Here is a 115,343-nt window from a genome sequence, read left to right as displayed (position 1 = left end):
CCGCGGGCACTCGGGAATGGGGACGGCGATGCCCGGTGTTGCCGGTTGAAACGAACACTTTTCCTAGGAGCGCCATGTCCGAGTCCGCGAGCACCGCTGCCAAGACCCCCGTCGACTTCTGGTTCGACCCGCTGTGCCCCTGGGCGTGGATGACCTCGCGGTGGGTCCTGGAGGTGGAGAAGGTCCGGAACATCGAGGTGCGCTGGCACATCATGAGCCTGGCGGTGCTCAACGAGCCGAAGCTCGACGAGCTGCCCGAGCAGTACCGCGAGCTCCTTGAGACCAAGGCCTGGCAGCCGATCCGGGTGGTCACCGCGGCCTGGCAGAAGCACGGCTCCGACGTCCTCGGCCCGCTGTACACCGCACTCGGCACCCGTATCCACAACGAGGGCCAGGGCCCGACGCGCGAGGCCGTCGAGGGCGCCCTGGCGGACGTCGGCCTGCCCGCCGACCTGATCGAGTACTTCGACCAGAAGGACTTCGAGTTCGACGCCGAGCTGCGCGCCTCCCACAAGGAGGGCATCGACAAGGTCGGTCAGGACGTCGGCACCCCGGTCATCGCCGTGCCCGGCGCGGACGGCGAGCAGATCGCCTTCTTCGGACCGGTCGTCACCCCCGCCCCCAAGGGCGAGGAGGCGGCCCGCCTGTGGGACGGCACGATCGCCGTCGCCTCGGTCCCCGGCTTCTACGAGATCAAGCGCACCCGCACCAAGGGCCCGGACTTCAGCAACCTGTAGGCCCCGGGCGCGGCTGCCGGCCGGCGGGGCGTGCTCAGAAGCCCTCCGGCAGGTAGCCGCCGACCTGCCAGTTCGTCTTCTTCTGGACGCGGCGGCAGCTGTCGTTGCGGCACCGGTGGAAGGCTTTCGGGACGAACCGCTCGCCGTCCAGCGCCGCGAGCAGCACCAGCCCGGCGGCCGGTACCTCGGCGCCTTTCAGGTCGGTGAAGTTCTGCAGACCGTCATGACAGGTCGGGCTGGGACACCGCACGTACGCCATGAGCGCCTCCCGGGGCGACGAAGGCGGCGGCAGCCGGCCGCCGTGCGGCGAGCGTAGGGCCCCGGGGGCCGCCGGGGGAGCCCCGGAACCGGTCCCGCCACCCCCGCGAACCACCCGGAACCGGTCCCGCCGCCACCGCGTGGCGTCAGCGCCGCACCCGTTCCCGAGCCTCGCCGAGCCTCTCCAGGTACCGCTCGTACGCCTTCGTGTAGTACGCGGCCCGGTCCGGGTCGGGTTCCACCCCCGAGGTCGGCTCCGTCCACACCCCCGCGTCCAGCCCCACCCCGTACCGCTCCGCCGCCGCCAACACCGCGCCCCGCGCGCCCACTTCACCCTCCATGACCCTCAGCGGCCGCCCCAGCACATCCGCGAGCAGCCGCATCCAGGCGGGACTCCGCGTCCCACCCCCGCACACCGCCAGCGACCCCGTCAGACCCGCCGCCGCCAGGCAGTGCCGGGCCGCGAAGCCGATGCCCTCGCAGGTCGCCCGCACCAGGTCGCCCTTGGTCGACTCCAGGGAGACGCCGGTGAGTTCGGCCCGCAGACGCGGTTCGACGAAGGGTGCGCGTTCGCCGGAGGGCGCGAAGTACGGCAGCACACGCACGCCGTTCGCGCCGGGCGAGGTGTCGGCCAGCAGCGCGTCGACGTCTTCGTGGTGCACGCCGGTCGTCGACAGCACCCAGTCCAGGGCCGCCGTGCCGACCATCGCCGGCATCGCGCGCAGCCAGTGCCCGGGCCGGTCGGTGGAGATGTACAGGCCGGCCGGCTCGCCGCTCAGGTCGAGGTCGGTGGTGGCGACGAGGCTCGCGAGGCAGGTGCCGACGATCAGCAGCCCGTCGCCCGGGACCGTCACGCCGGCCCCGAGCGCACAGGCCGGCAGGTCGTACGGCCCGTTCGCCAGCCGCGTCCCGGCCGGCAGCCCCTCGCCGCGCGCCTCGGCGGTGGCGATCGGATCACCGACGGGCGCGAGCAGCCCGCGCCGGTGGGTGAGACCGAGCAGCTCGACGACCCGGTTGTCGTAAGTCCTCGTCCGCGGGTCCAGGAACGGCATCGACGCGTCCGACACGTCCGTCGTCACGGGCGCGCCGGTCAGCCGCCGGAAAACCATGTCCTTGCAGTACAGGGCGGTGGTAGCGGCATCCAGGGCCTTCGGCTCGTAACGGTCGAACCAGGCCAGCAACGGCCCCGGACACCCCGGGAACATGGCGCTCCCGGTCCGCCGGAACACGGTCTCGAAGGTCCCGTCGGCCAGCCACTGATCGAGCAGCTCGTGCGCCCGCCCGTCCATCCAGGAGGCGGCGGCCCGCACCCCCCGCCCCTCCTTGTCGACGAGCCAGACCCCGTCCCCCTGCCCGGTGAGCCCGGCCAGCTCGACGGGTTCGCCCACCCGGGAGGTGAGCGCGCCGAGCACCCCGACGACGGCCGAGTACACCTCCTCCATGTCCTGCTCGACGACACCGCCGTGCAGGGCCAGCCCGACCGGCCGCGCCTCTACGGCCAGTTCACGCCCGCTGCCGTCGAACGCGGCGGCCTTCACCATGGACGTGCCCACATCGATACCGACGTACATCTCGCCTCCAGGCTCAGGTCAGACAGGGGGTCATCACCACACGGTCGGCCAGTTCGAACAGCCGCGAACCCTCCGGCACCGGCTCCCGCTCGTACGTGTCCAGCGCCGCCCCCGACAACCGCCCGCTCTCCAGCGCGTCGCACAGCGCGTCCTCGTCCAGCAGCGGCCCCCGCGCCGCGTTCACCACCACCGCCCCCTCCGGCAGCAGCGCCAGCTCCCGCGTCTCAGGCGTGAGACGAGCGTGCAAGGTGATCACCCTGGAACGCCGCAGAAGCTCGTCGAGCGAGGAGACCCGCAACCCTTGGATCTCCCCTCGCACATAGGGGTCGTAGACCATCACCTGCGCACCGAAAGCGCACAGCGCCCGAGCCACCCGACTACCCACCGCGCCGTAGCCGACGAGCCCGACCGGCAGATCCTCCAGCTCCAGACCGCTCTGCTCATACGTGTAGTAGGTCGCCCCCTGCCAACTCCGTTGCCCGGCAAGGAGGTCGTGGGCCTGCGGGATGCGTCGCAGCGCGGCGAGCAGCAGCCCCACGGTGAACTCGGCGGTGGCGGCGGCGTTCCGGCCGGACGCGTAACAGACCCGCACGTCGTTGACCTTCGCCGCGTCCAGATTGACGTTGACCGGCCCCCCACGGCAGACGACGACCAGGCGCAGAGCAGGGGAGGACTCCATGACACGCTCGGTCACCGAGGCCATCTGGGTGATCAGGACCTCCCGGTCGTCGGCGAGGGCCTGGATCACCGCCTCCTCCGTGCCGCCGGCCTCGTCGACCTCGGCCACCGGCCCGAAGGGTTCCAGGGGCCACCCCAGGGTCAACTCCCGTACCAGGAAGGCCCGTCCGGACCGCTCCCGCGGCCAGATCGCGGAGATGGTCTCGGAGATCATCCTGGGCCGCACGAAATGGTCGCCGGCCGCCACGATCCGCAGAATCTCGTTCATCGCGGGGAGTCTCCCGTCTCCTACGGCTCGTTCGCCCCGGTCGCGCAGATCCGGTGGTCGACCTTGTGCTCGTCCAGGTCCCGCAGGGCCTCCGCCGACGCCCCGTCGTCGACGAGGAGCAGGTCGAAGCGGGAGAGCGGGGCGACCCGGTGCAGGGCGGTCCGGGCGAGCTTGGTGTGGTCGACCAGCAGGACGTTGCGGGCGGCCGCGTCGAGCATCGCCCGCTTCACCGACACGATGTGCTGCTCCTGGTGGTAGGCGTAGCCCCCGTGCACGGCCGACGTGGACGCGAAGCAGACATCGACCCGCAGGGACTGGATCGCCTCCACGCAGGACACGCCCAGAAAGGACGAGTGCAGGGGGTCGTAGTCCCCGCCCAGGGCCATCAGATGGATGCCCCGCTGGTCGGCGAGGAGGTTGATGGCCTCAAGGAAGTTGGTGACCACCGTCAGCGGGGTTGTCCCACCCAGCCGCAGCAGCCGTGCCATCTCCAGCGTGGAGGTCGAGTCGTCCAGCATGACCGCCATGCCGGGCTCGATCAGCTTCAGCGCCTCCAAGGCCACGGCGGCCTTCTCGGCCCGCATGGTCTTCAGCCGGTACTGGACGTTCGACTCGAAGACCCCCGACGGCTGCGCGGTCACGCCGCCCCTGAACTTCCGTACGATCCCCTGCCGTTCGAGCTCGTCTAGATCCCGGTGGATGGTCATCAGGCTCACGCCGAACCGCTCGGCGAGCTCGGCCGCGGTCGCCGAACCGTCGGCCAGGACCTGCTCGGCCATGGCGGCCCGACGGGCCGCGGGCCCCTGCTGCTGCGCGCCACTACCGCTGCTGTTGCCACTCATCTCGCCAACCGAGGGTGTAACGGTGGAAGTTGCGCGTCAATCCCTCGCACAGGCGAAAACCGCGGGTCAATATCAATGGAGCCTGAGAAGTTCTCGGAATCGGCCGATGCCCGGAGGTACGGATGCTGGAGGAGCGGGAGGCGTGGCTGGGGATCGACCTGGGCACCCAGAGCGTCCGAGCACTGCTGGTCACGGCCGACGGAACGGTCCTGGGCCGAGGCTCCGCCCCCCTCACCGGCCGCCGGGACGGCGAACGGCACGAACAGGACCCGGAGGACTGGTGGGCGGGGGTGTGCACGGCTTCCCGCCAGGCACTGCGGAACATCCGTGCCGTACGGATCGGCGGCCTGGCAGTATGCGGAACCTCCGGAACGGTCCTGCTCACGGACCCGGCCGGCCACCCTCTCACCCCCGCGCTCATGTACGACGACGGACGCGCGTCCGAGGAGGGGGCGCAGGCCCGCGGAGTGGGCCTGCGGGTGCAGGACACCTGGGCGCTGCCGAAGGCGATGTGGTTGCTGGAAGACCACCGAGAAGCGCCCCCCACCCCCCGCGCACACCACCCCCACCTGCACCTGGTCCGCCCCTCCCCCTTCCGCCTCGCCCACCAGCCCGACGTGATCGTCACCCACCTCACCGGCGAACCCCCACCCACCGACTCCAGCCACGCCCTCAAGACCGGCTACGACCTGGAGCACGAAGCCTGGCCGTACCCCCGACTCGCCGAACTCGACCTCCCCGACGGCCTGTTGCCGGACGTCGTACGCCCCGGCACCCGCCTGGGCGAGGTCTGCGCGCAAGCAGCCGAGGCCACCGGCATCCCCCTCGCCACCCCCGTCATCGCCGGCATGACCGACGGCTGCGCGGCCCAGATCGCCTCGGCCGCCCTGCGCCCCGGCTCCTGGAACTCCGTACTCGGCACCACCCTCGTCCTCAAGGGCGCCGCCACCACCCCCGTCCAAGACCCCACCGGGGTGGTCTACAACCACCGCGCACCGGACGGGAGTTGGCTACCCGGCGGAGCGTCCGACGTGGGCGCGGGCGTACTGACCGCGACCTTCCCAACCGCCGCCCCCACCGTCATGGACAGGAGAGCAGCGTCCTACGAGCCGTCCGGCGCGGTGGCGTACCCCCTCACCTCACCCGGCGAGCGCTTCCCCTTCCGCGCACCGACCGCCACCGCCCTCCTCCTCGGCGAGCCCAAGAACGACGCCGACCTGTGGGCCGCCCTCCTCCAGGGCGTGGCCTTCACCGAACGCCTCTGCCTGGACTACCTGCACCACCTGGGCGCCCCCCTGCACGGCCCCCTCACCTTCACCGGCGGCGCCGCCCAAAGCCCGTACTGGAACCAACTCCGCACCGACATCCTGGCCCGCCCGGCCCGCGTACCGGCACAGACCGACCCCGCCCTGGGCATGGCGGCGCTCGCCGCCCACGGCACAGGCGCCGGCCCCCTCACCGAGGTGGCCGAACGCATGGTCCGTATCCACACGGTCCTGGAACCCCACCCCACCCGCACGGCCCGGTTCGCCGAGCCATACGCCCGCCTGATCGACGAACTAACCACCCGCGGCTGGCTACCGCCCCCCGTGGCGGCCCACGCACACGCCCGCCTGACCCAGGACACGACGGAGTCGTGAACGCACACCCCAGCCAGGACGGCGAGCCGGCCGCCCACGCACGGCAGCGGGTCGGACCACCCCCACGCACCCGCAGCCGCGAACGGGGCCGCCCCACGCACCCGCAGCCGCTCTCGCACCGGAGCGGGTCGGGCCGTCCCACGCACCCGCAGCCGCGAGCGCACGGGAGCAGGTCGGGCCGTCCCACGCACCCGCAGCCGCGAACGCACGGGAGCGGGTCGGGGCGGTACGGCGCAACCCGCCGCTTACGTGGCTAATTGGGCTCGTTCCCCTCCCGACCCACAGCAGTACCGTCGGCGGCGGGTTCGCCGTACCGCCCCGACCCCGACCCACCCACGGACGGACCGCGTCATGAGCAGCACCACCCTCATCCTCGCCCGCCACGGCCAAACCGTCTGGCACGCCGAGAACCGCTACGCCGGAGTCAGCGACATCCCCCTGACCGACACCGGCAGAGCCCAGGCCGAGGCCCTGGCCCGCTGGGCCACCGCCCACCCGGTCGACGCGATCTGGACCTCCCCCGTCTCCCGCGCGATCGTCACGGCCGAGCCCGCCTGCCACGCTCTCACCCTCACCCCCCACCGCGAACCCGACCTGCGCGAATGCGACTTCGGCGCCGCAGAGGGCCGTACCCTCACCGAATTCGCCGCCGAGAACCCCCAAGCCGCACGCGCCTTCCGCGAGGACCCCGTGGCCAACCCCTTCCCCAACGCCGAGGACCCGAAGACGGCAGCCACCCGAGGTGCCACCGCCCTGCACCGCATCGCCACCACCCACCCCGGCGCCCGCATCCTGGTCGTCGCCCACAACACCCTGCTCCGCCTGGCCCTGTGCCACCTCCTGGGCATCCCGCTCGCCGACTACCGCCGCGTCTTCCCCCGACTCCAGAACGCAGCGATCACCGAACTCCGCATGCAGGACAGGTCAGTTGGGCTGATCTCACTGAACGTGCCGTGCGAGCCGGACGAGGCGTAGGAGGATGACCGTATGACGGACATCGACACCTCCGTGCCCCACTCGGCCCGCATCTGGAACTACTGGCTGGGCGGCAAGGACAACTACCCCGTGGACGAGGCGGCCGGCGACGCCTACACCGCGGTGTTCCCCGGCATCGTCACCATCGCCCGCAGCAGCCGCGCCTTCCTCGGCCGCAGCATCCGGTACCTGGTGGAGGAGGCGGGCGTACGCCAGTTCCTGGACGTCGGCACCGGCCTGCCCACCGTCGACAACACCCACGAGGTCGCCCAGCGCAGCGCCCCCGAGGCGAGGATCGTCTACGTCGACAACGACCCCCTGGTCCTGGCCCACGCCCGCGCCCTGCTCACGTCGACGCCGGAGGGCGTGACGGCGTACGAGGATCTCAACCTGAACGACCCGGACGCCATCCTGGAGGCGGCCGGGAAGACCCTCGACCTCACCCGGCCCACGGCGCTGATCCTCAGCGGCATCCTCGGCCACGTGCCGGACTACCACGAGGCCCGCGCCCTGGTCCGCAGCCTCCTCGCGGGCCTGCCGTCCGGCAGCTACCTCTCCGTCAACGACGGCTCCCGCGGCACGGACCAGGCCTACGAACAGGCCCAGGACGCCTACAACGAGACCGGCGCGGTCCCGTACTTCCTCCGCCCGGTGGACCAGATCACCGCGTACTTCGACGGCCTGGACCTGGTGGCCCCCGGCATCGTCTCGGTCCCCCTCTGGCACCCGGCCCCCGGCGCGGACACGACCCCGATCGGCCAGCACGGCGGGTTGGCACGCAAGCCGTAGAAGCAGGCACCGGAAAGCCCCCGGGAGTCACGTCCTCCCGGGGGCTTCCGTCATTCCGCCTGCCCGGCGAAGGTTGAGAAGACGATCACGAGGCAGGACGCTCAAGGTTGTTCCCACTGCTCACGAGGCCGGCAGAAGCACATCCCCCCGGGACTTCGCGGCAGCGTAACGCCGGGCCACGTCCTGCCAGTCGACGACCTGCCACATGGCCTCGATGAAGTCGACCTTCTGGTTCCGGTACTGCAGATAGAAGGCGTGCTCCCAGGCATCGAACACGAGAATCGGTGTGGCCCCCTGCCCGACGTTCCCCTGATGGTCGTAAACCTGCTCGACGACCAGCCGCCCACTCAGCGGCTCGTAGGCGAGTACGCCCCACCCCGACCCCTGAGTGGTGGCGGCAGCCTTCGACAACTGTGCCTTGAACCCACCGAACGACCCGAAGGACTCGGCGACGGCGTCCGCCAACTCGCCCACCCCGTCGGCCTCCAGCGGCTCCCCGCCCCCGTCCCCGCTCATGTTCCGCCAGTAGATGCTGTGCAGGATGTGCCCGGACAGATGAAAGGCCAGGCTCTTCTCCAGCCCGTTGACGGCCCCCCAGCTCTCCTTGTCCCGCGCCTCCGCCAGCTGCTCCAGCGTGTCGTTGGCGCCCTTCACATAGGCCGCGTGGTGCTTGTCGTGGTGCAGCTCGATGATCTCGGGGCTGATCACGGGGGCGAGCGCGGCGTAGTCGTAGGGCAGGTCAGGAAGCGTGTAGACGGGCATGACGGGTTCCCTCCGAACCTTTATTGCAAGTAATTCGCAACAACAAGCTAGCAGCAAAAAGCCCCCGTGTGGATCACACGGGGGCAGATCGCGGTGGGACGGGGACCGACTACGCGGCCACGCTCGTGTAATGCGAGGCGTCGCCCTCGATCGAGTAGCTCTCCTTGCCTTCGATGCCGACCGGGATGTCGCCGGCGATGGTCACCCGGTGCAGACGGCGCGGCCGGCTGTCGTAGTTGTCGACGGCGTAGTGCTGGGTGATGCGGTTGTCGAAGAGGACGAGCTGGTTCTCCGACCAGCGGTGGCGCAGGATGTTCTCCGGCCGGGTGACGTACGCCTGGAGCAGGTCGAGGATCCTGCGGGACTCGCCCGGCGACAGACCGACGATCCGCTGCGCGAACCCGCCGATGAACAGCCCGCGTTCACCGGTCAGCGGGTGGACGCGGACCACCGGGTGGACCGTGCGGTACTTGATGGACGTGAACTGGGCCCGCTGGGCGGCCTGTTCCTCGTCGACCTCCTCGTCCGGTACGGCGTAGTCGTAGTCGTTGGTGTGCTCCGCCCACAGCGTGTCCGCCAAGTGGCGCAGAGGTTCCGGCAGTTGACGGTAGGCGGCGGCCGAGCTGGCGATCAGGGTCTCGCCGCCGTACGGCGGGACGGTGATGCTGCGCAGGGTGCTGGCCTGCGGCGGGTTGAGGACGAACGTGACGTCGGTGTGCCAGTGGTTGGCGGCCCGGCCGCGCCCGCTGTCGACGGGCAGGACGTTCGGGACGCCGTCGACGGACGAGACGGTCGGGTGGGCGGTGGTGATGTCACCGAAGTGGCGGACGAAGGCCTGCTGGGACTCGTCGTCGAGGTGGACGTCGTCGAAGACGAGGGCCTTGTGGACGTTGAGCGCCTCGCGGATCTCCTGGGCCGTCTCCGCACCGAGCGGCTCGGAGATGTCGACGCCGGAGACACGGGCGCCGATGTGGGCGGTGACCTTCTGGATTCCGATGCCGGACATGAGCGGGTCCTTTCAGACGAGCGCGGGCTGGGTGATGGACTGGGTGAGGTACTGATTGGCGGGCCGCGGAAGCCCGTATCGCTCCCGCAGGGTCTGCCGGGGTCCGTACTCCGTACGAAGCAGCCCCCGCCGCCGCAGAATCGGAACGACCTGCTCGACGAAGGTCTCCAGGCCGGACGGGAGCACCGCCGGCATGATGTTGAAGCCGTCGGCCGCGCCGCCCGTGAACCAGGTCTCGATCGCGTCGGCGACCTGCCCGGGCGTACCGGCGAAGGTGAGATGACCGCGCCCGCCGCCGAGCCGCCCGATCAGCCGGCGGACGGTGAGGCGCTCCCGCCGGGCCAGCTCGACGATCAGCGTGTACCGGCTCCTGGCCCCTTCGACGGCACTTTCGGGCGGCAGGTCGGAGGGCAGCTCGGCATCCAAATCAAGCGTCCCGAGCGGCAGTTGCAGCAGCCGTTCCAGATTGGCCACCCCGTGCCGGTGCACGATGTGGTCCTCCAGCAGCTGCTCCTGCGCCCGCGCCTCGGCCTCGGTCGACCCGATGACCGGCACGATCCCGGGCAGCACCTTGATGTGTTCGGGATCCCGACCGGCCTGCCGCGTACGGGACTTGAGGTCGGCGTAGAAGGCCTGTGCGTCGGCGAGGGTCTGCTGGGCGGTGAAGACGGCCTCCGCGTACCGGGCCGCGAACGCCTTGCCGTCCTCGCTCGACCCCGCCTGCACGAGCAGCGGGTAACCCTGCGGCGAGCGGGGCACGTTGAGGGCGCCCTCGACACTGAAGTACGTCCCCTTGTGCCGGGGCGGGTGGATCCGGGTGTCGTCGCCCCAGACGCCGGTCTCCTTGTCGCCGAGGATCGCGTCGTCCTCCCAGCTGTCCCACAGCTTGAGTGCGACGTCGAGGAACTCGCCGGCCCGGGCGTACCGTTCGGCGTGCGCGGGCTCGGCGTCGAGGCCGAAGTTCCGGGCGGCCTCCGCCCCGGCCGTGGTGACGATGTTCCACCCCGCCCGGCCGCCGCTGATGATGTCGAGGGAGGCGAACTTGCGGGCCAGGTTGTAGGGGGAGTTGTAGGAGGTCGACGCGGTCGCGATCAGACCGATGTGCTCGGTCGCGGTCGCCAACGCCGTGAGCAGCGTGAGCGGTTCGAGCGCACCGGCGGGCCGCTGCGCGACACTGCCCCACAGCTGCGGACCGTCGGCGAGGAAGAGCGAGTCGAAGGTGCCGCGCTCGGCGATCCGGGCGAGCTTCACATAGTGCCCGAGCTCGACATGGGCGTAGGGGTCGCTCTCGGGAAGCCGCCAGGAGGCTTCGTGATGACCGGTGTTCATGAGGAAGGCGTTGAGGTGCAGCCGGCGGGTCATGCGTGGTCCTCCGTGACTCCGAGGGCGGTCAGTAGCCGCTCTCGGTATTCGCTCAGCAAGGGGTCCCGGTACGAACGCGGGTGCGGTCGGTCTATGGCCAGGTCGAGTCCGATACGCCCGTTCTCCAGGACGAGCACCCGATCCGCCAGCACGATCGCCTCGTCCACGTCGTGCGTGACCAGCAGCACCGACGGCCGATGCGCCTTCCACAACTCCCGCAGCAGCGCATGCATCCTGATCCGGGTCAGTGCGTCCAGCGCACCGAACGGCTCGTCGGCAAGCAGGAGTTCCGGTTCCCGGACCAGCGACCGCGCGAGAGCGGCACGCTGGGCCTCGCCGCCGGAGAGCTCGTTGGGCCAGGCCCGTTCGCGCCCTTTCAGCCCGACCTCGGCGAGAGCCGCGCGCCCCTTCTCCTCGCCCTCCGTCCCCAGCAGTACGTTGTCCAGCACCCGTCGCCAGGGCAGCAGCCGCGAGTCCTGGAAGACCACGGACACCCGCTCCGGGGCCGCCAACCGACCGCCTCCGGCGACGTTGTGATCCAGCCCGGCGACGGCCCGCAGCAGCGTGCTCTTGCCGGACCCGCTGTGCCCGAGGAGCGCCACGAACTGCCCGGCGGGAATGTCGAGGTCGATGCCGTCGAGGACCGTACGACCCTCGAACGACCGTGTGAGCCCACGGAGTTGGACGGCCGGCCGGGTCAGTTGCTCAGTGTGCGGCGCCATGACAGCACCCTCCGTTCAATGAGACGGACCGCGCTGTCGGAGACCAGACCGAAGACCCCGTAGACCAGCAGGCCGACGAGGATCACGTCGGACTGGCCGTAGTTCTGGGCCTGGAACATCATGTAGCCGAGTCCGCTGGTGGCGTTGATCTGCTCCAGGACCACCAGGCCGAGCCAGGAGCCGGTCACCCCGAGCCGGAGTCCCACGAAGAATCCGGGCAGGGCGCCCGGGACGACGATCTGCCGGATGAACTGGAGCCTCGACAGGCCCTGCACCTCGGCCAGTTCGACGAAACGGCTGTCGATGCCGGACAGCGCGGCATGTGTGTTCAGGTAGATCGGGACGTAGACGACGATCGCGATGATGGCGATCTTGAAGGCCTCGCCGATGCCCAGCCAGAGGATGAACAGCGGGATCAGACCGAGGGTCGGGATCGCCCGGTTGAGGTTCACCGTCCCGTCGATCAGCGCCTCGCCGACCCGGCTGAGCCCGGCCGCCAGCGCGAGGGCGACGCCCGCGACGAGGCCGATCGCGAAGCCGTACCCGGCGCGCTCCAGCGAGGTCAGGATGTCGGTGCGCAGGGTCCCGGCGGTCCACAGGTGACCGGCGGTCCGCAGTACCGTCCAGGGCGCCGGGATCGCGCCGGGGTCGAGCCGTCCGGCGGCGGAGGCGGCCGCCCACAGGCCCAGGAAGAGGGCGGGCCCGACGAGCCGTGCGGCGGGCAGGCGTCTGCCGGGGGAGAGGCTCCGGCGCCGTCGTCGTACCCGATGGCTCTCCTCCGCGGCCGTCACCGGCGCGACAGCGGTCGTCGTGGTCATGGCGGTCACCTCCGGTACTCCGCCGGTACGGCCTTGGCGGCGATGGCCTCGAAGCGATGGTCGAAGAGCGAGGAGACGTCGAACTTCTTCACGAAGCCGCCCTCCGCGAGCAGATCGGCGGTCTCCTGCTCCCACTTGATCGCTTCGTCCCAACTGGGCGGGAACAGCGGCTTGTTGGCGAGCTCGGTGATGCTCTGGGCCTGTGCGAGGGTGAGGTTCTGCGTCTTGACGTAGAACTCCTCGTTCCAGATGTCGGGGTTCTCGTACGCCCAGACCTGGCCCTTGGCCCAGAACGGGATGTAGGCGGCGACCGCGGCGGCCTTCGCGGAGTCGTTGAGCACCGAGGCCGGCGCCCAGAGGAGGTTGAGGAGGTCGACGACGTCGGTGGTGATGGTGTGGGCGCCCTTGGACCCGTACTGCTGCAGATAGGCGGGCACCTGGGTGTTGGCGAGCGGTGCGATGTCGACCTGCCCGGACTGCAGGGCGGTCAGGAACTGGTTGCTGGTCAGCGGGACGAGCTCGACGTCGTCGTACTTGAGGCCCGCCTTCTTCAACGCCCGCAGAAGTACGACCCCTTGGGCCTGGCCCTGGGAAAAGGCGAGCTTCTTTCCCTTGAAGTCGGCGACCGAGCCGATGTCGCTGCCGGGCTTGGTGGCGAAGAGGTAGTTGGGCTTTCGGGTGATGTTGATCGCGACGATCTTCGCGTCGAATCCCTGGTAGTGCGCCTGGATCGGCGGAATACCGGCGTTGTTCCCGATGTCCAGGGACTTGGCGCGGAACGCGTTGATGACATCCGGTCCGGCGCCGATGTTGAGCCAGCTCGACACCTTGAACGGCAGGTCGCCCAACTTGGCCAGCTTGAACTGGAGTTGCTGGGTATTCAGATACGAGGCGATTTTCAGACTCGTGACCTTGTTGTCGGCGGCCGCGCTGCTGCCCGCGCAGCCGCTGAGCCCGGCGACACCGGCGGCGGCGCCCAGGACCGAGGAGAGGAACAGCCGCCGGTCGATACCGGACGTGCGGGAAAACGGCATGGGAGGACTCCCTGAATAAGCGCATGAGGAATTACCGAGAAGGAATTTCATGCGGAAGAAATGAGCGCGTCACGCGGGGCAACGTGTCAGCAACAAAGGGTGCGAACGTACAGGTGCGGGCTCATGAACAGGATGTTCCCGGTCGCATGGAACCGCTGTCAACATTCGGAGTTTCTGAATTAATTACGCTCAGGTCAGGCGGCCAGCGGATCCCGGTAGAGCACGTCCAATGCCACCGAACCGCCCGCCGTCGCCAGCACGGAATCCGGGAAACTCGTCGGCATCACCGAGGCCGCGCGTTCCGCCCCGACCCCCGCCCGCAACGCGCTCAGGCAGTCCTCCCGGTGGATGACACCCACCTCGGTCACCACCACCGTCTCCGGGTTGAGCACGTCGAGCAGCAGTCGCGCCGCCCGCCCGATCGCACCCGCCCGCGCCACCAGCAGCCGTACCGCCCGAAGGTCGCCCGCGGCCGCCGCCGTGACCACGTGCATCGGGTTCACGCCCACGGCGACGCCCGCCTCCCGCGCCCGCCGGCACAGCGTCCGCTCGCTCAACTCGGCCTGCAAGCAGCCGACTTCACCGCAGACGCAGGGCTCCGTGCCGCCCGGCACCGGGAGATGCGCGATGGCGCCGGCCTGGGAGCGCGGCCCGTGGTGCACCTCGTCGCCGGTGGCGAACGCCGCGTCGACCACGTTGCCGACGAACAGATGCAGCACGCTCCCGCTGCCCCGCGCCCGCCCGAACAGCCGCTCCCCGTTGACCAACGCCCGCGCGTGGCCGTCCACATGGACCGGCAGCCCGGTGCGTTCGCCGAGCACCTCGCGCACCGGCACGTCCCGCCAGCCCAGCAGCGGATGCTCCACCACGGTCCCGGACTCCCGGTCCACCCAGCCGCCGACGGCCACGCCGACCCCCAGCGGCCGGCAGCCCGGCGCCTCCGCGAGCAGTTCGGCGAGCCCCTCGGCGGCCCGCGCCAGCACCCACCCCGGATCGGTGCGCTCGTGCGGCAGCTCGCGTCGGCTCACCACCCGCCCACGCAGGTCGAGCAGCGCGACCGTGGTGTACGGCACCGCGACATGCACCCCGGCGACCACGAAACGCGAGTCGTCCAGGTCGACGGGGACATGCGGGCGGCCCACACCGTTCGAGCGCCGGGGCGCGGACGCCTCGCGGATCAGGCCGAGTTCGGCGAACCGGGCGCAGTAGTCCGTCACCGACGCCGGCGACAGACCGGTCAGCCGGGCGATGGTGGAACGCGCCACCGGTCCGTGCTCGAGCACGGACCGCAGGACGACGCTGGCGCTCGTCCGGCGCCTGGAAGTACTGGAATTACTGGATGTAGGGGATGCCAGGGCAGCGGGCATGGAAGACCGTCCTCGGGAACGGGGCCGACACGTCTCGGAGACCGAGGCGCGCCGCAGCCCGCCTCAGCCGGGACGGCGACAGGTGGCAGCACCCTGGCGTCGCAGGTCGACATAGCGACGCGACGTGAAGTTCCGGGCCTGGGCAACCATGGCTCGAAGGGTAGGCCAGGAAGGGCGAATCAGACCAGACCACTAGGATTCATTTGGCGGGACCTTACATACTCGCAATGGACCCCGGAGTGACCGCACCCTCCCCGCCTCAGTGACCGTTCTCACGCCGTACCCGGTGTAACAGGCATCCTTTGTCCGGAGCCCACCAAGCCCCCGCCCCACCATTTGTCGACCAATGACGGTGATCGGCTCAAGCACGCCGGGATAGCGTCACGGAGTCCCTGCATGTCCCCGTCACCCGCGGAGTCCCCATGAGCACCGCCGCCGTCACCGCCCGCCCCCGCGAGGTCCTCGCCGACCTGCTGCCCGCCTCCCGCGTCCGGGACGTGGCCCTCGTGCTCGGCGGCGCCGCGCTGACCGGCCTCGCGGCCCAGATCTCGGTGCCCGTCCCGGGCTCCCCGGTCCCGGTGACCGGCCAGACCTTCGCCGCGCTGCTCGTCGGCACCACCCTCGGCGCGAGCCGCGGCCTCTCCGCGCTCGTCCTGTACGCACTGGCCGGCCTCGCCGGCCTGCCGTGGTTCGCGGGCGGCACCTCCGGGACCTCCGTCTCCTTCGGCTACATCCTCGGCATGATCCTGGCCTCCACCGTCGTGGGCGCCCTGGCCCGCCGCGGCGCCGACCGCTCCGTCGTCCGCATGGCGGGCACGATGCTGCTGGGCGAGGCGATCATCTACGCCGTCGGCGTCCCGTACCTGGCGTACTCGGCCGACCTCTCCCTCTCCGCCGCGATCGCGGCCGGCCTCACCCCGTTCCTGCTCGGCGACGCCCTCAAGGCGGCCCTGGCGATGGGCGTGACGCCCACCGCCTGGAGGTTCGTCAACAAGCAGCGCTGACGCCACAGTTGTGACGGAAGAGGTTCGCCGGGTCGTACGACGACTTCAGCCCGGCGAGCCTCTTCGACGTCTCCCCGTCGTACAGCCCCTCGGTCCGGTCCCCGGCCCCGAAGGCGAAGTTGAGCGCCCGCCCGAGCGTCACGTCCGCGAGCAGCGCGAAGGCCGGATCCAGCACCGCACGCGCCTGCTCCCGGTCCCCGACCGTCAACAGCCGCACCAGAAAACGCCCTTCGCGATACGGCACCGCGCTGTCCCCGTAGTAGGCGTGCGGAAAGTCCGGGTCGCTGTGGATGGTGCGGCTCTCGGCGTACGGCATCTCCCGCAGCGAGTCGGCGAGCACCGGCCCCGACTCCCGTAGCGGAGCCACGATGTCCGGACCACCGGCGCCGGTGTGGGCGACCCGCACGGAGACCACGTACCGCTCCCGCAGCCGCGGCGGCAGCGCAGGCAGGTCCGGATACGGTACGACGGCGAAGGACGAGGTCAGCCCGTCGGGCAGGGTCCGCGTCCACTCCTCGTAGGCGCGCAGCAGCGCCGCCGGGTCGACCGCCCGCCCGTCGAAGGCGATCGAACCGCCGTACAGCGACTTCACCGGTACGAGGCCGATCTCCAGCTCGGTGACGATGCCGAAGTTGTGCCCGCCGCCGAGGAGGGCCCAGTACAGGTCGGGTTCGGAGTCCCGGGTGACGTGCCGCAGCCGTCCGTCGGCCGGCACGATGTCCAGCGAGCGCACATGGTCGGCCGCGTAGCCGAACTCCCTTGCCAGGATGCCGAGTCCGCCGCTCAGCGTGTAGGAGACGGCACCGACGCTCGGGGCGGATCCTCCCCACTGCCGAAGGCGTGGGAGGTACCCCCATTCGCGGCGCGAGCCCGTACGGCTCGGCGGCCGCGACCACCTGCCCCCAGCGCACGCCCGCCCGGACGCGGACGGTACCCGCCCCGGGGTCCACGCTCACCCCGTCCATCCGCCGCGTGGTGACGAGCACACCCCCCTCCGAGGCGCCGGGCAGCCCGTGCCCGGTGGCCTGGACACCGACCGGAAGCCCGCGCTCGGCCGCGTACCGCACGGCGGCCCGCACGTCCCCGGCCGAGGACGAGCAGGTCTGCGGTGCTGTCGACGAAGTCCATGGCAGGCACCCTGCCCGCATAACCTGACAACCACCATCAGCATTTACGGCGAAGTGGCGGCCGGGGTCCGAAGCCCCCGGCCGCAGTCGTGCGCCCTGATGTGCTGTTGCCCGGTCAGCCCCGGAGCTGCCCGCCCGGCCGCCGGGTCGACCACCACAGGCCCGCCGCACCGGCCGTCAGCAGCGCCGCGCCCGCCGCGCCGAGCGGCAGGAGGTCACGCCCGACACCGGTCTTGGGCAGCTCGCTCACGCCGCCGCCCGGAGCCACCGGCTTGTTGTCGGTGCCGAGGAGCAGGGGGGTGGCCGGGGCGTTCGGCGACGGGTTGTTCGTACCGAACGGAACCGGTCCCTGCTGCCAGTACGTCTTCTTTCCGTCACCTGTCTGCACGGGCAGACAGATCTTTCCGGTCTTCGTCAGGTCGAACGTGGCGTCCACCGCGTACGACTTCGACTTACCGGCCGCGAGATTGTCGATCGGGCAGGCGAATCCGCTGTTCGAGCCCTCCGGAAGACTTCCCTTGTCAATTGCGGAGCAGCCTTGAACGTTCTTGACCGTCAGGCCGTCGAAACCGACGACCAGAAGCTGGATCTTCCCGCTGTCCTTGGACCCGTCGTTCTTGACCGTGGCGGTGATCGCCGTCTTTTGTGAGCTGTTGTCGACCGAGATCTTCGAAGGCAGGAGAGTGGTCAGCTTGACACCTGCCGGGGCCTCGTCGATAACCTTTCCCCCCTTGCTGCTGCCGGGCCCCTGGTCGTCCGCGCTGGCGGTGAAGGAAAGGATCATCACCGCCGAAAAAGATGCCGCGACCACTGATCCCGCGATGGCCGTCCTGCGACGAGAACTCATGTTCACATCCCCCTTGGCTGCGCCTGAATTCGCAGTACTTGAAGAGCTACCACAAGATTTCTCCGCACTATGCTGGTACGGCATGAAGTGTGACCATTGTGTTTCACTCGGGGTGAACCGGGGCGTGGTCGAGGGGGTGCAGCGGATTTGCCGGGGAATACGAGGAGCGGCGGTGTTCCAGGGCTTCTGGTGACGGGGCGCTATCGGTTGGTCGAAAGTATCGGGCAGGGGGGAATGGGGCGGGTGTGGCGAGCCGCCGACGAAATGCTCGACCGTCCGGTGGCCGTCAAGGAGATGCGGATAGACGGCCTGGACGCGGAGGACACCCGCACCCGCCGCGAACGCACACTGCGCGAGGCCAGGGCGACCGCGCGGATCGACCACCCCAACGTCGTACGGGTCTACGACGTGGTGGACGAGGGCGAACGCCTGTGGATCGTGATGGAGTTGGTGAACGGCCGCTCCCTGGAACGGATCATGGTCGAGGACGGCGCGCTGGGCTCGCGCGAGACGGCACGGATCGGGCTCGGCCTGGTGGCGGCACTGCGCCAGGTGCACGCCCGCGGGGTCCTGCACCGGGACATCAAGCCGGGCAACGTCCTGGTCGAGGGCGCGGGCGAGCTCGGCGAGCGCATCGTCCTCACCGACTTCGGGATCGCCGCGATCCAGGACGCGAAGGCGCTCACCATGGTGGGCATGCTGGTCGGTTCCCCCGACTACATGGCCCCCGAGCGTGTCTCCGGCCGTCCCCAGGGCCCGCCGTCGGACATCTGGTCCCTGGGCGCGACGCTGTGCGCGGCGCTGGGCGGCCGGTCCCCCTTCTCCCGCGACACGACACTCGCCACGCTGCACGCGGTCCTCTACGAGGAGCCCGAAATCCCGCCCGCGGCGGGCCCGTTGGGCGAGGTCCTGGCCGCGTTGCTGGAGAAGGAACCCGAGGTCAGGCCGGGTCTGCCGGACCTGGAAGAGGCCCTGCGTCCGATCGCGTTCCCCGCGTCGACGCCGACTCTGCCGGTGGGCGGGGGAGAGGTTGCGGAGGCCGAGGAGGAAGAGCCGGTCGAGGCGGGGGGTGTTGACGCCGAACGGGAGGCGGACCTGGCTCCCGAGTCGGCAGGAGACGTGGAATCCGAGCCGTCGGTGCCCGCGTACGCCGTCGTACTCGAGAAACGGAGTGCGGAGCCGGCACCTGGAGCACCGGAAGCCACAGAAGTGCCTCAGGAGCTCCAGGAGCTCCAGGAGGTCCAGGAACCCGAGGAGCCCCCGGAACCCGAGGACACCCCGGCGCCCCCGGAGGACGCACGCCCCACCCCGCCCACTCCGTGGACCCCGAACGAATCACCCACCCCCGCCTACGTGGATACCCGCTTCGTACGAGCCGTCCGCGACCCCAGGCAACCCGAACCCGTCGAGGACGCGCCCCCGCCGGACCAGACCGACACCCACGACTTCGGCCACCGCACTCTGCCGACCCCGTACCCGCGCCGCACCGGCGACCGCACACCACCGGCGGCCGAACTCCCCAGTCCCACGGGCAACCGCACACCACCAGCGGGCGAACTCCCCGCCCCCACCCCCAGCGCCTCCACCGAAGTCCCCTCCGAACTCCGCCCGGACGTCCGCTCCGAGACCCCGTCGGCCCCCGCGCCCCACTCCGCAAGCTCCGCGCCCCCGACCGTCAAACGCGCAGGCGTCTCCCTGATCCGCGCCCAGGCCGCCATGACCCAGCGCCCGGCGCACCCCAACGGCGCCGACCACGAGCGGCGCACCCGCCCCGCCCTCGGCTCCCACCCGCTCAGGACGCCGGAGCACGAGAGGGAGCTGCCCGGTCCGCCGGTGCCGGCCGAGCCCCGGCGCGATCGTCGCCGTATAGGAGTCTTCGCGGGTGCCGGAGTCGCCGCCGTCGCCGCGGTCGTCGTCGTGCTGCTGCTCGCCAACTCCGGTTCGCCCGGCGACGACAAGGCCGCCGGGTCCTCGACCTCCCCGTCCACGTCGGCCACCAGCCCCTCGCCCACCGTCGAAGGCACCACCCGCCCCCGCACCCTGCCGCCCGGCACGCACGAGGAGGCCGGCGGATACGCCTGGGCCACTCCCAAGGGCTGGACGCGGAACGTGAAGACCGGGGCCGAGGTGCACTACACCTCCCCGGACACCGCCCAGGAACTCGTCGCCAAGTCCTCGGTGGCCCGCGGCGACCTGGTGAAGACGTGGGAGCAGTCGGAGCAGAACGCCCACCAGGGCAAGGACTACCGGAAGATCCGCTTCGAGCAGACGACCTTCCAGGGCAACCCGGCGGTGGTCTGGGAGTACACGGTCACCGTCAACGACGTCCCCTGGCACGCCCGCCTGCTGGGCTTCAACCAGGCAGGCAGGTCGTACCAGGTCAACATCTGGTATCACCCGGACGTGGAGGCCCAGGCCGTCAAGACGTACGACAAGGTCAAGGACAGCTTCACGGTGCTTTGACGGGGTCCTTGGCCTTGTCCCCGGTGGCGGCGGCCGTCCCGCGTCCGCCGCGCACCTTCTCCTTCACGAAGGCGATGGCCAGGACGACCGCGGCGACCAGCAGCGACAGCAGTACCGTCTCGCGGCCGTCGTGCTCCGCGTCGGTCAGCATGTAGCCGAGGACGAACACGATCAACGCGGCCGTCGCCCAGGTCAGATACGGGTACAGCCACATCCTGACGACCAGCTTCTCCGGCGCCTCGGCCTGGATGATCCGCCGCATCCGCAGCTGTGAGAAGCAGATCACCAGCCACACGAACAGGGCCACCGCGCCACTGGAGTTGACGAGGAAGAGGAAGACCGAGTCGGGGAACTTGTAGTTGAAGAAGACGGCCACGAACCCGAACACCACGGACACGACGATCGCTGCCATCGGCACACCCCGCGAGGTGGTCCTCGCGAACGCCTTCGGCGCGTCGCCCCGCTCGCCGAGCGAGAAGGCCATCCGGGAGGCCGTGTAGAGGCCGGAGTTGAGACAGGACAACACCGAGGTCAGCACGATGAAGTTCATGATCTGACCGGCGTGCGCGATGCCGAGGGAGTCCAGGGCGGCCACGTAGGAACCCTTGTCCTTGATGGACGGGTCGTTCCACGGCAGCAGCGTGACGACCACGAAGATCGAGCCCAGGTAGAAGACGGCGATCCGCCAGATGATGCTGTTCGTCGACTTCGTCACCGCGCGCTGCGGGTCCTCCGACTCACCCGCCGCCAGCGTCGCGATCTCGCTGCCCATGAAGGAGAAGACGACCAGCAGTACGCCGGTGAGGATCGCGCCGGGCCCGTTCGGCAGGAAGCCGCCGTGGTCGGTGAGGTTGCCCAGGCCCGCCTTGTCGGTGTGGGCGCCCGGCAGCACACCGAACACCGCGAGCGCGCCGACGACGATGAACGCGCCGATCGCCACGACCTTGATCCCGGCGAACCAGAACTCGAACTCGCCGTAGGAGCCGACGGAGACGAGGTTGGTGGCGGTGAGCACGACCATCACGATCAGCGCCCAGCCCCACTGCGGTACGGCCGGGATCCAGCCCTCCAGGATCTTGGCACCGGCGGTGGCCTCCACCGCGAGCACCACGACCCAGAAGAACCAGTACAGCCAGCCGATGGAGAAGCCGGCCCAGCGGCCGAGCGCGCGGTCGGCGTGCGCCGAGAAGGAGCCGGAGGTGGGGTTCGCCGCCGACATCTCGCCGAGCATCCGCATCACCAGCACGACGAGCGTGCCGACGAGGGCGTACGACAGGAGGATGCCGGGGCCGGCCGTGGCGATGCCGGAGCTGGAGCCGACGAAGAGGCCGGCGCCGATGACGCCGCCGATGGCGATCATCGACAGATGACGGTTCTTGAGGCCTGCTTGGAGCCCGGAAGTCATGGGGGGAATTCCTTTGCGCCGGGTGAGCGGTCTCCCGTACTGGGGTCTGTACGAGTCGGGCCAGTGAATCGCAGGTAAATCTATTCGTGAACCTCTGAATCCAGATCGTTACTTGAGGTTTTCTTGAGGTTCTGTGGTTGGGCCTGGATTTTCCCTGGTCGACACCCGGGGCTGCTGCCCGGAAACAGCCATGTCACACTCGGAGCCATGCGCGTGTATCTCGGCTCCGACCATGCCGGCCTCGAACTCAAGAACCACCTCGTCGAGTGGCTCAAGGAGGCCGGCCACGACCCCGTCGACTGCGGCCCGCACATCTACGACGCCCAGGACGACTACCCGCCCTTCTGCCTCCGCGCCGCGGAGCGGACGGCCGCGGACCCCGACTCCCTCGGCATCGTGATCGGCGGCTCCGGCAACGGCGAGCAGATCGCCGCGAACAAGGTGAAGGGCGTGCGGGCGGCTCTCGCGTGGAGCGAGGAGACGGCGTCGCTGGGCCGGCAGCACAACAACGCCAACGTCGTGGCCGTGGGCGCGCGGATGCACACCACGGAGGAGGCGACGAAGTTCGTCGAGACCTTCCTGGGTACGCCGTTCTCGGGCGACGAGCGGCACATCCGCCGCATCGACATGCTGACGGCCTACGAGACGACGGGCGACCTGCCGCCGATCCCGGCGCACCACCCGCAGCAGTAGAGGTTTTTCGAGTCCCGCCCGTCGAGGGACCGAGACGGGCGGGTGGGTGGAAAGGGGGTGCGTCGGTGCCGGAAGGGCACACTATTCACAGGCTGGCGTTGGACTACGGCGGCCGTTTCGCCGGTGTGCCGGTCAGGGTGACCAGTCCCCAGGGGAAGTTCTCCGATGCCGCCGAGCTGCTGAACGGCTCCCATCTCACCCGTACCGAGGCCCACGGCAAGCACCTCTTCCTCGGGTTCCGGGACGCCGACTGGGTCCACATCCACCTCGGGCTCTTCGGCAAGGTCGGCTTCGGTGACGCCCCCGCGCCCCCGCCCACCGACACCGTCCGCCTGCGCCTGGCGAACGCCACGTCGTACGTCGACCTGCGCGGCCCCACGACCTGCGCCCTCATCACGGACGCCGAGAAGGACGCCATACACGCCCGCCTCGGCCCCGACCCGCTGCGTAAGGACGCCGAGCCGCAGGCGGCGTACAAGAAGATCTCCCGCAGCCGTACGACGATCGCCGCACTCCTCATGGACCAGAAGGTGATCGCCGGTGTCGGCAACGTCTACCGTGCCGAGGTCCTCTTCCGGCACGGCATCGACCCGTACCGCCTCGGCAAGGACGTCACCCCGGACGAGTGGGACGCCGTCTGGGCCGACCTGGTCGAGCTGATGCACGAGGGCGTCCGGAACAACCGGATCGACACCGTCCGCCCCGAGCACACCCCGGAGGCGATGGGCCGCCCGCCGCGCGTCGACGACCACGGCGGCGAGGTGTACGTCTACCGCCGGGCGACCCTGCCCTGCCACATCTGCGCCGGCGAGATCCGCACCGCCGACCTCGCCGCCCGCAACCTCTTCTGGTGCCCCGCCTGCCAGCAGCGCTGACGACAGGCCCTAGAAGCCGTGCGGCAGCCAGGGCGCCACGGTCGACGCGAACGCGAGCGACGCCTCCGCCAGCGCGCCCTGCCGCAGCTCCCGTACCCGCCCGGCCGCGGCGAGCGCGTCCAGGGCCACGCCGCCGAGGTACGCCGAGCCCAACTCCCGTACGGACAGGGCGAGATCGGCGGGATCCTCGGTGCGCTCGCAGGACGCGCCCTTCGGGTCGCCGGTCAGCCGCCAACGCCCGCCGTTCCAGGGGCAGAAGGCGTCCTCGACCTCCAGCACCACATCCAACGGCGCCTGGTACGTACGGGCTTCGAGCGCGCCGCCGACGTCCACGAGGCGGACGTACAACGAGTCCCGCAGCCGCCTGCCGCAGCGGCGCAGGTCGGACGCCATGTACTGCCACGCCTCGTCCAGCGGCCGCATCCGCGCGCTGAGCGTCGACGTCAGGTCGATGTCGAACAGGAACCGCCACAGCGCGGCGTGCGCCGCCGGGTCCAGGGCCTCGGCGTCCGACAGGACCACCGTGCCCTTGGGGCCCGTGTGGTCCCACTCCGGCTTGACCCGGAAGCGCGCGTACCCCACGACCTGGCCGTCCCGCTCCGCGAGCACGCACTGCAACGGCGACGCCCCGTCCCGTTCGCTCTCCGGATCGAGCAGCCACAGCCGGTCCCAGCCCGGGAGCCGGGCCATCATCCCCGGCCGCCGGGACACCAGCCGCGCGTACACCGCCTCACAGGCGCCCAGCGACTCGGCCGGCGAGGCGTACCGCAGCCGTACGTCGTCGGTGCCGGGCGGCACGGTCAGCGTGACGCGGCTCGTGTCGATCTCGGCGTTCACGTGCTGCGTCCCGACGCCGTACCCGAACCGGCCGTAGATCTCCGGCTCGGACGCCGTCAGCACCGCCAGCGGCTCGCCCCAGGACCGTACGTCGTCCAGCTGCCGCCGCATCATGGACCGCAGCACCCCGCGCCGGCGGTGCGTGGCGGCCACGCTGACCATGGTGACTCCGGCCGCGGCCACCGCGGCCCCACCGGGCACGGTCATCCGGAAGCGGAACGCCCCGGCCGACCCGACGCACCGGTCCCCGTCCCAGGCCCCGACGGCCCGCTCGGTCTCGGTGAGCTCACGCCACAGTGCCCGCTCGTCGGCCGACTCCGGGACCCCGCCGAAGGCCCGGATCAGGTTGTCGTACCACGCATCCCACTCGCTCTCCGCGAGCACCCGCAAGTCAGTCCCCATGAACCATGCCTACCAGGGCACCGCAGGACGGGCGAGGGATTTTCGGTGCGGCCGCCGCGGGTGTTCGTCACCACACCCGGCTCCGGTCCGAAGGGCGACAAGTCGTGAACGCCCCTGTACAAAACGGGGCGTTCACGGTCCGAACGGTGACTGTGAAATCGAACCTCGGATGGGGGACAAGTCGTACCTCCTGTGCCAAGTGGCGGGTCCGACGGATAAGGTCCCGAACTAATGGCAGCAGGACGAGAGCGGCGCGCGGAGGCCGAGACGTTCACGGCCCGGTTGAGGATGCAGTGGCACCGGGTCCGCGTCGGCCTGCGCAGAAGCGCCGTGGACTACTTCCGCGGGGACGGCTCGGACTGGGTCGCGCTCGCCGGACTGCTGCTGACGATCCCGGTGATCGCGGGCGTGACCCTCATGAACTCCGTGTGGTGCTCGCCGGCCGCGCTGGTCGTCCCGATCGTCGCCGGCGGGCTGCTGCTGCGCCCGGCCAGCCTGCTCGGTCTGTACGCCGCCGGGGCCACCGCGCTGATCGTCGAGTCGGTGAAGCTGGGCCCGTACACGGAGGGGCCCTCACGGGTCACCCCGGGTGTGGTGCTGGTGGTGGCCGCCTGCGGGTTCTTCGGGCTGCTCGTCGCGCAGTTCCGCAGCCGGGTCGGGGTGCCCTGGCGGCGCGGCGGGACCATGCTCTTCGACCTGCGCGAACGCATCCGGGTGCAGAGCAAGCTGCCCAAGCTGCCGGACGGCTGGCACCGCGAGATGGCCCTGCGGCCGGCCGGCGGTCAGTCCTTCTCCGGCGACTTCGTGGTGGCCTCCCGGACGAACGGCGGCCGCACGCTGGAGGTCGTCCTGACGGACGTGTCCGGCAAGGGCATGGACGCGGCCTCCCGGGCGCTGCTGCTGTCGGGCGCCTTCGGCGGCCTGCTGGGCTCGCTGCCCCCGCACGCCTTCCTCCCCGCCGCCAACGGCTATCTGCTCCGCCAAGACTGGGACGAGGGCTTCGCGACCTCCATCCACCTGGTCCTGGACGTGGACTCCGGCGACTACGAGCTCTACTCAGCGGGCCATCCGCCGGGCCTCCAGCTGAGCGCGGGCAGCGGCCGCTGGGAGGAGAAGGCGGCCGAGGGACCACTGCTGGGTGTGTACGACGGCGCCCAGTTCGACCCCGTGAAGGGCTCGCTCCGTCCCGGCGACGTGTTGATGCTGTTCACGGACGGCCTCGTCGAGACCTCCGACCGGGACATCGTCGAGGGCATCGACCGCCTGACCGGCGAGGCCGACCGCTATGTGGCCGGCGGCTTCCACGGCGCCGCCTGGCACCTCATCGAGGCGGTCGCGAAGGACGTCAACGACGACCGGGCGCTGCTGCTGATCTGCCGTGAAGGCCCGACGGCGGCGGCGAAGCCCGTATAGCCGAGCAGTGCACGGTGCGGCCGTCGCCGCCGTCAACACCCTCGTCATGACCGTCCTCGACCGGCGCCGCGAACTCGGCACGCTCCGCCTCATCGGCTCCACCCGCCGCCAGGTCCTGCGCATGATCCGCTGGGAGGCCCTCATGGTCGCCCTCGCGGGCATCGCCCTCGGCACGGGCATCGCGTCGGCCACACTGGTCCCGATGATGAAGGGCCTGACCGGGCAGGGGGCGTACATACCCCCGCTGGTCCACGGCACCTTCGCGGGCGCGATCGTGATCCTCGGGGTGACGGCCGCGACCCTCCCGGCCCGCACGGCCCTCCGCAAGGAGACACTGGAGGAATGACACTGTCGCTGCCCGCCGTCGAGCGCATCGCCCGCACCGCCCACGAGGGCCAGACCGACAAGGCGGGACGGCCGTACGCCGAACACCTCCAGGCGGTCGCCGAAGGGGTACGCGCGCGTGGCGGCGACGAGGAGCAGATCGCGGCGGCCTGGCTGCACGACGCGGTGGAGGACCACGCACTCTCCGAACAATGGCTGGAACAGGCCGCGTTGAGCCCGCGCACGAAGGCCATCGTCCTCGCCGTCACCAAGCGCGCCGGGGAGCCGGGCGAGGCGTACGCCGAGCGCATCCTCACCACCCCGGGCGCGCTCCTGGTCAAGCAGGCGGACCTGGCCCACAACGCGGACCCGGCTCGCCTGGCCCGCCTCGACGACGAGCCGACCCGCAAAAGACTGACCGAGAAGTACGCACACATGCGCGCACTTCTCGGTCTGGGTCAGTGAGCCCTCAGGCGGGGACCTTCTGCCGCTCCCGCGCCCGCGCCAACTCCGCCGCGTCCGGCTTGAACGCCCACTTCATCTCGGGCTCCATCGCGAACCTGAACACTCGCTGCACGGGCCTGGTGCACAGCAGCGTGACCGCGGCCGCGAAGACGACCGTCACCAGGATCTCGCCGAGCGGCCGGTGCATCCACTCGTGGTCGAACCAGCCGTAGAAGTCCCCGGCCTTCACCAGGAAACCGTGCAGCAGGTAGCCGTAGAGCGTGCCCGCGCCGAGCGCCGTGAACCACATCGTCCGGCCTGGCACCCAGGCGAAGAAGCAGGCGGTCAGCAGCAGCGAGCAGCCGAACAGCGCCAGCGTCATGACCGGCCCGGTCCACCACGGCGCGCCCAACTCCTGGGCGGAGTCCCGGTGGTAGAACCACGCGGTGTCCATGCGCGGCACCGCCCACCAGCCGACGGCGAGCGCGGCCGCGAAGACCGGCACGGACAGGATCCGCACCCGGCGCGTACGGACCATCCGGAAGTGCTCGGGCCGCATGCACAGCCCCAGCACGAAGTACGGCAGGAACTGGAGCACGCGCTGCAGGTCGAGGTCGTCGCCGATGTCGGGGGAGACGGAGGCCAGCATGGCGACGCCGAGCGCGAGCGGCAGCGGCCAACGGACCGTCTTCCACAGCGGGGTGGTCAGCCGCCAGATGAAGAGGGCGACCAGGAACCAGGTGAGGTACCAGGGATCGAGCAGGCTGACGTCCATGCCGGGGTCGTGGTCGGCGTACCGCTTGAAGAGGGAGTACGCCGTCTCGAACACGACGTACGGCACGAGGACACCGGTGACCAGCCGCCGCAGGCGGTCGGGGCGCATGTCGAAGCTGCGGGAGAAGTAGCCGGAGATGACGATGAACGCCGGCATGTGGAAGGTGTACACGACCGTGTACACGCCCTCCAGGACGCGGCTGTCGCCCTTCAGCGGCTCCCAGGAGTGGGCCATCGCCACGAGCACGATCGCCAGGTACTTCGCGTTGTCGAAGAAGGCGTCACGCTGCTTGCCGGGCTGGGCCTGCCGCGGCGACTGTGCTGAGGGGAACGGAGTTCTCTGCTGACCGAGGGACGAGGCGGCGTGAAACATCTGAGGCACCCTAGCGTCGTCTGTGTGATTCCGTAAAACCGTGCACGTCATTCCTGCTTTTCGGCCTCGAGTACCCAGGAATTGGGGAAGTTGGCATCGCCAGGTCGGCGTCACCTCCTGCCCTTATGCACCTTTTAGTCAGGATGAATCCTGACAATCAGGGCCATTTGATGTGCCTGTGGCAACAATTCGAAATATCTGCGAACGGGTTGTGTGGACATGGAAACGAACCCGTTGAATTACCTGTGCGGGTGCCCCCTCGAATTGCCGTGCGGGCGGCGCCGGTTGGCGATCTCGGCGCCGGATCGCGTGCATGGCGCGGGCAAAGGTAGGGCACAGTGTGGGCGCCGATGCCCCACCCGCCGCATACGCGGGGCTTGTTGGTGGCACGATGGTTCTGGCGGGGGTGTGCGGAGCCGGCACCTCCGGGCCGGGAGAGCGGACCGACCGAGGGTGTGTGATCAGTTGTGGCCATTTCACTGTCAGTGGTGCTGCTGTTGGCGATCATCCTGGTGGTGTTGATCCGAGGCGGATCGATCAAGGCCGGCCCCGCCATCGTCGCGGTGCTCTTCGGCTTCTTCCTGGCGTCGACCGGCATGGCCCCGTCGATCAACCGCTTCCTCGACTCGATAGCGGAAACGATCAACTCGATCAGTTTCTGAGCCGACCCCGGGACGCCCGAGCGTCGCGCCCTCGCGCCGCGCCCCGGGCCGACCGCGCCCGCGTCACGTCCGGCAGGGGCCGACCCCTCGCAACACCAGCCCCTGGAATGGCTTGGCCCGCGCCTGCTCCTCGGACGCCGGGCCGGAGGAGACGGCCTTCAGCGAGACGGTTCCGGACGACAGGGTCAGCAGCCAGCCCTGCTTCTCCAGGGCCCATTGGTCGATGGCGCCCGACGACCGCCGCAGACTCTCCTCCCAGCCGCGGCCCTTCAGCGCAGCGGCCACCTTGCCGACGGCCGTCGCATCGGGTTCGCCCCCCACCCGCACGAAGGCCCCCACGTCGCAGGGCCCGAGCAGGTTCTTCGCGGCGACGAACCCGGGCTGCCCGAACCCTCCGGCGCCGACGGCCGCCCGGATGTCCTCGCGCAAGGTGTCACGGCTCACCGCGGCCGACGCGGACGTCGATACCCCGGCATCGGCCCTTCCGTCCGTCCCGCCCTTCTCGCCGCCGCAGGCCGTCAACACCACGGCCGCCGCGATCACGGCCGTGACCGCCCCCATTCCGCGCATCTGTCCTCTTTCCCGCCCCATGGATCGCGTTTCCCGCCCCATGGATCGCGCAAGCAGGCGCAGGTGATCACACAGGCGGGCCACATCCGGAATCGCCGAAGGCCCGGGGAGAGGAGTACGGCCTCTCACCCGGGCCTTCGGCACCGAGAGCGGGCGACGGGAATCGAACCCGCGTAGCTAGTTTGGAAGACTAGGGCTCTACCATTGAGCTACGCCCGCACAGCACGCGCCGCAGGTCAGCCGACCGCGGCACTGAAGGCATCGTAGCGGGTCGCCCCCCTCCGCCGCACACCCCGTTCCCGTCCGCCCCGGACCGCACACGGGGCCTCGGTAAATGCGGCAGCCGCACTGCCTGCGGGCATGTACCCTACGTGTCGCACCAGACGGGGTGTGGCGCAGCTTGGTAGCGCGTCCGCTTTGGGAGCGGAAGGCCGTGGGTTCAAATCCCGCCACCCCGACCATGATCGCCGTGATCGCATCGAAGTGATCGCCTTTGGGGCGTGTCGCTGCTGCCGTTACTATGCAAGCTGCATGCCCGTGTGTCTCTGTGCCGGGCACGATCCCTAAAGTCAGCCCCAAGGAGACCGAACCGTGAAGAGCGCCGTGGAGACCCTGAACCCGACCCGGGTTCGGCTCAGCATCGAGGTGCCCTTCGAGGAGCTCAAGGACAGCCTCGACGCGGCGTACAAGAAGATCAACCAGCAGGTCACGGTGAAGGGCTTCCGGAAGGGCAAGATCCCGGCGCGCGTCATCGACCAGCGGTTCGGCCGCGGTGCGGTTCTGGAGGAGGCGGTCAACGACGCGCTTCCGAAGTTCTACACGGAGGCGGTCAACGAGGCCGAGATCGACGTCCTGGGCCAGCCCGAGGTCGACATCACGGAGCTGAAGGACGGCGAGACGCTGAACTTCACCGCCGAGGTCGACATCCGCCCGAGCCTGGAGATCCCGGACTACTCCGGCATCGAGGTCGAGGTCGACGCGGTCGAGGTCACCGACGAGGACATCGACAAGTCGGTCGAGCAGCTCCGCGAGCGCTTCGCCTCCACCTCCCCGGTGGAGCGCGCCGCCGAGGACGGCGACGTGGTCACCATCGACCTTCAGGCCAAGGTCGAGGGCGAGGTCCTGGAGGACGGCGTCGCCGAGGGCGTCTCGTACACCATCGGCTCCGGCGAGCTCCTCGACGGCATCGACGAGGCCGTGAAGGGCCTGGAGGCCGGTGCCGAGACCACCTTCACCTCCGAGCTCAAGGGCGGCTCCGCGGCCGGCAAGGAGGCCGAGGTCACCGTCAAGGTCACCCAGGTCGCCGCCCGCGAACTCCCCGAGCTGGACGACGAGTTCGCGCAGCTCGCCTCCGAGTTCGACACCCTCGACGAGCTGAAGGCCGACAGCCGCAAGCGCCTCGAGAACATGAAGCAGTACGACCAGGCCACCCAGGCCCAGGAGCGCGTCCTGGAGAAGCTCCTGGAGCTCGTCGAGGTGCCCGTCCCCGAGAAGCTGCTCGAGGACGAGATCAACACCCGCAAGCACAACCTGGAGCACCACCAGCTCGGCCAGATGGGCCTCGACCTCGAGAAGTACCTCGAGATCCAGGGCAAGACGGCCGAGGAGTTCGACGCCGAGACCAAGGAAGCCGCGGTCAAGGGCATCAAGACCCAGTTCGTCCTCGACGAGCTGGTCAAGGTCGAGAAGCTCAACGTCAACCAGGAGGAGCTCACCGAGCACCTCATGCGCCGTGCCGCCTCCTCCGGCATGTCCCCCGACCAGTTCGCCCAGGCGGTCGTCGAGGGCGGCCAGGTTCCGCTCCTGGTCGGCGAGGTCGCCCGCGGCAAGGCCCTGGCCGTCGTGGTCGAGGCCGCCACGGTGAAGGACACCAACGGCGAGGTCGTCGACCTGGACGACGAGGACGAGGTCGAGACGGCCGCCGAGGTCGCCGCGGAGGCGACGGAGGCCGACGCCACGGACGCCGAGCCGGAGAAGACCGAGGGCTGACACCCACGGCGCTCCTGACGGACGTAAGACGGGCCCCTGGGACTTTCCCGGGGGCCCGTCGCGTCCCGGGGGACTACGCCCCCGGCGAACACCCCCCTTACCGGGATTCCCCGAAGGGACCAGCGCGTTAGGGTCCATGAATACGAGGGCAGTGGAGTCCCCGAACGGCTCCCGCCCCCGAAGGCAAACGTGAGACGGCCCGGCGCCGTCGTAAGACGAGCAGGTGGATACGTGACGAATCTGATGCCCTCCGCCGCCGGCGAGCCTTCCATCGGTGGTGGCCTCGGCGACCAGGTCTACAACCGGCTGCTCAACGAGCGGATCATCTTCCTCGGCCAGCCGGTCGACGACGACATCGCGAACAAGATCACCGCACAGCTGCTGCTCCTTGCCGCGGACCCGGACAAGGACATCTACCTCTACATCAACAGCCCCGGCGGCTCGATCACGGCCGGCATGGCGATCTACGACACCATGCAGTACATCAAGAACGACGTGGTGACCATCGCCATGGGCCTCGCCGCCTCGATGGGCCAGTTCCTGCTCAGCGCGGGCACCCCGGGCAAGCGCTTCGCGCTCCCGAACGCCGAGATCCTGATCCACCAGCCGTCCGCCGGCCTGGCCGGCTCGGCCTCCGACATCAAGATCCACGCCGAGCGGCTGCTGCACACCAAGAAGCGCATGGCCGAGCTGACCTCGCAGCACACCGGTCAGTCCTTCGAGCAGATCACCCGCGACTCCGACCGCGACCGCTGGTTCGACGCCGACGAGGCCAAGGAGTACGGCCTCATCGACGACGTCATCACCACGGCCGCCAACATGCCGGGCGGCGGCGGCACCGGGGCCTGAGACCCCCGCACAGCCCCCAGCCGACCGCCCAAGCTCCTAGGAGAGAGACAGTGAACGACTTCCCCGGCAGCGGCCTGTACGACCGCACACGCGCCGAGTACACGGGTCCCACGGCGGAGTCCCGTTACGTCATCCCCCGCTTCGTCGAGCGCACCTCGCAGGGCATCCGCGAGTACGACCCGTACGCGAAGCTCTTCGAGGAGCGCGTGATCTTCCTCGGCGTGCAGATCGACGACGCCTCCGCCAACGACGTCATGGCGCAGCTGCTGTGCCTGGAGTCGATGGACCCCGACCGGGACATCTCGGTCTACATCAACAGCCCCGGCGGCTCCTTCACCGCGCTGACGGCCATCTACGACACGATGCAGTTCGTGAAGCCCGACATCCAGACGGTCTGCATGGGTCAGGCGGCCTCCGCCGCCGCGATCCTGCTGGCCGCCGGTACGCCGGGCAAGCGCATGGCGCTGCCGAACGCGCGCGTGCTGATCCACCAGCCGTACAGCGAGACCGGCCGCGGTCAGGTCTCCGACCTGGAGATCGCCGCCAACGAGATCCTGCGGATGCGCGCGCAGCTGGAGGAGATGCTGGCCAAGCACTCCACCACGCCGATCGAGAAGATCCGCGAGGACATCGAGCGCGACAAGATCCTCACCGCCGAGGAAGCGCTCTCGTACGGGCTGATCGACCAGATCATCTCCACCCGGAAGATGAACAACGCGGCTGTGAAGTAGCAGAAGGCTGTATTGTCTGCCGCCCCTTGGCACGGTTGGTGTGCTTTGACACGCTGCACGTCAAAGTGAACCGCGCCAAGGGGGCCCGAACGGGGGGCCCGGCAAGGTACCGTCGGATTAGGCAGCACCAGGAGCCGCTGGATCTAGGCGTCTCCCAGGCGAAGGGGAAGCACACCGTGGCACGCATCGGTGACGGCGGCGATCTGCTCAAGTGCTCGTTCTGCGGCAAGAGCCAGAAGCAGGTCAAGAAGCTCATCGCAGGGCCTGGTGTGTACATCTGCGACGAGTGCATCGATCTCTGCAACGAGATCATCGAGGAAGAGCTCGCGGAGACCAGCGAGGTGCGCTGGGAGGAACTCCCCAAGCCCCGCGAGATCTTCGAGTTCCTCGAGGGCTACGTGGTGGGCCAGGACGCGGCGAAGAAGGCCCTGTCGGTCGCGGTCTACAACCACTACAAGCGCGTCCAGGCCGGCGAGAACGGCGGCGGCAGCGGCCGTGACGACGCGATCGAGTTGGCGAAGTCCAACATCCTGCTGCTGGGCCCCACCGGCTCCGGCAAGACCCTCCTCGCCCAGACCCTGGCCCGGATGCTGAACGTCCCCTTCGCGATCGCGGACGCGACGGCGCTGACGGAGGCGGGCTATGTCGGCGAGGACGTCGAGAACATCCTGCTGAAGCTCATCCAGGCGGCGGACTACGACGTCAAGAAAGCCGAAACAGGCATCATCTACATCGACGAGATCGACAAGGTCGCGAGGAAGAGTGAAAACCCCTCCATCACGCGCGACGTGAGCGGCGAGGGCGTCCAGCAGGCCCTCCTCAAGATCCTCGAAGGTACGACGGCCTCGGTGCCGCCGCAGGGCGGCCGCAAGCACCCGCACCAGGAGTTCATCCAGATCGACACGACGAACGTGCTGTTCATCGTGGGCGGTGCGTTCTCCGGCCTGGAGAAGATCATCGAGTCCCGGGCGGGCGCGAAGGGCATCGGCTTCGGCGCGACGATCCGTTCGAAGCGCGAGCTGGAGGCCAAGGACCAGTTCGAGGACGTCATGCCGGAAGACCTGGTGAAGTTCGGGATGATCCCGGAGTTCATCGGCCGCCTCCCCGTCATCACCTCGGTCCACAACCTCGACCGGGAAGCCCTCCTCCAGATCCTCGTCGAGCCCCGCAACGCGCTCGTGAAGCAGTACCAGCGCCTCTTCGAACTCGACGGCGTGGAACTGGACTTCGAGCGCGAGGCCCTGGAGGCCATCGCCGACCAGGCCATCCTCCGCCAGACCGGCGCCCGCGGCCTGCGCGCCATCATGGAGGAAGTCCTCATGTCCGTGATGTACGAGGTCCCGTCCCGCAAGGACGTGGCCCGCGTCGTCATCACGGCGGACGTCGTCCACTCGAACGTCAACCCGACGCTGATTCCGCGGGATGCGCGGGGGCGGGGGCCGGGGGAGCAGAAGACGGCGTAAGCCGCCTCCGACAACGAAGAAGTGCCCGGCGCCGAAAGCGGTGCCGGGCACTTCTCGCGTCTGGTCGCGACTACGCCTTGACGCGAACTTCCGTGCGCAGCTTGGCAGTCAGGTCGGCCGCCTCCGCGGGGTCGGTGGCCTTGCCCGCGGCGATGTCCGAGTACTCCATCGGCATCACGAAGCCGAGCGTGCTGTGGTCGCCCCACACGCAGTAGGTCACGTTCATTTCCTTGGCCATGCCCGAGGTCGCCGCCGCCGAGTTGTCGATCTTGGCTTCCTGGCACTTCAGGACAGCGCCGTCGAGGGAGGCGGGCTTGTACGCCTTCGGGCTGCCGACGAAGGTGACCTTCTCCTCCTTGGAGTCCTTCTTCATGAAGTCGAAGAACCCGTCCACCGCCTTCTCCGGGTCGCTGATCGTGCCGTAGACGCCGCCGAAGGAGAGCATCTTGCCGCCCAGCGGGTTGCTCGCGTCCTTGACCTCGTAGGAGGCGCTGACGTCCTTGGGGTTCTCGACCCCCCAGGACTTGGCGTCGTTGAGGTCGGACTTCGTCATCGTGTCACTGTCGCTGCCGGACTTCTTGTACTCGGTGAGCACGGTGGCCGGCGTGGTCAGCTTGTGCGCCCCGTCGTCCGCGACGCTGCCGCCACCACCGGAGCCGCCGCTCCCCGAACCGAGCACGAGGTACGCCCCCACCCCGATAGCCGCCACAACCGCGACCGCCCCGATGATCAGGCCCGCCTTCTTGCCGCCACCGCCCGGCGGGGGCGGCTGCGGGACGCCGTACTGGGGCTGGCCGTACGGAGGCTGCTGCCCGTACGCCTGCTGCTGGTCGTACGGGTTCGGCTGCCCCGGCACGCCCTGCGGAGGCTGCCCCGGAACCCCCTGCGGAGGCTGCTGCGGGTAGCCGTAACCGGGCTGGGCCGGAGGCGTCTGCTGGGGGTAGCCATAGCCGGGCTGGGGGGCCTGCGGCGGCTGCTGGCCGTACGGTCCCGGCTGGCCGTACGGTCCGGGCTGCTGAGGCTGCCCGCCGTACGGGCCCGGCTGGTTGTAGCTCATTTCTGGGTTCCCCTCCAGATGCTTTATGTGTTCCCGACATCCTGGCGCAGACACAGGAGACACACGGCATCGGGGGGCGCACCGTTACAGAACAAACGCGTTTCGGGACACCCCCGCGACACCCCTAAACTGGGCCCGTGACCGAGAACGCTCAGCAGCAGCCACCCGCGCCCGACACCGAACTGCCGACCCAGTACGCGCCGGCCGATGTAGAGGGGCCGCTGTACGAGCGCTGGGTAGAGCGGGGTTACTTCGAGGCGGACGAGAAGAGCGACAAGCCGTCGTACACCATCGTCATCCCGCCGCCGAACGTCACCGGCAGCCTCCACCTCGGGCACGCCTTCGAGCACACCCTCATCGACGCCCTGACGCGCCGTAAGCGCATGCAGGGCTTCGAGACGCTGTGGCAGCCCGGCATGGACCACGCCGGCATCGCCACCCAGAACGTCGTCGAGCGCGAGCTCGGCAAGGAGGGCAAGTCCCGCCACGACCTCGGCCGCGAGGCCTTCGTCGAGCGCGTCTGGCAGTGGAAGGCCGAGTCCGGCGGCCAGATCAGCGGTCAGATGCGCCGCCTCGGCGACGGTGTCGCCTGGTCCCGCGAGCGCTTCACCATGGACGAGGGCCTGTCCCAGGCCGTCCAGACCATCTTCAAGCGCCTCTACGACGACGAGCTCATCTACCGCGCCGAGCGCATCATCAACTGGTGCCCGCGCTGCCTCACCGCCATCTCGGACATCGAGGTCGAGTACCAGGACGACGACGGCGAGTTGGTCTCCATGAAGTACGGGGAGGGTGACGAGACCATCGTCGTCGCCACGACCCGCGCCGAGACCATGCTGGGTGACACGGCCGTCGCCGTTCACCCCGAGGACGAGCGGTACAGGCATCTGGTCGGCAAGCTCATCAAGCTGCCGCTGACCGACCGCTCCATCCCCGTCGTCGCCGACGAGCACGTCGACCCCGAGTTCGGCACGGGTGCCGTCAAGGTCACCCCGGCCCACGACCCGAACGACTTCGAGATCGGCCAGCGGCACGACCTCCCGGCCATCACGGTCATGGACGAGCACGCCGTCATCACCGTCCACGGCCCCTTCCAGGGCCTGGACCGCTTCGAGGCCCGCTCCGCCATCGTCGCCGCGCTGCGCGCCGAGGGCCGGATCGTCGCCGAGAAGCGGCCGTACGTCCACTCCGTCGGCCACTGCTCGCGCTGCAAGACCACCATCGAGCCGCGCCTCTCCATGCAGTGGTGGGTCAAGGTCGGCCCGCTCGCCAAGGCCGCCGGCGACGCGGTCCGCGAGGGCAAGGTCAAGATCCACCCCCAGGAGATGGAGAAGCGGTACTTCGACTGGGTCGACAACCTCCACGACTGGTGCATCTCACGGCAGTTGTGGTGGGGCCACCGCATCCCGGTCTTCTACGGCCCGAACGGCGAGGTCGTCTGCGTCGGCCCCGACGAGGAGCCGCCCGGCACCGAGGCGGAGGGCTGGAAGCAGGACACGGACGTCCTCGACACCTGGTTCTCCTCCGGCCTGTGGCCCTTCTCCACCCTCGGCTGGCCCGAACAGACCGAGTCGCTCGCGAAGTTCTACCCGAACTCCGTCCTGGTCACCGGCTACGACATCCTCTTCTTCTGGGTCGCCCGGATGATGATGTTCGGCCTCTACGCGATGGACGGCACCCCGCCGTTCCACACCATCGCCCTGCACGGCATGGTCCGCGACCAGTTCGGCAAGAAGATGTCGAAGTCCTTCGGGAACGCGGTCAACCCGCTCGACTGGATGGACAAGTACGGCAGCGACGCCCTCCGCTTCACCCTCGCCCGCGGCGCCAACCCGGGCGTCGACGTCCCGATCGGCGAGGACTGGGTCCAGGGCTCCCGCAACTTCGCCAACAAGATCTGGAACGCCACGCGCTTCGCGCTGATGAACGGCGCGACGGTCGACGGCCCGCTGCCTTCCCAGGAGCGGATGTCGGCCACGGACCGCTGGATCCTCTCCCGCCTCAACTCGGTCGTCGCCGAGGTCGACGCGTTCTACGAGGACTACCAGTTCGCCAAGCTCTCCGACGCCCTCTTCCACTTCGCGTGGGACGAGGTCTTCGACTGGTACGTCGAGCTGTCCAAGACGACGTTCCAGGCGGGCGGCGAGCCTGCCGAGGTCTCCAAGCGGGTCCTGGGCGAGGTCCTCGACGTCACCCTCAAGCTCCTCCACCCGGTGGTCCCGTTCGTCACGGAGACCCTCTGGACCACCCTCACGGGCGGCGAGTCGCTCGTCATCGCGGACTGGCCGAAGGACAGTGGCTTCCGGGACCAGGCGGCCGAGCAGGAGATCGAGAGCCTCCAGCAGGTCATCACCGAGGTCCGCCGCTTCCGCGCCGACCAGGGCCTCCAGCCCGGCCAGCGCGTTCCGGCCCGCCTCACCCTGGATGGCACGGCGCTCGCCCCGCACGAGGCGGCGATCCGCCAACTCCTCCGCCTCCAGCCCGAGGGCGACGCCTTCGCGGCCACGGCCACCCTCCCGGTCGCGGGCGCCACGGTCGCCCTCGACCTCTCCGGCACGATCGACGTCGCGGCGGAACGCAAGCGCCTCGCGAAGGATCTGGCGGCGGCAGAGAAGGAGAAGGCCCAGGCGACGGCGAAGCTGGGCAACGAGGCGTTCCTGGCGAAGGCCCCGGACAACGTGGTCGACAAGATCCGCGGCCGCCTGACCAAGGCCGACGAGGACATCGAGCGCATCAAGGCCCAGCTGGAGAGCTTGCCGCAGGCGTAGGTCGTTGTACGCAGGCGAAGGCCCCGGAGCTTGTCGGCACCGGGGCCCTTTGCCAACCAGGGGCGCGGGGAACTGCGCGACCAGCCACAGCTTGCCCGCACCCGCCGCACCACACCAGCTACCCCTTGCCGTGGGCGCACTGTCAGTCGGCCTCCGTAGACTGGCCCCGTGACCGACAGCGACCCCTTCGACGAGATCATCGAAGCCGAGACCGACCGCGACCCCGACCTCGCGGTCATCGAGGCCGGCAGCCGCACCCTCCGCACCCAGGGCGGAGCCCCGAGCGCCGACGTCCCCGCCCGCCCCGAGGACCCCGAGGTCGACAAGGCCCTGCGCGAGGTCGAGGCGGAGCTCGCGACCCGCTGGGGCGAGACCAAGCTGGAGCCCTCGGTCAGCAGGATCTCCGCGCTGATGGACGTCCTGGGCGACCCCCAGCGCTCGTACCCCTCGATCCACATCACGGGTACGAACGGCAAGACCTCCACCGCCCGCATGATCGAGTCCCTCCTCGGTGCCTTCGAACTCCGCACGGGCCGCTACACCAGCCCCCACGTCCAGTCGATCACCGAGCGCATCAGCCTGGACGGCGCCCCCGTCTCCGCCGAGCGCTTCATCGAGACGTACGACGACATCAAGCCCTACGTCGAGATGGTCGACGGACAGCAGCAGTACCGCCTGTCCTTCTTCGAGGTGCTGACCGCCATGGCGTACGCCGCCTTCGCGGACGCGCCCGTCGACGTGGCCGTCGTGGAGGTCGGCATGGGCGGCTCCTGGGACGCCACGAACGTCATCGACGGCGATGTGGCGGTCGTGACCCCCATCGATCTCGACCACACCGACCGACTCGGCGAGACGACCGCGGCCATCGCGACCGAGAAGTCCGGGATCATCAAGCAGGACGCGACGGTCATCCTGGCCCAGCAGCCGGTCGACGCGGCGCAGGTGCTGCTGAAGAAGGCGGTCGAGGTCGACGCCACTGTGGCCCGCGAGGGCCTGGAGTTCGGGGTCGTCGCCCGCCAGGTCGCCGTCGGCGGCCAGGTACTCACCCTGCGCGGCCTGGGCGGTGAGTACGAGGAGGTCTACCTCCCGCTGCACGGCCCGTACCAGGCACACAACGCCGCCGTCGCCCTCGCCGCCGTCGAGGCCTTCTTCGGCGTCGGCTCCCAGCGCCCCGAGCCCCTCGACATCGACACGGTGCGGAAGGCGTTCGCGGCGGTCTCCTCGCCGGGCCGTCTGGAAGTCGTACGACGGTCTCCCACCGTCGTCCTCGACGCCGCGCACAACCCGGCCGGCGCCCGCGCCACCGCCGAGGCGGTCGGCGAGGCCTTCGACTTCAGCCGGCTGATCGGGGTCGTGGGCGCGAGCGGCGACAAGAACGTCCGCGGGCTGCTCGAGGCCTTCGAGCCGATCTTCGCCGAGATCGTCGTCACGCAGAACTCCACCGCGCGCGCGATGGACGCCGACGAGCTCGCCGCGATCGCCGTCGAGGTGTTCGGTGACGAGCGCGTCCAGGTCGAGCCGCGGCTGCCGGACGCCCTGGAGGCCGCGATCACGCTGGCCGAGGAGGAGGGCGAGTTCGCCGGCGGCGGTGTCCTGGTGACCGGCTCCGTCATCACCGTGGGCGAGGCCCGACTGCTCCTCGGGAGGGGCTGACCCGTGCGTACGCTCTGTGCTTCCACCCTGATCGGCGAGTTCTTCGTGATCGGCTTCGCCGGACTGGTCGCCATGAAGGACCCGGACCTGTCGGGGGCGACGGTCTGGACGGTCAGCGGCATCGCGATGTTCCTGACGCTGGTGCTGTGCGGCATGGTGACCCGGCCGGGCGGCATCGCCCTCGGCTGGGCCCTGCAGATCGCCCTGATCGCCTCCGGCTTCGTCGTCCCGACGATGTTCTTCCTGGGCGCGGTCTTCGCGGCCCTGTGGTGGGCCTCGGTCCACTACGGCCGGAAGATCGACGAGGCGAAGGCGAGATTCGCGGCGCAGGCGGCGCAGCCGGGCTCCTCTACACCTGACGCTGCGTAACAAGGGCCCCGACACGCCCTGTAACCTTCGAACACCCCGCACGATCCATGATCCATAGGAGCCCGCAGTGACCCAGCGCACCCTCGTCCTGCTCAAGCCCGACGCCGTCCGTCGCGGCCTGACCGGCGAGATCATCAGCCGTATCGAGCGCAAGGCCGATTGGCGGATCACCGCGCTGGAGCTGCGCACCCTGGACCAGGAGACGCTGGAGCAGCACTACGGCGAGCACAAGGGCAAGCCGTTCTACGAGCCGCTGGTCGAGTTCATGGCCTCCGGCCCGGTCGTCGCCCTGATCGTCGAGGGCGAGCGGGTCATCGAGGGCGTCCGCGCGCTGGCCGGTCCGACCGACCCGATCGCCGCCGCCCCCGGCTCCATCCGCGGCGACTACGGCGTGATCGTCCGCGAGAACCTGATCCACGCCTCCGACTCCGAGGAGTCCGCCGAGCGCGAGGTGAAGATCTTCTTCCCCGGTCGGGCATAGGGCGGCATATGCGCGGCGATCGAGGGAACGAGCACCCCCGAACGCCCGTCTCCAGAAGCGGAGCCGCGCATCATCTGCTGACAATGGCGAAGACCCTCACGCAGTGTTCGCGAAGGCGCGTCTACGATGGAAGCCTTCACGTCACAGCACCCACTTCGCCGACCTGAAAAGCCCTCAAGCTCCCAGGAAGGCCAGACGAATCCTGATGGGGAACTCAATGTCGTTCATCGGCCGTGACATGGCTGTCGACCTCGGGACCGCCAACACGCTGGTGTACGTCAGGGGTCGCGGGATCGTACTCAACGAGCCGTCCGTCGTCGCGATCAACACGAACACCGGTGGAATTCTCGCGGTCGGCGCCGAAGCGAAGAAGATGATCGGGCGGACCCCCGGCAACATCGTTGCCGTGCGTCCGCTGAAGGACGGCGTGATCGCCGACTTCGAGATCACCGAGCGGATGCTCCGCTACTTCATCCTGAAGATCCACAAGCGGCGGTATCTGGCTCGGCCGCGGGTCGTCGTCTGTGTGCCCTCGGGTATCACCGGCGTCGAGCGCCGTGCCGTCATCGAGGCGTCGTCCCAGGCCGGCGCCCGACAGGTGCACATCATCGAGGAGCCCATGGCCGCGGCCATCGGCTCCGGCCTGCCGGTCCACGAGGCCACGGGCAACATGGTGGTGGACATCGGCGGCGGCACCACGGAGGTCGCGGTCATCTCGCTCGGCGGCATCGTCACCGCACAGTCCATCCGGGTCGCGGGTGACGAGCTGGACAACGCGATCATCCAGCACATCAAGAAGGAGTACTCGCTCCTCCTCGGTGAGCGGACCGCGGAACAGATCAAGATCACGATCGGTTCGGCGTACGACCTCGATGCTGACGAACACACCGAAATCCGCGGCCGGGACCTCGTCTCCGGGCTGCCCAAGACCGTCGTCATCTCGGCCGCCGAAGTGCGCAAGGCGATCGAGGAGCCGGTCAACGCGATCGTCGACGCGGTGAAGACGACCCTCGACAAGTGCCCGCCCGAGCTGTCCGGCGACATCATGGACCGCGGAATCGTTCTGACCGGCGGCGGCGCGCTGCTGCGCGGCCTGGACGAGCGGCTGCGGCGCGAGACCGGCATGCCGATCCACATCGCCGAGGACCCGCTGGACAGCGTGGCGCTCGGCTCCGGCAAGTGCGTGGAGGAGTTCGAGGCGCTCCAGCAGGTGCTGGACGCCCAGCCGCGCAGATGAAGTAACTCTTCGATTCCGCCGTACGAGATGATCTCCTCTCGTACGGCGGATCGTTGATATAGAGGCATAAGCTCGCCCATAAGCCTCCGCACCCCCGACATCTGAACACCCGCACATTCCTATGAGGAAGGCACGGCCGCCGCACGTGAGGGACACGAGAGAGAGCCGGCTGCTCCTGGTGCTGCTGATCGCCGTCGCGTTCGCGCTGATCACGGTGGACATCCGCGGCGGGGAGGACTCGCCGGTCGACGGTGCCCGCCAGGCCGCGGCCACCGTGTTCGGCCCGATCGAGGACGGTGTGTCGTCGGCGGTGGACCCGGTCGGCAACGCCGTCTCGGCGATCCGCGACTCCGGCACCAAGCACGACCGGCTCGCCCGCCTGGAGAAGGAGAACGCGGCCCTCAAGGCGAAACTCGGCAGCGACGACCGCAACGCCAGCCGGCTCAAGCAGTTGGACAAGATGCTGAACGTGTCGGCCGAGGGCCAGTACGGCATCAAGGGCGCCGAGGTCATCGCGATAGGAGCGGCCCAGGGCTTCTCCTGGACGATCACCATCGACGTCGGGGCGAACGACGGCATCAAGCGGGACATGACCGTGCTCAACGGCGACGGACTGGTCGGCCGGGTCACCACCGTCGGCCCCGACACCTCCACGGTCCTGCTCGCCAACGACCCCGACTTCACCGTCGGTACCCGCATGGAGGACAGCGACGAGCTCGGCTTCGCCTCCGGACAGGGCGACCGGCCGCTGCGCGTCGAACTCCTCAACGGCAAGGCCGACGTGAAGAAGGGCGACCGCCTGGTCACCTTCGGCTCGCAGGCCGACAAGCCCTTCGTGCCCGGTGTCCCGGTCGGCGTGGTCTCCCGCGTCGAACCCTCCGAGGGCGGCCTGACCCGCACCGTCTACGTGACGCCGTACGTCGGTTTCACCAAGCTCGACATCGTCGGCGTCGTCGTCGAGGCCCCGAAGAAGGACCCGCGCGACACGGTCCTGCCCAAGAAGCCCAAGCCGACCCCCACACCGACGGTCACCGTCACGGTCACCCCGTCGGCCAATGCGCCCGTCGACGGCCAGCAGCAAGAGCAGCAGTAGGAGCTGAGTTCCCCATGCGCGTCAACCGGATCCTGCTCTCCTCGGCCCTGGTCGTCGTCGCCCTGGTGATCCAGGTGAGCGTCCTCGCCCGCCTCCATCTCCCGGGCGCCGTACCCGACTTGCTGCTCCTGACCGTCCTGGGCCTGGCCATGGTGTACGGCCATGTCGGCGGCGCCCTCGTCGGCTTCGGCGCGGGTCTGCTCGCCGACCTCGCGCCACCGGCCGACCACGCGGCGGGCCGCTACGCCCTCGTGCTGTGCGTCATCGGCTACTTCGCCGGCCTGGTCAAACCGGAGAACGGCAGACTCAAGTCGGCCACCGGCCCGATGCTCGTCGTGGTCGCCGCCGCGATCGGCTCCACCCTGCTGTACGCCGGGGTCGGCGCCCTCGTCGGCGACACCGCCGCCCGCCATGTCGGCCTGACGAGCCTGCTGTTCTCTGCGGCCCTGTACGACCTGCTGCTCGCCCCGTTCGTGGTCCCCGGGATCATGGCGCTGGCCCGGCGCGCGGAGAACGACCCGCTCGCGGAGACCAACTCCTCGTCCAAGAAGGCCACCGACATCTCCTCCGGCTGGATCTCCGCCGGCACCGGCCTGAAGATCGGCGGCCAGCGCGGTGGGCTCGGCGGCCTGAAGACCAAGGCCCGCACCCGCACGGCCCGCGTGGGCCGCATCAAGGGGGTCAAGCGGCTGTGAGGGCCCGCGAGTTCACTCGAACGAGTGCGCCGGGGTGGAACGCGGCTTCACAGGTCACGCGTTCATCATTCGTACGCGCACACACATCCGCGCACTGAAAGGGGGAGGCAGCCACCGTGACCAACATTCCCGAGACCGGACGGACCCCACGCGTCCAGATCCGTCTCGTCGTCATCCAGATCCTCGTCCTCTCCCTGCTCGGCACCCTCGGCGGCCGCCTGTGGTACCTGCAGATCCGGGAGGGTTCGGCGTACCAGAAGGAGGCGTCGGGCAACCACGTCCAGCAGGTCGTCCAGCCCGCCGTCCGCGGCTCCATCCTGGACGCCCGCGGAGTGCCGCTCGCGGACAACGAGACGCGGCTGGTGGTCTCCGCCTCCCGCACCGACCTGCTGAAGATGAGCGACGACGGCAAGGCCGTCCTGACCAAGCTGGCCAAGGTCCTCGGCATGAAGCCCGAGGAGGTCGTGCAGAAGGTCCGGCTGTGCGACGCCAAGACGCCCAAGCCGTGCTGGAACGGCTCGCCGTACCAGCCCATCCCCATCACCGACGAGGCGACTCCCCGGCAGGCCCTCCAGATCCGCGAGCGCTCCGAGGACTTCCCCGGCATCACCGCCGAGCCCGAGGCCGTGCGCCGCTACCCGGCCCCCGGCAAGTCCAACACCGCCCAGGTGCTCGGCTACCTCTCCCCGGTCACCGACGACGAGATCAACCAGGCCAAGGACACCGACTCGCCCTACCTGCGCTCCGACCAGGTCGGCCGCTCGGGTCTTGAGCGCGAGTACGACAAGGAACTGCGCGGCAAGGCCGGCGTCACCCGGTACGAGGTCGACAACCTCGGGCGCGTGATCGGCAAGGCCAAGTCCGATGCGGCCGAGCCCGGTTCGAACCTGGTCACCAGCATCGACTCCCGCGTCCAGCGGGTCGCCGAGTACGAGCTGGACAACGCGATGAAGATCGCCCGCACTCAGTACGACAAGATCACCGGCGAGAACTACAAGGCCGACTCCGGTGCCGTGGTCGTGATGGAGGCCAAGACCGGCCGTATCGTCGCCATGGCGTCCGCTCCGACGTACGACCCGAACGTCTGGGTCGGCGGTATCTCCGCCAAGGACTACAAGACGCTCACCGGCAAGAACTCCGACTACCCGCTGCTCAACAGGGCCATACAGGGTCAGTCCGCGCCCGGTTCGACCTTCAAGGTGGTCTCCACGGCCGCCGCGGTCGAGGCCGGCTACGTCTGGGACGGCGGCTACCCGTGCACCAGCTCGTACTCGGTGGGCGGCCAGGTCTTCAAGAACTTCGAGGGCGAGAACTTCGGCCCGATCTCCCTGGGCCGCGCCCTGGAGGTCTCCTGCGACACCGTCTTCTACGGCCTCGCCGACCAGCAGTGGAAGAAGGACGGCGGCATCAACCCGAAGAAGGGGGAGCCCAAGGACTACTTCTACAAGGCCGCGCACCAGTTCGGCCTCGGCAAGGAGACCGGCGTCGACCTCCCGAACGAGGTCACCGGCCGCGTCCCCGACCGCACGTGGAAGCAGAAGACCTGGGAGGCCAACAAGGCCTACTGGTGCAAGACCGGCAAGAAGGACGGCACGTACGTCCAGAAGATCGCGTACGAGAACTGCCTCGAGGGCAACAAGATGCGCGAGGGCGACTCGATCAACTACTCCATCGGCCAGGGCGACACGCTCGTCACGCCGATCCAGGAGGCCATGATCTACGGGGCGCTCGCCAATGGCGGCACCGAGTACGTGCCGACCATCGGCAAGGCGATCGTCAGCGCCGACGGCAAGACGGTCAAGGAGATCAAGCCGCAGGTCAAGGCCAAGCTGCCGGTCAGCCAGGCCACCCTCAAGGGCATGGACAAGGCCCTCGCGGGCGTCATCACCAGCGGTACCGCCGCCTGGAAGTTCCAGGGCTGGCCGCAGGACAAGATCCAGCTGCACGCCAAGACCGGTACCGCGGAGGTCTACGGCAAGCAGACCACCTCGTGGCTGGCCACGTACTCCAAGGACTACACGGTCGTCATGACGATCGCCCAGGCCGGTACGGGTTCCGGCGCCTCCGGTGAGGCCGTCCGCAGCATCTACAACGCTCTGTACGGCGTCCAGGCCGACGGCTCGATCGACAAGAAGAAGGCGCTGCTGCCCACCCCGCAGAAGGGCCTGCCGAAGGTCAGGACCGACGGCACGATCGACTCCCCGAAGGTCGCCAAGGACCCGGTCAAGGACCTCCAGAAGGCCCAGGAGGAGGGCGCGACCGCCCCGGACGAGACCCAGCCCGGCGCGACCACCGCCTCGCCCACCGCGACCAACCGCACCACCCGCAGGCGGCCTCGCAGGAGGGGAAGCCGGAGGATGCTCACATGACCGGAGCCAACAGCTTCTCCGTCTCCGGGTACGGGCCCGAGCGCGCCGGCTGGACGCGGATCTTCGCCCGCGACTCGCTGGCCCGCCGCCTGGACTGGCCGATACTGCTGGCGGCCCTCGCGCTGTCGCTGATCGGCTCGGTCCTGGTCTTCTCGGCGACCCGCAACCGCACCGAGATCAACCAGGGCGACCAGTACTACTTCCTCATCCGGCACCTGATGAACACCGGCATCGGCTTCGCCCTGATGATCGGCACGGTCTGGCTCGGCCACCGCGCGCTGCGCAACGTCGTGCCGGTCCTCTACGGTCTCTCGCTGCTCGGGGTCCTGATGGTGCTCACCCCGCTCGGCGCCACCATCAACGGCAGCCGCAACTGGATCGTGCTGGGCGGTGGCTTCTCGCTCCAGCCCGCCGAGTTCGTGAAGGTCTCGATCATCCTGGGCATGGCGATGATACTGGCGGCCCGGGTCGACGCCGGGGACCGGCAGTATCCCGACCACCGCACGGTCCTCCAGGCGCTCGGCCTCGCCGCCATCCCGATCCTGATCGTGCTGCTCATGCCCGACCTCGGCACGGTCCTGGCCATGGTGGCCATCATCCTGGGCGTGCTGCTCGCCTCCGGCGCCTCCAACCGCTGGATCTTCGGCCTGCTCACCGCCGGTGTGCTCGGCTGCGTCGCCATCTGGCAGCTGCACATCCTGGACGAGTACCAGATCAACCGCTTCGCCGCCTTCGCCAACCCCGAGCTCGACCCGGCCGGGGTCGGCTACAACACCAACCAGGCGCGGATCGCGATCGGTTCGGGCGGGCTGACCGGCTCCGGGCTCTTCCACGGCTCGCAGACCACCGGCCAGTTCGTGCCCGAGCAGCAGACCGACTTCGTCTTCACGGTCGCGGGGGAGGAGTTGGGCTTCCTCGGCGCGGGCCTGATCATCGTGCTGCTCGGCGTGGTGCTGTGGCGGGCCTGCCGGATCGCCCGCGAGACGACCGAGCTGTACGGCACGATCGTGGCCGCCGGGATCGTCGCCTGGTTCGCCTTCCAGGCCTTCGAGAACATCGGCATGACCCTCGGGATCATGCCGGTGACGGGTCTGCCACTGCCCTTTGTGTCCTACGGAGGCTCGTCGATGTTCGCCGTCTGGGTGGCGGTGGGCCTGTTGCAGTCGATCAGGGTGCAACGGCCCATGTCCGCCTGACTTCGGTGGACAGAGAACCCCGGCCACCTCGCGGTTACTGCGAGTTTGCCCGGGGTTCATCCATTGTGGGCTCTGTCGTCCCGGCTCGATAGCCACTAGATTCGGTTCATGGCGGACACAAAGCGTGAGATCGAGCGGAAGTACGAATCCGACGACAGCGGACTGCCCGACCTGACCGGCGTCGCCGGTGTCGCGGCCGTGGTCGACAAGGGCGTGGCGCACCTCGACGCCACCTACTACGACACCCCCGACCAGCGCCTCGCCTCCGCCTCCATCACCCTGCGCCGCCGCACCGGAGGCTCGGACGCGGGCTGGCACCTGAAGCTGCCGGTCGGCCCCGGGGTCCGCGACGAGGTCCAGGCCCCCCTCTCCGAGACCGTCCCGCGCAGCCTCACCGCCCTCGTCCGCGCCCGCATCCGGGACGCCGAGCTGCGGCCCGTGGTCCGGTTGCGCTCCGAGCGGGACGTCCGCGACCTGGTCGACACCGACGGCCGGCTGCTCGCCGAGGTCAGCGTGGACGCCGTACGCGCCGAGCGGCTCACCGACGACGGCGGTACCGCACAGTGGACCGAGCTGGAGGTCGAACTCGCCGACGGCGGCGACCCGGCGTTCCTCGACAAGGTCGACAAACGGCTGCGCAAGGCGGGTGTACGGCCGTCCAAGTCCTCCTCCAAGCTGGCCCGGGCGCTGGCGGAGACGGCACCGAAGAAGAAGCGCAAGAAGGAGCAGCGGGCCGCTCCGGATCCGGTGACCGCGGGCGACCACGTCCTCGCGTACGTCCGGGAGCAGCGGGACGCGATCCTGGAACTCGACCCGGCGGTACGGCAGGACACGTACGACTCCGTGCACCGTATGCGGGTCGCCACCCGGCGGATGCGCAGCACCTTCCGCTCCTTCTCCAAGGTCCTCGACCGCGCCGTCACCGACCCGATCGGCGAGGAACTGAAGTGGCTGGCCGGGGAACTCGGCGTGGACCGCGACCAGGAGGTGCTGACCGAGCGCCTCACGGCGGCCCTCGACGAACTGCCCCGGACGCTGGTCGTCGGCCCCGTCCGCACCCGCCTGCGCACCTGGGCGCACGCCCGGCGCGGGGGATCGAGGCGGCGGCTTATCGCCGTACTCGACGGAAAGCGGTACCTGCAACTGCTGGAGACCCTCGACGCGCTGGTCGTGGAGCCGCCGTTGCTCGAGGCGGCCGCCGGGAAGCCGGAGAAGGTGGTCGCCAAGGCCGTACGCAAGGACTTCGGGAAGGTGGCGGAGCTGGTCGAGCAGGCGCTCGGGGAGTCGGCCGGACACGAGCGCGACCTGGCGTTGCACGACGCGCGCAAGAAGGCCAAGCGGACGCGGTACGCGGCGGAGGCGGCCGTACCGGCGCTCGGGAGCCCGGCGTCCGCGCTGGTGAAGTCGGCGAAGGCGCTGCAGAACCTGCTCGGCGACCACCAGGACAGCGTGATGACCCGCGAGACCCTTCGGGAGATCGCGGCACAGGCGCACGGGGCGGGGGAGAGCGCCTTCACGTACGGGGTGCTGTACGGGCGCGAGGAGCAGCGGGCGGCGGCGGACGAGGCGGAGCTGCCGGGGCTGTGGGCGGAGATCAAGGGCGGGGTGCAGGTCTGAGGCGGGGCCGGGGAGGGCAGGCCGGCCTCGTGGTGTGGGGCTCGGGCGGTCGGGGTGGTCCCGTGGTCGCGTTAGGCTAGATGGTCACCCCTGTCAGTTCAGTCCAGCACCCTAAGGTTCGCGAGATGCCTGCCGAAGTCGCTGCGTCGGTGTTCCCGCAGCTCGAAGCTCTGCTCCCGCATGTGCAGAAGCCGATCCAGTACGTCGGTGGAGAGCTCAACTCCACGGTCAAGCCGTGGGAGTCCTGCGACGTCCGCTGGGCGCTGATGTACCCGGACGCCTACGAGGTCGGCCTGCCCAACCAGGGCGTCATGATCCTCTACGAGGTACTGAACGAGCAGGAGGGCGTCCTCGCCGAGCGCACGTACAGCGTGTGGCCCGACCTGGAGGCGCTGATGCGGGAGCACGCCGTCCCGCAGTTCACGGTGGACAGCCACCGGCCGGTGGGCGCCTTCGACGTGTTCGGCCTCTCCTTCTCCACGGAGCTGGGCTACACGAACATGCTGACCGCGCTGGACCTGGCGGGCATCCCGCTGGAGTCGAAGGACCGGGGGCTCGACGACCCGATCGTGCTGGCCGGCGGCCACGCGGCCTTCAACCCCGAGCCGATCGCGGACTTCATCGACGCGGCGATCATCGGCGACGGCGAGCAGGCCGTGCTGGACATGACCCGGATCATCCGCGAGTGGAAGGCGGAGGGCTGCCCCGGCGGCCGCGAGGAGGTCCTCTTCCGCCTCGCGAAGACGGGTTCGGTGTACATCCCGGCGTTCTACGACGTCGAGTACCTCCCCGACGGCCGGATCGCCCGAGTGGTCCCCAACAAGTCGGGCGTCCCGTGGCGGGTCAGCAAGCACACGGTCATGGACCTGGACGAGTGGCCGTACCCGAAGCAGCCGCTGGTCCCCCTCGCCGAGACGGTCCACGAGCGCATGTCGGTCGAGATCTTCCGCGGCTGCACACGCGGCTGCCGCTTCTGCCAGGCCGGCATGATCACGCGCCCGGTGCGCGAGCGCTCGATCACGGGCATCGGCGAGATGGTCGAGAAGGGCCTGAAGGCGACGGGCTTCGAGGAGGTCGGCCTCCTCTCCCTGTCCTCCGCGGACCACTCGGAGATCGGCGACATCGCGAAGGGCCTGGCGGACCGGTACGAGGAGGACAAGATCGGCCTGTCCCTCCCGTCGACCCGCGTGGACGCCTTCAACGTGGACCTGGCGAACGAGCTGACGCGCAACGGCCGCCGCTCGGGCCTGACCTTCGCCCCCGAGGGCGGCTCGGAGCGCATGCGCAAGGTCATCAACAAGATGGTCTCGGAAGAGGACCTGATCCGCACGGTCTCCACGGCGTACGGCAACGGCTGGCGTCAGGTGAAGCTGTACTTCATGTGCGGCCTGCCGACGGAGACCGACGAGGACGTCCTCCAGATCGCCGACATGGCGATGAACGTGATCGCCGAGGGCCGCAAGGTCTCCGGCCAGAACGACATCCGCTGCACGGTCTCGATCGGCGGCTTCGTCCCCAAGCCCCACACGCCCTTCCAGTGGGCCCCGCAGCTCTCGGCGGAGGAGACGGACGCGCGCCTGGAGAAGCTCCGGGACAAGATCCGCGGCGACAAGAAGTACGGCCGCTCGATCGGCTTCCGCTACCACGACGGCAAGCCGGGCATCGTGGAGGGCCTGCTGTCCCGCGGCGACCGCCGGATCGGCGCCGTCATCCGCGCGGTCTACGAGGACGGCGGCCGCTTCGACGGCTGGCGTGAGCACTTCTCCTACGACCGCTGGATGCAGTGCGCCGACAAGACGCTGCCCGCCTTCGGCGTGGACGTCGACTGGTACACGACCCGCGAGAAGACGTACGAGGAGGTCCTCCCCTGGGACCACCTCGACTCGGGCCTCGACAAGGACTGGCTCTGGGAGGACTGGCAGGACGCCCTCGACGAGACAGAGGTCGAGGACTGCCGGTGGACGCCCTGCTTTGACTGTGGGGTGTGCCCGCAGATGGACACGAGTATCCAAATCGGGCCTACGGGCAAGAAGTTGCTGCCGCTGACGGTCAAGAAGGACGCTGCGACCAGCGGACACGCTCACTGACGTGAGTGAGGCGGTCGGCGTCTCGGCGTGCGCGTGGGTCGGCGGGCCAATACGGTGGATGGGCTCGCACAGCACGGGAAGGCGGTTCTCAGATGCCTACAACATCCGACGCACCTGTTCTGGAAACGCTCGCTGCCATGACACTCGACTCGATCGAGCGCTGTGGCATGGATGCAGGAGCGCTCATCCTCACCCGTATCGCCGCGCTCGCGGCCATGGACGCTCCGGCGATCTCCTATCTCGCGCACGTCGATCCCGCCGTCAAGGCCAACCTGACCCTTGAGCAGGTGCAGGACGTGCTCGTGGCGATCGCCCCCGTCGTCGGCACGGCACGTGTCATGGCGGCAGCGGGTCACATCACCGAGGCGCTCGGCTTCGCCCTGGCGGTGGCCGAGTCCGACGCGGAAGCGATGGCCCAGGCCGAGTCCGCGAGTCGCGGCAAGTCCTGAGCGGGTCGGAGCCGTTCGAAGAAGGCCGCTTCCGCTGACCGCGCCGTGCTCAGCGGGCGGCGGAACGGGTGGACGTCGCCTCCTGCCGGTGCATGTCGACGGCCGCGATGGTCAGGGTGTCGTGGGCGACGTCCGCGCCGTCCCGCACGGTCACATGGACGGTGAGCTGCTCGCCGGCGTGCCCGAGACGCCCGGTGACCGTGACCTTGTGGCCGTTCACCACGACCTGCACGGGCGCCTCGGCGGCCGCCGACGCGCTCACGACGTGCCGCGGGCCGGCGGGCCACACGGTCACGGACGAAGCGAACTCCTCTCCGGCCGCGACCTCGATCCGCGCCGGAGTGAGGATCATGAAGCCTCTCGGGTGCCATGATCCGTTGCCCGGAGGTGTCCGATTGCTGGTCATGCCGCCAGCGTGCGCCGATGCTTCCGGTCGGGGCAGGTGACGGTCGGCCCGTACCGAAGGCCGTCCGCGGCACCTGTGGGGCCACTCGGGCCCTGTCCGTATCCGCGCGGATCTGCGCGGCGGTGATGGTGAGTGCGCGGTGGGCCGTGACGGCCACGATCAGCCGGGGGGATGTTCGAGTGGACCGAGCCTGTTACGTCGAGCCGTGACCGACGTGATGACGCTCTCCCGGAGGCCCGGCCCGGTGGCGGCGGCACGCTCGTACCAGCGTCCGTAACCGGCGGCGAGCAGGGCCGCCGATGCCCCGTGGAGCAGCACACTGAGTCCGATCGTGACCGCGACCACGCGGCTGATCAGCTCGACCCCGTGGATGTGCTCCTCGGCGACGAGGAGCCCGAACACGACCGAGGCGAGACCTCGTGGGCCGAACCAGCCGACGTACGCCACCGTCGGCCGTCTGAGTCCGGTTCCGGCCAGTGCGAGCGCGACGGGCAGCATTCTGATCACGGTGAGGCTGAGTACGGCGTATCCGACGATCCGCCAGCTGAGGTGCTGCAGAGCGGGACCGAGCAGCACGGCGCCGAAGAACAGCAGGCTCAGCATGGCCAGCAGGCCGCCCAGCCATTCGGCCAGTTCGGTGGTGTGTGCCACCTCGACGGTCGTACGGCCGCTGCTGCCCAGGGCGTAGGTGAAGGCGAACCCCGCCACCCACGCCGCGATGAAACCGCTGCCGTGGGTGACCACGGCCAGGGTGTAGGCGCCGACGGCTGTCGCGAGGACGTAGATCTGACGCCAGTCCGCCGCGACCCAGCCGCGGTCGACCGACACTGTCAGGAGCCGCCCGCCGAGGCCTCCCACCGCCAGTCCGAGGGCCGGGCTGAGCAGCAGGGCACGCCAGAACGCCCCGGCCATGCCCTCGTGCGCGTACGTGGTGCCCGGGACGGCTGCCAGGAAGAGCACGAAGAAGGGCAGCACCATGCCGTCGTTCAGTCCGCTCTCCACATTGAGTGCCTGCCGTACCAGACTCGGCACCCGGGGATCGGAGATGGCGCTCTTGCCGAGAGCCGCGTCGGTGGGGGCGAGGACCGCGCTCACCAGCGCCAACTCCCAGCCGGTCAGGCCCGGAAGGAGCGGCCAGGCGAGCAGCCACCCCGCCCCGATGGTGAGGACCAGTCCCACCGACAGCAGCCGCCCGGGCAGCGCGCCCCCGGTGCGCAGGTCCGTCGGGCGGACCGTGGTGGCGTCGGTGAAGAGCACCAGCGTCAGGGCGGCTTCCACCAGGGTGCGCAGCGGCTCGCTGTCGTGCCGCAGGCTCACCAGGTCCAGGGCGGCGGGCCCGATCAGGATGCCGAAGCCGACGAAGACCATCGCGGCGGACACCGGTGTACGGGACAGCCGTCGTGACGTGAGTGCGTAGGCGGCGGTGACTCCGGCCACCGCGAGTCCGGTCCAGGCGGTGTCACTCATGAATCCATCCCCGTTGGCGCCGTAGGGGGTATGTGTCCACCAAGCCTGTCGCAACCCGCGGCGGCTCACCCGGAGTGCGTGGTCATGTCGGTCGGCTCGGTCACCCGTTCGGCCGTCCGGAGCGCCTCCCGAGCGGTCGGCGGCGAACGCTGAGCCTAGATTCGGGCACGTACCGCACCGATCCGTGAGCGAAGGGCCGGGCATGACCAGACGCCCCAACATCCTGCTGATCGTCACCGACGAGGAACGCGTCGTCCTCCCCCGTCCGGAGGGGTTCTCCCTGCCCGCCCGGGAGCGGATCGCCGCTCGGGGGACCACCTTCGAGCGCTACTACACCGCCTCGGCGCAGTGCAGTTCCGCGCGGTCGGTGATCTACACGGGGCAGCACCTGCCCCTCACCGAGATCTACGACAACGACAACATGCCGTACATCCGCCCGCTGGACCCCGCGCTGGGCACGATCGGCACGATGCTGCGGTCCGCCGGCTACTACACGACGTACCAGGGCAAGTGGCATCTCTCGAACTGCTACGTCACCCCCGAGAACCCCGGGCCCACCACCGACGCCCTGGAGCCGTACGGGTTCAGCGAGTTCAACGACTGGGGCGACATCGACGGGGGTGCCTGGGCGGGGCTGAAGCTGGACCCGGTCATCGCCGGTCAGGCCGTGCGCTGGCTGCGCAACCGGGCACCGGTCGTCTCCCAGGACAAGCCGTGGTTCATGGCGGTCAACTTCGTCAACCCGCACGACATCATGAGCTTCGACTACGGCGGCCGACCCCAGGTCCAGCTCCCCTTCGGGCTCGCCCACGCGGTGGTGACCCGTGCGGCGGCGAACATCCCCGTCTACCGGCGCCGCTGGGACTTCGACCTGCCCGCCAGCCTCCACGACGACCTCTCGGGAGCGGCACCGGCCGTCGCGGAGTACGCCAGGATGCTCGACACGGTCTTCGGGCCGGTCGCGGACGACCAGCACTGGTACGACGGCCTCAACTTCTACCTCAACGCCCTGCGCGACGTGGACCGCAGCGTCGAGTCCGTCCTGGACGCCCTGGAGGCGTCCGGGCAGGCGGACCACACCGTCGTGGTGTTCACCTCCGACCACGGGGAGATGGCGGGCTCGCACGGCCTGCGGCAGAAGGGCAATCTGGTCTACGACGAGAACTTCCACGTTCCGTTCCTGCTGGCCCACCCGGATGTGGCCGGCGGAGCCCGCACCGAGTCGCTCGCGTCCGCCGTCGACATCGCGCCCACCCTGCTGGAGATCGCGGGACTCGATGCTGCGGAAACCGCCACCGGGCACCCGGCGTTGAAGGGCCACTCGCTGATGCCGGTGCTGCACGGGCAGGAGGTGCGCGAGGGGGTGCTGCACGCCGTGGAGTCAATCACGACCCTGGACGCCTCGTTCTGGTTCGAGTTCGCCGACCCCGAGGCGCCGAAGCGCGTCGCGGCCGGGGACCTGCGGCCCGACTGGAACAAGCGCGGGTTCCTGCGCGGCTACTCCGACCGGCGTTACACCTTCGGCCGCTACTTCTCCCCGCTGAACCCCAACCGTCCGGCCGGCACCGAAGAACTCCTGGCCGACAACGACGTCGTCCTCTACGACCGTGACCAGGACCCGGCCGAGATGCACAACCTGGCCGCCGATCCCGCCCACCGCGACCTCGTCGAGCGCTACCGGGGTCTGATGGAGGACCTCATCGACGCGGAGGTCGGCACGGACACGCGGGCCTGGGTCACCGAACGGCCGCGCCTGCTGGGCTGGCCCACCTGGCACGGCGACGACGAGCGTCCCGAGACACTCGCCGCGGCGGAGACGCAGACCAGGCCCTGATCATGATCAGGGCCTGGTCGTGGCGGTTGCGGACCCCTCGACCAGCGGCGACACCGCGTTCTGACAGGGCGTCCACAGCCGTCTCCCAGGCGGGCGGATCAGAATCCGGTGCATGTCTGCCGTCACCGCAGCCCCCGCAATCCGTCAAGGCGCCCTGCGTGTGCTCATCGTCGACGACGAGCCCGAGCTCACCGAGTTGTTGTCGCTGGCCGTCGTGGAGGCCGGCTGGCAGCCGTTCCTGGCGGAGGACGGGCGTAGTGCGCTGACACTGGCCCGCGGGTGTGCCCCGCACGCCGTCGTGCTGGACGGGATGCTGCCCGACCTGGACGGCGTGCACGTGCTGCGGCGGCTGCGGTACGAGAACGCGCAGCTGCCCGTGCTCATGCTCACCGCCCGCGACGCCCTCGAGCACCGGCTGGACGGACTGTCCGCGGGTGCGGACGACTACGTCACCAAGCCCTTCTCCCTCGAAGAGGTCATGCTGCGGCTGCGCGGTCTGCTGCGCCGCGCCGGGGCCGAGCGGGAGGCCGCGGCCGAGCCCGTGCGGGTGCTCGGGGATCTGGTGCTGGCCGAGTCGACGCGGCAGGTGCAGCGGGCCGGGACGCCGATCGCGCTGACCGCCAAGGAGTTCGACCTGCTCAGCTATCTGATGCGGCATCCGCGGCAGGTGCTGAGCAAGGCGCAGATCCTCGGTGAGGTCTGGAACAACTCCTTCGAGAGCGAGGGCAATCTCGTCGAGGTGTACGTCTACAGCCTGCGCGGGAAGATCGACAAAGGGCGGGCGCCGATGATCCACACGGTGCGGGGCGCGGGTTACGTCATCAGGGCGGCGGACGGCGGGAGATGACGTTCCTGAAGGGGAGGGGGCGTTCGCTGCGGGTGCGGCTGGTGGTGTTCACCACCGTCGCCCTGGTCGTCGTATGCACGGCCATGGCGCTCGCCACGATCCTGGTGCAGCGTGACCGGCTGCTGGACGATCTCGACCAGCGGGTCCGGGACACGGCCGCGCGGAGTCAGGGCGGCGCGCAGTACCGGATCGGTGGTGCCACGGACCTGAGCTATCTCAATGAGCAGGGGCAGCCCGCGGGCACGGTCGCGGCCCGGTTGTCCGACGGTCACGTCATCGTCGCCAAGGTGGTCGCCAGGGGCGGCGACCGTACGTCCCTCACCGCCGCCCAGTGCGCCGCGCTCGCCGGGATCCCCGCCGACGGCACCCTGCACACCCGTACCATCCCCGGCCTCGGCACCTACCGCGTGACCGCGCTGAGCAGCGACGACGCGGCCGTGCTGGCCGGGCTGCCCACCGGCCGCGTGCAGGACACGATCCACGATCTGGCGGTGACCGAGGCGGTGATCGCCGCGGTCGGGCTCGCCGTCGCGGGGTGTGTCTGCGCGGTGGTGATAAGGCGGCAACTGCGGCCGTTGGGGCGGGTGGCCGCCACCGCGGTGGAGGTCGCGCGGGCTCCGATGGACCGGGGGGAGGTCGCCGGGCTCACCCGGGTTCCGGCCGGGGACACCGATCCCGCCACCGAGGCAGGGCAGGTCGGGGCCGCGCTCAACCACCTCATCGACCACGTCGAGTCCTCGCTCACCGTGCGGCGGCGGACCGAGGAACGGATGCGGCGCTTCCTCGCCGACGCCAGCCACGAACTGCGCACCCCGCTCGCCTCCATCGCCGGGTACGCCGAGCTGATGGACCGGGAGACGGTGCGGATCGAGCCCCGGCAGGCGTGGCGGCGGGTCTCCGCGCAGTCGGCCCGGATGACCGGGCTGGTCGAGGACCTGCTGCTGCTCGCCCGGCTCGACGAGGGGCGGCCGCTGGAGTCGGTCGAGGTCAACCTCGCGACCCTGGTCGCGGAGGCGGTGTGGGACGCGCGGGCGGCCGGGGCGGGTCACGACTGGCGGCTCGCCCTGCACCTCGACGAACCGGCCACCGTGACCGGCGACCCGGCCCGGCTCACCCAGGTCGTCGCCAACCTGTTGGCCAACGCCCGTGTGCACACCCCGCCCGGCACCCGGGTCACGGTCGCCGTGGAGGCCACGCGCGCGTGCTGTCTGATCCGCGTGGCGGACGACGGCCCCGGCATCCCGCCCGCCGTCCTCCCCGCCGTCTTCGAACGCTTCACTCGCGCCGACGGCTCCCGCACCCGCGCGAAGGGCGGCGGCTCGGGCCTGGGGCTCTCCATCGCCGCGGCGATCACCCAGGCGCACGGCGGCCGTATCGAGGTGGCGAGCGAGCCCGGGCACACCGAGTTCACGGTGACCCTGCCGAACAGCGCCGCCTGAATACCCAGCGGATTCAAAGGCACGCAGGTCGTACGGCCGTTTCGGCGTCCTCCGCGGCCGTCGTGACCGAACCGCTTCAGCGCAGCCTCAGTTGGGCCCGCCAGGGTGGTCGCCCGGTGGCCGGTCCGCAGGGGACGCGGCCCGTGACGAAGGGAGCCGCGACGATGACGGAGCTCGACACCGGGGAGAGCGCGGAGCAGGAGGCCGGCCGGCGCGCCCACGCGAGCCGCCGTAACTTCATGCGCAAGGTCTTCTTCGCCTCCGGTGCCACCGCCGTCGCCACGATGGGCGGCGCCGGAGCCATGGTCGCGCTTGCGGACGACTCCACCGGCACCGCCACCGCCGGCGCCTCGGGGAGTCCCGCGCCGAGCGGCGGTCCGGGCGGCGGAACGGGAGGCCCCGGCAACCAGACGATCACCGAGGACTTCTTCGGCCTGACCACCGACGGCAAGCGGATCGACGACCTGTTCACGATCCACTCCACGAAGGTCGCCACCGCACCCGTCATCACCGCCGCGAACGCCTTCCTGGACGGCCTCACCGACACCCAGAAGACCGCCACCCAGTTCACCGTGCACTCCACCGAGTGGCGGCTGTGGAGCAACATCGACTCCTACGAGCGCCAGGGCGTCTCGCTGGCGGACCTGACGGATGATCAGAAGGCGCTGGGAACCGCCCTGTTGAAGGCCGCGCTGAGCGCCGACGGCCTGGAGACCTCGGAGAAGATCCGGAAGATCAACCAGGCGGCGGGGGAGGCGATCAACAACACGAACTCCTTCAACGAGGACGCCTACTACTGGACGTTGATGGGCACCCCGTCCGAAACCGAGCCCTGGGGCTTCCAGTTCGACGGCCACCACCAGGTGATCAACTACTTCGTCCTCGGCAGCCAGGTCGTGATGAGCCCCTGCTTCTGGGGCTCGGAGCCGACCTCGATGGAGATCGACGGCGAGACGGTGACGGTCTGCCACGAGGAGGTCGTCGCCTCGCTGGCCTTCATCAACTCCCTCACGTCCGCCCAGCAGTCGGTGGCGATCGCCTCCTCGACCAAGTCCAACGAGTCGATGAAGGCGGGCGCCTTCGCCGACAACACCGTCCAGGCGTACGAGGGCCTGCGCGGCGACGCGCTCGACCCGGCCCAGAAGAGGAAGCTCCTCGGCATCGTCGAGGCCTTCGTCGCCCGGGCCAAGGCGGACGTGGCCAAGGTGCGGATGGAGGAGGTGCGCCGGTACCTCGACGACACCCACGTCACCTGGGCCGGCGGCACCGGTGACTCCGACGCCTTCTACGTCCGCGTCCACAGCCCCGTCGTCTGGGTGGAGGTCGACTGCCAGGCGCCGGGTCCGCTGGCCGGTGCCTACGGTGCCACCCAGGGCGGCACCCCCACCCAGAAGCACGTCCACTCCATCATCCGTACCCCCAACGGCAACGACTACGGAAAGGAGCTCCTCAGGCAGCACTACCTGACCTCGCCGCACCACCGGTGAGGAACCCGGGTTTCCCGTCATGACGGAGGGCCGTTCCCGTTCGGGGACGGCCCTCCGTGTGCTGACAGCCGTATGATCGAAGTCGTGCGGCACGCTGTCGGTTTCCAGCCCAGCAACTCCTGACGGAGGACCCATGGCCGAGTCGAGCGGTCTCCTCGCGACGGCACTGCGCGAGCACCAGCTGTTCTACCAGTCACTGAGCAAGCATCTGCCCGAGCTGGAGGGCGAGGTCATCGCCGCCGCGCACGAGGCCATCCGTGAGCTGGCCACGGCCGCCGCCGTGCCCTGCGCGGCCTACGAACCGGTGATCGAGGCGGTCGCGTCCGCCGTCGAGTACTGCGAGTTCACGGGGCATCCGGAGGGGGCGCGGTACTACGCGTACTGGCACGTCCTGCTGCTCGCCGACCAGGCGCTGTGCGCGTCCGTCTGAGCGCACACACGCGGGGCGTCCGCGGAGAGCGGCGAGGCTCCCCGCGGACGCCCCGCGGCGTGACGGTCGGAGGTCAGGGGAGGGTGGGAGTGGTGCCGTCGTTGACCCCGTTCACGGCGGGCCGGTTGGCCGCCTCGGCCCAGACGTTGCCCGTGTTGGTGCCGCACTGAAGGATCGCCGGGAGCATGCCGTTGCTGTCGAAGGTGCAGGTGATCCGGTAGACGCGCCCGGTGGTCGTGACCGTCTCGAACTGGATGCCCCCCGACGTCGGGTGCTCGCCGACGGCCGCGCCGCACGGCAGCCCTGCGGCGCCGCCCGCGGGATAACCGTTGTGGGTGCTCAGGTCGGTCCACAGTACGGGCGGGTTCGCGTCGTTGCCGCTCAGGTCACGGATGCCGCCGTAGAAGCGGCCGCCGGTCAGCGCGGCCCGGTACTCGACGTTGCCCTGGGGGTGGTAGGCGTCGAGGTCGGAGCACGGCCCGGCGGCACCCGTGGCACCGGTCGCCCCGGTCATGCCCTGTGGACCGGTCGGTCCCGCGGGCCCGGTGGCGCCGGCCGGGCCGGTGGGGCCTGCGGGTCCGGTGGCACCGGGCGCTCCGGTCGCCCCCGGCGCTCCCGTGGCACCTGGAGCGCCGGTCGCCCCCGGCGCTCCCGTGGCTCCCTGAGCGCCCGTCGCCCCGGTCGCCCCCGTGTGCCCGGCCGGCCCGGTGGCGCCCGTGGCACCGGTCGCCCCCGTGTGCCCGGTCGGGCCCGTCGGTCCGGTGTTCCCCCTGGGCCCGGTCGGACCCGTCGGGCCCTTGCAGCCGTCCTTGCCGTGGTCGCCGGTCTGCGGAGTCGCGCGGTGGTTGGGCTTGTGGTTCGGCTTGCAGTGGTCGTCGCCGCCACGGACCGTCGGGGTCCGGTCGCCGATGTCGCGGGCCGCCGCGGCCGCGGGGGCGGCCACGCCGGTCGCGAGGACCAGCGTGAGGGAGGCCAGCATTCCGGCCTTCCTGAATCCGTCCCGGGCCAGCGGCCCGAGCAGCGGGGACGTCCTGTGCTCAGCACTCATCTCTGTGCTCCTTTCCTCGACGGCCCGGGACGGCTCCCGGCACCGAGGCGAGGGTGACCCGGACGTCCGGCGGCGACCGGCGTGCCCGGTCGGGACGCGCAGATTTATCCGTAGATCGGACTAGCGGGCAGGGCCGGACGGGCGATTTTGTGTGGGGATGTCCGGGACGGAATGCGCAGACATGCCAGATTGGCGAACCGTGAAGCAGCAGACTCTCTGCCTCTGCATGATCGTCAAGAACGAGGCGCAGGTCATCGAACGGTGCCTCGACTCGGTCCGCGGCCTCGTCGACACCTGGGTGATCTCCGACACCGGCTCGACTGACGGCACGCAGGAACTCGTCCGCAAGACCCTCGACGGCATCCCCGGCGAACTGCACGAGGAGCCCTGGACCGACTTCGGGCACAACCGCACCAGCAACATCCGGCGGGCCCGCGGCCGCGCCGACTACCTCCTCACCCTCGACGCCGACCACGTCATCCGCCAGGACGCCCCGCTGCCCCGGCTCACGGCGGGCTCGTACATGCTGCGTTACGACACTCCGGGCACCCAGCACCGTTTCAAGCACCTGCTGCGGGGCGACTGGGCCTGGCGCTACGAGGGCGTCACCCACGAATACCCGTGCACGGACGAGCCCGACGTCCAGGAGAACCTGGACGCGCTGGTCATCGAGGACCATGCCGACGGCGGCTGCCGCACCGACAAGTTCGAGCGGGACGCCCGGCTGCTCAGGCGCGAACTCGACCGCGACCCCGCCAATCCGCGCACCGTCTTCTACCTCGCCAACACCGAACGCGACCTGGGCCACCCGGCCGAGGCCGTCGAACTGTACGAGCGGCGCGCGGCGATGGGCGGCTGGCCGGAGGAGGTCTACTGCTCCCTCCTGGAGGCCGGAGTCCTCCGGGCGGAGGCGACCGACGACTGGCCGGGGGCGATGGACGCCTTCTCCCGTGCCTGGGAGGCGCGGCCCGAACGCCTCGAAGCGTGCTACGAGTTGGCCTCCCGACTGCGCCTCAAGGGCCGCTACCGCACCGCGCACGCCCTGCTCGCCGACGCCGTCGGCCGCCCCGAACCGGACGACCTCCTCTTCACCCGGTCCTGGGTCTACCGCTGGGGTCTGCTCTTCGAGTTCTCCATCACCGCCTACTGGGTGGGCGACCACAAGGCCGCGCTGAGGGCCTGCGACACGCTCCTCGCCATGCCCGACCTCCCCGAGAGCATCCGCGGCCAGACCGGGATCAACCGCGAGTTCTCCGCCCGCCACCTGCCCGCCGTACCCCCGCCCTCGTCACCGTCCCGCAGACGGAAAGTCGCCAAGAAGAAATAGTTGCCAAGAAGAAACAGGGGAACGGCCGCCGGACGGATCCGGGCGGGCCCGGCGGCGCGTCTACGTCGGTATGGATCTGGAGAAGCCGGCGGCACCGCCCGTACCGCAGCCGAGGGACAGCGGCCCCGAGGGATGTCTCGTCGTCGCGATCCGCATTCCGGTGCGGATCGTCGTGCTCGTACTGGTCGTGCCGGTACGGATGGTGTGGGACGCGTTCGTCGTGGCCGGCCGGTTCCTGCGGGACACGGTGCTCAGGCCGGTCGGACGGGTGCTGTTCGTCTGGCCGCTGATCGGGCTCTGGCGGTACGTCGTCGTGCCGGTCGCCAAGGCGCTCGGCCGGCTCGGGAACGTGGTTCTCGTCATACCCACCGGGTGGGTCTATCGGTACGTGCTGACTCCCCTCGGGCACGCCCTCGCGTGGGCCGCGCGAGCGGTGGGGGACGGGCTGGCCTGGCTGTACGCGCGCGTGCTCACGCCGATCGGGCGGGCGGTCCTGTGGGTGCTCACGCCCGTCGGGCTCGCGATCGCCTGGTGCGCGAAGGGGATCGGGTGGCTCCTGGAGAAGGCCGTCACCGGGATCGGCCTGGGCCTGTACTGGATCGCGCGGATCCTGCTCGTCCTGCCCGCGCTGGCGCTGTGGCGGTGGGTGCTCGTGCCGGTCGGGAAGGTCCTCGCCGTCGTCGCCCGTGAGGTCGGGGACGCGCTCGGGCACGCCTGGCGGGTCGCCGGGCGCATCTCGCTCGCCGTGGGGCGGGCGCTCGGGACCCTCCTGCGGTGGATCCTCGTCGAGCCCGTGAGCTGGTTCTACCGGACCGTGCTCACCCCCGTCGGACACGTCGTCCGGGACGCCGTGCTCAGGCCCGTCGCCGAGGCCGCGCGCAGTGTGGGCCGGGCCACCCGGCTGGCCCTGGCCTCCGCCCGGGAGTCCGTACGGCAGGCCCGGGCCGACTTCCGGCGGATGGTCTTCGGCGAGCCCGCCCGGACCGAGGCCGTCGACCGTCGGGAACCGGCGGGCCGTGAGACACGTACTCTTGGTAGCAGTACGACCGCACTCACGAAGGACTGAGCGACACTGGGCAAGCGACAGCCCGAAGGCCCGCCGCCCGCACCCGCGGTGCAGCGCATCCGACTGCGCTACACCAAGCGCGGCCGCCTCCGGTTCACCAGCCACCGTGACTTCCAGCGCGCCTTCGAGCGTGCGCTGCGCCGCGCCGAGGTGCCCATGGCGTACTCGGCGGGGTTCACGCCGCATCCGAAGGTGTCGTACGCCAATGCCGCACCCACCGGCACGGGCAGTGAGGCGGAGTACCTGGAGATCGCGCTCACCGCTTCCCGGGATCCCGAGAAGCTGAGGCTTCTCCTCGACGAGTCACTGCCCGCCGGACTCGACGTCATCGACGCCGTCGAGGCCCGGACCTCCGGGCTCGCCGACCGGCTCACCGCCTCCGTGTGGGAGCTGCGGCTGGACGGCGTGGAAGCGGCCGAGGCCGAGCGGGCCGTCGGCGCGTTCAACGCCGCCGAGGCCGTCGAGGTCCAGCGCACGACCAAGAACGGCGTCCGTACCTTCGACGCCCGGGCCGCGGTCGTACAACTGGAAACGCACAATGAAACGGCTGATAGGCCGACCGACCAGCCCTGTGCGATACTGCGGCTGGTTGTTCGGCACGTGACGCCTGCCGTTCGACCCGACGACGTCCTGTCCGGTCTTCGCGCCGTGGCCGACCTGGCGCCGCCGGTCGCCGCAGCGGTGACCAGGCTGGCGCAGGGGCTGTTCGATGAAGAGACCGGCACGGTGACCGACCCGCTCGCGCCCGACCGCGAGGCAGCGACGGCCCTAACCACGGCCGATACCGCTGCCGCCGCGAAGGCGCCGGCGTAAGGAAGGTCCCGCGAAGGACGGACGTCGTAGCGCCGCCCTCGTACTCGGGAGCCACCTGGGTCGGGCAGCGCACTGACCAGAAGACTTTCGCCAGGCCGTACCCAACAGGGTGTACGGAACCGGCGAGACAGGACACAGAGAGCTTCCGTGCGGCGCCCGCGCCCCGAACGGCGGCACCGCGCATCGCGCGAGCCGCGGACGTCAACGGCGATCGAGTCATCGATGCCGGACCGGGCGCGGCGCCCGGGAGCCTGACGGGAGAAAAGCCCGCATGCTCGAACCGACCGAACCCGCCGAGGGTTCCGAACTGAACACTCCGAGCGACACCCTGCCGCCGCGTCGTCGGCGCCGTGCCGCCTCACGCCCCGCGGGACCGCCCGCCGGGGGCACCTCCGGGACTCCGGAGGACATCACCGAGTCGGCCATACCGGCCGACGTCGACGAGAAGCCCGACGAGGACGAGACCGCCGGGGTGGCGGTCGAGGCCGAGGTCGAGGCTGAGGACATCGAAGAGACCGAGGCGCCTGCCGCTGCCGAGGAGGCTGCGCCTGCCGGGCGTACGCGTCGTCGGGCGACCCGTCGTGCTTCGGCGCCCGCCGGGGCTCCGGCCGCCGTCGAGGCGGTCGAGACCGTGGTGCCGGTTGCGGCGGAGCAGGTTGCCGAGGCGCCGGTGAGCGGTGCGGCCGAGGAGGCCGCGCCTGCCGGGCGTACGCGTCGTCGGGCCACGCGCCGTGCTTCCGCGCCTGCCGGGGCTCCGGCTCCGGTCGAGGCCGCCGAGACGACCGTGGTGCCGGTGGCTTCCGGTGAGAGCGTCGAGGAGGAGGCGGCGGAGGCCGTCGCCGAGGCGCCTGCCGCTGTCGAGGAGGCCGCGCCCGCCGGGCGTACGCGTCGTCGGGCGACCCGTCGTGCTTCGGCGCCCGCCGGGGCTCCGGCCGCCGTCGAGGCCGCGCAGGACGAGGCGCCTGTCGCCGACGAGGCCGTTCCGGCTGTCGAAGAAGTCGCCGATGACGCTGCCGATGACGCCGCCCCGCGTCGTACCCGTCGGCGTGCCACGCGTCGGGTGTCCGCGCCCGCGGAGGTGTCCGGCGAGGCCGAGGCCGCTGCCGAGGAGAGCTCCGCCCCTGTGGTGGAGGCCGCGCCGGCCGTCGAAGAGGCCGCGCCCGCCGCCCGTACCGCTGAAGTACCCGCTGCCGAGGAGGCCGCCATCGAGGACGCCGCTCCCCGTCGTTCCCGTCGTCGTTCCGTTCGCAAGGCCGCCGTCGGGTTCTCCGAGCCCGAGCGGGGCGGCGCGGCCGACGAAGGTGTCGAGGAAGAGGAGCCGAAGCGTCCGGCGCGTCCGGCCGTCGCCGTGTTCCAGGCGCCCGTGTTCACCGAGCCGAGGTTCCAGACGCCGCAGCGGGCCGCCGCCGAAGCGGCCGCCGAGGTCGAGGTCGAGGCCGAGGTCGCGGAGCCCGAGGAGCCGGCCGAGGAGCAGAGCGGTCCGCGGCGCCGGCGTCGGCGTGGGGCTGCCGGGTTCCGTGAGGAGGCCGAGCCGCAGGCTGTCGTCGAGACCGTGGTCGAGGACGAGGCGGAGGAGTCGGCCGAGGACGCCGGTGAGGACGACGCCGAGGAGACCGGTTCGCGCCGTCGCCGCCGCCGTGGTGGCCGTCGCCGGCGCCGGGGCGAGTCCGCCGACGCCGCCGGTGAGGACGAGGACTCCGACGAGGTCGCCGCGGAGCAGGCCGAGCAGGATGCCGAGGACACCGCCGAGCAGGACGAGGAGGACGAGGAGGACGCCCGTTCCGAGGACGGCGGCGGGTCCAGCTCCAGCCGTCGGCGCCGTCGGCGTCGGCGTCGCGCCGGTGACTCCTCCGGTGACAACGAGCCCGGCGACGGCGACCCCGAGCGCACCGTCGTCAAGGTCCGCGAGCCGCGCCCGAAGGCCGAGCCGTCCGACGAGGTGCAGTCCATCAAGGGCTCCACGCGCCTGGAGGCCAAGAAGCAGCGCCGACGCGAAGGCCGGGAGCAGGGCCGTCGCCGTGTCCCGATCATCACCGAGGCCGAGTTCCTCGCCCGCCGCGAGGCCGTCGAGCGCGTGATGGTCGTCCGCCAGAGCGGCGAGCGCACCCAGATCGGCGTCCTGGAGGACGGCGTGCTCGTCGAGCACTACGTCAACAAGGAGCAGGCCACCTCGTACGTCGGCAACGTCTACCTGGGCAAGGTCCAGAACGTGCTGCCGTCGATGGAGGCCGCCTTCATCGACATCGGCAAGGGCCGCAACGCGGTGCTCTACGCCGGTGAGGTCAACTTCGAGGCGCTGGGCATGGCCAACGGGCCGCGCCGCATCGAGGCCGCCCTCAAGTCCGGCCAGTCCGTGCTCGTCCAGGTCACCAAGGACCCGATCGGCCACAAGGGCGCGCGTCTGACCAGCCAGGTCTCCCTCCCGGGCCGCTACCTCGTGTACGTCCCCGAGGGCTCGATGACCGGCATCAGCCGCAAGCTGCCCGACACCGAGCGGGCCCGGCTCAAGACCATCCTCAAGAAGATCGTCCCCGAGGACGCGGGCGTCATCGTGCGCACCGCCGCCGAGGGCGCCAGTGAGGACGAGCTGCGCCGCGACGTCGAGCGGCTCCAGGCGCAGTGGGAGGACATCCAGAAGAAGTCGAAGAACGGCAACGCCCCGACGCTGCTGTACGGCGAGCCGGACATGACCGTCCGGGTCGTCCGCGACATCTTCAACGAGGACTTCACCAAGGTCGTCGTCAGCGGCGACGAGGCGTGGGAGACCATCCACGGATACGTCTCGCACGTCGCGCCCGACCTGGCCGACCGGCTGTCGAAGTGGACCTCCGAGGTCGACGTCTTCGCCACGTACCGGATCGACGAGCAGCTCTCCAAGGCCCTGGACCGCAAGGTCTGGCTGCCGAGCGGCGGTTCGCTGGTGATCGACCGGACCGAGGCGATGGTCGTCGTCGACGTCAACACGGGCAAGTTCACCGGCCAGGGCGGCAACCTGGAGGAGACGGTCACCAGGAACAACCTGGAGGCGGCCGAGGAGATCGTGCGTCAGCTGCGGCTGCGTGACCTCGGCGGCATCATCGTCATCGACTTCATCGACATGGTGCTGGAGTCCAACCGGGACCTGGTGCTGCGGCGCCTGCTGGAGTGCCTGGGCCGGGACCGGACCAAGCACCAGGTCGCCGAGGTCACCTCGCTGGGGCTCGTCCAGATGACCCGCAAGCGGGTCGGCCAGGGCCTGTTGGAGTCCTTCTCCGAGACCTGCGTCCACTGCAACGGCCGCGGTGTCATCGTGCACATGGAGCAGCCGACCTCCGCCGGTGGCGGCGGCAAGCGCAAGAAGCGCGGCCGGGGCGGCGACGGACAGGTGCACGAGCACGAGCACGAGGCCGCCGTGGCCGTGGAGGCTCCGGAGGCCGAGGAGACCGAGGCGGAGGTCGCCGCCGAGGTGGCCGAGCCGGTGGCGCTGTCCGCGCCCGCCTTTTCGCCCGACGAGGAGCTGTACAGCAGCGTCGCCGAGGCGGAGGCCGCGGTGCGCGGTGGCCGTTCGCGGCGCCGGGCCAGTCGGCGGGCGTCGTCCCCGGCGGGTTCGCCGAGGGGCGAGGACCGGCGTCCGGCCGGGCGGGACGACCTGCGCGCGCAGGAGCGCGACGCCGAGGCGCCGACCGCTCAGGACGTGACCGCCGAGACCGAGGCCGAGCGTCCGGTGCAGCCGGAGCGGGCCGCCGAGGCGCAGGACCGGCCGGTCGCCGCCGAGGACCCGGTGGTCGAGGCCGCCGAGTCCGAAGAGGCCGCGCCCAAGGGCCGTACGCGTCGTCGGGCCACCCGGAAGGTGTCGGCGCCCGCCGGTTCGCCGGCCGGGGCAGAGGCCGCCGTGGTGACGGTCGCCGAGACCGCGCCGGTCGTCGAGGCCGAGCCGGTCGTCGTGGCGGAGCCCGTGGCTCCGGCCGAGGCGCCCGCCGAGAGCGCCGCCCCGGCCCGTCCGCGGCGCCGTGCGGTGCGCAAGGAGACCGCGCCCACCGCGTCCGAGGAGACGGCCGTCGTGGTCGTCCCGGCCACCGCAGAGGCCGTCGAGGTCGCGGCGGAGGGCGTCGAGGAGGCGGCTCCGGCCAAGAAGACGGCCCGCAAGACGGCGGCCAAGAAGGCCACCGCGAAGAAGGCCGCCACCAAGAAGACGGCGGCCAAGAAGACGGTCGCGAAGAAGGCCACCGCCAAGAAGACGACGGCCAAGAAGGCCGCCAAGACGACGGCCGCGAAGACGGCTGCGGCACAGCAGAGTGCCTCGTCCGTCTCGGCCTCGACGGAGGACTGACCTCCACACCCGTCTCGAAGCGGGAACGACAGCGGCGCGGGCGTCCGGTTCACACCGGGCGCCCGTGCCGTCGTATGACCACCCCTTCCTCCTTGCGTAACGCTGTGTTCATCTCAAGGTTGCGCTGTGTTCCCGCTGTGACCAGGAAAGTCACAGGAGGTGATTTCACTGTCGTAACGCCCAGGAAAATTGCCGACCAAGTGCTGGTAACGTGCGGACTAGTTACGCAGCCGACGAGCACATCCGGCCCCCGTGCCGGGCACGGCTGACTTCCCGCAAGGAGCCCTCGTGGGGGCGAGGTCCTGTGTACGAACTGTCCATCCGCCTACAGGCGGCCATGGGCAACCAGGGATGCGGCCGTGCTGAACATCGACATGGCCCTTCCCGACGGCATGAGTGGTGCGCCCCAGAGGCCGCCGTAGAGGAGGGGGGATGTCGATGACCGACGCCCATGAGTTCATATCGGCCGCGAGACCCGTGATCGACGAGGACGAGATAGCGGCGGCGGTGCGCGTCCTGCGCAGTGGCCGGGTCGTCCAGGGTCCCGAAGTGGCCGCTTTCGAGGAGGAGTTCTCGGAGCTGGTCGGGGGGCGTCACTGTGTGGCCGTCAACTCCGGCACCTCCGCCCTCCATCTGTCGCTGCTGGCCCTCGGGCTCGGCCCGGGCGACGAGGTGATCGTGCCGTCGTTCTCGTTCGCCGCCTCCGCGAACGCCGTTCGACTGGTCGGCGCCGACGTGGTCTTCGCCGACATCGATGCCGACACCTTCTGCCTGGACCCCGCCGCGGTCGAGGCGGCCGTCACACCGCGCACCGCCGCGATCATGCCGGTCCACCTCTACGGCCACCCCGCCGCCATGGACGAGATCATGGCGATCGCCCGCAAGCACGGCCTCGCCGTCGTCGAGGACGCCTGCCAGGCCCACGCCGCCGCCCTGTACGGCATCCCGGTCGGCGCCTTCGGTGCCGCCGGAACCTTCAGCTTCTACCCGACGAAGAACATGCACAGCCTCGAGGGCGGCATGATCTCCACCGGCGACGCCGAGACCGCCCGCACCCTGCGCCTGCTGCGCAACCAGGGCATGGAGCAGCGCTACGCCAACGAGATCGTCGGCGCCAACGTGCGGATGACGGACGTCTCCGCCGCGATCGGCCGCGTCCAGCGCGGCAAGCTCCCCGCCTGGACCGAGCAGCGCATCGCCAACGCCGCCTACCTCACCGAGCACATCAGCGCACCGAACGTGGTCGCGCCGAAGGTCGCCGAGGGCGCCCGGCACGTCTTCCACCAGTACACCGTGCGGGTCCGGGGCGACCGCGAGGCCGCCATGGCGAAGCTCACCGAGGCGGGCATCGGCAACGCCGTCTACTACCCGACCCCCATCCACCGGCTGAAGCCGTACTGGGAGCCGGACCAGAAGGCGGGCCGCAACTGGGACCTGCCCGAGACGGAGCGCGCCGCCGCCGAGGTCGTGTCGCTGCCCGTCCACCCCTCGCTCTCCGCGAGCGAGCTCGACCGGATCGTCGCCGCCGTCAACACCCTGGGGGAACAGCTGTGAGCGTCGGGAAGCCGTTGCGCGCGGGGCTCGTCGGTCTCGGTTCCATGGGGCGTCACCACGCCCGGGTCCTGTCCGGTCTGGAGGGCGTCGACCTGGTCGGCGTCGTCGACCCGATGGGCGACAAGTTCGGCGCCTCCCAGGGGGCGCCGATCCTGAACACCGTCGAGGAGCTCATCGCCCTCGGCGTCGACTACGCGGTCGTGGCCTGCCCCACCCACCTCCACGAGGAGGTCGGCCTGGCCTTCGCCGAGGCCGGGGTGTGCGCCCTCATCGAGAAGCCGGTCGCGGAGACCGTGGACGGCGCCCGCCGCCTCGTCGAGGCCTTCGAGTCGCGCGGACTGGTCGCCGGCGTCGGCCACATCGAGCGCTGCAACCCGGCGCTGCGCTCGCTGCGCGCCCGCCTGGAGGCCGGTGAACTCGGCGACGTCTACCAGGTGGTGACCCGCCGGCAGGGCCCCTTCCCGCACCGCATCGCGGACGTCGGCGTGGTCAAGGACCTCGCCACCCACGACATCGACCTCACCGGCTGGGTGCTCGGACGCCAGTACGTGTCCATCGCCGCGCACACCGTCTCCAAGAGCGGCCGCAGCCACGAGGACATGGTCTCCGCGGTGGGCCGCCTCGACGACGACACCATGGTGAACCACCTGGTGAACTGGCTGAGCCCGCTCAAGGAGCGCTTCACCTCGGTGACCGGGGAGCGCGGCTGCTTCATCGCCGACACCCTCACCGCCGACCTGACCTTCCACTCCAACGCCGCGGTCGCCACCGAGTGGGAGGCCCTCCAGGCCTTCCGCGGGGTGTCCGAGGGCGACATGATCCGGTTCGCCATCCCCAAGCGCGAGCCGCTGCTGGTCGAGCACGAGCTGTTCCGGGACGCGGTGCTGGGCAAGGACGCCGACATCTGCACCCTGCGTCAGGGGATGCGGACCGTGCAGGTGGCGGCGGCGGTGCTGGAGTCGGCTACACACAACCGCAGCGTTTCCCTTCAGGCGGAGGACCTGGCGACACATGGCAGTTGAGAACAGGTCGGCGAAGCCCGCGGTGCGTGGTCGCATCGTCATGCTCGTCGACAACGGGGTGCACGGCGACTCGCGCGTGCAGAAGGAAGCACGCTCGGCCGCCGACGCGGGGTGGGAAGTGATCCTGCTCGGCAAGGGGAAGGCGAAGGCGAAGAGCGAGATCACCTGGGAGATCGGCAAGGCGCAGGTACGGCTGCTGCCGGTGCCCAATCCGCTGCACCGCCGCCGCCACGAGTACCGCCGGGCCGTACTACGCTCGCCGCTGGCCTACAAGCCGGGGCCGCTGGCCTCGTACCGCCGGCAGAAGATGAAGGCCTGGCGTGCCGATCTCAACGTCCGGCTGATCCTCGCCCGGCAGGAAGGGTCGTTCCTCGGCCGGCTGCGCCTGGTGCTGCCGCGGCTGGCGTCCCGGTTCGTGCAGTCCTGGGTGAACCTGCGGGCGCGCAGGACGTCCGAACTGGACCGGCGCCGCAGGGAGATGGAAGGCCCGCTGGACCGCTTCACCACCGCGTTCTGGCAGAAGACCATGGGCAACCGCAGCTGGCGCCGGCTCGAACCGCACCTGTGGGACCTGGAGCTGGCGTACGGCAAGGTCATCGACGAGCTCGACCCGGACCTGATCCACGCCAACGACTTCCGCATGCTCGGCGTCGGCGCCCGCGCCGCCCTGCGCGCCCGGGCCCGCGGCGGCAAGGTCAAGCTGGTGTGGGACGCGCACGAGTTCCTGCCCGGCATCAAGCCGTGGAACCCGCATCCGCGCTGGCACAAGGCGCAGTGCGCGCACGAGCTGGAGTACTCGCGGCACGCCGACGCCGTCACCACGGTGTCCGGCACGCTCGCCGGGATGCTCCAGGAGCGGCACGGTCTCGAGGAGCGTCCCTCGGTCGTGCTCAACGCGCCCGACGCGGAGCTCTCCCCGGAGCAGGCCGCCGAGCCGGTCCCGGACCTGCGTGAGCTGTGCGGTATCGGCCTCGACGTGCCGCTGACGGTCTACAGCGGTGCCGCCGCCCCGCAGCGCGGCCTCGACATCATGGTCGAGTCGCTGCCCCAACTGGCCGATGTGCACACGGCGTTCGTCGTGCTCAACACCGACTCCGAGTACATGCGGAGCCTGCGCGAGCGCGCCGAGGAACTGGGCGTCTCCGACCGGCTGCACATCCTGCCGTACGTGCCGCACTACCAGGTGGCGCGCTTCCTGTCGGCCGCGGACCTCGGCGTCATCCCGATCCACCACTGGCCGAACCACGAGATCGCCCTCATCACCAAGTTCTTCGAGTACTCGCACGCCCGGCTGCCGCTGGTCGTCAGCGATGTGAAGACCATGGGCGAAATGGTCCAGGACACCGGCCAGGGCGAGGTCTTCAAGGCCGAGGACGTCGAGGACTACGTACGCGCGGTCAAGTCGGTGCTCGCCGACGCGGACCGCTACCGGAACGTGTACGAGAAGGACGGCCTGCTCGACGAGTGGACCTGGGAGGCCCAGGCCGCTCTGCTCGACGAGGTCTACACCCGGCTGGTGCCGGGCAGCGCGGTCCGTCCGAAGGCGGAACGCCGACCGGTGGAGGCGGAGGCATGAACGGCAGACCGGACGTCAGCGTCGTCGTCGCGGTGTACAACACGATGCCCTACCTCACGGAGTGTCTGGACTCCCTGATCGGGCAGAGCATCGGACGGGAACGCCTGGAGATAGTCGCCGTCGACGACGGCTCCACGGACTCCAGCGGCAAGGAACTGGACCGGTTCGCGGCCCTGTACCCGGACACCGTCAAGGTGATCCACCAGCCCAACTCCGGCGGCCCGGCGGCGCCCAGCAACCGCGCGCTGGACGTGGCCACCGGCCGTTACGTCTACTTCATCGGCTCCGACGACCACCTCGGCGAGGAGGCCCTGGAGCGCATGGTGAAGTGCGCCGACACGAACGACTCGGACGTCGTCGTCGGCAAGATGGTCGGCACCAACGGCCGTTACGTGCACCAGGCGCTGTACAAGGAGAACGACCCGGACGTCAGCCTGTACGAGTCCGCGCTGCCGTTCACCCTGGCCAACACCAAGCTGTTCCGGCGGGAGCTGGTCGAGACGCACAAGCTGCGCTTCCCCGAGCACCTGCCCGTGGGCAGCGACCAGCCGTTCACCATCGAGGCGTGCGTGCGCGCCCGGAAGATCTCGGTGGTGGCCGACTACACCTGCTACTACGCGGTCAAGCGCGGCGACGCCAGCAACATCACCTACCGCGCCGACCATCTGGCGCGGCTGCGGGCGGCGGCGGAGATCGTCGACTTCACGGCCGGTCTCGTCGAGGCGGGCCCGGAGCGCGACGCCCTGCTGCGCCGGCACTTCACCTGGGAGCTGGCCAAGCTGGTCCAGGACGACTTCCCGTCCCTGGACCGGGAGTTGCAGCGGCAGCTCTGCGCGGGCATCGGCCGGCTCGCCGACGCGTACTTCACCGACGGCATCCGGGACGCCATGGACGTCAAGCGCCGGGTGCGGATCGCGCTGGCGCGGGCCGGGGCGGTCGACGAGCTGGCCCGGGCCATCTCCTCGGAGAAGGAGCACGGGGCGCCCCCGTTCGTGGTGGAGGGTGAGCGGGCCTACGCCCGCTACCCCGGCTTCCGCGACCCCCGTGTCGGAGTGCCCGACCGGGTGTACGAGCTGGTGGGGGAGGCCGTCCCGGGCCGCCTCGCCAAGGGCACCGAGCTGCTGTCCTCAGCGTGGGAACAGACGGGCGAGCAGCTCGCCTACACGGCTTCGATACGGGTGCCGGTCCTCGGTGACGTCGAAGGCGCCGGTGTGGCGCTGCGCCTGGTCAAGGGCGCGATGCCCAAGTCCGCCGACAAGGCGGGCGCGCGCCGGCTGCCGTCCGGGCACGAACTCGCGCCCGTGGTGGGCGAGATGAAGGTCGAGCCGTCCGCCGACGGGCGGGTCACGGTGCTGCGGGCCCGCGTTCCGCTGGAGCCGGTCACCGGCAAGCTGGGCGTGCGCGTGTACCTGGACGTGGCCGGTTCGACGTACGAGATACCCGTGCGCGGCAAGGGGCTGCCGATGCCGCTGGCCCGCCGGTGGAGCCGCGACGACGACCCGTACCGGGCGTCGGCCCTGGTCAACCCCAAGGGGCGGGTCGTGGTCGACACGGCGCAGATGTACCCCCCGAAGCCAACCGCGGCCCAGCGGGTGCTGGCGGGCCTCGCCCGGCTGAAGTCCCGTTCCAAGAGGAAGAAGTAGTCACCCTCCATGAACATCTGTGTAGTAGCCCTCGGCAAGATCGGGCTTCCGCTGGCGGTGCAGTTCGCCGCCAAGGGCCACCGGGTCATCGGCGCGGACGTCAACGAGAAGGTCGTCGAGCTGGTCAACGCCGGCGTCGAGCCGTTCCCTGGTGAGCACGACTTGGACGTCAAGCTGAAGCAGGCCGTCGACGCCGGTCTGCTCAGCGCGACCACGGACACCGCGTCCGCGGTCGCCGAGTCCGAGGCGGTCGTCGTGGTCGTCCCGCTGTTCGTGGACGCCGAGGGCGTCCCGGACTTCGGCTGGATGGACGCGGCGACGAAGGCGATCGCCCAGGGCCTCAAGCCCGGCACGCTGGTCTCGTACGAGACGACCCTCCCGGTCGGCACCACCCGCACCCGCTGGGCGCCGATGCTCGCCGAGGGCTCCGGCCTGACCGCGGGCGAGGACTTCCACCTCGTCTTCTCCCCGGAACGCGTCCTCACCGGCCGGGTCTTCGCCGACCTGCGCCGCTACCCCAAGCTGGTCGGCGGCATCGACGAGGCGTCGACGGCCCGCGGTGTGGAGTTCTACGAGCAGGTCCTCGACTTCGACGAGCGCGCCGACCTGGCACAGCCCAACGGGGTGTGGGACCTGGGCACCGCCGAGGCCTCGGAGCTGGCCAAGCTGGCCGAGACGACCTACCGGGACGTCAACATCGGTCTGGCGAACCAGTTCGCGCGCTTCGCCGACCAGAACGGCATCGACGTCAAGAAGGTCATCGAGGCCTGCAACTCGCAGCCGTACAGCCACATCCACCAGCCGGGCATCGCGGTCGGCGGCCACTGCATCCCGATCTACCCGCGGATGTACCTGTGGAACGACCCGTCGGCGACGGTCGTGCGCTCCGCGCGTGAGGCGAACGCCGCGATGCCGGAGTACGCCGTCGACCTGCTCGCGGCCGCCTACGGCGATCTGACCGGCGCGAACGTCCTCGTGCTGGGCGCCGCCTACCGCGGCGGCGTGAAGGAGACGGCCTTCTCCGGCGTCTTCCCGACCGTCGAGGCCCTCAGGGCGCGCGGCGCGGTCCCGTTCGTCTCGGACCCGATGTACACGGCCGAGGAGCTCACCGCGCACGGCCTCACCCCGCACGCCGGCGAGACGGTCACCGCGGCCGTCCTCCAGGCCGACCACGCCGAGTACCGCACCCTGACACCGGCCGACCTGCCGGACGTCAAGGTGCTCGTCGACGGTCGCCGTACCACCGACCCGGAGGCCTGGAAGGGCGTGCGCCGGGTGGTGATCGGCGGCTGACACCGCCCGTCGTACGATGCGGCCCCGGCCACCCGGCCGGGGCCGTTCCCTGTCGTCCATCGCTCCCGGGGGTGCTCACGTGCCGGACGTCCGTACCGCGCCCGCCGTGACGCTCGTCGCCAGGAGTCCGCGCCGGTGGCGGACCGCCCTGCCGCTGCTGGTCTGTGTCGTCTACGCCGTCCTCCAGCTGGCCGCCGGCCCCCAGTGGACGCTCTTCCCCGACTCCTACCGGTACGCCCGCGCCGCCGAGCGGTATCTGGGTGCCTCCCGGGAAGAGGCGCACCGCACGGCGCTCGCCGCGTTCTGCGCGAGCCGGGCGAGCCGGGAGGCGCACGAGGCTCGGCTCCAGCCGACGAACCACCGGGGCGAGCAGGCGCTGGAGGCCGCTGCCGACCTCAAGTGCCGCGAGCGCTGGGCCGACGCGGCGGACATCACCACGGCCGACCCCCGCTACCAGGCCATCTTCTCCGCCCGCCCCGGCTATCCGCTGCTCGTGGCGCCCTTCGTGGCCGCCTTCGGCGTGCTCGACGGCATGTGGTTGCTGGGGCTGCTCACCGCCGCGGGCGGCTCGCTGCTGGTCTTCGGGCTGCTGCGGCGCGGTGCGGGGCTGGGGCGGACCGCCGGGCTCACCGGGCAGGTGGTGTTCCTTGCCAGTCCGCTCGGCTGGTGGAGCGCCCAGGCCCTGAGCGAGGGGCTGTTCACGATGTGCACGCTCGGCGCGCTGTGGGGCGGCCTGGTGCTGCTGCGCCGCCGTTCCCTGCCGACGGCGGCGGCCTGCACGGCCCTGGCGTACGGGGTGGGCGCGGTCACCCGGTACTCGTCGGTGCTCGTGCTGGCCGCGTTCGTGGCGGTCGCCGCGACGGGCGCCCTGGTGGTCCCGGGGCGGCTGCGGCACCGGGGGACGGCCGTGCTGGCGGGAGTGTCGGCGGTGGCGGCCGCTGCGGTGGCCGTGGCGATGAAGGCGCTGGCGCTGCCGTCCGCGCAGGTGACCCTCCAGGACACCTTCACCCATCACTTCCGGCTGCCCGAGACGGCCGACCCCTGGGGCCAACTGCTCAGCCTGGCCGGCCGGTTCTGGCGGGACTGGGCCGCCCAGCAGGCCGGGCTGCCGTACTTCCCGGCCCTGACCGCCCTCGCGGTCTGGGCGCTGTGGCGGTACGGCGAAGGGCTGGGCCTGCTCGCCGCGGCGACCGCGCTCACCGGGGCGTTCGTGGTCAGCAACCATCCGCTGGTCCAGGAGGCGGACCGGCTCGGCGTGCTGATGTGGATGCCGGTGGTCCTGGGACTGCCGCTGGCGGTGGACCGGCACTGGGCCTGGCGCCGGGCCCGCGATCCGGAGCCGAGCCCGCCGCACGAACCGGAGCCCAGCCCGGCGGGCTGAGTCCGGTGCCGCTGGGCGGCTGGCTGAGTCCAGAGCTATGGGACGGTGCGCTGGGCCTGGTGCTGCGGGGCGGTGTGCAGGGTCCGGAGGTGCTGGGCGGCTGGCTGGGCCTGGTGCTGCGGGACGGTGCGCTGGGCCTGGTGCTGCGGGGCGGTGTGCTGGGTCCGGTGCTGCGGGGCGGTGCGCAGGGTCCGGAGGAGCGGGGCGGCGTGCTGGGCCCGGAGGAGCGGGGCGGCGTGCTGGGCCCGGTGCTGCTGGACGGTGCGTCGCGTCCCGTGCCGCTCAGACCGTGCGTTCGGTGAGGACGCCGTCCTTCTCGTCGTACAACTCGCCCGTCTTCGGGCACTCCCACACGCCGTTCTCGCCCTCACGCTCGGTCAGCTTGACGCCGGTGTGGCCGACCCAGCCGATCTGCCGGGCGGGGACGCCGACGACGAGGGCGAAGTCGGGGACGTCCTTGGTGACGACGGCGCCCGCGGCGACCATCGCCCAGCGGCCGATGGTCAGCGGCGCGACGCACACGGAACGCGCCCCGATCGAGGCCCCGTCGGCGATCTTCACGCCGACGGCCTCCCAGTCGCCGCCGCGCTTCTGCTTGCCGTCGGGGTCCACGGAGCGCGGGTTGTGGTCGTTGGTGAGGACCACGGCCGGGCCGATGAAGACGCCGTCGCCGAGCTCGGCCGGTTCGTAGACGAGCGCGTAGTTCTGCAGTTTGCAGTTGTCGCCCATGTGCACGCCCGAGCCGACGTACGCGCCCCGGCCGATCACACAGCCCTCGCCGAGGCGGGCGTCCTCCCGGATCTGCGCGAGGTCCCAGACGCTGCTTCCGGCGCCGATCTGGGCGCTCTCGTCGACCTGCGCGCTGGGCTGGACCCTGTAGTTCACTCGCTCGCCTTCCGGTGTCTGCCTTGGTCCGGCGAGCATACGGGCCCCGTGTGGACCCGTGGATATTCCCATGGGTTACCTGTGCGACACCTGTGATTTATGTCATGTTCCGGTAATGAGGGTGATTGTTGCGTGTGCACGTCACTCAATAGATGATTCCTTGACCTTCTTTAATGTTCGTTTATCAACGGGGTGCTTGTGTCAAGGGTGGGGAAAGTGTGGCGCCGTGCTGCCGGCGTCGTGGCCGTGAGCGCGCTGCTGAGCTGGGGGCTCGGGACCGGGGGAACGCCCGCCGTCGCGGCCGTCGCGTGCCCCTCGGGGGTCGAGTCCGACTTCAACGGTGATGGCGTCAGGGACACGGCGATCGCCGATCCCGAGGCGACCGTCGACGGCGTGGCCAAGGCCGGAGCCGTGCAGGTCGTGTACGGCGGCGGCAAGGGCAGCGCGACCGTCTCCCAGGCCCCGGAGAACATCCCGGGCGCCCCCGAGACGGGTGACCGGTTCGGCTTCTCGCTGGCCGTGTACGACGCCGACCTGGACGGCTGCAGCGACCTGGTGGTCGGCACGCCGTACGAGGACCTCGGCACCGTCGCCGACGCGGGACTGGTACAGGTGATCTACGGAGCCACGGGCGGACTCGGTACGGGCAAGGCCGTCAAGGAGTTCCTCCAGGGCACCGACAAGCCGCTGGCCGGCGCCGCGGAGGCGGAGGACTGGGTCGGATACGCCGTCGAGGCCGGGAAGACCTCGGCCGGCACGCCGTTCCTGCTGATCGGCAGCCCCGGCGAGTCGATCGGCACCGTCGAGGACGCGGGGTGCTTCTACTACGTCAGCGGCACCGCGCAGACCGTGGGCGGCGTCAGCCAGGACACCGAGACCGCCGGGGCCGTGTCCGGCGTGGCCGAGCGGGACGACCGCTTCGGCGCCTCGCTCGCCGCGACGCCCACCCACTTCGCGGTCGGCACGCCGGGCGAGGCGCTCGGCACCAAGACCTTCGCGGGCGGCGTCGGTTACTTCAGCCACGCCCTGACCTCGGGCTCCCCGAAGCCGCTCGGCGGTCTCGGCCAGGACCAGGCCGACGACCTCGTCAACGGTGCCGAAGAGGTCGGCGACCAGTTCGGCGCCGCGCTCGCCATGGTCCCGTACCGGGCGTCCGGCGCCACCTCCACCACCGAGTCGCTGCTCGTGGTCGGCGTCCCCGGCGAGGACCTGCTGACCACCGTCGACGCGGGCGCCGTCCAGGTGTTCCGGCTCACCGCGAGCGGCACCTTCAGCCAGGTCTCCTGGATAGACCAGAACACCGAGAACGTCGACGAGGCGGCCGAGGCCGGCGACATGTTCGGCAAGCGGCTCACCGCCGTCAACACCTCCCCGAACGCCACCTCCACCGCCGCCACCACCAAGGTCGCCGTCGGTGTGCCCGGTGAGGAGTCCTCCGAGGAGTTCACCGACGAGGGCGGCGTCCAGATCGTCCCGCTCGTCGGCGCCCCAGGCGCCGCCGACCAGTGGATCGGCCCCGGCCACGGCATCCCCGGCACGCCCGCGTCCCGCATGCTCGCCGGTCTGTCCCTGGCCGCCACCCCGTCCCTGCTGTACGTGGGCGTCCCCTACGGCCCGGCGGGCGGCCACGCGGTGCACGGCTTCCCGTGGACCGTTACCTCGGGCGGCGCACCGACCCAGACGATCAAGCCGGGCGAGGGCGGGATCCCGGCGACGGATGTGGCCTTCGGGGCGGCCGTCCGCTGACGAGGGGTCACCGGCCCGCCGTGGCAGGTGACTTCGCCCCACGCGCAACCGGGACGGTCGGCGCCGCCCTCGGCGTGAGCAGCCGACGACCCGACCCGAGACAGAGCTGAACCAACGGGAGAGTGGACGCGTGTCCGCAGACAGACACAGATCGATACGGCGTGGCGTGCTCGTGCGCGCCGCCGTCGCGGCCGCCGTCGCCGGTGCGGTGACCGCCGGCACCCTGGCGGCCCTGCCGGGCGGCGGCACGGGCCAGGACCGGACGACGGTCGCGGCCGACCAGCCGATGGTGACCGAGCAGCAGGCGATGGCCGCCGCGAAGGACAGCGGAAAGAGGACCGAGGTCGTCGGCGCGCGCACCGAGCGCCGGGAGATCTTCGCCGAGCCCGACGGCACCTTCACCGCCCGCGAGTACACCGAGCCGGTGCGCACGGTCCAGGGCGGCAAGTGGGTCCCGGTCGACGAGACGCTGGTGAAGCGGGCCGACGGCACCTGGGGGCCGAAGGCCGCCACCGTCGAGCTCAGCCTCTCCGCCGGCCAGGCGGGCAAGCCCTTCGTGACGATGCGCAAGGCAGGCCGCGAGTTCGCCCTGACCTGGCCGTACGGCAAGCTGCCCGCGCCGGAGGTGGACGGCGACACCGCCACCTACGCCGAGGTCCTGCCCGGCGTCGACCTCACCGTGCGCGCCGAGGCCGACGGCTTCGGGCATCTGCTGGTCGTCAGGACGCCCGAGGCGGCGGCCGATCCGCGGCTGGCCAGGATCGACCTCGGGATGACCACCGACGGCCTGAAGGTCGCGGAGGGCACCGACGGGGCGATCGTGGCGGAGGACTCCGCGGTCGGTGGCACCGTCTTCCAGGCGGGCAGGCCCTCGATGTGGGACTCGGCCGCCGTCGAGGAGGCGGCGAGCAGGAAGCAGGGGCCGAAGGCCGTCGCGAAGGCGCTGAAGTCGGCGGCGGGCACGGGCGAAGCGACCCCTTCCACCACCCCCGGCCCGCAAGCCGCCCCCGAGCCCGCCCTCGAGGGCCCGGGCGGTGGCGGCCGGGTCGCCCCGCTGGACGTCGAGGTCGGCAAGGGCAGGCTCAGCCTCGTACCGGACCAGAAGTTCCTCAAGGGCGCCGACACCGTCTTCCCGGTCGTCATCGACCCGATCTCCCGCACCACCTCCCGCACCTCCTGGACCGGCGTGATGTCCGGGATGCCGAGCGAGCAGGACTGGAAGTACTCCGGCAGCGCGGGCGTCGGCAAGTGCCCCACCGACTACAACCCGGTCTCCTGCAACGGCGTCGGCGTGCGCCGCGTGATGTTCACGATGCCGCTCTCCTTCTACAAGGGGAAGCAGATCCTGGGCGCCACCTTCTCCGCCCGGGTCGAGCACATCTACAGTGCCTCCCCGACCGCGGAGCCCATCCAGCTCTATCGGATCGGCGGCCAGAACCACTCCCTCAACTCGTCCAGCAACTGGTCCAACACCTCGGACGACTGGGACGACCATCTCCAGACCGTCGACAAGGCGATCTCCCCGGCCTCCTGCTCCAGCCAGGCCAACCTGCACTTCGAGAGCGGCGAGACCGGCGAGCTGACCAGCGAGATCAAGACGGCCGCCGCGGGCGGCTGGAACTCGATGACGCTGGGCCTCAGGGCCGCCGACGAGTCCCGCTTCGCCGAGTGGAAGCGGATCTGCGGCAACGCCTACCTGTCCGTCAAGTACAACAACCTGCCGCGGCAGATCAAGACGTCCGACATGTCCACGGACCCCGGTGGTCTGTGCAAGTGGGGCGCGAGCCGCGAGTACGCGGAGGTCCCGCCGAAGCTGTACGCCATCGCGAGCGACCCCGACCACGGCAACGGCCAGACGGACAAGGTCAAGGTCCAGTTCAAGGTGGAGTGGGACGGCGGTTCGTACACCTACACCACCCCGGACTGGCTGTCTCCCACGGCCGGTACCAGGTTCGCCCACACCGTGAAGTCCTCGATCCCGAAGAACACGGTCGTCTACTGGAGCGCGCGGGCCTACGACGGTGACGGCTACGGCCCGTGGAGCTCGGACGGCGACCCCGCACAGCGCTGCGAGTTCATCTACGACCCGGACCACCCCGGCAAGCCGAACGTGCTGTCCAAGGAGTACCCGTCCGACACCGTCTACCACGACGGCGTGGGCACCTACGGCACCTTCACCTTCGCCCCGAACCCGAACGACAAGATCCCGGACACCGACGTCGTCAAGTACCGCTACGCCTTCGACAGCACGGCGAGCCCGGCGACCGTCGCCACCCCGTCCGCGGCCGGCGGCCCGGCCTCCGTGCAGTGGATGCCGACCCGCTCCGGCCGGCACTGGGTCGACGTGATCGCCGTCGACAAGGCGGAGAACCCCGGCACCAAGGCGCACTACGAGTTCCTGGTGAGCGAGGGCACGCCGGTCGTCGCCCAGTGGAACCTCGCCGACGAGGCCGGTGACACCGAGGCGCACGACGAGGGCGACGAGTTCTCCGCGACCGCGGGCTCCGCCGTCACGTTCGGCGTGGAGGGCCCCGGCGGCAAGGTCGACCAGGCCGCCCGCCTCGACGGCAGCTCCGAGGCGTACCTCGACGCCAGCGAGACGGTCCTCGACACGGCCAAGGGCTTCAGCGTCAGCGCCTGGGTACGCCCCACCGCGCTGGACAGGGACATGGTGGTCGTCAGCCAGGACGGCACCGGCGAACCCGGCTTCACCCTCGGCTACGACGCCTCGGCGCAGACCTGGAAGTTCTCCGTCCCGGTCAACGACGTGGACTCCCTGGGCGAGTGGAAGGCCCTCTCCACCGGAGTGACCCCGGTCAAGGACCAGTGGGTGCTGCTGACCGGCGTGTACGACGCCCAGAAGAGCACCGGCCCCGAGCTCCAGCTCTACGTCAACAAGGACCTCAAGGGTTCCGCCGGCCGGCGCTCGACCTGGAAGTCGTACGGCCCGCTGCAGATCGGCCGCGCCACGGCCAAGAGCGGCTACCGCGACAACTTCACCGGCGACCTCGCCGAGGTCCGCGTCTTCGACCGTGTCCTGCCGCCCGCCCAGGTCGCCGAGCTGATGACCGTCAAGCCGGAGCGCAAGGCGTACTGGCAGCTCGACGACGCCACCGGCGGTGCCTCGGCCGAGACCGGCGGCGGCCAGGTGCTGACCCTCGCGGGCAACGCCTCGATCTACCGCCCGGCCGACCCGCTGTTCGACACCGCCGCCCTGGTCGGCGACGGCAACCTGGTCCTGGACGGCGACGGTGACTACGCGTCCACCGCCACCGCCCCGGTCACCGGCAACAGCAGCTTCACGGTGACCGCCCGCGCCCAGCTCACCTCGCTGGATCCGGAGAAGTCGCAGACGGTGCTGTCCCTGCCGGGCGCGAACGCCAACCGGCTCCAAGTCCGCTACCAGGCGGCCACGCAGCAGTGGGAGCTGGCCGTCGCCAGGACCGACGCCACCGCCCCCGAGGTCGTCACCTTCACCGATGACCAGGAGCTGCCCGACACCGGCGGCTCGGGCCAGCACCTGGCGGTCGTCTACGACGCCTTCGCCAACTCGGTGCGGCTGTACGTCGAGGGCCAGCTCGTGGCCGGTGCCTACGGCACGGACGACACGCTGTGGTCCGCCACCGGCGGTCTCCAGGTGGGCCGTTCGCTGCGCGGGGCGAGCGAGTACTTCGCCGGCGCGATCGACGAGGTCCGCGTCTACAGCGGTGCGGCCGACCGGATCGCGGTGCAGCAGATGGCCGCGCTGACGGCCCTGCCCGACATGTGACGAACCGTCACCTCCGGTGTCGGCCGGGCGCGTTGAGCGCACCCGGCGGACACCGGCCCGCCCCCGTGCTCTGCATGCCGCTCTCCTACGATCAGGAAGTTGCCGAATGTTCTTCCGTGGCCGCTCTCTGAGCCGCCGTATGCCCGGACCGGCGTTGGCCGCGACAGTGCTCGGGCTCACGCTCGCGCTGTCGGCGTCGTCGGTCCAGGCACTGGCGCTCGACGACGGCGACCGGGGCCGCACCAGCCGCCCCGGCGTCCAGGACGACGGGGATCCCGCCAAGGGGTCCGACGCGAAGAAGAAGTCCCGCCCCTCCGACCCGGCGCACAAGGCCGCGGTCAAGGGTCTCGACAAGGCGGTGTGGCCCAGGCAGGGCGGCGCCCGGGTGAAGCTCGGCGCGACCGCGGAGGCAGGCGGCCTGCCGGTCAAGGTCACCAAGGCGAAGTCCAAGGCCGGTTCCGCCCAGGCCGCCGACGCCGTGCGGGTGGACGTCCAGAACCCCAAGAGGGCCGCGAAGCTCGGCGTCGGCGTTCTGCTCGGGGTGGAGCGCGCGGACGGCGCGGACCAGGCCGGCAGGGTCCGGCTGACGGTGGACTACTCGGAGTTCGCGGAGGGCTTCGGCGGCTCCTACGCCTCCCGGCTCCGCCTGGTGCAGCTCCCGGCCTGCGCCGAGTTCGCCACGCCCGGCAGCAGGGAGTGCCCGCAGCAGCCCAAGGAACTGAAGACCGTCAATGACGTCGAGGCAGGCACCGTATCGGCGGACGTGACCGCCGCTCCGGCCGCGGCCGAGGGCGTCTCGACCATGGCGACCGACGCGACGTCCCTGGTGGCGGTGGCGGCGGGACCCTCCGGCGCGCAGGGCACCTACAAGGCCACCGCCCTTGCCCCGTCGGCCAGTTGGACGGTCGCGAACTCCTCCGGCGGCTTCTCCTGGAACTATCCGCTGCGCACGGTCCCGACCCCGGGCGGGCTGACCCCGACCGCCGGTCTCGGCTACTCCTCGCAGTCGGCCGACGGACGCACCGCGGTGACCAACAACCAGGGCTCCTGGATCGGTGAGGGCTTCTCCTACGACCCCGGCTACGTCGAGCGCCGCTACAAGCCCTGCTCCGACGACGGCCACGACGGCTCCGGGGAACAGTGCTGGGCGTTCGAGAACGCCACGGTGATGCTGGGCGGCTCCGCCTCCGAGCTGGTCAAGGACGACACCAGCGGCAAGTGGCGGCTGTCCGGCGACGAGGGCTCCAAGGTCGAGAAGCTGACCGGCGCCACGAACGGCGACAACGACGGCGAGTACTGGCGGGTCACCACGACCGACGGCACGGAGTACTACTTCGGCCAGAACCGCCTTCCGGGCTGGGCGACGGGCAACGAGGAGACCAACTCGGTCTGGACCGCGCCGGTCTTCGGCGACGACTCCGGTGAGCCCTGCTACAACGCCACCTTCACCTCGGCACACTGCCAGCAGGCCTGGCGCTGGAGCCTGGACTACGTCAAGGACACCCACGGCAACGTGATGTCCTACTTCTACGACCGCGAGACCAACTACTACGCCCTCAACGGGAAGACGGACGTCAACGGGACGGCGTACCACCGCGGCGGCTACCTCAAGCGCATCGACTACGGCCAGCGTGACGGTCAGGTCTACGCGGCGAAGGCCCCGGCCCGGATGGTCTTCAACGTGGCCGAACGCTGCCTGCCCACCGCGGACTTCGACTGCGCGGAGAGCAAGCGCACCACGGCCAACGCCTCCCATTGGCCGGACGTCCCGGTCGACCAGGAGTGCAAGTCCGGCACCAAGTGCACGGTCGGCCAGACCTTCTTCACCACCAAGCGGCTGACGTCCGTCGTCACCCAGACGCGCAAGGACGCCACGACCTACCAGGACGTGGACGCCTGGAACCTCACCCATCTGTTCACCGACAACGGCGACGACTCCAAGACGCTGTGGCTGTCGAAGATCGAGCACGAGGGCCGGGCCGGTACGGCGGCCAAGCTGCCGACCGTCGACCTCTTCGGCGAGCAGCTCGCCAACCGGGTCGACGCGGTCGGCGACAACATCGCGCCCTTCCACCGCTTCCGCCTCTCGGCGGTCCTCAGCGAGACCGGCTCCCAGCTCGACGTCAACTACGCGCCCACCGAGTGCACCAAGGCCGCCCTGCCGAAGCCGGGCGAGTCCACCAAGCGCTGCTACCCGGTGAAGTGGTCCCCGCCCGGCTACATCGAGCCGATCACCGACTGGTTCCACAAGTACGTCGTGTCGGCGGTGATCGAGACCGACCGCACCGGCGGCAGCGACCAGCTCGTCACCCGCTACGCCTACCAGGGCGACGCGGCCTGGCGTAAGGCCGAGCCCGACGGCATCACCGACGAGAAGTACCTCACCTGGGGCGCCTGGCAGGGCTACGGCAAGGTCAGCGTGACCTCCGGCAGCGCCGACGACCAGAAGACCCGCGTCGACTACACGTACCTCCAGGGCATGAACGGCGACGCCGACCCCGCCGGCGGTACCCGCTCGGTGAGCGTCAAGGACTCCACGGGCGTCTCCTACACCGACTCCGAGGAGTTCACCGGCCACGAGCTGGAGGTCGCGACCTACGACGGCGGCAAGATGATCTCGAAGGCGATCAGCGAGCCGTGGAAGCACACCACCGCGACCCAGACCAGGAGCTGGGGCACCACCCGCGCCAGCATCGTCAAGGCCGACACGGAACGCGGCTACAGCCTGCTGTCGAACGGCAGTTGGCGCCAGACGAAGTCGACCACGACCTTCGAGACGGCGCTCGGCACCGGCCGCCCGATCGAGGTCGACGACCAGTCCGACGTCTCGAAGACCGGCGACGACACCTGCACCCGTCTGTGGTACGCGGACAACACCGCGAAGAACATCCTGTCGCTGCCCTCGCGCAGCGAGAAGGTGTCCGTGAAGTGCTCCGCCACCCCGGACCGCAGGACCCAGGTTCTCGCGGACGAGCGCACCTACTACGACGACGGCGCGTTCGGCGCGGCCCCGGCCAAGGGCGACGCGACGAAGACCGAGCGCATGACCGCGCACGACGGCACCACCGCCACGTACCAGGTGACCGGCACCACCACGTACGATGACTTCGGCCGTCCCAAGATCCAGAACGACGCCAAGCAGAACCCGACGCGGACCGACTACACCGAGACGAACGGCCTGCTCACCCAGACCAAGCTGACCAACGCCCTCGGCCACATCACGACCACCGACTACGCCCCCGCCTGGGGCCTGTCCACCGGCCAGACCGACCCCAACTCCCGGCGCACCGACCTCGCCTACGACAGCCTCGGCCGGCTGACCTCGGTCTGGCTCCCGGACCGGGCCAAGTCGCAGACGCCGAGCATCAGGTACTCGTACAACGTCCGCAAGGACAAGGTCACCTCGATCAAGACCGAGAAGATCCAGAACGACGGGTCCTACGGCGCCGAGTACCAGCTCTACGACAGCCTGCTGCGCCCCCGCCAGATCCAGACCGAGGGCGCGAACGGCACCCGTATGGTCGCGGACTCGTTCTACGACGGCGCCGGCCAGGTCAGGCAGACCAACGCCACGTACAACGCGGCCGGCGCCGCCTCGGACGAACTGCTGATCGTGCACAACGGCGAGGTCGGCGCGCAGACGCGGACCGAGTACGACGCCCTCGGCCGCACCACCGCGGAGATCTTCGCGGTCTCCGGCGCCGAGCAGTGGCGTACCACGACCACGTACGACGGCGAGCTCACCCACGTCGACCCGCCGGTCGGCGGTGTGCCCGCGACGACGGTCTCGGACGCCGAGGGCGACATCACCGAGATCCGCCACTATCGCGGAGCCTCCCCGGTCTCGCCGACGCCGTACGACTCGACGAAGTACACGTACACGCCGGCCGGCAAGCTGGAGACGGTCACCGACGACGCGGGCAACGTCTGGCGCAACGAGTACGACCAGCTCGGCCGCAAGAAGAAGTCCGTCGACCCGGACGCGGGCACGTCCCGCACCGAGTACGACGAGCTGGACCAGCCGATCGCCCAGTGGGACGGCCGTGACAAGAAGACGTCCACGTCCTACGACGTGCTCGGCAGGGTCACCGGCACCTGGACGGGCGACGTCGGTACCGGGACCCGGCTGACCGAGACCCGGTACGACAAGGCCGGCTGGCTCGGCCAGGCGTACGCCCAGCTCAGCTACGTGTCCCCGACCGAGTACTTCGCGTCGGTCGTCCAGTCGATGGACGAGTTCTACCAGCCGCTGAAGACGGCCTACTCGGTGCCGGCGTCGCAGGGTTCGCTGGCCGGCACATACGTCTTCACCTCGACGTACAACCGGGACGGCACCGTCCAGTCGACGGGCCTGCCCGCCGCCGGCAGCCTGCCCGCCGAGGCCCTGACCTACGGCTACGACGCGCTCCAGCGCCCGGCCACACTGACCGGCACCACCTCCTACGTCACCAACACGGTCTACTCGAAGACCAGCGGGCTGCAGCAGCTGGAGCTGTACACGGGCTCCGGCAAGAAGGTGTGGCAGACCTTCGACTACGAGACCGGCACCGACCGCCTCACCCGCTCGACCGTGGACGTCTACGGCGCGACGGCACCCGCGAAGCAGTCGACGTACTCCTACGACCAGGCCGGCAACGTCCTGTCGATCTCGGACTCGGCGAACAGCACCTCCCCGGACGTGCAGTGCTTCGCCTACGACAGCCGGCAGCGGCTGTCCGAGGGGTGGACGCCGACGTCCACGGCGGCCGACGCGGCCGGCTCCGGAACGCTCGGCTCCACCAGCCCCGTCGACGGCTCCGGCCCCGCCGCCTGCAAGGCGGCCCCCGGCACGGGCGCGCTCGGCGGCCCCGCCGCCTACTGGAAGTCGTACACCACCGACGCCATCGGCAACCGGAAGACGGAGACCAACCACGACACCGGCCTGAACGCGGCCAAGGACATCACGCGCAGCTACGAGTACGGCGGCGCGGGCGCCCTCGGCGACGGTCCGCACCAGCTGACCAAGGTCGTCGAGAAGACCCCGACCGGTGAGAAGCAGTACGCGTACGAGTACGACGACGCGGGCTCGACCACCAAGCGGACGATCGGCGGCGACGCCCAGACGCTCGACTGGGACGACGCCGGCCGGCTCACCAAGGTCAAGGAGGCGAGCGGCACCGAGACGACGTACCTGTACGACGCCTCCGGCAACCGGGTCCAGCGCAAGGACACCTCGGGGACCACGGTCTACCTGCCCGGCATGGAGCTGAAGCTCTCCGCCGACGGCACCAAGAAGTCCGCGACCCGGTACTACTCGTACGCCGGCGAGACCGTCGCGGTCCGTACCGACGACAACAAGCTGTCCTTCCTCGCCACCGACCACCACGGCACCGGCGAGATCGCCGTCGAGGCGGCCACGGGCGCGATCTCACAGCGCCGCTTCGACCCGTACGGCGTCGAGCGCGGCAAGGCCACCGGTGCCTGGCCGGGGGAGAAGGGATACGTCGGCGGCACGATCGACGCGTCGACCGGTCTCACCCACCTCGGCGCGCGCGAGTACGACGCGGCGATCGGCAAGTTCGTCTCGGTCGACCCGGTCATCGACTACACCCAGCCGCAGCAGATCAACGGCTACACCTACGCCAACAACAGTCCGGTCACCCTGTCCGACCCGAGCGGACTGGTGTCCTCGACCACCTGCGCACTCTTCCCGGGTGCGCTCGGCTGCGGCACTCCGGACTGCGGGAGCCTGTGCAAGCCGGGCTCCGCGGGGGCGGAGGTCCACGAGGCGACGAAGCAGGTCAGCCAGGCCCAGAGCCAGCAGTCCTCGGCCAAGAAGCGGATCAGCTCGGCCGGCAAGGAACTCGTCAAGATCGTCCGGGACATCCTCGGTGTCGACGCGGCTCTTGACTGCATATCCACAGGTGACGTGGGTTCCTGCGGCGAGACGCTGCTGAACATCGCGGGCAGCTTCGCCGGCGGACTCGCCGGCAAGATCATGGCCAAGTACGGCGTGCCCTGGAAGTGGGCCAAGGGCGTCAAGCTCGCCAAGCGGGTCGTGGGCCTCGTCGGTGACCTCATCGGCGGAGTCAAGGACCTCCTCAAGGCGAACAAGGCCCTCTCCAAGGCCAAGGACGGGCTGGCCGCGGCCCGCTCGAAGGCCGCGGAGGCCCTGAAGAAACTGAGAAAGACCGAGTGCCACAGCTTCCTGCCCGGCACGAAGGTCCTGCTGGCCGACGGCTCCACCAAACCGATCGAGGACGTCGAACTCGGCGACAAGGTCACGGTGACCGATCCGAAGACCGGGAGGACAGTCGTCCGCGAGGTCGCGGGGACCATCGTCACCGAGGACGACAAGGAGTTCTCGGACCTGACGGTCGAGACGGAGTCCGGCACCGAGGAGATGCTGGTCGCCACGGTCACGCACCCCTTCTGGGTCGAGTCCGAGCACCGGTGGATCAAGGCCGGCGCCCTCGAACCCGGCATGAAGCTGCGCACCCCGTCCGGCGACACCGTCGAGCTCACGGCCAACCGCCACTTCGACAAGCGCCAGCGCACGCACGATCTGACGATCACCGGGATCCACGCGTACTACGTCCTCGCCGGACGGTCCCCACTCCTGGTGCACAACTGCGACCCGCTGTCCAAGTACGCGGATTCCCTTCAGCCGAAGGCGGGCAAGAAGTCCGTGCAGTACGCGTCCGAATACACCGACTCCACCGGCAAGAAGTTCTACGGGCACAATGTCCACCGGAAGGCGGAAGACCTTCCCGAGGGCTTTGTGGAAGCGATCGGTGAGCGTTCGCACTACGGCTGCGCCGAGGTGGGATGCCTGCTGAGTGCCTACAACGGCGCTCGTAATGCCGGTGCCAGTGTCGAGCAGGCGGCGACCGCTGTCAGAGGCGGATCCATCAGAACCGTGTTCGTGTTCAACTCGTTCGCGAAGGATGCGGCGAAACACGGCACTCCGGCGGATCCGTGCTTCAGCAAGTGTGACGCGATGCTGAAGGGGCTGGGCATAGACTTCTGACGGCTTCGGGAAATGGGTGCCTCCTGTGCTGCCCTTGCGGCGCACGGGAGGCACCGTCCTTTTCGGGATCAGTGGGAGATTCGTGGACGCGTTCGGTGTGGAGTGGGGATCCTTCGAGGTGGATCCGGAGGTGGCCCGGCGGGTCCAGGTCGGGTTGGACGAGCTCTTTCGTGCGGACGGCGAGGACGAGGCGATCGATGCTGCCCATGCCCTGCACGAGCTCGTCTGCTACGCGGCGGTGACGGTCGAGGAGGAGACGGTGCCGGCCGTGCGGGCGCTGCGCGGAATGCTCGGGCTGCCGGATTTCCGATGGAAGCAGTTTGCGCTCCAGCTCCTCGACACGATCATTTCGGTCGAGGGTGTCTTCGATTCCGCCGGCCCTCTCAAAGCCCGGGTGCGTGCGGAGGTGCTGCGTGCGGTGCCGCTCGCCGAGAAGGAGCAGAACAGCGCTTCCAGGGATGTCAGAGGGGCTGCCATCGTTTTTCTGGGCAGTGCTTCGGAGACGCCCGCTGCGGATTTCCAGCGATTCAGGAGTGCCTTCGAGAGGGAATCGGATCCGGTGATCCAGGCCGATTTCGCCCTGGCGGCGACAGCATGTGTCTGGGAGGCGGACCGAACGGTGGAGCACGCGAACGCGGCCGGATGGTTCGAGGAAGCCCTTGAGCACTCCAATCCGGCCGTCCGGTTCAGGGTCGGGCAGTTCCTGGCCGGGCGTGGGTTCCGGTGGAGCGGCGGTGATCTGGACGGCCTGGTCGCCGCGGCGATGCCCGTCGTGCTCGAGCGGCGGTTGTTCCGGCAGGAGTACCTGTAGGGCTCGGTTTGACCCCCGAACGGCGGCCCCGTAACCTTGACCGTCGGCGTGTCCTTGGATATGGGCGCGCCACATCCCCGTAAACCTCATTCCTCCAGGGCACTCGGTGCTCCGGAGAGGCTGCCCGTGTCGGGTGGCTGGACTGCGGGGGTGCCGTTCCCGAGCGAGAGAGTGAGATCCGCGTGTACGCCATCGTGCGCAGCGGTGGTCGCCAGCACAAGGTTGCTGTCGGCGACATCGTTGAGGTTGACAAGATTTCCACTGCCAAGGTTGGCGACACGGTCGAGCTCTCGACCCTGCTCGTTGTCGACGGCGACGCTGTGACCAGCGACCCGTGGGTGCTGGCCGGCATCAAGGTCCAGGCCGAGGTCGTGGACCACCACAAGGGCGTCAAGATCGACATCCTTCGCTACAAGAACAAGACCGGCTACCGCCGTCGTCAGGGCCACCGCCAGCAGTACACGGCGATCAAGGTCACTGAGATCCCCGCGGCTGCGAAGTAAGGGACTGAGGAGAGATGGCACACAAGAAGGGCGCATCGTCCACCCGGAACGGTCGCGACTCCAATGCCCAGCGGCTCGGCGTGAAGCGCTTCGGCGGTCAGGTCGTCAACGCGGGTGAGATCATCGTCCGCCAGCGCGGCACCCACTTCCACCCCGGCGCGGGCGTCGGCCGTGGCGGCGACGACACGCTGTTCGCGCTGCAGGCCGGTTCGGTGCAGTTCGGCACCCACCGTGGCCGCAAGGTCGTGAACATCGTTCCGGTCGCCTGATCGGAATTCTTCGCGAGGCGGACCTCACTTCCCGTGTGGGAAGGCGGGTCCGCCTTTCGCGTGTTTCTAATAGGGCACAGCAGTACAAGAGACATCCCGTAAGTAACTGGAGGCACACCCGATGACCACCTTCGTGGACCGCGTCGAGCTGCACGTCGCCGCGGGTAACGGAGGCCACGGCTGTGCCTCCGTCCACCGTGAGAAGTTCAAGCCGCTCGGCGGACCCGACGGCGGGAACGGCGGACGCGGCGGGGACGTGATCCTCACCGTGGACCAGTCGATCACCACGCTCCTCGACTACCACCACTCCCCGCACCGCAAGGCCACCAACGGCAAGCCCGGCGAGGGCGGCAACCGGTCCGGCAAGGACGGCCAGGACCTGGTGCTGCCGGTGCCGGACGGGACCGTGATCCTCGACCGGGCGGGCAACGTGATCGCCGACCTGGTCGGCCACGGCACCTCGTACATCGCCGCGCAGGGCGGCCGCGGCGGCCTCGGCAACGCGGCGCTGGCCTCCGCGCGACGCAAGGCGCCCGGGTTCGCGCTGCTCGGTGAACCGGGGGACCTCCAGGACGTCGTCCTGGAGCTGAAGACGGTCGCGGACGTGGCGCTGGTCGGCTACCCGAGCGCAGGCAAGTCCTCGCTGATCTCGGTGCTGAGCGCGGCCAAGCCGAAGATCGCCGACTACCCCTTCACCACCCTCGTCCCCAACCTCGGTGTGGTGACGGCCGGTTCGACCGTCTACACCATCGCCGACGTGCCCGGTCTGATCCCGGGCGCCAGCCAGGGCAAGGGGCTCGGCCTCGAGTTCCTGCGGCACGTGGAGCGGTGCAGTGTGCTCGTGCACGTCCTGGACACCGCGACGCTGGAGTCCGACCGCGACCCCGTCTCCGACCTCGACATCATCGAGGAGGAGCTCAAGCAGTACGGCGGGCTCGACCGGCGGCCGCGGATCGTCGTACTGAACAAGATCGACGTACCGGACGGCAAGGACCTCGCCGAGATGGTGCGGCCGGACCTGGAGGCCCGTGGCTACCGGGTCTTCGAGGTGTCGGCGGTGGCCCATCTCGGGCTGAAGGAGCTGTCGTTCGCGCTCGCCGACATGGTGGGCAAGGCGCGCGCCGCGAAGCCGAAGGAGGAGGCCACGCGGATCGTGATCCGGCCGAAGGCCGTCGACGACGCCGGCTTCACCGTGACCCGCGAGGAGATCGACGGCGAGTCGCTGTTCCGGGTGCGCGGCGAGAAGCCCGAACGCTGGGTGCGGCAGACCGACTTCAGCAACGACGAGGCCGTGGGCTTCCTCGCGGACCGGCTCAACCGCCTCGGTGTGGAGGACGAGTTGATGAAGGCGGGCGCCCGCTCCGGCGACGGCGTCGCCATCGGCCCCGAGGACAACGCGGTCGTCTTCGACTGGGAGCCCTCGATGTCGGCCGGCGCGGAGATGCTGGGCCGCCGTGGCGAGGACCACCGCTTCGAGGCACCGCGGCCCGCGGCGCAGCGCCGCCGGGACCGCGACGCCGAGCGGGACGAGGCGATGCGGGAGTACGGCGACTTCGATCCGTTCGCCGAGTAGGCGGACGGCGCGCCGGGTTGACGCCGGGAAAAGTCGGGGCGCACTTCAGGACAACCACCGCGCCCGACGGTGAGTCGTACTGGGCACGCGGAGGGGGGATCTTGGATCCCCTTGCCGCGGTCAACCGCCCTTCGGACTCCCGGAGTTGCCGCATGGACAGACGCAGACCCAGCACGGCCTGGCGTACCGGGCTCGCCGTCGTCATGGCCGTCACCGGAGCCGTCGCGCTCCCGGTCACCGCGCACGCCGCCGTCGGCAGCGGGCCCGCTGCCACCGGACTCCAGGACGACTTCAACGGCGACGGGTACTCCGACCTCGCCGTCGGCGCGCCCGCCGCGACCGTCGGCGGCAGGAAGACCGCCGGGTACGTCGCCGTGGTGTACGGCTCGGCGAGCGGGCTGAAGACCTCGACCAAGCAGGTGTTCAGCCAGAACAGCGCCGGGGTGCCGGGGACCGCCGAGGCCGGCGACCAGTTCGGCTCCGCGGTGACCAGCGCCGACCTGGACGGCGACGGGTACGCCGACCTGATCGTGGGGGCCGGCGGGGAGGACACCGCCGTCGGCGCCGACGCCGGGCTCGTCGAGGTGATCTGGGGCGGCGCCAGGGGACTCTCCGGTGGTGCCTCGCTGGCGTCCGGGAAGGCGTCGTACGACAAGCTCGGTGCCAAGGGGCATCTGGCGGCCGGTGATGTGGACGGTGACGGGGCGCCGGACGTGATCACCGTGCAGAACGCCCACGACCTCCGGATCCTCGGCGGTGGCTTCGCCCGGGACGGCTCCACCGCGCACGGCGGACAGGTTGTCGTCGACCGGTTCGACAGCCGGGTGCTCGACCTCGCCACCGGCGACATCAACGGCGACGGCATCACCGACATCGCCGCGGTCGAGAACGACGGCGACGAGTACGACGCCCGCCGGGTCGTGTACTGGACGGGCAGCGCGACAGAGATCAATCCGTACACGCTGGTCACCGACATCGACGGTGCCGCCCTCCAGGGCGGCGAGAACCTCGCCCTCGGGGACGTCAACAAGGACGGCTACGACGACATCGTGGTGGGCCGTGCCGTCGACGGCTACGACAGCGACCTCGACAACCCGTACGTCAAGGGCGGCCGCATCACCTGGATCCCCGGCACCGCCGACGGGCCCGACGGGGTCAAGGCGAAGTTCGTCTACCAGGACACCCCGCTGGTGCCGGGCACCGCCGAGACGGGCGACCGCTTCGGCACCGACGTCCAGGTCGCCGACGTCGACGGGGACGGCTACGCCGACATCGCGGCCGGCATACCCGGCGAGGACCTCGGCTCGGTCACCGACGCGGGCAGCGTGGTCGTGCTGCGCGGCACCAACACCGGCCCGACGAGCAGCGGCTCCATGGTGTTCAGCCAGAACACCGCGGGCGTGCCCGGCACCGGGGAGAAGGGCGACGCCTTCGGCTCGGCCACCCGCCTGGTGGACGTCACCGGGGACGGCCGCGCCGAACTCGCCGTCGGGGCGCCCGGGGAGAACGCCGGTCAGGGCGGGGTGTGGGTGTTCCGGGCCACCGAGCACGCCATCACCGCGACCGGCTCCTCCACCTTCGGCGCGGGCACCCTCGGCACGGTGGCCGCCGGGGCGAGGCTGGGCTCGGGCTTCGCCTACTGACCCGCCCCGCGAACCACCGACCGGAACCCCCGAAACCCCCGAACGGCCGTGCGGCGCGGGTTGCCTGACGTGCCGTGAGACCCGTTGCGACAAGATCGGGTTCATCCTGTTGTTCCCGTGTCGCAACGGGTCTTCTGTTGTCTACCCAGTTGTCATGCACGCGCAGGCTCGGGTTCAGCGGGTGGACCGCCCGACTGCGTGAGCCTTGCACGTGTCCAAGAGGCCAGCGAGGCAAGGGAGTTCGCGCATGACCGGTGCAATCCAGCCCGACCGTCGCCGATTTCTTACCGCAGGCGCCGCCGTCCTCGGCGCCGCCGCCTCCGCGCAGCTCTGGCTGCCGGGCACCGCCCGGGCGGCCGAAAACGCCCTGCCCGACGGGGTGTTCAGCCTGGGCGTCGCCTCCGGCGACCCGCTCCCCGACGGCATCGTGCTGTGGACCCGGCTCGCCCCCGACCCGCTCAACGGCGGCGGCATGCCCGACAGCGTGGTCCCGGTGGAGTGGGAGATCGCGCAGGACCAGCGGTTCAGAAAGCCGGTCCGCCGCGGTGTCGCCCAGGCCCGGCCCGAGTACGGGCACAGCGTTCACGTCGATGTACGGGGCCTGCACCCCGACCGCTCGTACTGGTACCGCTTCCGCACCAGCGGCCAGATCTCGCCGACCGGCCGCACCCGCACCGCCCCCCACCCGCACAGCAAGGGCGGCTCCCTGCGCGTCGCCCTGGCCTCCTGCCAGAACTGGCAGCACGGCTACTTCACGCCGTACGCCGACATGCTCGACCAGGACCCCGACTTCGTCCTCTTCGTCGGCGACTACATCTACGAGTCGACGCCGGCCTCGACGGGGCCGCGCAGGCACGAGGGGACGGGGGAGCCGTACACCCTGGTGCAGTACCGCAACCGGTACGCCCAGTACCGCAGCGACCCCGACCTGGCCGCGATGCACGCGAACGCCCCCTGGGTGGTCACCTTCGACGACCACGAGGTGGACAACGACTTCGCCGGCGAGGTCCCGCAGGACCCGGCCAAGCAGTCGCACGACGCCTTCGTGGCCCGGCTGACCGCGGCCTACCAGGCGTACTACGAGCACATGCCGGTCCGCGCGAGCGCCGTCCCGAGCGGCCCGCACATCCAGATGTACCGCCGCCTGGAGTTCGGCCGCCTGGCCCGGCTCAACGTCCTCGACACCCGCCAGTTCCGCAGTGACCAGGCCACCAGCCAGGCCGGCGCCCAGGACCCGGCGCTGACCATGCTGGGCGCGGAGCAGAAGGCGTGGCTGCTCGACGGGATGCGGGACTCGCCCGCCCGCTGGAACCTCGTCGCCTCGCAGATCATGATGGCCGAGACCGACCTCCAGCTCGGCGAGGGCAAGCTCTGGTACTACGACGCCTGGGACGGCTACCAGGTCGAACGAGGCGCCCTGCTCGGGGAGTTCGCGGACGTCCGCAACCCGGTCGTGCTCAGCGGCGACCGGCACCTGACGATGATCAGCGACCTGAGGACGGACTACGCCGACCCGGACTCCGAGGTCGTGGGCGCCGAGTTCGTCGGTACGTCCATCTCCAGCAACGGCGACCAGGACCAGGCCGCCTTCCACGCCCAGTGGGACCCGCTGAAGGCGGACAACCCGCACTGGAAGCTGATCGACGCGCACCGCGGCTACCACCTCTTCGACATCCGGCAGGGCGGCATCGACGCGCAGGTGCGGGTGGTCGACACGGTGGTGCGGCCGACGGCGACGGCGAGCACGTACGCCCGGCTGCGGGTGGAGAACGGCCGCCCGGGCGTCGAACTCGCGTGACGGCCGTGGCTGTGTGAAGCCGGTGTGAACGGAGCCTGGGACTCATCTGTGTCCCAGGCCTCTCTCAGGTAAGTCTCAGGTACTGCTCTTACCGTCCCTTAACCATGGAGACGGACTGTACGAGAGACGACGCCTTGATGAACGTTCTCGCCCCGCTGCCCGCCGGCACCCGGTTGCTGCACATCGGCCCGCACAAGACCGGGACGACCTCGATCCAGGGCGCGCTCTTCGCCGCCAAGGAACAACTGCCCGCGCACGGCGTGGAGTTCCCGGCGCACACCCGGCACCCGATGGAGGCCGCGCTGGCCGCCTGCGCCCGGCCGGCGATGATGGGCGACACCGTGCCCACCGACGAGCACTGGACGAAGCTGCTGCGTCAGGTCGAGGCCACGGGTAAGAACACCTCGGTCGTCAGCAGCGAGTTCTTCGCCGACGCGGAGGACGACGCCACGATCGCGCGGATCGTCGAGCAGCTCGGCGGCGACCGCGTGCACATCCTGGTCACCCTGCGCCCGCTGGCGAAGATCATGCCCTCGCAGTGGCAGCAGTACGTGCAGAACGGTCTGCGGATGGGCTACGAGAACTGGCTCACCCACATGCTCAAGAAGGCCCCGTACGAGCAGCCCAACCCCAGCTTCTGGCGCCGGCACCGGCACGACCGGCTGATCGAGCGGTGGGCCCGGGTGGTCGGGCCGGAGCGGATCACCGTCGTCGTGGTGGACGACAGCGACCGCGGCGGGCTGATGCGCACCTTCGAGGCGCTGCTCGGACTTCCGGACGGTCTGCTCCAGCCGGTTCCGGACACGGCGAATCGCTCTCTTACCCTCGCCGAGACCGAAATGCTGCGGAATCTTAATAAGGAATTCCGCGGCAATGAACTGCCCGACGAGCTGTATTCCAAGCTCGTGCGCAATGGCGCGGTGATGCATATGAAGAACGCGTGCAGTCCTTCGCCCGAGGACGTGAAGATCAGCACCCCGGCCTGGGCCCTGGAGGCCGCCGCCGGAGTCGGCGCCGAGATGGTCGAGCGAATCGACGGTTTCGGGGTACGCGTCCTGGGTGACCCCGCGCTGCTGGCCGCCGTACCGAAACCGCCCGTCTGGGAGGCTCCCGCCGAGCCGCGGATCGCCCCCGAGGTGGCCGCTCAGGCGCTGTACGGAGCCCTCGCGGCGGCCGCCGCGGCGCCCGTGCGGCACACCTCCGCGGCCAAGGCCCGTACGGTTCACCAGACCTCTTCCAAGGAACTTGTGAAAGTGCTTTGTCACCGCTGTCTGAAGAAGCTGCGGCGGCACTGATCAGCTGTGCGGTTACTCACAGCAACCAACGGCAATGGGTGGGCGGTCCCGGTAGGGGTTCGCGGTGTCACCAGCAGTGCAAGGTGAATACCAGGTGGCGCGTACATATGCAGCGAACGGCGCTCACCTTGCACAGCGGTAACCGCAAGTGGGACCATTTCCCCGTTCCCTGACGCCCCAAGGTAGGTCCTCTGTGTCGAAGCACATAGCCAAGCCCCGTACCACCGCAGTAGTCCTGGCCGGTGGTACCGGTCAGCGGGTGGGTCTGTCGATCCCGAAGCAGTTGCTGAAGATCGCCGGCAAGGCAGTCATCGAGCACACCCTGACCACCTTCGAGAAGGCCGACTCGATCGACGACGTCATCGTGCTGATGGCGCCGGGCTACGTCCCCGACATCGAGAAGATCGTCGCCAAGGCCGGGTTCACGAAGGTCAAGAAGATCATCGAGGGCGGCTCGACGCGGAACGAGACCACCGAGCGCGCCATCGAGGCCCTCGGCGAGGGCCTGGCCGAGGGCGAGGACATCAACGTCCTCTTCCACGACGCCGTACGCCCGCTGCTGGCCCGGCGCGTGATCGACGACTGCGTGACCGCCCTCGAGCGCTACCAGGCCGTCGACGTGGCCATCCCGTCCGCGGACACCATCATCGTCACGCGCACGCACGGCGAGGACGGCGAGTTCATCACCGAGATCCCGGACCGCTCCCGGCTGCGCCGCGGCCAGACCCCGCAGGCCTTCAAGCTGTCGACCATCAGGCGGGCCTACGAGGTCGCGGCCGGCGACCCCAACTTCCAGGCCACCGACGACTGCTCCGTCGTGCTCAAGTACCTGCCGGACGTACCGATCCACGTCGTCGCGGGCGACGAGTACAACATGAAGGTCACCCAGCCGGTCGACGTCTTCATCGCCGACAAGCTGTTCCAGCTGGCCTCCACGGCCGCCCCGGAGCAGGGCGACGAGGCCGCCTACCGCGAGCTGCTGACCGGCCGGACGGTCGTGATCTTCGGCGGCTCGTACGGCATCGGCAAGGACATCGCCGAGCTCGCCGAGGCCTACGGCGCCAAGGTGTACGCGCTCGGCCGCTCCACCACCGGCACCCACGTGGAGAACCCGGAGGAGGTCGACGACGCGCTGTCCAAGGCGTACGCGGAGACCGGCCGGATCGACTACGTCGTCAACACCGCGGGCGTGCTGCGCATCGGCAAGCTGGCCGAGACCGACAACGCGACCATCGAGGAAGCGCTGAAGGTCAACTACCTGGCCCCGGTGCAGATCGCACGTTCGAGTTACAAGTACCTCGCCGAGACCAAGGGCCAGCTGCTGCTCTACACCTCCAGCAGCTACACCCGCGGCCGCGCCGAGTACAGCCTCTACTCCTCCACCAAGGCCGCCATGGTGAACCTCACCCAGGCCCTGGCCGACGAGTGGGCCGGCGACGGCATCCGCGTCAACTGCGTCAACCCGGAGCGCACCGCCACGCCCATGCGCACCAAGGCCTTCGGCCAGGAGGCCGCGGGCACGCTGCTCTCCTCCGAGGCGGTGGCCCGCACCTCCCTCGACGTGCTGCTCTCCGAGCTCACCGGGCACGTCATCGACGTCCGCCAGCAGGACCCGACGGCGGGCGCCGCGAAGGCCTCCGGCTTCGAGCAGGCGCTGGCCTCGGTGCTGGACGTACAGGACGGCGTGTAATAATCGACGGGAATTAGTCTTCCGTTATTCAGGCCTCTGCTTTCCGGTGTTAATGCAGTGCATTCGGCAGTGCATCGACCGGGGCTTCGCAGGGGCCTGAATACGTAAACAGAACAAAACCGGCACTCCCCTCCCAGAGCAGGTTCTCCGTGATATCCACCGCTATTCGCGTCGCCCGGGTGGGCAGCGCGGCCGAGCTGGCCGCGGCGGCGCTCATGATGCTGGGCTTCCCGGCGCTGTTGCTGGCCGCGATCGTCCCGAGCACGCCCGCCTTCGCCGCAGCGGCAGCCGTGACGTACCTGGCCGACCACTATCTGCACCGCAAGGGCAGCTACCTCATCAACCTGCTCAACAAGGTCCGAGCCGGTCTGTCCATCCGGTTCCTGATCCGTGAGCTGCTGCTCGTCCTGCTGCTGGCCAGGCTCGGCCTGTCGGAGGAGCCGGTCTTCTACGCGGCGATCGCCTGCTTCATCGTCTTCTTCGGACTCCAGGCCCCGCACGGAGCACTGGTCACCCTGATCGGCAGGCGTCGCCAGCTGCCGGTCGTGACCCGCAACGTCGACCTGGCGTCCCGGCTGACCATCCCGGACGCCCCGCCGCGCGCCCTGATGACCAAGGCCGGGCAGAAGATGCTCCACCTGGACCTCGCGGCCATCGTCGGCCTGCTGGTCTGTGCCATCGGCGACGACCTCGACCTCGCCGGCTACATCGGCGTCGGCGTGACCCTCTTCCTGGGCATGCTGTACGTCCTGCTGCTGATGCCGCACCTACGCGCCGACCGGCTGCCGCCCAAGCCGGAGAAGGTGCTGGACACGGTGAGCACCTGGCTGCGCGAGTACCGCCCGGAGACCGTGCTGTACTTCTCCGGCTCCAAGGACTCCGCGTACCAGGTCAACATGTGGCTGGAGACCATGGAGCAGCTCGACTCCAGGCCGCTGGTGATCCTGCGCGAGCGGGCCATCCTGAACAACCTGGTACCGACCACGGTCCCCGTCGTCTGTGTGCCCGGCGGTGTGCACCTGATGAACATGGACCTCGGCACCGTGCGGGTCGCGCTCTACGCGGCCAACGTCGGCAAGAACATCCACCTGCTGCGCGTCCCCACCATGAAGCACGTCTTCATCGGCCACGGCGACAGCGACAAGCTGGCCAGCGTCAACCCGTTCAGCAAGGTGTACGACGAGGCGTGGACCGCGGGCCGCGCGGGCCGCGACCGCTACGCCATCGCCGACGTCGGCGTCCGCGACGAGGACATCGTGGAGGTCGGGCGCCCGCAGCTGGCGCCGATCCAGGGACTGCAGGGCGTGCCCGAGGGACGTATCCCCACGGTGCTCTACGCACCCACCTGGGAGGGCTGGGACGGCGACCCGGGCAACACCTCCATCGTGCTGGCCGGCGAGAACATCGTGAAGAAGCTGGTCAAGGCCGACCCGCCGGTCCGGGTGCTGTACAAGCCGCACCCGTTCACCGGCACCGTCAGCAAGGAGGCCGGCGCCGCGCACCGCCGTATCACCGCGCTGGTCGAGAAGGCCGCCGCCGAGCGTGCCGCCGACTCCCGCTTCACCGCCGATGCCGCGGCCCAGGCGCAGGCCAGGGCCGAACTCGCCAGGATCGAGGCGCGGCTGGCCGAGCTGTCCGGGACCGCGAGGGGCCGGGGCGACGAGGCCGAGACCGCGCGGGACGGGCTGGTCGACCAGCGGAAGCACGAGGAGGTCGCCCGGCTGCGCGGCGAGTGGAACGACGCCTACTGGCGGTCCCTCGGCAGCTTCGAGCACCGCGTCATCTCGGGCGCCGAGCCGCGACTGTACGACTGCTTCAACGTCTCGGACGCGATGGTCTCCGACATCTCCTCCGTGGTCTCCGACTTCATCGCCAGCGGCAAGCCGTACGCGGTGACGGACTCCGCCGAACTCGGTGTCGAGGAGTTCAAGCGGCAGAACACCGCCGTGCGCGCCGCCACGATCCTCTCCAACTCCGCCGCCGAACTGGGCGAGTTGCTGGCCGCGGTGCGCGACCCGGCCGCCGATCCGCTGGCGGCGGACCGCAAGGAGCTGAAGCAGTACCTGCTCGGCCCGGACGAGCCGACCTCCATCCAGCAGTTCAACACCGCGGTCGCGGACCTGGCGCTCAAGGCCGGGACCCGCAACCTCGGCCAGGAGTCGCGGGCCGCCGCGGCCGGGGCCGCCGGGGCCGACGAACTGTCGGACGCGCTGTCGGCGCAGCCGCCCACCGGATGAGGCCGCCGACCGTGTGAAAACGGTGAGAAGGACCCGGTTTCCGAGGAGTGATCCTCGAAAACCGGGTCCTTTTTACGTATCAACAGGCAACCCACAGACGGGGTCGTCCGTCTACTAGGTAGCCATTCGGACCATACGGGGGAAACTTTCCGTGACTAGGGGGAAATGTGACCGTGGCGCAGCCTGATGTGACTGTCGTCATCGGGGCGTACGAAGCGATGCCGTACCTGGTCGAGTGCCTGGCTTCGGTCGAGGCACAGACCATCGACCCGGGGCGGATCGAGGTCATCGCGGTGGACGACGGATCCACCGACGGGACGGGGGAGTGCCTGGAGGAGTTCGCCGAGCGCGTGGCCATGCCGGTCACGGTGATCCGGCAGGACAACTCCGGCGGGCCCAGCGGCCCGCGCAACGTCGGTCTGGGGAAGGCCGGCGGGCGCTACGTCTTCTTCCTGGACGCCGACGACCGGCTCGGCCCGGAGGCCCTGGAGCGGATGGTCGCGATGGCCGACCGCAACGGCACGGACGTGGTCCTCGGCCGCGTCGAGGGCGTCAACCGCAAGCCGCCGGGGTCGATGTGGGGGAAGACCCTCGAGCGCACCGACGTCTTCTCGTCCAACATCAAGTTCACGCTGAGCGCGCAGAAGCTGTTCCGCCGGGAGTTCCTGGAGCGGCACGGGATGCGCTTCGACGAGTCCCTGTGGACCGGCGAGGACGCGCTGTTCACGATGGAGGCGTATCTGCGGGCGGACGGGGTGTCCGTCATCGCCGACTACACCTGCTACTACCTGGTGGGCCGCGAGGACGGCAAGCACGTGACGAAGAGCGGCGGTTACACCCTGCGCTTCGACTCGGCGCGTGCGCTGATGAACCTGATCGCCGCGCATGTCCCTGCGGGGGAGCGGCGCGACTCGCTGATGCACCGGCCCTTCGTCGTCACGCTGCTGCCCCAGTTCGGGCCGAAGTTCCTCAAGGACAGCGAGAAGGTACGGCGGCACAAGTTCGAGCTGGCCAAGCCGCTGATCGAGGAGTTCTGGACGGAGGGCGTCGCCCAGCGGCTGCGGGTCGACGAGCGGCTGCGGATGCATCTGGTCGCCGAGCAGAAGCCGGAACTCCTGGTGCCCGTCGTGGAGTTCGTGAAGGCGAAGAAGCAGGCGGCGGCGTTACTGGAGAAGAAGGGGCGGGAGGTCTATCTCGTCTACCCGTACTTCCGTGACGCCTCGGCGGGGATACCGGACCGGGTGTATCTGGCTCCGGTGCGGGAGGCTCGGGCGTTTCCGGGGTATCGGGAGCACTCGCCGACCTCGGTGTTCCGGCGGGCTGTGCGGAAGGCCCGGCGGGTTTTGAAGGGGCGGGCGGTTGTGGCCGCCTAGGGGGTCGGGGGCGGGGGAGTCCGTGCGGCTGACGGTCCGTTGTGGCTTGTCGCGCCGGCGCGGCGGTAGCCGCAAATTCAACACAGCCCCGCGCCCCTGAAAAACCCGCAGTCCCCGCGTTCCTGGAACGCGGGGACTGCTGTCAGCGGCCCGACTGGAGCGCCTTGCGGATCGGGCGGGCCACCACCCGGCGGGCTCGGCGGTAGACGGACGTGGAAGCCGGGTCCGGTGTGGCGGACTTGGTCGCGCCCCGCTTCAGCTCTCGCTTCAACCGGTCGTTGTCCAGGGCCAGTTCCGCGATACGGCTCTGCATCCAGCCGAATCTCGACGTGAGCGAGGCCAGGTCGACGTTGTTCCAGGGGCGGATGCCCGCCGGGAAGGCCAGGTCGTTCATCCGGGACTCGAAGGCCGCGCCGGCGTCGCCGTGGGTGAAGGTGTTGCGCAGGCCGTTGCGGTCCAGGAACGCCGTGAAGCGTTCGAAGCGCTCCAGGTGGCCGCCGGTCAGGGCGGTGAAGTCGGCCTCCTCGTACAGGGTGGCCGGGTCCAGGCCCTCGGGCAGCGTGTCGATCCGGCGGTGCGGGATGTCGAAGTAGCGGCACAGCTCCAGCGTCCGCGAGTCCCCGCACAGCACCGTCGCCGGCGTGCCCGCGAGCAGCGCCGCGATGTTGCCGTGGATACGGGAGCCGAACGAGAAGTCGTACCCGCGCAGATCGTCGATCCAGGTCACCGGGTCGACGTAGACCCGGACCTTGTCCTCCCGGTACATCGGGTGGTCCGGGTGGGTCGGGATCGCGGTCACCGCGGCGTTCGGGTGGGACAGGTCCCGCCAGTGCAACTGCCGTGCGTCGCTGAGGTTCTGGCCGATGAAGGTCAGGTGCGGATAGCGGGCGTGGGCGCAGTCGATGACCTTGCCCAGACCCTGGCTGCGGACCGCGCTGTGCGAGCCGTTGACGGCGATCCGGGAGTCGGCGGTGAGCCGCGCCGTCCGCTTGTGTACCGGGAGTTCCTTGCCGTACATGAAGAGCGAGGGGCAGCCGATGGTCTCGACGTCCCGGAAGCCCAGGTCCCGCAGGTACTTCTCGGTGAACTCGCCGCGCACCCCGATCGAGGCGCTGCGGTCCAGCACCGCCGAGACGAACTCCCGCACGGACTGCTCCATCGGCTTCAGCCGTGCCGGGTCGTAGTTCAGCCCGGCCTGCGCGCCGACGCCCATGACCACCACAGGGATCCGCAGCTTGCCGATCAGCCGGGTCAGCCGCTTCAGCTGCGGCTCGAAGGACGGCCGGAAGGCGTTGGCGAGCGGGATGACGAAGGCGTCGTACTCCTCGTTGATCCGGCCCGCGGCGGAGACGTCGGTCCGGATACCGTTCGAGACCACCTCGGTACCGGGCGTCTCCAGGAGCTTGTGCGCGGCGTCGCTGAAGATCAGGTTGCCGGAGTTGGTGGCGATGACGTCCTGGTCGAGGGCCTCCTCGACCGGAACGGCGTCGAAGGGGCTCTTCCCCGAGCGGAGGAGGATGCGCTGCTGGTGTTGATGGTCTTTGGGTGGCACGGTGTTCAAATTAAGTTTGCCTGGGCTTTTATTTCTATAGGCAACCAGTGCAACCTTTTTGCCATGAGCACCACGTGAGCAACCGGTTACACGATGTCTGTCCGGGGACTGGACCGATGCGCGGTGGAGATGCCCCTTCGCGTAGATTGCCTGGCGGGGATGCCCGAGTGCGCGAGGGGACGGAACAGTCGGTGGCAGGGGCAAGGCAGGGCGTCGCGGACGCCCGCAGGATCGTCGTCAAGGTGGGCTCCTCGTCGCTGACCACCGCCACCGGCGGTCTCGACGCCGACCGGGTCGACGCGCTCGTCGACGTCCTCGCCAAGAGCCGCAGCGGGGGAGAGAGGGAGATCGTCCTCGTCTCCTCCGGTGCCATCGCCGCCGGTCTCGCCCCCCTGGGCCTGCGCCGCCGCCCCCGCGACCTGGCCCGCCAGCAGGCCGCCGCCAGCGTCGGCCAGGGCCTGCTCGTCGCCCGCTACACCGCCTCCTTCGCCCGCTACGGCGTCCGCGTCGGCCAGGTGCTGCTCACCTCCGACGACATGAGCCGCCGCGCCCACCACCGCAACGCCTCCCGCACCCTCGACAAGCTGCTCGCGATGGGCGCGTTCCCGATCGTCAACGAGAACGACACCGTCGCCACCGACGAGATCCGCTTCGGCGACAACGACCGGCTCGCCTCGCTGGTGGCGCACCTGGTCCACGCCGACCTGCTGGTCCTGCTCTCCGACGTCGACGGCGTGTACGACGGCGACCCGAGCAAACCGGGCACCTCGCGGATAGCGGAGGTGCGGGGGCCGGCGGACCTCGCGCACGTCGAGATCGGCAGCGCGGGCAAGGCCGGGGTCGGCACCGGCGGCATGGTCACCAAGATCGAGGCGGCCGGGATCGCCGCGGCGGCCGGGATCCCGGTGGTCCTGACCAGCGCCGTGCACGCGGCCGAGGCACTGTCCGGCGGGGACACCGGTACGTACTTCCACATCACCGGCAAGCGCTCCGCCGACCGCCTGCTCTGGCTCCAGCACGCCTCCACCCCGCAGGGCTCGCTGACCCTGGACGACGGTGCGGTACGGGCGGTCGTGGAGCGGCGCAAGTCGCTGCTGCCGGCCGGGATCGCCGCCGTCGAGGGCGAGTTCGTCGCCGGGGACCCGGTCGAGCTGCGGGACGCCGGGGGGCGCGCGGTGGCCCGGGGGCTCGTCAACTTCGACGCCAAGGAGATCCCCCAGCTGATCGGACGTTCGACCCGGGAGCTGGCACGCGAGCTGGGACCGGCGTACGAACGCGAGGTCGTGCACCGCGACGACCTGGTGATCCTGCATCCCTGACGCCCGTCGCGGCGGCGGGCCGACCAGGTGAGCGCGGCTTCCTGACGCCCGTCAGGGACCGAAAACAGGGGGAACGCCCCGCAAATCGGCCCGCCCTGAGGTGGACGTTCCGCAAAACCGCCCCACAAGCCCTTGCGGCCTGCTCAACTTTGCTCAGGGACACATTCCGCCGAGCATCGCTCGACCCTTGGTGAAGGAGGCCGTCGTGAGACGAGTGCGCCCTGGGGCGGCGGCGTCCCGCGACGGCGTCGCCTCCCGGCCGGCCGGCGAGGAGCGCGCCCTGACCAGCGTCGCGGCCGGCGACCGCTACGAGGAGCCGGCCGACCTGCCCCGGCTGTGGCACGTCACCCTCAGCGTCTCCGGCAAGGAGGCCCCGCTGAAGGAGGTGCGGCGCGGCCTGGAGCAGCTCGCCCACGACCACCCCTTTCTGCTGACCAGCAGATACGCCAACGACCACGCCGAGATCCGCTACTGGGAGGAGGCCCGCGACCTGCACGACGCCGCCGCGGTCGCCCTCCGCCTGTGGGGCGAGCACCGCCAGACCGCGAAGCTGCCGCCCTGGGAGATCGTCGGCCTGGAGGTCATCGACCGCGAGACCTACCACCAGCGCCTGGCCGAGGGCTACGGGCCGCCGCCGGCGACGCCGGTAGGGGTGCACCCTTTTTGAGCGGCCATGGACCGCAACCATCAATTGAGGAACCCCCACGGCGAGCAACCCGGTCCGCGAGAGCGGCGCCGGTTTAGGCGCAGAGGACAGTCTCGGGGTTTGGAATGCTCGCTGGACCCGTCCGCGTGGCGCACTACCCTTCCCTCATGACCACGTTTTCGCCGTACGACTCCATGTCCCCGGTCAACCGGGCCGCCTACCGCGCCAAGGCCGCCGCCGCCGACCTCGCCCCGCTGCCGCGCGCGGTCAAGGACGACGCGCTGGGCGCCATCGCGGACGCGCTGGAGGTCCGTACGAGCGAGATCGTCGAGGCCAACGCCAAGGACATCGCCAAGGCCCGCGAGGCCGGCACCAGCGAGGCGATCATCGACCGGCTGACGCTCACCCCGGAGCGGGTGCGCGCGATCGCCTCCGACGTGCGGGACGTCATCGCGCTGCCCGACCCGGTCGGCGAGGTCGTCCGCGGCTCGACCCTCCCGAACGGCATCGACCTGCGGCAGGTCCGCGTCCCGCTCGGCGTGGTCGGCATCATCTACGAGGCCCGCCCGAACGTCACCGTGGATGCCGCCGCCCTCTGCCTGAAGTCCGGCAACGCGGTCCTGCTGCGCGGCTCGGCCTCCGCCTACGAGTCGAACACCGCCCTCGTCCGGGTCCTGCGGGACGCCGTGGGCGGGGCTGGACTGCCCGCCGACGCGATCCAGCTCGTCCCCGGCGAGAGCCGCGAGAGCGTGCGCGAGCTGATGCGGGCCCGCGGTCTGGTCGACGTGCTGATCCCGCGCGGCGGCGCCTCGCTGATCCAGACCGTCGTGACGGAGTCGATCGTCCCCGTCATCGAGACCGGTGTCGGCAACTGCCATGTCTACGTCGACGCCGAGGCCGACCTCGACATGGCGATCGACATCCTGATCAACTCCAAGGCCCAGCGGCCCAGCGTCTGCAACGCCGCCGAGACCCTCCTGGTCCACCAGGACATCGTCCCCGAGTTCGTGCCGCGCGCCCTGGACGCCCTCGCGGAGGCCGGGGTGACCGTGCACGCCGATCCGCGGGTGCTGGCATATGCCAAGGACTCCAAGGCGACCGTCGTCGAGGCGACCCCGGAGGACTGGGACACCGAGTACCTCTCCTACGACATCGCCGCCGCCGTGGTCGACTCCCTCGACAAGGCCGTCGAGCACATCCGGCTGTGGTCCTCCGGTCACACCGAGGCGATCGTGACGACCTCCCAGCAGGCCGCCCGCCGCTTCACCCAGCTGGTCGACTCGACCACCGTCGCCGTGAACGCCTCCACCCGCTTCACCGACGGCGGCCAGTTCGGCTTCGGCGCGGAGATCGGCATCTCGACGCAGAAGCTGCACGCGCGGGGCCCGATGGGCCTGCCGGAGCTGACCAGCACGAAGTACATCGTCACGGGCGACGGGCACATCCGGCGCTGAGCCGCCGGGGGCGCATATGCGCCCGGCATGCGCCCCCGTACCGCACGAGATACGTCTCACAAAGCGGATGAATTTCCATACCGTCTGCCCAAATTGACCCCCCAGGTCTACTCTGGATTCGTGCCGGAGGACGTGGGGGGCACGCCGTTCCCTGACGGCTGGGAGCCCGACGACGACCACGACCGCGGGGTGTCGGACGAAGAGTTCGCCTCCGTGGTCTTCGACGAGGCCTTCGTACGGGCGGCCGTGGTGCACGAGCCGACCGCCGTCGAGCGCCTCCTTGCCGCCGCCCAGGCGAGAGCCGAGGCCTCCGAGGCGGAAGCGCGCCGCGCGCACGGCCGGGGCGAGCGCTACGAGGACGGGTACGGCCCCGAGGGCCGCGCGGATCTCGGCCATGATCCCGAGCTCGACGACCTGGACGACACCGACGTGCTCGAAGGTCGCTACGGCGCTCCGGGGACGTACGGCAAGAAAGTCCACTGGCACCGTCCGGTCGCCTGGATGCTGGCCCTGGTGATGGGGATCGGCATGGTCGCGCTGGCCTTCACCGCGGTCTACCGTGGTGGCTCCTCGGGCAGCCGGGACCGGGTGCCACCGCCGGCCTCGACCGGCCTGGAGCAGGGCACCGCGGCGGCGCCCTCCGCCTCCGCCGACACGTCCCAGCCGGCGATCTCGGTGATCCCGCGCAACCCCTGAGCGGTCGGTTGGCGCTCACTTTCGATCCTGGTGAGAACCTGTCAGAACTTGTCGTGTACCAGCGCGTTTACCTGAGCTCTCGGAGACCTACCCTGAATATATGGGCGGGCCTGGAAACCCACCTGAGGGGACACCCGAGGGCGGCCCCGGAGGTGGCGAGGACGAGTACCGATCCGTCGTCTTCGACGAATCGTTCGTCCGCGCTGCCCGCCTCCAGGAGTTCTCCGCGCAGGAGCGCATGGCCGACCACGCGCCCGCCGTACGCCGCCGTCCGACCCTCCACCGCGGCCTGTCCCGGCAGGCCCTGGTCCTGGTCCTGCTGATCGCCGTCGCCTTCGGGACGGCGATCTACATGGGTGTACGGCACCCGTACAGCACGCCGGCCGCCCGGCAGCCCGTCGAGCCGCTGCGGATGACCGTGATCCCGCTCTCGCCGCAGGGGAAGGTGCCCGGAGCGACCGATCCCGAGTACCTGTACGCGCACAGCCCCGCCGCGCAGTTCCGCGTCGGCGCCGAGGGCATCCCGCTGCCGGCCGCGCGGCGCACCGCGCACTTCTCCGACAGCCAGGTGGTGGCCGCGCTGACCACGGCGAAGGACTACATCGTCCGCTCCTCGCTCTACCCCGAGGTGATCACCGGTCAGGAAGTGCGGCCCGTGCGGGTCATGCTGGACGGCGACCAACTCGACCAGTTCGACCAGAGTTTCGAGCATCCGGTCGCCGACGGGCGTCACCAGCCCACCGGTTGGCTGGTTCGCTTCGACCAGACCCGCGCACAGCTCGCCGACAGCAGGATCCGCGTCGAGGGTTCGCTCCAGGTCGCCGAGACCGACTCGTCGGCCCTCGAGGTCACCGCGGACCACACCTTCGTGTACGCGCTCAAGCCCACGGGGTCCGGCGCCAAGGCGCAGGCCTCGCTGTTCACCGTCCGGCGCGAGCTGCACTTCCGGTTCGACCGGGACGATCTGCGGCTGCACCAGGCGCAGTTGATCGTGTCGTACGTCCAGGCGGGGCCGCTGTCCTGCGCCGAGGACTCGACCAACCACCTGCATCCGTTGCTTGCCGGGCAGACGGCCAAGTCGGGAGGGCCGGCGGGGACGGATCCGTATGCGACGGGCGGCACGACGGCGCTGTGCGGGGCGTTGGCCACCAGCGCGGAGCCGAAGGTGTGATGTGAGAAGCCAACGGGACGACTCCGTCCCATTGGCCTCCTCCCTCAGTCCTCGTCCCGCCGTGTCTCGTCCGTCGGCGGCTCGTCGGCCCCGGCCGGCCGGTCCTGCGCCGGTGCCGAGCTGGTGAAGCCGTCGAAGCCCCGCCGCACCCGGCCGCCGATGCCCCCGGCCCCGCCGGCGATGTCGCTGACCAGCTTCATCAGCGGGTCCTTGGAGCTCTTCACGTTGCTCGCGTAGCTCGCCGCCGACTCCTTGAAGGAGTCGGAGACCGAGGTGTCCTTGTCCTCCTCGCGGCGCGGGTAGTGGCCGTCCATGATCCGCTGGTAGTCGCGGGTCTCGGACCACTTCTTCAGCTCGGCCGCGCGGATGGTGGTGAAGGGGTGCGTGCGCGGCATCAGGTTCAGGATCTTCAGCACGGAGTCGCGCAGGTCGCCGCCCGCCTCGTACTCCTCGGCCTGCTTGAGGAAGGCGTCCACGTTCATCTCGTGCAGATGGTTGCCGCCCGCGATCTTCATCAGGCCGCGCATCGAGGCCTTCAGGTCCTGCCCGACCAGGAGCCCGGCCCGGTCCGCGGACAGCTCCGACTTGCGGAACCACTCGCGCAGCGCCGTCACGATCGCCATGATCGCGAGCGTGCCCAGCGGGATCCAGGCGACCCGGATCGCCAGGTTGGTCAGGAAGAGCAGGATCGTCCGGTACACCGCGTGACCGGACAGCGCGTGGCCCACCTCGTGGCCGATGACCGCGCGCATCTCCTCCTCGTCGAGCAGCTCGACGAGCCCGGTGGTGACCACGATGATCGGCTCGTCCAGACCGATGCACATGGCGTTCGGCTGCGGGTCCTGGTTGACGTACATCGGCGGGACCTTCTCCAGGTCCAGGATGTAACAGGCGTCCCGCAGCATGTCGTTGAGGTGCGCGAACTGCTGATCCGAGACGCGCACCGAGTCGGAGAGGAACAGCAGCCTGAGGCTGCGCTCGGGCAGCAGACCGCTGAGCGCCTTGAAGACCGTGTCGAAGCCGCTCAGCTTGCGCAGCGCCACCAGCGCGCTGCGGTCGGCCGGGTGCTCGTACGCACGCGAGGAGATCCCGGGGAAACGCCTGCGCTGCCTGCTCGGTACGTTCTCGTGTCCGTTGTGCTCGTGGCCGTCGTCGGACATGTCTTCCCCCCATGTGCGTGTGAGTGGCCCTTTGCGGACCCTTGTGCGGCCCTTTGCGCCCCCGAAGCAAGGCCCAGCCTAGGCGGAGTTACCGTGGACGGGCACTACACCGAAGGAGTCCCACAGTCATGGAGCACACCCCCGCGGCCGTCTGGCTCGCCGAGGCCACGAGCGCTGCCCAGCACCAGGGGTCGGGGTATCTGCTCCGGGTCGTGATCGTCGTGATGTTCCTGGGTTGCGCGTTCACCGGGTGGTTCTTGCTACGGGGCTACAAGCGGAAAGACGACTGAGCACCGCCCAGGGTTCCCCAACGGCGGAGTCGGCGTGATCGCCGCCGAGCCGCCCGCATACGATGGGCCCCACGTCTTTACCCCGCCCACACCGGATAGGTCTGCCGACGATGAGCCTCCACAGCACCGCTGCCCAGTTGGTCACCCTCGCTGCCGAGGGCGAGCACGGTGGCAACCACGAAAGCCTGCAGCCGGCCCTCACCGGCGGCGGCGCCCTCTTCATCCTGCTGCTTCTGCTGTGGATCACCACCCGCTTCAACCGCGACCGCTGAGTCCGGCGACCGGCACCCTCAGGCCGGGCCGGTAGGGTCTGCACGCATGGGAGAGCAGGACATGCCTACCGGTCCGGCGAAAGACGCGACGACCGGCACGGAGCGTCGCCTGGTGAGCGGCCCCGGCAACGGCCCGTCGAACCCGGGCAAGCGCCGCCTGGGCGTCATGGGCGGAACGTTCGACCCGATCCACCACGGGCACCTGGTGGCGGCCAGCGAGGTCGCCGCGCAGTTCCACCTGGACGAGGTGGTGTTCGTCCCGACCGGCCAGCCGTGGCAGAAGACCCACCGCGACGTCTCCCCGGCCGAGGACCGCTACCTGATGACGGTCATCGCGACCGCCGAGAACCCGCAGTTCTCGGTCAGCCGCATCGACATCGACCGCGGCGGCGCCACCTACACCGTGGACACCCTGCGCGACCTCCGCGCGCTCAACCCCGACACGGACCTCTTCTTCATCACCGGCGCCGACGCCCTCGGCCAGATCCTCACCTGGCGCGACTCGGAGGAACTGTTCTCCCTCGCGCACTTCATCGGCTGCACCCGCCCCGGCCACCCGCTGACCGACCACGGACTCCCGGAGGGCGGCGTCTCGCTGGTGGAGGTTCCGGCGCTCGCCATCTCCTCCACAGACTGCCGTGCGAGAGTCGCCAAGGGCGAGCCCATCTGGTACATGGTGCCGGACGGAGTCGTGCGCTACATCGACAAGCGCGAGCTGTACCGCGGCGAGTGAGCCGAGAGGGGCACCGGTGAACGACCGATACGACGCGGGCTACGGCGGAGACCGCGAGGACCAGTACGAGCTCGCCGGCTACGACGAGTACGGCCGGCCCGTGTACCGGCAGGCCCAGCCGCAACAGGCCCCCCAGCAGCAGTACGACCCGTACGCCCAGCAGCACCAGCAACAGGGCTACGGCTACGACCCGTACGCCACCGGCCAACAGCAGCCGGCCCCGCCGTACGACCCCTACGGCACCGGCCCGCAGCCGCAGGTGCCCTCCTACGACCCGTACGGCACCGGCGCGCCCCAGGGCGGCGCCCCCGCCGACCCGTCGTCGTACGACCCCTACGGGCGCGCCGCCGCCAGTGGACAGCAGCCCCGCGTCGCCGAGCAGACCGCCTACATCCCGCAGCAGGCCGGCCCGGCCGAGCCGGCGGAGGACACGGAGAGCCCGGGCCGGTCCGAACGGGACTACCACACCGGGCAGTTCGCCTTCGTCGAGGAGCCCGAGGGCGACTCCGAGGACGTCATCGACTGGCTGAACTTCACCGAGAACCGCACCGAGCGCCGCGAGGAGGCCAAGCGCCGCGCCCGCAGCCGCCTCGTCGCCCTCGTCGTGGTCCTCGCCCTGGTCGCCGTCGGCGGGGTCGGCTACCTCTGGTACGCCGGGAAGCTGCCCGGCCTGTCGAAGTCGGACACGAAGAAGGGCACGGCGACGGCCGCGGGCGCCCAGAACCGCGACGTGATCGTCGTCCATCTGCACAACACCAAGAAGGGCGGCACCTCCACGGCGCTGCTCGTCGACAACACCACCACCAAGCAGGGCACCACCGTCCTGCTGCCCAACGCCCTCTCGGTGACCGACGACGACGGCAACTCGACCACCCTCGCCAAGTCCGTCGACGACGACGGCTCCTCCGGCACCCGTGACGCCCTCGACACCGTCCTCGGTACGGACATCGAGGGCACCTGGCGCCTGGACACCCCCTACCTGCAGAACCTGGTCGACCTCGTCGGCAACATCGACGTCGACACCAACGCCGACGTCCCCGACCCGGACGCCACCAAGAAGGGCGCCGCGGCCCTCGTGCACAAGGGCAAGGACCAGACCCTCAGCGGCAAGATGGCCGTCGCCTACGCCACCTACCGCGCCTCCGGCGAGGCCCAGAACGCCCAGCTGGAGCGGTTCGGCCAGGTCATGCAGGCCACGCTGCGCAAGCTGTCCTCCGACCCGACCGGGGCGACCACGACCGTGCAGACGCTGGCCCAGATCCTGGACCCGTCGCTCACCGACAAGGACCTCGGCACCTTCCTCGCCAAGCTCGCCGACCTCGCCAAGGGCGGCGACTACAAGACCGCCCTGCTGCCGGTGCAGAGCGACGGCACGTTGAGCGCGCAGGCCAGCGCGAGCGTCGTCAAGGACGTCCTCGGCGGGACCGCGAAGTCCCCCGACCAGGGCTCCGCGGTCCGGGTCTCCGTCCAGAACGCCAGCGGTGTGAAGGACAACACGGAGAAGGCCCGCGTGGTCCTGCTCAACGGCGGCTTCACCTTCCTCGGCGGCGGCACCGCCTCCACCACCTCGGCCGCCTCCAAGGTCGTCTACACGGACGCCGCCGACAAGGAGAACGCCACCGAGGTCGCCAAGACCCTGGGCCTGTCCACGAGCGCCGTCAGCAAGGGCAAGACCACCTCGAACGCGGACGTGTCGGTGATCCTCGGCCAGGACTACAAGCCGTCCTCGTCCTAGCCGGGGCCACGGGCGCCCCGGGTGATCCGTTAATCACGTGGGGTGCCCCCGGCGGTCCGTGAGACCCTTGATGTCAAGTGACCGCCGACCGAAAGCCATGTAGTGACCGCCACTGACCGCTCCATCGAGCTCATCCACACCGCCGCCCAGGCGGCCGCCGACAAGCTCGCGCACGACATCATCGCCTACGACGTCAGCGACGTCCTGTCGATCACGGACGCCTTCCTGCTGGCCTCCGCGCCCAACGACCGCCAGGTCAAGTCGATCGTCGACGAGATCGAGGAGCGGCTGAACAAGGAGCTCGGCGCCAAGCCGGTGCGCCGCGAGGGCGACCGCGAGGCCCGCTGGGTCCTGCTCGACTACGTCGACATCGTCGTCCACGTCCAGCACAGCGAGGAGCGCGTCTTCTACGCCCTGGAGCGGCTGTGGAAGGACTGCCCCGAGCTGGAGCTGCCCGCCGACGCCAAGGCCACCCGCGGCAAGGCCGAGGAGCACGCCAAGCTGCGGGCCGCCGAGGAGGCGGCCGACCTCGGCGGTGAGTGGTGATGAGCGCCACCGGTGAGGTCTCCGCGGGCCGGCCCGGCCGGGGCCGCCGCGTCATCCTGTGGCGGCACGGCCAGACCTCGTGGAACGTGGAGCGCCGCTTCCAGGGCAGCACGGACGTCGAGCTCACCGAGACCGGCGTCGCCCAGGCCCGCCGCGCCGCCCGGCTGCTCGCCTCCCTGGGGCCCGACGCCATCGTCGCCTCCGACCTCCAGCGCGCCGCGAACACGGCGGCCGAGCTCGCCGTGCTCACCGGCCTGGAGGTCACCCACGACGAAGGGCTGCGCGAGACCTACGCGGGCGTCTGGCAGGGCCTGACGCACGAGGAGATCATCGGGCGGTACGGCGACGAGTACGCCGCGTGGAAGCGCGGTGAGCCGATCCGCCGAGGCGGCGGCGAACTGGAGACCGAGGTGGCCGAGCGCGCCGCCCCCGTCGTGCTCCGGCACGCCGACAAGCTCCCCGACGACGGCACCCTCGTGGTGGTCAGCCACGGCGGGACGATCCGCACCACCATCGGCCGGCTGCTCGGCCTGGAGGCCCGCCACTGGGAGAGCCTCGGCGGCCTCTCCAACTGCTGCTGGTCCGTCCTCGGCGAGGGCGCCCGCGGCTGGCGCCTCCTCGAGCACAACGCCGGCACGCTCCCGGAACCGGTGCTCGGCGACGACGACTGAGCGGATTTCACTTTCCGGCAGGTCGCAGGCTAAAGTTCTTCTTGTTCGCCCCGCCGGAAAGGCAGGGCGGGACGCAAGGGGCTATAGCTCAGTTGGTAGAGCGCCTGCATGGCATGCAGGAGGTCAGGAGTTCAATTCTCCTTAGCTCCACAGATCGAGGATCCCGTCTCCGTCAGGAGGCGGGATTTTCTGCTACAGCCGCACCTTCTGCTTCCGCAGCAGCGCGACCTTCGCCCGTGCCTCCTCGTCCTCCGGCGTGTAGACCACGATGCGGCACTCCGGCATCCCGTCGATCTGCATCGACTGCGAGGTCATCCGCAGCTCGCCCACTGCCTCGTGACGGAACGTCTTTACCCGCGGCCCCGGCGGCAGCACCTCGCCGCTCGCCCACAGCTCGGTGAAGTAGGGGC

At 70.3% G+C, this 115,343-nt stretch carries 91 protein-coding genes, 3 tRNA genes and 2 pseudogenes (1 of these 96 running past the window's edge); 70 read left to right on the top strand and 26 right to left on the bottom strand.

Going from position 1 to position 115,343, the window contains the following annotated elements:
* The first annotated feature begins 74 nt into the window (after window positions 1-74).
* Window positions 75-737, top strand: a complete 663-nt coding sequence (locus ACQEWB_RS17070) for a mycothiol-dependent nitroreductase Rv2466c family protein (protein ID WP_432831771.1) — start codon at window positions 75-77, stop codon at window positions 735-737.
* A 34-nt stretch (window positions 738-771) separates the two neighbouring features.
* On the opposite strand, the gene ACQEWB_RS17065 is transcribed toward ACQEWB_RS17070, so the two are convergent.
* The 4 genes from ACQEWB_RS17065 to ACQEWB_RS17050 form a co-directional block, all read right to left on the bottom strand.
* The gene (locus tag ACQEWB_RS17065; protein WP_432831769.1) at window positions 772-996 is read right to left on the bottom strand and encodes a hypothetical protein; all 225 of its coding nucleotides are present in this window, start codon (window positions 994-996) and stop codon (window positions 772-774) included.
* A 145-nt stretch (window positions 997-1,141) separates the two neighbouring features.
* On the bottom strand, window positions 1,142-2,566 hold the full coding sequence (locus ACQEWB_RS17060) for an FGGY family carbohydrate kinase (RefSeq protein ID WP_432831767.1): 1,425 nt from the start codon (window positions 2,564-2,566) through the stop codon (window positions 1,142-1,144).
* 13 nt (window positions 2,567-2,579) lie between these two features.
* Complete coding sequence (locus tag ACQEWB_RS17055) at window positions 2,580-3,512, bottom strand: NAD(P)-dependent oxidoreductase (protein WP_432831765.1); 933 nt, start codon at window positions 3,510-3,512, stop codon at window positions 2,580-2,582.
* 20 nt (window positions 3,513-3,532) lie between these two features.
* Window positions 3,533-4,354, bottom strand: a complete 822-nt coding sequence (locus ACQEWB_RS17050; RefSeq protein WP_432831763.1) for a DeoR/GlpR family DNA-binding transcription regulator — start codon at window positions 4,352-4,354, stop codon at window positions 3,533-3,535.
* Window positions 4,355-4,476: 122 nt separating this feature from the next.
* Between ACQEWB_RS17050 and ACQEWB_RS17045 the strand changes: the two genes are divergently transcribed.
* The 3 genes from ACQEWB_RS17045 to ACQEWB_RS17035 all read left to right on the top strand — a co-directional run bounded on the left by ACQEWB_RS17045 (window position 4,477) and on the right by ACQEWB_RS17035 (window position 7,758).
* On the top strand, window positions 4,477-5,994 hold the full coding sequence (locus ACQEWB_RS17045) for an FGGY-family carbohydrate kinase (protein WP_432831761.1): 1,518 nt from the start codon (window positions 4,477-4,479) through the stop codon (window positions 5,992-5,994).
* Window positions 5,995-6,345: 351 nt separating this feature from the next.
* Window positions 6,346-6,969: a histidine phosphatase family protein gene (locus tag ACQEWB_RS17040; protein WP_432831759.1), complete on the top strand. Its 624-nt coding sequence runs from the start codon at window positions 6,346-6,348 to the stop codon at window positions 6,967-6,969.
* Window positions 6,970-6,981: 12 nt separating this feature from the next.
* Window positions 6,982-7,758, top strand: a complete 777-nt coding sequence (locus ACQEWB_RS17035) for an SAM-dependent methyltransferase (protein WP_432831758.1) — start codon at window positions 6,982-6,984, stop codon at window positions 7,756-7,758.
* Between the two features lie 120 nt (window positions 7,759-7,878).
* Here the strand turns inward: ACQEWB_RS17035 and ACQEWB_RS17030 are convergent, their stop codons facing one another.
* The 7 genes from ACQEWB_RS17030 to ACQEWB_RS17000 form a co-directional block, all read right to left on the bottom strand.
* A complete protein-coding gene (locus ACQEWB_RS17030) occupies window positions 7,879-8,520 on the bottom strand; it encodes a superoxide dismutase (RefSeq protein WP_432831757.1) in 642 nt (213 codons plus the stop codon).
* 109 nt (window positions 8,521-8,629) lie between these two features.
* Complete coding sequence (locus tag ACQEWB_RS17025; RefSeq protein ID WP_432831756.1) at window positions 8,630-9,526, bottom strand: TauD/TfdA dioxygenase family protein; 897 nt, start codon at window positions 9,524-9,526, stop codon at window positions 8,630-8,632.
* Window positions 9,527-9,538: 12 nt separating this feature from the next.
* Entirely contained in the window at window positions 9,539-10,888 is a 1,350-nt protein-coding gene (locus ACQEWB_RS17020) for an LLM class flavin-dependent oxidoreductase (RefSeq protein ID WP_432831755.1), read from the bottom strand.
* A complete protein-coding gene (locus tag ACQEWB_RS17015; RefSeq protein ID WP_432831754.1) occupies window positions 10,885-11,610 on the bottom strand; it encodes an ABC transporter ATP-binding protein in 726 nt (241 codons plus the stop codon). Before ACQEWB_RS17015 ends, ACQEWB_RS17020 begins: the two co-directional genes overlap by 4 nt.
* Complete coding sequence (locus tag ACQEWB_RS17010) at window positions 11,586-12,428, bottom strand: ABC transporter permease (RefSeq protein WP_432831753.1); 843 nt, start codon at window positions 12,426-12,428, stop codon at window positions 11,586-11,588. The genes ACQEWB_RS17015 and ACQEWB_RS17010 overlap by 25 nt, the downstream gene beginning before the upstream one ends.
* Before the next feature lie 5 nt (window positions 12,429-12,433).
* Entirely contained in the window at window positions 12,434-13,462 is a 1,029-nt protein-coding gene (locus ACQEWB_RS17005) for an ABC transporter substrate-binding protein (protein WP_432831752.1), read from the bottom strand.
* Window positions 13,463-13,656: 194 nt separating this feature from the next.
* Window positions 13,657-14,829 (bottom strand): ROK family protein, encoded by a 1,173-nt coding sequence (locus tag ACQEWB_RS17000; protein ID WP_432831750.1) that lies wholly within the window; start codon window positions 14,827-14,829, stop codon window positions 13,657-13,659.
* A gap of 422 nt (window positions 14,830-15,251) precedes the next feature.
* Between ACQEWB_RS17000 and ACQEWB_RS16995 the strand changes: the two genes are divergently transcribed.
* Complete coding sequence (locus ACQEWB_RS16995) at window positions 15,252-15,833, top strand: biotin transporter BioY (RefSeq protein ID WP_432831748.1); 582 nt, start codon at window positions 15,252-15,254, stop codon at window positions 15,831-15,833.
* Here ACQEWB_RS16995 and ACQEWB_RS16990 read toward each other — a convergent pair.
* Together ACQEWB_RS16990 and ACQEWB_RS16985 are read right to left on the bottom strand one after the other, a co-directional pair.
* Window positions 15,817-16,981: pseudogene (locus tag ACQEWB_RS16990) on the bottom strand (FAD-binding oxidoreductase). The gene ACQEWB_RS16995 and the pseudogene ACQEWB_RS16990 overlap by 17 nt on opposite strands.
* A 94-nt stretch (window positions 16,982-17,075) precedes the next feature.
* A complete protein-coding gene (locus tag ACQEWB_RS16985) occupies window positions 17,076-17,807 on the bottom strand; it encodes a hypothetical protein (protein WP_432843855.1) in 732 nt (243 codons plus the stop codon).
* Window positions 17,808-18,041: 234 nt separating this feature from the next.
* Here ACQEWB_RS16985 and ACQEWB_RS16980 point away from each other — a divergent pair, with 234 nt between their 5' ends.
* Window positions 18,042-20,270, top strand: a complete 2,229-nt coding sequence (locus ACQEWB_RS16980) for a protein kinase domain-containing protein (protein ID WP_432831746.1) — start codon at window positions 18,042-18,044, stop codon at window positions 20,268-20,270.
* Here ACQEWB_RS16980 and ACQEWB_RS16975 read toward each other — a convergent pair.
* The gene (locus tag ACQEWB_RS16975; protein WP_432831744.1) at window positions 20,257-21,675 is read right to left on the bottom strand and encodes an amino acid permease; all 1,419 of its coding nucleotides are present in this window, start codon (window positions 21,673-21,675) and stop codon (window positions 20,257-20,259) included. The two genes, ACQEWB_RS16980 and ACQEWB_RS16975, sit on opposite strands and share 14 nt — an antisense overlap.
* A gap of 207 nt (window positions 21,676-21,882) precedes the next feature.
* On the opposite strand from ACQEWB_RS16975, the gene ACQEWB_RS16970 reads away from it, so the two are divergent.
* Together ACQEWB_RS16970 and ACQEWB_RS16965 are read left to right on the top strand one after the other, a co-directional pair.
* Window positions 21,883-22,368, top strand: coding sequence for a ribose-5-phosphate isomerase (locus ACQEWB_RS16970; RefSeq protein ID WP_432831742.1), 486 nt, complete (start codon window positions 21,883-21,885; stop codon window positions 22,366-22,368).
* A gap of 65 nt (window positions 22,369-22,433) precedes the next feature.
* On the top strand, window positions 22,434-23,243 hold the full coding sequence (locus ACQEWB_RS16965) for an Fpg/Nei family DNA glycosylase (RefSeq protein ID WP_432831740.1): 810 nt from the start codon (window positions 22,434-22,436) through the stop codon (window positions 23,241-23,243).
* Window positions 23,244-23,252: 9 nt separating this feature from the next.
* Here ACQEWB_RS16965 and ACQEWB_RS16960 read toward each other — a convergent pair whose 3' ends face one another.
* The gene (locus ACQEWB_RS16960; RefSeq protein ID WP_432831738.1) at window positions 23,253-24,482 is read right to left on the bottom strand and encodes a GNAT family N-acetyltransferase; all 1,230 of its coding nucleotides are present in this window, start codon (window positions 24,480-24,482) and stop codon (window positions 23,253-23,255) included.
* Between the two features lie 231 nt (window positions 24,483-24,713).
* Here ACQEWB_RS16960 and ACQEWB_RS16955 point away from each other — a divergent pair, with 231 nt between their 5' ends.
* The 3 genes and pseudogenes from ACQEWB_RS16955 (at window position 24,714) to ACQEWB_RS16945 (ending at window position 26,684) form a co-directional block, all read left to right on the top strand.
* Window positions 24,714-25,895, top strand: a complete 1,182-nt coding sequence (locus ACQEWB_RS16955) for a PP2C family protein-serine/threonine phosphatase (protein WP_432831736.1) — start codon at window positions 24,714-24,716, stop codon at window positions 25,893-25,895.
* A 16-nt stretch (window positions 25,896-25,911) separates the two neighbouring features.
* Window positions 25,912-26,241 (top strand): annotated as a pseudogene (locus tag ACQEWB_RS16950) (ABC transporter permease); the annotation flags it as partial.
* Entirely contained in the window at window positions 26,238-26,684 is a 447-nt protein-coding gene (locus ACQEWB_RS16945; RefSeq protein ID WP_432831734.1) for an HD domain-containing protein, read from the top strand. The pseudogene ACQEWB_RS16950 and the gene ACQEWB_RS16945, both read left to right, overlap by 4 nt.
* A 4-nt stretch (window positions 26,685-26,688) precedes the next feature.
* On the opposite strand, the gene ACQEWB_RS16940 is transcribed toward ACQEWB_RS16945, so the two are convergent.
* The gene (locus tag ACQEWB_RS16940) at window positions 26,689-27,810 is read right to left on the bottom strand and encodes an acyltransferase family protein (RefSeq protein WP_432831732.1); all 1,122 of its coding nucleotides are present in this window, start codon (window positions 27,808-27,810) and stop codon (window positions 26,689-26,691) included.
* Between the two features lie 467 nt (window positions 27,811-28,277).
* On the opposite strand from ACQEWB_RS16940, the gene ACQEWB_RS16935 reads away from it, so the two are divergent.
* The gene (locus ACQEWB_RS16935) at window positions 28,278-28,472 is read left to right on the top strand and encodes a hypothetical protein (RefSeq protein WP_010986847.1); all 195 of its coding nucleotides are present in this window, start codon (window positions 28,278-28,280) and stop codon (window positions 28,470-28,472) included.
* 63 nt (window positions 28,473-28,535) lie between these two features.
* Here the strand turns inward: ACQEWB_RS16935 and ACQEWB_RS16930 are convergent, their stop codons facing one another.
* Window positions 28,536-29,042, bottom strand: coding sequence for a hypothetical protein (locus ACQEWB_RS16930; protein WP_432831729.1), 507 nt, complete (start codon window positions 29,040-29,042; stop codon window positions 28,536-28,538).
* 148 nt (window positions 29,043-29,190) lie between these two features.
* A tRNA-Gly gene (locus ACQEWB_RS16925) sits at window positions 29,191-29,261 on the bottom strand.
* 165 nt (window positions 29,262-29,426) lie between these two features.
* Here ACQEWB_RS16925 and ACQEWB_RS16920 point away from each other — a divergent pair.
* From ACQEWB_RS16920 to clpX, 5 genes are all read left to right on the top strand, one after another.
* A tRNA-Pro gene (locus ACQEWB_RS16920) sits at window positions 29,427-29,503 on the top strand.
* 130 nt (window positions 29,504-29,633) lie between these two features.
* A complete protein-coding gene (gene tig / locus ACQEWB_RS16915) occupies window positions 29,634-31,031 on the top strand; it encodes a trigger factor (protein ID WP_432831727.1) in 1,398 nt (465 codons plus the stop codon).
* A gap of 243 nt (window positions 31,032-31,274) precedes the next feature.
* On the top strand, window positions 31,275-31,880 hold the full coding sequence (locus ACQEWB_RS16910; protein WP_051113679.1) for an ATP-dependent Clp protease proteolytic subunit: 606 nt from the start codon (window positions 31,275-31,277) through the stop codon (window positions 31,878-31,880).
* Window positions 31,881-31,930: 50 nt separating this feature from the next.
* Entirely contained in the window at window positions 31,931-32,611 is a 681-nt protein-coding gene (locus tag ACQEWB_RS16905; protein WP_432831725.1) for an ATP-dependent Clp protease proteolytic subunit, read from the top strand.
* 176 nt (window positions 32,612-32,787) lie between these two features.
* Complete coding sequence (gene clpX / locus ACQEWB_RS16900; protein ID WP_432831723.1) at window positions 32,788-34,074, top strand: ATP-dependent Clp protease ATP-binding subunit ClpX; 1,287 nt, start codon at window positions 32,788-32,790, stop codon at window positions 34,072-34,074.
* A 70-nt stretch (window positions 34,075-34,144) separates the two neighbouring features.
* On the opposite strand, the gene ACQEWB_RS16895 is transcribed toward clpX, so the two are convergent.
* The gene (locus ACQEWB_RS16895) at window positions 34,145-35,131 is read right to left on the bottom strand and encodes a hypothetical protein (protein ID WP_432831721.1); all 987 of its coding nucleotides are present in this window, start codon (window positions 35,129-35,131) and stop codon (window positions 34,145-34,147) included.
* Window positions 35,132-35,268: 137 nt separating this feature from the next.
* Between ACQEWB_RS16895 and ACQEWB_RS16890 the strand changes: the two genes are divergently transcribed.
* From ACQEWB_RS16890 to ACQEWB_RS16835, 12 genes are all read left to right on the top strand, one after another.
* Window positions 35,269-37,899, top strand: coding sequence for a valine--tRNA ligase (locus ACQEWB_RS16890; RefSeq protein WP_432831719.1), 2,631 nt, complete (start codon window positions 35,269-35,271; stop codon window positions 37,897-37,899).
* Window positions 37,900-38,067: 168 nt separating this feature from the next.
* Window positions 38,068-39,552 carry a bifunctional tetrahydrofolate synthase/dihydrofolate synthase gene (folC, locus tag ACQEWB_RS16885; RefSeq protein WP_432831717.1) on the top strand — a complete coding sequence of 495 codons (1,485 nt, stop codon included), beginning with the start codon at window positions 38,068-38,070 and terminating at the stop codon, window positions 39,550-39,552.
* Between the two features lie 3 nt (window positions 39,553-39,555).
* On the top strand, window positions 39,556-39,921 hold the full coding sequence (locus ACQEWB_RS16880) for a DUF4233 domain-containing protein (RefSeq protein WP_432831715.1): 366 nt from the start codon (window positions 39,556-39,558) through the stop codon (window positions 39,919-39,921).
* 67 nt (window positions 39,922-39,988) lie between these two features.
* Window positions 39,989-40,402: a nucleoside-diphosphate kinase gene (ndk, locus tag ACQEWB_RS16875; protein ID WP_432831713.1), complete on the top strand. Its 414-nt coding sequence runs from the start codon at window positions 39,989-39,991 to the stop codon at window positions 40,400-40,402.
* A gap of 217 nt (window positions 40,403-40,619) precedes the next feature.
* On the top strand, window positions 40,620-41,639 hold the full coding sequence (locus tag ACQEWB_RS16870; protein ID WP_004931372.1) for a rod shape-determining protein: 1,020 nt from the start codon (window positions 40,620-40,622) through the stop codon (window positions 41,637-41,639).
* Window positions 41,640-41,784: 145 nt separating this feature from the next.
* Window positions 41,785-42,732, top strand: a complete 948-nt coding sequence (gene mreC, locus ACQEWB_RS16865) for a rod shape-determining protein MreC (RefSeq protein ID WP_432831710.1) — start codon at window positions 41,785-41,787, stop codon at window positions 42,730-42,732.
* Window positions 42,733-42,746: 14 nt separating this feature from the next.
* On the top strand, window positions 42,747-43,427 hold the full coding sequence (gene mreD / locus ACQEWB_RS16860) for a rod shape-determining protein MreD (protein WP_432831708.1): 681 nt from the start codon (window positions 42,747-42,749) through the stop codon (window positions 43,425-43,427).
* Between the two features lie 116 nt (window positions 43,428-43,543).
* Entirely contained in the window at window positions 43,544-45,796 is a 2,253-nt protein-coding gene (gene mrdA, locus ACQEWB_RS16855; protein ID WP_432831706.1) for a penicillin-binding protein 2, read from the top strand.
* Window positions 45,793-46,992, top strand: a complete 1,200-nt coding sequence (gene rodA, locus ACQEWB_RS16850; protein ID WP_432831704.1) for a rod shape-determining protein RodA — start codon at window positions 45,793-45,795, stop codon at window positions 46,990-46,992. The genes mrdA and rodA overlap by 4 nt, the downstream gene beginning before the upstream one ends.
* Before the next feature lie 108 nt (window positions 46,993-47,100).
* Window positions 47,101-48,609 carry a CHAD domain-containing protein gene (locus ACQEWB_RS16845; RefSeq protein ID WP_432831702.1) on the top strand — a complete coding sequence of 503 codons (1,509 nt, stop codon included), beginning with the start codon at window positions 47,101-47,103 and terminating at the stop codon, window positions 48,607-48,609.
* 125 nt (window positions 48,610-48,734) lie between these two features.
* Complete coding sequence (locus ACQEWB_RS16840; RefSeq protein WP_432831700.1) at window positions 48,735-50,696, top strand: TIGR03960 family B12-binding radical SAM protein; 1,962 nt, start codon at window positions 48,735-48,737, stop codon at window positions 50,694-50,696.
* A 92-nt stretch (window positions 50,697-50,788) separates the two neighbouring features.
* A complete protein-coding gene (locus ACQEWB_RS16835; protein ID WP_432831698.1) occupies window positions 50,789-51,145 on the top strand; it encodes a carboxymuconolactone decarboxylase in 357 nt (118 codons plus the stop codon).
* Window positions 51,146-51,194: 49 nt separating this feature from the next.
* On the opposite strand, the gene ACQEWB_RS16830 is transcribed toward ACQEWB_RS16835, so the two are convergent.
* Window positions 51,195-51,551, bottom strand: a complete 357-nt coding sequence (locus ACQEWB_RS16830) for a hypothetical protein (protein ID WP_432831696.1) — start codon at window positions 51,549-51,551, stop codon at window positions 51,195-51,197.
* Between the two features lie 159 nt (window positions 51,552-51,710).
* On the bottom strand, window positions 51,711-53,018 hold the full coding sequence (locus ACQEWB_RS16825; RefSeq protein ID WP_432831694.1) for a cation:proton antiporter domain-containing protein: 1,308 nt from the start codon (window positions 53,016-53,018) through the stop codon (window positions 51,711-51,713).
* A gap of 202 nt (window positions 53,019-53,220) precedes the next feature.
* On the opposite strand from ACQEWB_RS16825, the gene ACQEWB_RS16820 reads away from it, so the two are divergent.
* The 5 genes from ACQEWB_RS16820 to ACQEWB_RS16800 all read left to right on the top strand — a co-directional run bounded on the left by ACQEWB_RS16820 (window position 53,221) and on the right by ACQEWB_RS16800 (window position 59,055).
* Entirely contained in the window at window positions 53,221-54,852 is a 1,632-nt protein-coding gene (locus tag ACQEWB_RS16820) for a sulfatase-like hydrolase/transferase (protein WP_432831692.1), read from the top strand.
* A gap of 112 nt (window positions 54,853-54,964) precedes the next feature.
* Window positions 54,965-55,699 (top strand): response regulator transcription factor, encoded by a 735-nt coding sequence (locus ACQEWB_RS16815; protein WP_432831690.1) that lies wholly within the window; start codon window positions 54,965-54,967, stop codon window positions 55,697-55,699.
* Window positions 55,696-57,138, top strand: a complete 1,443-nt coding sequence (locus ACQEWB_RS16810) for a sensor histidine kinase (protein WP_432831688.1) — start codon at window positions 55,696-55,698, stop codon at window positions 57,136-57,138. Before ACQEWB_RS16815 ends, ACQEWB_RS16810 begins: the two co-directional genes overlap by 4 nt.
* 164 nt (window positions 57,139-57,302) lie before the next feature.
* A complete protein-coding gene (locus tag ACQEWB_RS16805) occupies window positions 57,303-58,625 on the top strand; it encodes a DUF3500 domain-containing protein (protein ID WP_432831686.1) in 1,323 nt (440 codons plus the stop codon).
* A gap of 133 nt (window positions 58,626-58,758) precedes the next feature.
* Window positions 58,759-59,055, top strand: coding sequence for a hypothetical protein (locus tag ACQEWB_RS16800; RefSeq protein ID WP_432831684.1), 297 nt, complete (start codon window positions 58,759-58,761; stop codon window positions 59,053-59,055).
* A gap of 73 nt (window positions 59,056-59,128) precedes the next feature.
* Here ACQEWB_RS16800 and ACQEWB_RS16795 read toward each other — a convergent pair whose 3' ends face one another.
* Entirely contained in the window at window positions 59,129-60,103 is a 975-nt protein-coding gene (locus ACQEWB_RS16795; protein WP_432831682.1) for a hypothetical protein, read from the bottom strand.
* A 199-nt stretch (window positions 60,104-60,302) separates the two neighbouring features.
* On the opposite strand from ACQEWB_RS16795, the gene ACQEWB_RS16790 reads away from it, so the two are divergent.
* The 11 genes from ACQEWB_RS16790 (at window position 60,303) to ACQEWB_RS16740 (ending at window position 76,389) form a co-directional block, all read left to right on the top strand.
* A complete protein-coding gene (locus ACQEWB_RS16790) occupies window positions 60,303-61,430 on the top strand; it encodes a glycosyltransferase (protein WP_432831680.1) in 1,128 nt (375 codons plus the stop codon).
* 70 nt (window positions 61,431-61,500) lie between these two features.
* Window positions 61,501-62,496, top strand: a complete 996-nt coding sequence (locus ACQEWB_RS16785; protein ID WP_432831678.1) for a hypothetical protein — start codon at window positions 61,501-61,503, stop codon at window positions 62,494-62,496.
* A gap of 48 nt (window positions 62,497-62,544) precedes the next feature.
* Complete coding sequence (locus ACQEWB_RS16780) at window positions 62,545-63,309, top strand: TIGR03936 family radical SAM-associated protein (RefSeq protein WP_432831676.1); 765 nt, start codon at window positions 62,545-62,547, stop codon at window positions 63,307-63,309.
* A gap of 271 nt (window positions 63,310-63,580) precedes the next feature.
* Window positions 63,581-67,618, top strand: coding sequence for an Rne/Rng family ribonuclease (locus tag ACQEWB_RS16775; RefSeq protein ID WP_432831674.1), 4,038 nt, complete (start codon window positions 63,581-63,583; stop codon window positions 67,616-67,618).
* Window positions 67,619-68,056: 438 nt separating this feature from the next.
* The gene (locus tag ACQEWB_RS16770; protein WP_432831672.1) at window positions 68,057-69,172 is read left to right on the top strand and encodes a DegT/DnrJ/EryC1/StrS family aminotransferase; all 1,116 of its coding nucleotides are present in this window, start codon (window positions 68,057-68,059) and stop codon (window positions 69,170-69,172) included.
* Window positions 69,173-69,216: 44 nt separating this feature from the next.
* Complete coding sequence (locus tag ACQEWB_RS16765) at window positions 69,217-70,194, top strand: Gfo/Idh/MocA family protein (RefSeq protein WP_432843853.1); 978 nt, start codon at window positions 69,217-69,219, stop codon at window positions 70,192-70,194.
* A complete protein-coding gene (locus ACQEWB_RS16760) occupies window positions 70,184-71,770 on the top strand; it encodes a glycosyltransferase family 4 protein (protein WP_432831670.1) in 1,587 nt (528 codons plus the stop codon). Before ACQEWB_RS16765 ends, ACQEWB_RS16760 begins: the two co-directional genes overlap by 11 nt.
* Window positions 71,767-73,413, top strand: coding sequence for a glycosyltransferase family 2 protein (locus tag ACQEWB_RS16755; protein ID WP_432831668.1), 1,647 nt, complete (start codon window positions 71,767-71,769; stop codon window positions 73,411-73,413). The genes ACQEWB_RS16760 and ACQEWB_RS16755 overlap by 4 nt, the downstream gene beginning before the upstream one ends.
* Window positions 73,414-73,422: 9 nt before the next feature.
* Complete coding sequence (locus ACQEWB_RS16750) at window positions 73,423-74,706, top strand: nucleotide sugar dehydrogenase (RefSeq protein WP_432831666.1); 1,284 nt, start codon at window positions 73,423-73,425, stop codon at window positions 74,704-74,706.
* Between the two features lie 79 nt (window positions 74,707-74,785).
* Window positions 74,786-76,087, top strand: coding sequence for a hypothetical protein (locus ACQEWB_RS16745; RefSeq protein WP_432831664.1), 1,302 nt, complete (start codon window positions 74,786-74,788; stop codon window positions 76,085-76,087).
* A 5-nt stretch (window positions 76,088-76,092) separates the two neighbouring features.
* A complete protein-coding gene (locus tag ACQEWB_RS16740; protein ID WP_432831662.1) occupies window positions 76,093-76,389 on the top strand; it encodes a hypothetical protein in 297 nt (98 codons plus the stop codon).
* Here ACQEWB_RS16740 and ACQEWB_RS16735 read toward each other — a convergent pair.
* Window positions 76,370-76,972: an acyltransferase gene (locus ACQEWB_RS16735; protein ID WP_432831660.1), complete on the bottom strand. Its 603-nt coding sequence runs from the start codon at window positions 76,970-76,972 to the stop codon at window positions 76,370-76,372. The two genes, ACQEWB_RS16740 and ACQEWB_RS16735, sit on opposite strands and share 20 nt — an antisense overlap.
* Window positions 76,973-77,188: 216 nt before the next feature.
* Here ACQEWB_RS16735 and ACQEWB_RS16730 point away from each other — a divergent pair, with 216 nt between their 5' ends.
* The 13 genes from ACQEWB_RS16730 to ACQEWB_RS16670 all read left to right on the top strand — a co-directional run bounded on the left by ACQEWB_RS16730 (window position 77,189) and on the right by ACQEWB_RS16670 (window position 102,688).
* Window positions 77,189-78,718, top strand: a complete 1,530-nt coding sequence (locus ACQEWB_RS16730; protein ID WP_432831658.1) for a VCBS repeat-containing protein — start codon at window positions 77,189-77,191, stop codon at window positions 78,716-78,718.
* Between the two features lie 130 nt (window positions 78,719-78,848).
* A complete protein-coding gene (locus ACQEWB_RS16725; RefSeq protein ID WP_432831657.1) occupies window positions 78,849-82,487 on the top strand; it encodes a LamG domain-containing protein in 3,639 nt (1,212 codons plus the stop codon).
* A gap of 154 nt (window positions 82,488-82,641) precedes the next feature.
* Window positions 82,642-89,496, top strand: coding sequence for an RHS repeat-associated core domain-containing protein (locus ACQEWB_RS16720; RefSeq protein WP_432831655.1), 6,855 nt, complete (start codon window positions 82,642-82,644; stop codon window positions 89,494-89,496).
* Between the two features lie 82 nt (window positions 89,497-89,578).
* Window positions 89,579-90,307, top strand: a complete 729-nt coding sequence (locus ACQEWB_RS16715; RefSeq protein WP_432831653.1) for a hypothetical protein — start codon at window positions 89,579-89,581, stop codon at window positions 90,305-90,307.
* Window positions 90,308-90,489: 182 nt separating this feature from the next.
* Window positions 90,490-90,810, top strand: a complete 321-nt coding sequence (rplU, locus tag ACQEWB_RS16710) for a 50S ribosomal protein L21 (RefSeq protein ID WP_007381993.1) — start codon at window positions 90,490-90,492, stop codon at window positions 90,808-90,810.
* A 14-nt stretch (window positions 90,811-90,824) separates the two neighbouring features.
* Complete coding sequence (gene rpmA, locus ACQEWB_RS16705) at window positions 90,825-91,079, top strand: 50S ribosomal protein L27 (protein ID WP_432831649.1); 255 nt, start codon at window positions 90,825-90,827, stop codon at window positions 91,077-91,079.
* Window positions 91,080-91,200: 121 nt separating this feature from the next.
* Entirely contained in the window at window positions 91,201-92,652 is a 1,452-nt protein-coding gene (obgE, locus tag ACQEWB_RS16700) for a GTPase ObgE (protein ID WP_432831647.1), read from the top strand.
* 152 nt (window positions 92,653-92,804) lie between these two features.
* Window positions 92,805-94,295 carry an FG-GAP-like repeat-containing protein gene (locus tag ACQEWB_RS16695; RefSeq protein WP_432831645.1) on the top strand — a complete coding sequence of 497 codons (1,491 nt, stop codon included), beginning with the start codon at window positions 92,805-92,807 and terminating at the stop codon, window positions 94,293-94,295.
* 247 nt (window positions 94,296-94,542) lie between these two features.
* Entirely contained in the window at window positions 94,543-96,093 is a 1,551-nt protein-coding gene (locus tag ACQEWB_RS16690; RefSeq protein ID WP_432831643.1) for an alkaline phosphatase D family protein, read from the top strand.
* A gap of 104 nt (window positions 96,094-96,197) precedes the next feature.
* Window positions 96,198-97,388: a hypothetical protein gene (locus ACQEWB_RS16685; protein ID WP_432831641.1), complete on the top strand. Its 1,191-nt coding sequence runs from the start codon at window positions 96,198-96,200 to the stop codon at window positions 97,386-97,388.
* A 193-nt stretch (window positions 97,389-97,581) separates the two neighbouring features.
* Window positions 97,582-99,078 (top strand): D-ribitol-5-phosphate cytidylyltransferase, encoded by a 1,497-nt coding sequence (locus ACQEWB_RS16680; protein WP_432831639.1) that lies wholly within the window; start codon window positions 97,582-97,584, stop codon window positions 99,076-99,078.
* 149 nt (window positions 99,079-99,227) lie between these two features.
* Window positions 99,228-101,315, top strand: a complete 2,088-nt coding sequence (locus tag ACQEWB_RS16675) for a hypothetical protein (protein WP_432831637.1) — start codon at window positions 99,228-99,230, stop codon at window positions 101,313-101,315.
* A 167-nt stretch (window positions 101,316-101,482) separates the two neighbouring features.
* Window positions 101,483-102,688 carry a glycosyltransferase family 2 protein gene (locus tag ACQEWB_RS16670; protein WP_432831635.1) on the top strand — a complete coding sequence of 402 codons (1,206 nt, stop codon included), beginning with the start codon at window positions 101,483-101,485 and terminating at the stop codon, window positions 102,686-102,688.
* A gap of 142 nt (window positions 102,689-102,830) precedes the next feature.
* Here ACQEWB_RS16670 and ACQEWB_RS16665 read toward each other — a convergent pair whose 3' ends face one another.
* Window positions 102,831-104,240, bottom strand: coding sequence for a polysaccharide pyruvyl transferase family protein (locus tag ACQEWB_RS16665; protein ID WP_432831633.1), 1,410 nt, complete (start codon window positions 104,238-104,240; stop codon window positions 102,831-102,833).
* A gap of 191 nt (window positions 104,241-104,431) precedes the next feature.
* Here ACQEWB_RS16665 and proB point away from each other — a divergent pair, with 191 nt between their 5' ends.
* From proB to ACQEWB_RS16640, 5 genes are all read left to right on the top strand, one after another.
* Entirely contained in the window at window positions 104,432-105,559 is a 1,128-nt protein-coding gene (proB, locus tag ACQEWB_RS16660; RefSeq protein ID WP_432831631.1) for a glutamate 5-kinase, read from the top strand.
* 214 nt (window positions 105,560-105,773) lie between these two features.
* A complete protein-coding gene (locus ACQEWB_RS16655) occupies window positions 105,774-106,226 on the top strand; it encodes a hypothetical protein (RefSeq protein ID WP_432843851.1) in 453 nt (150 codons plus the stop codon).
* 146 nt (window positions 106,227-106,372) lie between these two features.
* Window positions 106,373-107,659 (top strand): glutamate-5-semialdehyde dehydrogenase, encoded by a 1,287-nt coding sequence (locus tag ACQEWB_RS16650; protein WP_432831629.1) that lies wholly within the window; start codon window positions 106,373-106,375, stop codon window positions 107,657-107,659.
* Between the two features lie 120 nt (window positions 107,660-107,779).
* A complete protein-coding gene (locus tag ACQEWB_RS16645; protein WP_432831627.1) occupies window positions 107,780-108,355 on the top strand; it encodes a hypothetical protein in 576 nt (191 codons plus the stop codon).
* Between the two features lie 100 nt (window positions 108,356-108,455).
* Window positions 108,456-109,526 carry a hypothetical protein gene (locus tag ACQEWB_RS16640; RefSeq protein WP_432831625.1) on the top strand — a complete coding sequence of 357 codons (1,071 nt, stop codon included), beginning with the start codon at window positions 108,456-108,458 and terminating at the stop codon, window positions 109,524-109,526.
* A gap of 44 nt (window positions 109,527-109,570) precedes the next feature.
* On the opposite strand, the gene ACQEWB_RS16635 is transcribed toward ACQEWB_RS16640, so the two are convergent.
* Window positions 109,571-110,686 carry a M48 family metallopeptidase gene (locus ACQEWB_RS16635; protein ID WP_432831623.1) on the bottom strand — a complete coding sequence of 372 codons (1,116 nt, stop codon included), beginning with the start codon at window positions 110,684-110,686 and terminating at the stop codon, window positions 109,571-109,573.
* A gap of 128 nt (window positions 110,687-110,814) precedes the next feature.
* Between ACQEWB_RS16635 and ACQEWB_RS16630 the strand changes: the two genes are divergently transcribed.
* The 7 genes from ACQEWB_RS16630 (at window position 110,815) to ACQEWB_RS16600 (ending at window position 115,083) form a co-directional block, all read left to right on the top strand.
* A complete protein-coding gene (locus ACQEWB_RS16630) occupies window positions 110,815-110,976 on the top strand; it encodes a hypothetical protein (protein WP_432831621.1) in 162 nt (53 codons plus the stop codon).
* 110 nt (window positions 110,977-111,086) lie between these two features.
* The gene (locus ACQEWB_RS16625; protein ID WP_432831619.1) at window positions 111,087-111,248 is read left to right on the top strand and encodes a hypothetical protein; all 162 of its coding nucleotides are present in this window, start codon (window positions 111,087-111,089) and stop codon (window positions 111,246-111,248) included.
* A gap of 46 nt (window positions 111,249-111,294) precedes the next feature.
* Complete coding sequence (gene nadD / locus ACQEWB_RS16620; RefSeq protein WP_432831617.1) at window positions 111,295-111,981, top strand: nicotinate-nucleotide adenylyltransferase; 687 nt, start codon at window positions 111,295-111,297, stop codon at window positions 111,979-111,981.
* 16 nt (window positions 111,982-111,997) lie between these two features.
* Window positions 111,998-113,716, top strand: a complete 1,719-nt coding sequence (locus ACQEWB_RS16615; RefSeq protein ID WP_432831615.1) for a LytR C-terminal domain-containing protein — start codon at window positions 111,998-112,000, stop codon at window positions 113,714-113,716.
* A gap of 102 nt (window positions 113,717-113,818) precedes the next feature.
* A complete protein-coding gene (rsfS, locus tag ACQEWB_RS16610) occupies window positions 113,819-114,262 on the top strand; it encodes a ribosome silencing factor (protein WP_432831613.1) in 444 nt (147 codons plus the stop codon).
* Complete coding sequence (locus tag ACQEWB_RS16605) at window positions 114,262-114,933, top strand: histidine phosphatase family protein (RefSeq protein ID WP_432831611.1); 672 nt, start codon at window positions 114,262-114,264, stop codon at window positions 114,931-114,933. Before rsfS ends, ACQEWB_RS16605 begins: the two co-directional genes overlap by 1 nt.
* A gap of 77 nt (window positions 114,934-115,010) precedes the next feature.
* Window positions 115,011-115,083: transfer RNA gene (locus ACQEWB_RS16600), tRNA-Ala, on the top strand.
* Between the two features lie 42 nt (window positions 115,084-115,125).
* Here ACQEWB_RS16600 and ACQEWB_RS16595 read toward each other — a convergent pair.
* Window positions 115,126-115,343, bottom strand: partial view of a helix-turn-helix transcriptional regulator gene (locus ACQEWB_RS16595; protein ID WP_432831609.1) — the final stretch only. It continues 625 nt past the right edge of the window; the window shows 218 of its 843 coding nt (coding positions 626-843); its start codon lies off the right edge, out of view; the stop codon is at window positions 115,126-115,128.

The sequence above is a fragment of the Streptomyces sp. CA-249302 genome (assembly GCF_050936785.1).
Classification (GTDB): Bacteria; Actinomycetota; Actinomycetes; order Streptomycetales; family Streptomycetaceae; genus Streptomyces.
Note: the sequence above shows the minus strand (reverse complement) of the source record. Positions and strands in the feature narration are given on the sequence as shown.

Bases quoted from the DNA above. Each gene is read 5' to 3' on its own strand.
- ACQEWB_RS17070 (WP_432831771.1), top strand. From the start codon at position 75: ATGTCCGAGTCCGCGAGCACCGCTGCCAAGACCCCCGTCGACTTCTGG.
- ACQEWB_RS17005 (WP_432831752.1), bottom strand. From the start codon at position 13,462: ATGCCGTTTTCCCGCACGTCCGGTATCGACCGGCGGCTGTTCCTCTCC.
- ACQEWB_RS16845 (WP_432831702.1), top strand. From the start codon at position 47,101: ATGGCGGACACAAAGCGTGAGATCGAGCGGAAGTACGAATCCGACGAC.
- ACQEWB_RS16870 (WP_004931372.1), top strand. From the start codon at position 40,620: ATGTCGTTCATCGGCCGTGACATGGCTGTCGACCTCGGGACCGCCAAC.
- ACQEWB_RS16810 (WP_432831688.1), top strand. From the start codon at position 55,696: ATGACGTTCCTGAAGGGGAGGGGGCGTTCGCTGCGGGTGCGGCTGGTG.
- ACQEWB_RS16630 (WP_432831621.1), top strand. From the start codon at position 110,815: ATGGAGCACACCCCCGCGGCCGTCTGGCTCGCCGAGGCCACGAGCGCT.
- ACQEWB_RS17025 (WP_432831756.1), bottom strand. From the start codon at position 9,526: ATGTCCGGCATCGGAATCCAGAAGGTCACCGCCCACATCGGCGCCCGT.
- ACQEWB_RS17050 (WP_432831763.1), bottom strand. From the start codon at position 4,354: ATGAGTGGCAACAGCAGCGGTAGTGGCGCGCAGCAGCAGGGGCCCGCG.
- ACQEWB_RS17015 (WP_432831754.1), bottom strand. From the start codon at position 11,610: ATGGCGCCGCACACTGAGCAACTGACCCGGCCGGCCGTCCAACTCCGT.
- ACQEWB_RS16775 (WP_432831674.1), top strand. From the start codon at position 63,581: ATGCTCGAACCGACCGAACCCGCCGAGGGTTCCGAACTGAACACTCCG.
- ACQEWB_RS16985 (WP_432843855.1), bottom strand. From the start codon at position 17,807: ATGAGTTCTCGTCGCAGGACGGCCATCGCGGGATCAGTGGTCGCGGCA.
- ACQEWB_RS16835 (WP_432831698.1), top strand. From the start codon at position 50,789: ATGCCTACAACATCCGACGCACCTGTTCTGGAAACGCTCGCTGCCATG.
- ACQEWB_RS17035 (WP_432831758.1), top strand. From the start codon at position 6,982: ATGACGGACATCGACACCTCCGTGCCCCACTCGGCCCGCATCTGGAAC.
- rpmA (WP_432831649.1), top strand. From the start codon at position 90,825: ATGGCACACAAGAAGGGCGCATCGTCCACCCGGAACGGTCGCGACTCC.
- ACQEWB_RS16605 (WP_432831611.1), top strand. From the start codon at position 114,262: ATGAGCGCCACCGGTGAGGTCTCCGCGGGCCGGCCCGGCCGGGGCCGC.
- ACQEWB_RS17020 (WP_432831755.1), bottom strand. From the start codon at position 10,888: ATGACCCGCCGGCTGCACCTCAACGCCTTCCTCATGAACACCGGTCAT.
- ACQEWB_RS16750 (WP_432831666.1), top strand. From the start codon at position 73,423: ATGAACATCTGTGTAGTAGCCCTCGGCAAGATCGGGCTTCCGCTGGCG.
- ACQEWB_RS16970 (WP_432831742.1), top strand. From the start codon at position 21,883: ATGCGCGTGTATCTCGGCTCCGACCATGCCGGCCTCGAACTCAAGAAC.
- ACQEWB_RS16770 (WP_432831672.1), top strand. From the start codon at position 68,057: ATGACCGACGCCCATGAGTTCATATCGGCCGCGAGACCCGTGATCGAC.
- ACQEWB_RS16975 (WP_432831744.1), bottom strand. From the start codon at position 21,675: ATGACTTCCGGGCTCCAAGCAGGCCTCAAGAACCGTCATCTGTCGATG.
- ACQEWB_RS17040 (WP_432831759.1), top strand. From the start codon at position 6,346: ATGAGCAGCACCACCCTCATCCTCGCCCGCCACGGCCAAACCGTCTGG.
- obgE (WP_432831647.1), top strand. From the start codon at position 91,201: ATGACCACCTTCGTGGACCGCGTCGAGCTGCACGTCGCCGCGGGTAAC.
- ACQEWB_RS16825 (WP_432831694.1), bottom strand. From the start codon at position 53,018: ATGAGTGACACCGCCTGGACCGGACTCGCGGTGGCCGGAGTCACCGCC.
- ACQEWB_RS16960 (WP_432831738.1), bottom strand. From the start codon at position 24,482: ATGGGGACTGACTTGCGGGTGCTCGCGGAGAGCGAGTGGGATGCGTGG.
- rodA (WP_432831704.1), top strand. From the start codon at position 45,793: ATGACCGGAGCCAACAGCTTCTCCGTCTCCGGGTACGGGCCCGAGCGC.
- ACQEWB_RS16895 (WP_432831721.1), bottom strand. From the start codon at position 35,131: ATGAGCTACAACCAGCCGGGCCCGTACGGCGGGCAGCCTCAGCAGCCC.
- ACQEWB_RS17030 (WP_432831757.1), bottom strand. From the start codon at position 8,520: ATGCCCGTCTACACGCTTCCTGACCTGCCCTACGACTACGCCGCGCTC.
- ACQEWB_RS16995 (WP_432831748.1), top strand. From the start codon at position 15,252: ATGAGCACCGCCGCCGTCACCGCCCGCCCCCGCGAGGTCCTCGCCGAC.
- ACQEWB_RS16815 (WP_432831690.1), top strand. From the start codon at position 54,965: ATGTCTGCCGTCACCGCAGCCCCCGCAATCCGTCAAGGCGCCCTGCGT.
- ACQEWB_RS16650 (WP_432831629.1), top strand. From the start codon at position 106,373: ATGACCACGTTTTCGCCGTACGACTCCATGTCCCCGGTCAACCGGGCC.
- ACQEWB_RS17065 (WP_432831769.1), bottom strand. From the start codon at position 996: ATGGCGTACGTGCGGTGTCCCAGCCCGACCTGTCATGACGGTCTGCAG.
- ACQEWB_RS16945 (WP_432831734.1), top strand. From the start codon at position 26,238: ATGACACTGTCGCTGCCCGCCGTCGAGCGCATCGCCCGCACCGCCCAC.
- ACQEWB_RS16785 (WP_432831678.1), top strand. From the start codon at position 61,501: ATGGATCTGGAGAAGCCGGCGGCACCGCCCGTACCGCAGCCGAGGGAC.
- ACQEWB_RS16625 (WP_432831619.1), top strand. From the start codon at position 111,087: ATGAGCCTCCACAGCACCGCTGCCCAGTTGGTCACCCTCGCTGCCGAG.
- ACQEWB_RS16930 (WP_432831729.1), bottom strand. From the start codon at position 29,042: ATGCGCGGAATGGGGGCGGTCACGGCCGTGATCGCGGCGGCCGTGGTG.
- ACQEWB_RS17045 (WP_432831761.1), top strand. From the start codon at position 4,477: ATGCTGGAGGAGCGGGAGGCGTGGCTGGGGATCGACCTGGGCACCCAG.
- ACQEWB_RS17000 (WP_432831750.1), bottom strand. From the start codon at position 14,829: ATGCCCGCTGCCCTGGCATCCCCTACATCCAGTAATTCCAGTACTTCC.
- ACQEWB_RS16940 (WP_432831732.1), bottom strand. From the start codon at position 27,810: ATGTTTCACGCCGCCTCGTCCCTCGGTCAGCAGAGAACTCCGTTCCCC.
- ACQEWB_RS16980 (WP_432831746.1), top strand. From the start codon at position 18,042: ATGGGGCGGGTGTGGCGAGCCGCCGACGAAATGCTCGACCGTCCGGTG.
- mreD (WP_432831708.1), top strand. From the start codon at position 42,747: ATGCGCGTCAACCGGATCCTGCTCTCCTCGGCCCTGGTCGTCGTCGCC.
- nadD (WP_432831617.1), top strand. From the start codon at position 111,295: ATGGGAGAGCAGGACATGCCTACCGGTCCGGCGAAAGACGCGACGACC.
- ACQEWB_RS16805 (WP_432831686.1), top strand. From the start codon at position 57,303: ATGACGGAGCTCGACACCGGGGAGAGCGCGGAGCAGGAGGCCGGCCGG.
- ACQEWB_RS16795 (WP_432831682.1), bottom strand. From the start codon at position 60,103: ATGAGTGCTGAGCACAGGACGTCCCCGCTGCTCGGGCCGCTGGCCCGG.
- ACQEWB_RS16765 (WP_432843853.1), top strand. From the start codon at position 69,217: ATGGGGCGTCACCACGCCCGGGTCCTGTCCGGTCTGGAGGGCGTCGAC.
- ACQEWB_RS16800 (WP_432831684.1), top strand. From the start codon at position 58,759: ATGGCCGAGTCGAGCGGTCTCCTCGCGACGGCACTGCGCGAGCACCAG.
- ACQEWB_RS16690 (WP_432831643.1), top strand. From the start codon at position 94,543: ATGACCGGTGCAATCCAGCCCGACCGTCGCCGATTTCTTACCGCAGGC.
- ACQEWB_RS16635 (WP_432831623.1), bottom strand. From the start codon at position 110,686: ATGTCCGACGACGGCCACGAGCACAACGGACACGAGAACGTACCGAGC.
- ACQEWB_RS16760 (WP_432831670.1), top strand. From the start codon at position 70,184: ATGGCAGTTGAGAACAGGTCGGCGAAGCCCGCGGTGCGTGGTCGCATC.
- ACQEWB_RS16695 (WP_432831645.1), top strand. From the start codon at position 92,805: ATGGACAGACGCAGACCCAGCACGGCCTGGCGTACCGGGCTCGCCGTC.
- ACQEWB_RS16955 (WP_432831736.1), top strand. From the start codon at position 24,714: ATGGCAGCAGGACGAGAGCGGCGCGCGGAGGCCGAGACGTTCACGGCC.
- ACQEWB_RS16840 (WP_432831700.1), top strand. From the start codon at position 48,735: ATGCCTGCCGAAGTCGCTGCGTCGGTGTTCCCGCAGCTCGAAGCTCTG.
- ACQEWB_RS17010 (WP_432831753.1), bottom strand. From the start codon at position 12,428: ATGACCACGACGACCGCTGTCGCGCCGGTGACGGCCGCGGAGGAGAGC.
- ACQEWB_RS16640 (WP_432831625.1), top strand. From the start codon at position 108,456: ATGGGCGGGCCTGGAAACCCACCTGAGGGGACACCCGAGGGCGGCCCC.
- ACQEWB_RS16830 (WP_432831696.1), bottom strand. From the start codon at position 51,551: ATGACCAGCAATCGGACACCTCCGGGCAACGGATCATGGCACCCGAGA.
- ACQEWB_RS16755 (WP_432831668.1), top strand. From the start codon at position 71,767: ATGAACGGCAGACCGGACGTCAGCGTCGTCGTCGCGGTGTACAACACG.
- ACQEWB_RS16910 (WP_051113679.1), top strand. From the start codon at position 31,275: ATGCCCTCCGCCGCCGGCGAGCCTTCCATCGGTGGTGGCCTCGGCGAC.
- ACQEWB_RS17055 (WP_432831765.1), bottom strand. From the start codon at position 3,512: ATGAACGAGATTCTGCGGATCGTGGCGGCCGGCGACCATTTCGTGCGG.
- ACQEWB_RS16685 (WP_432831641.1), top strand. From the start codon at position 96,198: ATGGAGACGGACTGTACGAGAGACGACGCCTTGATGAACGTTCTCGCC.
- ACQEWB_RS17060 (WP_432831767.1), bottom strand. From the start codon at position 2,566: ATGTACGTCGGTATCGATGTGGGCACGTCCATGGTGAAGGCCGCCGCG.
- ACQEWB_RS16820 (WP_432831692.1), top strand. From the start codon at position 53,221: ATGACCAGACGCCCCAACATCCTGCTGATCGTCACCGACGAGGAACGC.